Genomic DNA, 112,141 nt, shown 5'->3' on the forward strand with positions numbered 1-112,141 from the left:
CCGAACGCGAAGACGTGGTCACACCGATCAGGGGGCGGCTCATTGCACCGCCTCCGGCTCTGATACGTCGTTGCTCTGGAACAGTTTCGAGACGCGTTCGGCCCAGCGGCCCTCCGCACCCGGAAGGTAATGGTTATGCTCGAGCCACGCCGTCCGAAGGGTATCCAGCATGTGCGCGTCATTGGCGACATGCTCCACCCGCGCCCAGAGGTTCCACGGCCGCGCCAGCGACCACCCCTCTTCGTCGATCCGGCAATCCGGCAGGCGGAAGTGGAACGTCGGACGCGCCGACAGCTTGCTTTGCGCAGGAAAGATGCGGTCAAACAGCGCACGGTCGTGGTGCGCGAAAAGCGGCATCAGGTCGAGCCCGTGGTTGCGCGACGAGATATGCCGCGCCGCGACGGACATCAGGTCCCTCAGCGTCGATGGCTGGTCCTTCACCAGTTGCGTAACGAAGGCATGCGGCCATGTCTCGATGAAAGGCATCAGCCGGCGCGTCATGTCCAGGTCTTCCGCCCGGCGCAGCCACGGTTCCAGCAGCCCGAAAGCGGTGATGGTGTTCAGGGTCTGCGGATCGTCCGCGCCCACGATCTCCGGGTTGAGGTGCACGCCGAAACCCAGCAGCACGCCCGCCCGGGACCCTCTCGCGCCGCGATGGCGCAGCTCGTCCAGAAGCGCGCCGAGGCGGATGACTTCCTTGCGGGTCAGCGGTTCGGTGATGATCTCGACAGGGACCACGGCCTTTGCCATATTCAGGCCTCGCTCCAGCAGAGGGATGTCCTTCTTGCGCAGCGAAATGTCCAGTTCGACACGGATGTCGCCCAGTTCGGTGCCTTCGACGGTCAGTTCGTGGGAGTGCGGTGCGGTGGCCGTGCCGCCGAGGAATTCGGCAACGATCTCGCCGGTCTGCACTTCGCCCAGGCCGGAGAACTCGACTTCGACGCCCGTCTTGCGTTCGTCACCGTCACGTGTCGTGCGGTGCGGCAGGCTGGCGTAGCTGTCGGTCATCGTCCCTCGGAGTTTTTTCGCTGGGTAAGCGTGATTTCAGAAGGGCAACGCGCGCCCCTTGAACATGGTTCCCCGAAGATTGCTTGTCAGGCGCTTCTGAACATCTTCGACTCCGCCGACGTGAAGGACATCTTGCCCATCAGCGTGACGGTCCACACCAGCAACGGCAGCGATACGATGCCGCCGATCGGACCCCAGAGCCACAGCCCGAAGAGGATCGACAGGAACACGACAAGCGGGTTGAGCCGCAGTTGCTGGCCGACCAGGGAAGGCGTGACAAACTGCGCTTCGATCATGTTCAGGCCCAGGTAGGCCAGGGGCGGCAGCAGGATCGAGGCGCCGGAAAAGTTCATGACGCCCGCGACCAGCAGCGAGGCCAGCAGCACGATGGGTCCGAGGTAGAGCACGAAGTTCAGGAGGAACGCCGCGCCGCCCCAAAGCATCGCGTTCGGAAGTCCGATCAGCATCATCGCACCGAACACCGCCAGCCCGAGACCGGCGTTGATCGCCGTCACCGTGATGAAATAGTGCGACACGGCCTTGTCGGCCTGCTTCAGCTTGCCCGCCTGCCGGGGAAAGACATTGTAAATGTCCTCTCCGGTCAGCACGAAGAAGAACAGCGTGCCGAGGAAGATCAGCGACTGCGCGGCAAAGTTGGGCGCCATCCACAGTGCATCCACTAGGCTGGGCATGGCCTGCTTGACCGCTTCCTCGCCGCCTTCGGACAGGGTTTCCTCGATCTCGCGGCCGATGCTGTCGACGCCGCGCACAAGGCGGATCGCTTCGTCCATCCATTCGCGGATCTCGCGCTGGATCTTCGGCATCTGCTCGGCCAGCCCCGACAGGACGGGACCGAGCGCCGAGATCAGCAGGACAAGAAGCACGACCGCGATGACCAGCGCCAGCGCCGCGCTGAGCGAGCGCGGCACTCCGAAGCGGCTGAGCCGGTTGACGACCGGGGCAAGCACGACGCCCACCACCAGGCCAAGGGCCACGGGTGCGGCGAAGTCGCTCGCCAGCCTGAGACCGGCGATGAGTGCCACAGTTGCCATGATCGCCAGAGCGGTGACGACCACCTTGGTCTGCGTGTAGGACCAGGTGGTTTCCATGTTCAAATGCGCTCCGGGGGTGAGGGATGATGGGGTGCCGGGTCACGGGGGAACCGGTTTTCGTCCGGTGCTACGGCTTCGGCCACATTGGGCTCGTCCACCCGTGCAGGCATGTCTTCGGGCACGTCGGGGTCTTCTTCGCCCTCGTGCTCCTGACCGGACATGAAATAGCTCAGCGCGGCGCTGAGGCCGGCAACCGCCACGGCAGAGACCAGCGGATGATGCTTCGGGAACCCTGCCAGTTTGCGGGCCGTGCTCGGCTTCGGGCGGGACGCTTCGATCTCTTCTTGGAGGGCGATGGCGTCCAGCCGCTTGGCGACGACGCGACGGCGCGCCTGCGGGTCGAGGTGGTCGAGCCCGTCGTATAGAGAAAGGCGCAGATACTCGGCGCTGACACCGCCGGGGATATCGTCCTCATCCTTGCCCTTGTCCTTGCCGCTGGGCATCAGCGTATAGGCCAGCCCCGCACCGATCAGCGCGGCGGCCCACGGATGACGCTTCGCCGTCTCCAGCGCGCCGGCCGCGGCACCTGCGCCCTCGTCAGAGGTCAGGATGCCGTCGGGACCGGTCAGGCTCGGCAGTTTGGCGGATTCACGAAGACCGTTCATCGCGTCGGCGAGGTTGGCGCGGTGCTGCGCGGCCTCCCGTTCCAGCTCTTCAATCCGTCGGCGCATTGCGGAACTCCCCTGCCGCGTCGAGATCGGCGCGGATGTTGTTGAGTGTGCGCGTCGGCACGATGGAGCCGGGGTTGACCCGCCGCTTGCCGACAAGCCCGACGATGACGGCGAGGATCAGCAGCACGAGGCCCACGGCCAGCACGGACCACAGCAGCGGAACGCCCGCCTCGTAGAGCGCGATGGTCGCCGCCGCCGCAAGGGTCATGAATGCGACAAGAGCAAGGATCGCGGCCACCACAAGGAAGCCGATCCCTGATCCCATTTTGCTGACGTTGTGACTGATTTCCGCCTTCGCGAGTTGCGCTTCCACATGGATCAGGGCGCGTATTTCGTGCAGCGCCGCAGAAATGTAGGACGGGATCTGGCCAATTCCGGTTTCCCGTTCGCTCATTGAACAGCTCCGGTCATTCGTGTCGAGGCCTGGGGCGTGATCTGGCAGGCACCCTGCGCGGCATTCAATGCCGGATGATTGGAAACGCGGGTCCGGATGTCCGACAGCCCGGGTTCATACCTGCGTCCGGGCAAGTGCGTTGCACCGGCAGATCTGCCGGGCGCTGCCCGCGGACGAAGCTGTTTTGGCCGTGATGACATCGTGTCCCCTGAAATTCTCTTATTGATATGGAAGATAAGGTTGCGGCGGGCACGTTTCGGCGTGCCCGCTGCGCAAGTTGCGTCAGCGACGCGACTTGAGGATCATGCCCAGCACAAGGCCGACACCGGCCGCACCCAGAAGGGCGGTGGTGGGGTTGCTGCGGACGTAGGCTTCGATCTGACCGTGGCGCTCGGCAAGTGCGAGGCGGCCCTCGGCAACAGCCTGACGGCCACGCTCCTGCGCGGTCTCGTAGGCGTGGCGGCCCTCGGCGCGGGCGCGATCATATGCGTCGGACGCGGTGTCGCGTGCCTCTGCATAGGCTTCCTCGACCGAAGCACGTGCGTGACGCGCTGCGTCCTTTGCGTGCTGCTGGGCCTTGTCGAATTCCTTCTCCTTGGCCGAGCCGTTCGGGAGATCGGACGAAACAGTATGCGGTGCTGTATTAGCCATGGTTGAAGCTCCTTTCGCCGTACAAACGTGCAGAACGATGGAAGGTTCCTGACTCTATTTGCGGAACCTTCCCGGTTGACAGGGGTTTGATAGGCAGAACCAAGCACATCAAAGGAGTATCAAAATGCTGTACTGGGCTCTGCTCTTTTTTGTTGTTGCGATCATCGCCGGCGTCTTTGGTTTCGGTGGCATCGCATCGGCGTCCGCCGGGATCGCACAGGTCCTTTTCGTCATCTTCCTGATCCTGTTCGTGGTGGCAATGGTCGCCCGGGCGCTTCGCGGCCGCACGCCGTAACAGAGCATTGAATTTATTAATGACAACAACCAGCCCGGGCACGTCCCGGGCTGGTTTCTTTTATCGCGCGCATCATATATCGTTTTCCAGCAATTGCGCAGCCTCAAGCGCAAGCAAACCTCCGCCTGTATCCCTTTGCACCCCTCATGCCGCTCCAAACCGATTTGTGCATGGTCGGAAATTTGTTAGAGGGGTCCGATGTATTTTCTGCCCGAAGGTCGCGCCACCGAATGGACACCAAAGTAAATTCCGACGTTTCCAGTGCCGTCTCGACGAACGCGTCGACCCACTCTGACCGGCTCTCCGATTCGCGGCGGCTGGATGCGCTGGCGATGACCGATGTCATGTCCCCGGATACCGACGAGGCGCACGAGCGCTGCGTACGCCTGGCCAGCCGCATCCTGAAGGCCCCGGTCAGCCTCGTGTCCTACGTCGACAGCGAACGCCAGTTCTTCAAGGCGCAATGCGGCCTCAGCGGCCCTTTCGCCGAAGAACGCGGCACGCCACTGACCCATTCGTTCTGCCAGTACGTCGTGACCTCCGACCAACCGCTGGTCGTGCGCGACAGCCGCGAGGATCCCATTCTCTCCCATAACGCGGCGGTCGAGGATCTGGGCGTGGTCGCCTACCTCGGGGTGCCGGTGCATGCGCCCTCGGGCGAAGTTCTGGGATCGTTCTGCGTCATCGACACCGTGCCGCGCGAATGGACCGCCGAGGACCTCGCCGCTCTCGAAGACCTGGTCGCGATGCTAGAGGCGGAACTCACGCTTCGTCAGGGCGCGCATGAACGCGAGATCCTGCTGCAGGAAATGAGCCACCGCATCAAGAACCTGTTCTCTCTGGTGTCGAGCATGGTGCGGCTGGAACGGCGGCGCTGGAACACGCCGCGCGAACTGGCAGACAGCATCATCGCCCGCGTCGACGCCCTGAGCGTGGCGCATGACATGATCGTGCCCGTGGTCGAGGCCACGAAAACCGGCGACGGGGAGCGCGCGAATTTCGGTGAGCTGCTGTCAAAGGTCCTGGCACCCCATACCTCCGAGGCGCGAATTACCCTCACCGGCGATGCGACCACCATCGGCCCGAAGGCTGTCACCTACGTCACGCTCGCGGTGCATGAGCTTGCGACCAATGCGGCGAAGTACGGCGCGCTGTCCGTGGACGACGGGCGTCTGGATCTGCGCTGGCTTGCGGACGACAAGAACCTGGTGCTTGACTGGCTGGAAACCGGCCACGTCTGGACCGAGGCCGCGCTTGGCGGCGGCGGGTTCGGGTCGCAATTGCTGAAAATCTCGATCGAAGGGCAGTTGAACGGCACGCTCACGACCGAGGTGGCCGACGACAAGTTCACGCACAGGATGACCCTGCCGCTCGAACGGCTGGAATTCTGAAGGATGTTTGCGCGACAGGCACGGCCCATGACCGTGCCTGTCCGGCAGGCCGTTTAGACCCGCAGCGTTTCCGTCGACGAGAAGAACATCGCCTGGCTCACCGCCGAGCGGACCTGTTCTTCCGTGTAGGGTTTCGCGATCAGGAACGCGGGCTCCGGGCTTTCGCCGGTCAACAGACGCTCCGGGAATGCGGTGATGAAGATCACCGGGATCGAGGCGTTCTCGCCAAGGATCTTGTTGACCGCGTCGATGCCGCTGGACAGGTCGGCCAGCTGGATATCCGACAGGATCAGGTCCGGCTGCTCTTCGCCGAACAGCTTGAGGGCTTCGGTCTCGGTCTTGGCGATGCCGGTGACCTGGTGGCCCATGTCGCCCACGATGCTTTCGAGGTCCATGGCGATGATCGCCTCGTCCTCGATGATCATGATCTTGCCGGAAACCGACTTCGCCATCTCGGTGTAGGCGATGTCGACAAGTTCCTTGGCCTCTTCCGGCGAGGTGTTGAGAACCTCACCGACCTCAACGAAGTCCATTTCCTCGATGGTGTGCAGCAGCAGGGCCTCGCGCGTGTCGCGTGTCAGCCGCGACAGGTGCTTCTGCGCCTTCGCGGCAAGGCCGGAATCTCCGTCGGACAGCGCGCCGCCTGTGCTGTTCCAGATCGTCTGGAACACCTTGAACAGCGCCACCTTCGGCGAGATCGAACGGTCAAAGCCATCGAAGTCGCTCAGGATCGCCTCAAGAGTGGCAGCCGCGTAATTGTCCCCCTGTTCCTGAGAACCGGTCAGCGCCCGGGCGTAGCGGCGCAGGTAGGGAAGGTTGCTGCCGATCACACTCGTCAGGTCCGAAGGTTGCGAAGTGGTCATCGTCCGATATTCCATCCATTTTTTTTCGTCATCCTGGGAACCAAACGCCGCAAACCGGGTTACGTTCCTGCCATCGACAAAAAAACTGTGTACGCACGCCGACATGAATCAGGAACGGAAAACTTCAAGAGTGCAGCGAGAAATTGATGAAAACCTGAAGCGGGCATACGGAGATATGACCAAGGAAGAGGTGCCCGATCGGTTCACCGACCTCCTTGCGAAGCTCCGTGCGGCGGAGTCTTCCGACACGCCCGCTGGAAAAAGAGGTGACAATGCCCAGTCGTGACCCCCGCGACGAGCTTGTCGAGCATCTCGGAGCTATGCGCGCCTTCGCGATGAGTCTTACCGGAAACTCGGCTCTTGCCGATGACATGGTGCAGGACTCACTCGTAAAGGCGTGGAGCAAGATCGAGACATTCGAGCGTGGCACAAACCTGCGTGCCTGGCTCTTCACCATTTTGCGGAACACGTACTATTCCCACCATCGCAAGGCGCGCCGCGAGGTCAGCGACCCGGATGGCGTGTTCGCCGCAAATCTGGCCCAGAAGCCGGATCACGACGGTCGCCTGCAGATGCGCGACTTCAATACTGCCTTCGCCCTTCTGTCCGACGAACAAAGAGAAGCTCTTGTCCTTGTCGGCGCGGAAGGTTTTTCCTACGAGGAGGCTGCCGAGACCTGTGGCGTCGCTGTCGGCACGGTCAAGAGCCGGGTCAACAGGGCGCGTGCAAGACTGGCCGAGCTCATGGGGCTTGGTGACGAAGAAAATCTGGAGCTGACAGACAGCGTCACGACGGGGATCGTTTCGTCGCAACCCCACGCGGTTTGAAAAGCAACGCAAGGAGCTGCTTTTGGGCATGTTCAAGGCATGGTCGAGGAGCCTCGGCGCGCGCATAGCGTTTCTGATGTCCCTGGCCATGCTGCCGCTGGGGCTCATCTCTGTATATCAAACGCATGTCGTGGTGGAAGAAGCGCAGGCACTGACCCGCGCCGCTCTCCTGTCCGAGACCGTGGCCGCAGCCACCGGAGAACGCGAACTGATCCAGCAGGCGCTGGGTGCAGCGCAGGGCCTTGCCTCTGCGGTGCCGCTTGTCGATTCCCGGGAATGCCAGCGTATCCTCGCCGACTTTATCGACTCCCAGCCGCTCTATATCTTTGCCGCCTACGTTCAGAAGTCGGGCCTCATGGACTGCAGCTCCAGCGGCGAGGTGCGCGATTTTTCCGGCACCTCGACGCTCGAAGGTCTCAGCGGTCCGGCCGTGCGGATGCGCCGCTCGGGCGCCGTCACGAAGCAATCGGTGGTCCTTGCCTCGCATCCGGTCATGGAAGGCGAGATTGAACTCGGCTGGCTGACCATCTCCATCCCGCACTCCGTCGCCAACGCGCTGATGGAGAACACCCTGCCCAACCAGGAACTGAAACTCGCCTCGATCAACCTCGACGGCGACGTCATTTCCTCGACCAGCGGTGTAGATGCAGCGCCCGGGTTCCTGCCTCGCGACATCCCCCTGAGCGGTCTTCACGACCGGGTCGGCCTTGCGTTCCGCGCCCCTTCCGGCAGCGGCGAAGAACGGTTCTTTGCCGTGGCGCCGATGATCGACGACACGCTCGTCCTTGTGGGAAGCTGGCCCGTTTCGGTGGCAGAGGCCACCGGCAACGGGCCGCGTGCGCTGACCGCAATCATCTTCCCTGCCCTGATGTGGGTGACCGGCATCATCGTTGCGTTCTACGGCCTGCAACGCATGGTCGTCCGCCACATCCGGCAGCTCCGTTCGGCCATGCGCAAGTTCGCGCTCGGCGAGCGGCGCGACAGTTATTTGGAATTGGCGAACCCTCCGGAGGAACTCGAAGAGGCCCAACGTGCGTTTAACCGCATGGCATTGATTATCTCGGAAGCCGAACTGAGGCAGGAACGCGATCTACGGGACAAGGAAGTCCTGTTGAAAGAGGTGCACCACAGGGTGAAGAACAATCTTCAGCTCATCGCCTCGATCATGAACATGCAGTCGCGCAGCGCGCGCTCTGCCGAGGCACGGCACATGCTGGCCGGGCTGCAGCGGCGTGTGCGCGGGCTCGCGATGCTGCACCGCACGCTTTACACCACCCCCGACATGACCACCGTCGACTCCGGCGACCTGATCCGCACGGTCGTGGAGGACGTCTCGTCCCTGTCGCAGGACGGCCAGATCGACCTGCGCGTCGAGATCGAGAACTTCCCACTGTTCCCCGACCAGGCGGTGCCGCTCTCCATGCTGGTGACCGAGGCACTGACCAACGCGTACAAATACGTCGGCACCAGCACTGACGGGAACAAGGAGATCCTGATCTCCCTCACCGAAACGGACGGCAAGGTCCGCCTGAAGATCGAAAACTCCGTCCCCGAAGACACCGATCCGGACATCATCGCCGAGGAACAGAACGACGGTCTCGGCAACCGTCTGATGACGGCCTTCATCCGCCAACTGAACGGCGAACTCGACAAGATCCAGAAACCGGGTCATTTCGGGATGCACATCACCTTCATCCGGCGCGACTTCACTCCGCAAAAACGAGCCGGCGATGCAGCCTGAATCCACGCCGGACTTCAACGTCCTCGTCACGGCGGACGAGGCGTGGCCCGTTTTCGAACGCGCTGTTCTTGCGGCCAAGACGGACATCGTCGCGGGCTTCAGGATCTTCGACATGTGCACCAAGCTGCGCAGCCCGGAGGCGCGCGAGATCGGCGACGACTGGTTCGACCTCCTCGCGCACGCCGTGCGCAGGGGCGTGTCGCTGCGGCTGGTCATCAGCGACTTCGACGCGGACATGGCAACGCCCCTGCACGAACTGGCATGGCGCACCGTCCGTCAGGGCAAGGCGCTGGAGGAGATCGCCGATGCGCCGATGGGACGGGTCACCGTTCGCGCCGCGCTGCATCCCGCCCAGCCGGGGCTGATCCCTTGGCTGGCCTTCCTGCCTGCCGTTCTGCCCCACCGCCTGCGGGCACTGAAACAGATCCGGGGCATACGCCGCCGGCGTCAGGCCGTGGGCCTAGACAAGGGCAGCCTGCCCGAGATGCACACCGTTTCGCACCACCAGAAACTGGCGGTGATCGACGGCGAGGTGCTCTATGTCGGGGGCCTCGACCTGAACGAGCGGCGCTACGATTCACTCGAACACGATCAGGATGCCTCGCAGACCTGGTCGGACGTGCAACTGGTGCTCCGCGGCCCCGAAGCCGCCGAGGCCCGGCAACACCTGATGGAGTTCGAGGACGTCTGCGCCGGCAAGGCCGAGCCCTCTCACCTGCCGCTGCTGAAACGCACCATGTCGGCGCCCCGCCGGTTCCAGATGCCCTTCCTGTCGCCGCGCACCGTGCTGTCGGAGATCGAGGAGGCGCATCTTGCCGCCTTCCGCAACGCCCGGCACCTCGTCTATCTCGAAACGCAGTTCCTGCGTTCGGGCGTCATATCCGATGCGCTCGCCGCCGCTGCCGTGCAGAACAAGGACCTGACCTCTGTCGTTGTCCTGCCCGGATTGCCGGAGGAGGTTGCATTCGACGATCACGACGGGCTCGATGCGCGGTTTGGCATGGCCCTGCAACGGCAGGCGGTCAAGGAACTGGTCGAAGCCTTCGGCAAGCGCATCACCTTCGCCGTTCCCGTCCGCCCGGTCATGGCCGACCGGGAAGAGCGCGACACGCTTGCCGGGTCGCCGCTGATCCATGTGCACAACAAGGTTCTCGTACGCGATGACGATTACGGCATCGTCGGCTCCGCCAACCTCAACGGCCGGTCCATGCGCTGGGACACCGAGGTCGCGGTGGAAACCACGCTGCCGGATCGTGTCGCCATGCTGCGCCGCAAGCTGATCGACCACTGGTGGTGGTGCGACCTGCCCGACGAGGCGCGTGCCCCCGAGACCCTGCAGGACTGGTGGCGGGCCGAGATTGCCCGCAACGCTGTCCGCATGCCCGAACATCGCACCGGTTTCCTTGTCCCATACGACGCGGACAACGAAAAAGAGCTCGAATGGCAGCTTCCGGGTGTCACCGAGAACATAGTGTGACTGTTCGACTCGCGTTCGGGTTCTTTTGCCCTATCCTTAAACGGGTTGCAGGAAAATCCAACGCGCGGAGAGCCACATGAACCGAGGCCGATCGGCACGCCGACCGAGTCAGATTCCCCTCAGGGGTCTTCTTGATGTAGGCGTCCGCGTCTGGCGGGTACAGAACGACGACAACCTCGGCCTTCTGGCTGCGGGCATCGCCTTCTACGCACTCCTTTCGCTTTTCCCGGGCATCACCGCGGCGGTCGCCCTCGCCGGGCTGTTCACCGACCCCAGTTTCATGGTCGATACTTCCGACGCCCTTGCGGATGTCGTGCCCTCGGCCGCCGAAGAAATAATGCTCGGCCAGTTGCGCGAGGTCGTCACCGCCAGCAGCAGCAGCCTGGGTTGGGCGGTCCTCTTTTCCATCGGCCTTGCGCTCTTTTCCGCCTCGCGGGCGACGCAGAACTTCATCATCGGGCTGAACGTCATCTATGGCGAAAAGGAACGGCGCGGGTTCTTCAAGCTGCGGGCCCTGAACGTCGCGCTCACGCTCGGGCTGATCGTCTGGCTGGTGGTCGCCATCGGCATCGTCGCGGCCCTGCCCGCCGCCGCGGCCTTCATATCGGACCGGACCTGGGTCACGGACGTCATCCTCTACCTGCGCTGGCCCGTGCTGTTCATCGTGGGTGCCTTCGGGATCGCCTTCGTGTTCCGCGTCGGCCCGTCGCGCCGCTACGCACGCTGGCGCTGGCTGACACCGGGCGCCCTTCTGGCCTGCGCGCTTTGGGTGATCGGCAGCATCGGGTTCAGCCGCTACGTCGCCTCGTTCGGTGCCTACAACGAGACCTTCGGCGCGCTCGGCGGTGTCATCGTGCTGCTGACCTGGCTCTGGCTGTCTGCCTATATCGTCCTGCTGGGCGCCGCGGTCGACGCTGAGCTGGAGGCGCAGACCCGCCACGACACCACCGTCGGGCCCGACCGGCCCATGGGCCAGCGCGGCGCGGTCAAGGCGGATACCATCGGTCCCGCACGAGGCGAACCCCAACGCATCCCCAACATGCGCTGACTGTGTCGCATTGCCCGTGGCCTTCGGATCGTGACGTGGCGAAAAAACTCCGACGCATCGACTTTGCGGGAACCTTTCAGGTCGCAGCCGAGTTCTCTCCTCAGAACATAGAAAGAAGCATCTTTCTGATATCTAAGGAGAAAAATCATGCGTACCGGAGCAATTCTTGCCGCAGTCGTTGCTGTCATCGCAATCGCCTTCGGCATCTACATGATCGACGTCGACCAGACCCAGGAAGCAAAGCTGCCTGAAGTTTCCGTGGAAGGTGGTCAGATGCCCGAATTCGACGCCGAAGTCGGCGATGTCGACGTGACCGAAGAAGAAGTCACGGTCACCGTTCCGAAGGTGGAAGTGAACCCGCCGGAAGACGAAGTCGCCGAGAACGACTAACTCTGGCGTCTTCACCGAAGAATTTCAACGATCAGGAGGCGAACATGGATCGCGATCGTATCGAAGGCAAATGGACTGAAATCAAGGGCATGATCCGCGAGAAGTACGGCGAGATCACCGACGACGAACTCGAGCAGGCACGCGGCGACCGCGAGCAACTCGAAGGCCAGCTTCAGCAGAAGTACGGAAAGTCGAAGGACGACGCCCGTCGCATCGTCGACGAGATGCTCGCAAGCTGATAGCCCCGGAATCGGGTGCCGGGCTTAATTACCTCGGGCACGGCATCCTACAAAGCCGCCGGACGCAAAAACGTCCGGCGGCTTTTCCTTTGCGGTTTCCACGCCTGCAAAGGGCATCGACAGCCGGATACAGGTGTATGTTTCAGGTCATGCGGCGTTCCCCATGACCGTGGCTCCGCTTCGCACCCCGGTCCGGCCATCTACGACGCCCCCTTTCCCGACAGCCAGTTCGAAAAGACGCGCATGGCAGGTGACACGCGCCTGTCGGACGGCCACGCCAGGAAATAGCGCCCTGCCGAAACGGTCACCCCGAACGGCTGCGCCAGGCGGCCCTGCGCGATGTGGCTTTCGAACATCGTCACCGGCAGCAGCGCGGCGCCGGCGCCCGACGCGGCAAGCTCGGCCAGCGCCACGGAGCTGTCGAAAACCGGCCCGGTGACCGGAGGACAGGGCGTGCCCGCCGCCTCGAACCATCCGGGCCACTCCGCGCTGCGGTAACTGCGCAAGAGTGTCACCTGTCCGAGGTCGGTCGGATGTAGCAGGCGTGAAACCAGAGACGGCGCGCATAGGGGCGTCAGCGGCGCATCCATCAGCGGGATCGCATCGTGACCCGTCCAGCCGCCGTTGCCAAAGCGGATCGCCATGTCGAGCCCTTCGCGCAGGATCTCCACCCTGTTGTTGTTGGTCGAAATCCGCAGGTCGATCTCGGGGTACGCGCGCCGGAACTGCTCCAGCCGCGGCATCAGCCAGCCAAGCGCGAAGGTCGTGTTCACCCCCACCTTCAGCACCTCGATGTCGCGCCGGTTGCCCAGCCGGTCGAGCACGCGTGCCATGGCATCGAACCCGTGTTCGAGCACCGGGAACAGCAGGCAGCCCTCGTCGGTCGGCACCAGCCCCTGCGAAGTACGCAGGAACAGCGTCGCACCCAGCAGATCCTCGAGCCGCGCGATCTGGTGACTCACCGCGGCCTGCGTGACGCGCAGCTCGATCGCGGCCTTGGTGAAACTGCCTTGCCGCATCGCGACCTCGAACACGCGCAGAGCGTTGAGCGGCAAGTCAGGGCGATCCACGGCAATACCTCAGCTAATGGCAGGCCATAATATTTATCGTTTGAGGGGTACCGGCAAGACGAAATATACCGGTGCCATGACATCAATTGATGTCAGCCCCGGCGCCCTAGGGGCGCATTACCCAGAAAAGGACACCATCATGCGGTTCACCGCCATCGTCCTGTCGCGCGTCGCGGCAGGGCTTACCCTCGGCCTGTCTCTGGCCTCCGCCACCCTTGCCCAGACACCTCTCGAAACCCTGTCGGACACCGTTGCCCAGGTCGAGGAACGGTTGGGCGCGCGCGTCGGCCTGTCGCTTGTCGACACCGGATCAGGTCTGACGTGGGCCCATCGCGAGGACGAACGCTTCCTGATGAACAGCACCGTGAAGGTCCCGCTGTGCGGCGCCGTGCTTGCCCGGCGCGACGCCGGGGAGCTGTCCCTAGCAGAAGCGCTGCCCGTGACGGCAGAGGACATCGTCTCCTATGCGCCGGTCAGCGAACAGAAGGTCGGCCAGACGATGACCCTCGCCGAGCTTTGCCTGGCCACAATCGACATCAGCGACAACACCGCCGCGAACCTGCTGATCGGTCGTCTGGGTGGACCAGAGGCCGTGACGCAGGCCTTCCGGGACAGTGGCGACGAGGTCAGCCGCCTGGATCGGCTGGAGCCCGGGCTGAACGCCTTTGCGCCCGGCGATCCGCGCGACACGACGACACCGGCGGCCATGAGCGCGACTCTGAGCCGGATCCTCCTCGGGGATGTGCTGACGGCGGAATCGCGCGATCAGCTTTCGGACTGGATGAGCTACGGCGGCGTGACCGGCGCCCTGCTGCGCAGGGACGCACCGGAAAGCTGGCAGATCTTCGACAAGTCCGGCGCCGGAACCCACACGCGCAACATCATCGCCGTGGTCATCCCGGACGACGCATCGCCATGGATCGTCACGATCTTCGTCTCGGACACGGATGCGGATTTCGACACGCGCAACGCCGCCCTGCAGGAAATCGGCAGCGCCGTGATGGCCGTCATTGCGGACTGAGCGCAACTGCCCCGGTCGGGGCAATCTCAATCCGCATATATCGGGGACATGAACGCGCTTCGGCATCGGCGCCGCTGTCAAAGCGGGGCCGGTGCCAACTGCACGCAATCACTGCGACCTACGCGTCGCGGTATTTCCTGAAGTATTGGTCGGAGCGAGAGGATTCGAACCTCCGGCCCCTGCCTCCCGAAGACAGTGCTCTACCAGGCTGAGCTACGCTCCGACCGTGGAGCGCGGGATATATCGCCCGCGCGCCTTTGGCAAGAGACCATTTGCGGTCTTTTGCACGACCGTCGTCACTCGCCCGGAATTGCCGGTTCCGGCCGTTTGCGCGAACTGCGCAGGAACGGAGATATGCGGAACGACGACCCGTACCCGCGGGCCTTCGTCCTCAGCACCGGGGTCTGGGAACCGCTCTTCGCGCTTTCCCGCAGGACGATGTAGATGCCCGACGCGATGATGATGCCGGCGCCGATGACCGTGTAGCGGTCGACGCCCTCGTCGAACAGCAGGTAGCCGTAGGCCGTCGCCCAAAGGATCTGCGAATACTGCATGGGCGCGACGATGGTCGCCTCGCCGCTTTTGTAGGCCGCGATCAGGAAGAGGCCCGCAACGAACCCCATGGCCGAGATCAGCGCCGCGGCGCCCACATCGAGAATCGGCATGGGCTTGTAGACGGCGATCATCAGCGCCCCGACGACGATGTAGTTGGCCGCCATCGGGTAAAGCAGCAGCACGACGGAGCGTTCGTCATTGCCGATCTTGCGCACGATGATCGAGGCCAGCGCCCCGAAGATCGCCGATCCCACCCCCGCGAGGTGGCCGAGCGACATCGGCGTCGACCCGGGCCGCAGCACCACGAGAACGCCCAGAAGCCCGACACCGACCGCAAGTCCCCGGCGCCAGCCGACGCGTTCGCCCAGCAGCGGGATCGACAGGAGCGTGATCAGCAGCGGTGTGGCGAAGAGGATCGCATAGGTCTGCGCAAGCGGCAGGACAGAGAAGGCGTAGAACGCGCACATCCCGTTGATCATCGCCGCGGCGGTCCGGATCGCGGTCCACCATGGGTGAACCGGGCGCAGCGTACCGGGCAGCGGGTCGCGCATCAGCATGAAGCTGACCAGCGGGAACGACATCAGCGTCGAAAAGAAGATCACCTGGAACGGAGAGTAGCTCGCCCCGAGATATTTGATGATCACATCGTGCGTCGCGAAAATACCGAAGGCGGTCAGCGCGAGCAGCGCGCCTTTTGCGTTGGGTGACATGTCGGGAGGCCTGTGTTCTTGTTTGTAGCAACGCTAAGCGCAGCCTTCGCGCGGATGCAAGACCACCCCGCCCGCCAAAATCCATAAAGTCTGCGCTTTGCACGCAACTTCACCGGTGCGCCATTGTCACATGCCCTGCAAGGGCTGGTACGGCATGGCGAAACTGCGCGTGCGGCGCATGGGCATAAGGCCGCGCAAGCCCGATGCAGCGCCCGCCCGTCTAGGTCACGACCCGGGCGCGGAACGGAAAAGGGCGGCGCCATGTGGCACCGCCCCGATCATTTCAGGCCAGACGATTCGTCAGAGGCTGGCGTCGAGCGCCGCAACGATGGCATCGCCCATCTCGGTGGTCGACACCGGCGCCTTGCCTTCTTCGCCCAGCAGGTCGGCGGTGCGCAGACCGTCGGCCAGCACCTTCTCCACCGCCTGCTCAAGACGCGTGGCCTCGTCTCCCTGGTCGAACGAGTAGCGCAGCGCCATGGCAAAGCTGAGGATGCAGGCGATCGGGTTGGCCTTGCCCTGACCGGCGATGTCCGGCGCGGAGCCGTGCACCGGCTCGTACAGCGCCTTCGGACGGCCGTTCGCCATCGGCGCCCCCAGCGAGGCGGAGGGCAGCATGCCCAGCGACCCGGTCAGCATCGCGGCGAGGTCGGACAGAAGGTCGCCGAACAGGTTGTCGGTGACGATCACGTCGAACTGCTTGGGCCAGCGGGTCAGCTGCATCGCGCCCGCGTCGGCGTACATGTGCGACAACTCGACTTCCGGGTAATCCTTGCCCACCTCGGTCACGACCTCGCGCCACAGGACGCCGGATTCCATAACGTTTGCCTTCTCCATCGAGCACAGCTTCTTGTTGCGGCGCATCGCCAGCTCGAACGCGGAGCGCGCCACGCGGTCGATCTCCGACTCGGTGTAGCGCTGGGTGTTGATGCCCACCCGCTCGTTGCCTTCCTCGATGATGCCGCGCGGCTCGCCGAAGTAGACGCCGGAGGTCAGCTCGCGCACGATCATGATGTCGAGGCCCGCAACCACGTCGGTCTTCAGGGACGAGAAATCCGCCAGCGCGTCAAAGCACTGCGCCGGGCGCAGGTTGGCATAAAGGTCCATTTCCTTGCGCAGGCGCAGAAGGCCGCGCTCCGGCTTCACCGAGAAGTCCAGCACGTCGTACTTCGGCCCGCCCACGGCACCCAGCAGGACAGCGTCGGCTTCCTGCGCCTTGGCCATCGTCTCATCGGTCAGCGGCGTTCCGTGCGCGTCGTAGGCCGCACCGCCCACGAGGTCTTCGGAGACGTCGAAAGCAAGGTCGCGCTTGGCACCGTACCAGTCGATGACCTTGCGCACTTCGGCCATGACTTCGGGGCCGATCCCGTCACCGGGCAGGATGAGAAGCGAGGGATTGCTCATGGAAGGCTGTCCTTTGTTCGTGATTGCGTTGTCGCCTATCGGCTGGGCGACGAAACGTCAAGAAACGCAGGGCCTGAGCCCCTCGGCCAGCGCGTCCCAGACCCGCCTGATCCGGGGCGTGTTGCGCATCGCCTCATGCGCCGCCAGCCAGACCGGCAAGGTCGGCATCGGGATATCGGGAAGAAGGCGTTCCACCTTCGGGTCGGCGTCGGCGAACAGGCACTGGGCAAAGCCGATTCCGCAGCCCGCGCGCACCAGTTCCCAGTAGACAGTCTGGTGATCGGTGCGGGTGGCGAACCAGTCCCGCTGCACCTCCAGCCCGAAGTCGCGCATGCCCTTCAGGATCAGGTCCGACCGATCATAGCCCACCACGTCATGTTCGAAGAACCGCGAGATGTCGGTCAGCCGTCCGCGCCGAGCGATGTAATCCTTCGACGCATAGAGGCCCAGTTCGATCTCGCCGATGTACTTCGTCACGATGTCGAGCTGTTCGGTCTGGTACATGCGCACGGCGATGTCGGCCTCGCGGTACAGCAGGTTCTCTGACCGGTCGGTGGGCACGAGGTCGATGCTGATCTCCGGCTCTTCCTGGCGCAGCCGGGCGATGATCGGCGGCAGATGCACCTGCGAGGTAAAGACGCTGGCGGTGATCCTGACCGGACCGGACAGCTTCTCCGACCGTCCCGCGGCGGCAAGGCTCAGCGCGTTAAGCGACTCCGCCATGGTCCGCGCGTGCGGCATCAGCGCCGTCCCCGCCTCCGTCAGGCTCAGCCCGCGCGCCTGCCGGTGGAACAGCGTGACGTCCAGCGCCTCTTCCATCTGCTTCACCTGCCGGCCCGCCGTCGGCTGCGAGATGTTGAGCCGCCGCGCCGCCTCCGACAGCGATCCGCTCTCGCCTACGGCGAGGAAGGTCTGCACCAGCGACCAGTCGAGCTTGGCGAAGGTATCCATTCACTAATGAATACACGTTCTGCGAAAACCGGCAATTCCGGCATCGCGTTGAATAGCTCATCATGACGGCCATCCAGATGCAGGAGCGAGATCATGACGGGACGGGTCCTTATCCTTGGCGCCACCGGGCGTTTCGGGCGCAACGCGGCAGAGGCGTTCTGGAATGCCGGCTGGCGGGTCCACCTGTTCGACCGGACACAGGACGACCTGATGCAGGCGGCAGAGGGCATGGACGTGATCGTTCACGGCTGGAACCCGGCCTACACGGACTGGGCGGCGCAGATCCCCGGCCTGACCGCACGGGTGATCGCGGCGGCGAAGGCTTCCGGCGCGACGATCCTCGTGCCGGGCAATGTCTATGTCTTCGGCGTCGACGCCCAGGCGGAGTTCGGCCCGGGCGTGCCCCACGCCGCCACCAATCCGCTTGGCCGGGTGCGGATCGCGATGGAGGAAAGCCTGCGCGCCTCAGGCGTTCAGGTCATCATCCTGCGCGCGGGCGATTTCCTCGACACGGAGGCGTCCGGCAACTGGTTCGACAAACAGATCGCCCCCTCGCTGCGGCGGGGTGTCCTGACCTGGCCCGGCGACCCGGATGCGGATCACGCCTGGGCCTTCCTGCCGGACATGGCCCGAGCCGCGGTGCAACTGGCGGACCATCGCAGGGAAATGCCCCGCGTGTCCGACATCAACTTCCCCGGTTACACGCTGACCGGCCAGGACCTGGCCCGGGCCTGCGCCCGCGCGCTGAACCGTCCGGTAAAGCTCCGCCGCATGTCCTGGCTGCCGCTCTGGCTCGCGCGGCCGTTCTGGCCCATGGCCGCACCCTTGCTGGAAATGCGCTACCTCTGGTCGAAGCCCCACCGGCTGACCCGCGACAGCTTCGACGCCGTTTTGCCGGACTTCCAGGAAACGCCGCTAGACGACGCCATCGCCCGCGCGCTTGCACCGATCATCGGGGCCACGCCAGATCGACCCAGACCAACCCATGCGGGCCCGCGTCAGCCGCAGGCCCAGTGACACCGGCGCCGATGACGGCGAACCGCGCGTCGGGCAGCACGTAGGACACCCGCATCGGCCCCGTACTGTCCCAGCGCACCGTATCCGACCCCGGGATCGGGTCCTGAAGGCGGTCGTGACCCAGAACCCGACGCGCCGCCTCGCGCAGGCCGTCACCCCGCTCCGGATCGACGTTGAGGTTGCCGAGCAGGATCACCGGCATCTGCGGCACCTCATCCATCCGGCCATTGAGGACGTGCAACCACAGCACCGCCTCGTCAAAGTTCCTCCGGCCATTGCGGTCCTCCGGCCCGTCGAACACCGGCGGCGTCGCGGCCAGCGTCAGCAGCGCCAGGGGCCCATGCGGCGTGTCGACAGTCACCTGCCAGTGCGCCGCGGTCGACAATCTCTGGACATCATGGCCCGGGTCGTCAGCGGCGATCAGACTCTCCGGCGCGTCCTTCCACAGCAGTTCCGACAGGTCCCGCTCCAGCGTCAGGGGATAGCGCGCCAGCACGGCCATGCCGCCCTGGCCGTTGAAATACCCGAACCCCTGCGCATCGCGGGGCCCGCCCAGCCGCCCGTCGCCGTCCAGGTCCAGCCCGGTCGGCCGCCCGGTGTTGGGCCGCGCGGCCAGCACATGCGGCAGGTCCAGCCCCGCCTCCCGCAACGCATCGCGCAGGGCGGACAGCGCGGTCAGTCCGCCGTCGTAGTCCATGTCGGTCAGCAGCAGCACATCGGGGGAGGCGTCGAGGATCGGGCCGAGGGGCACCTGCCCCGCCACAATATCCTGAAACAGCAGCCCCGGCCCCTTCCGGCTGAAATCGCCGTGCCATGTTGCGACGCGCAGGCCCTCCGCGCGGGCGGCGACGGCGAAGGACAGGAACAGCAGGAGGGCCGAAAGGAAGGGGACGATCCGCGCGCGCCTGTTCAGGCCGCGCGACGGGCGCGGGGTCAGACCGGTTGCAGTTCGGCCTGTGCGTAGGCGCGGCGGCGCTTTTCCTCGATCAGGTCCGCGATCCGCATCAGGGCGACCCCACGCATGATCAGGCTTGCCGGGAGAAGGGACCATGCCACCATCGTCCAGATTAGGGCCTGGGAATCCAGGATGTTCGGCGCAAGGCCCCAGATCGAGGCCACCTTGAGCAGCGCCGGGAACAGGAATGGCAGCAAAAACCCTAAGGCCACGTTAAAATGGCTGTCCCGCTTCAGGCGCAGCAAAACGTCGCCGCCGGTGGTCGGATCGAACAGCGGCAGGTTGACGAAGAAGTTGAACGCGCCCTTGCGCAGCGGCCAGTCCAGCAGCCGCACCAGCGCGACAAAGACCACCAGCGTGCTGATGGAGATCAGGTAGGCCAGCCCGGCAAGGCTGCGGATCAGGTCGCGCGCCGTCTCGGAGGCTTCTGCGGGCGCAGCCAGCACCATCAGGCGTACGGGCGAGAAGGGGAAATCCATGGCGGCGCCAATGCTGTGCCCCATGCCGCGCAGCGGGCCGGTCAGCGGCGTGGGCGCTTCTGCCCCGCGTGCGATCAGGGTCATCAGAACGACCGACATGAAAAGCGCGAAGAACCGGATGCGGTTGAACGGCGGCGCATCCCGGAACTCGATCAGAGAGGGGTAGTCGGAGACGTATTCGACAAACGTCAGCATGGCCGCGACAAGGGCCAGCAAGGCAACGATCTGCGTGGTATCGGGCCGAACCTGCGGCAGCATCATCGCCGGCAGGGCAATGAGCAATGCCACGAGAATCGCGCGCGCCGCGGCCGCCGCCAGACGTGAAATCAAAGATCTGCCCTTTCGTTCCGGACGGGTGCGATCCATGGCCGCGCCCTCGTTCCATCCCGATTCCGCCGATTATGGCGGTCTGCCTCATTGTTGCCCAAGTTTTGCCCCTTTTCCCCCGAGGCCTCAAGACCTGTGGAAAACTTTGAAGCAGTTTCAGGCAGTTTCGCGGATCCACTGGTGCCGGATTGCATCAAATTTCGGGCATTGCGGAGGCGATGTTGAAGGGCGCACAACATCTTGCGGTCGGTCGCGAGGGCGCACCGACACATCCGCAAATTTATCGTTAACGTAAATCAATACGCCAAGGTTGAGCGCTTCGGCTTTTCAGTCAGTTACACGCCTACAACTGCGCCCTTCAGCGCGAATCTCCGGACTGATCCGCCACGATCCGGTCTCGCCGCGGGCGCAGCATCAGGAAAGCCACCCCGGTCGAAATCAGCTCGATCCCCAGCAACACACCCGGCACGGTGGTCGAGGCTTCGACGAGGTTGAAGGCGATCATCACCGCCAGCGCGACCGAAATCGCCCCAGACAGCGCCAGCATCCAGATGCTGTCCGCATCACGCCGCACCCAAGCGAGGGCAAGCTGCATCACACCGGAGGCGAAGAACAGGACGCCCAGCAGCAGCGTGAGGGAGATCATCCCCGACAGCGGGTTGAAGATGAAGCTCAGGCCCAGAACGATTTCCAGCAACCCGAAGAGCCCGTTCCACAGCCGGTTTCCACCCTCGCCGAAGGCCGCGGCCACATGCACGACGCCCGCGATGGCAAAGGCCCAGCCGACGATCAGCGTGACGGCCAGCGACGCGGCGAAAGGCAGCAGCAGCGACAGGATCCCGCCGACGATCAGAACGAGGCCGGACAGGGAAAGGAATGTGCGGGAAGACATGGGCGGCTCCGGAACTTTGATCTTCTGGGATCAAAACGCGGGAAAGGCAGGCGCGGTTGCGCGCTACGTCAAAAGGGCCCGCCGGCGGGGCGGGCCCCCGGAAAGGCGGTCAGACCCAGGGACGTTCCTGCGCCATTTTCGCTTCGTAGCTGTCGATGGCCGGGGCCTTTTCAAGCGACAGCCCGATGTCGTCGAGACCTTCGAGCAGGCAGTGCTTCTTGAAGGGGTCGACCTCGAACGAGAAGGTTTCGCCCTCGGAGGACGACACGGTCTGGTTCTCCAGGTCAACGATCATCCGCGCGTTGGAGCCCTTCTCGGCGTCCTTCATCAGGATGTCGACGGCCTCCTGCGGCAGGACGATCGGCAGGATGCCGTTCTTGAAGCAGTTGTTGTAGAAGATGTCGGCGAAGGAGGTCGAAATGATCGACTTGATGCCGAAGTCCTTCAGCGCCCAGGGCGCGTGCTCGCGCGAGGAGCCGCAGCCGAAGTTGTCGCCCGCGACGAGGATCTCCGCCTCGCGGTACTGCGGCTGGTTCAGCACGAAATCGGGGACCTCGTTGCCCTGCCGGTCATAGCGCATCTCGTCAAAGAGGTTCACGCCAAGGCCGGACCGCTTGATGGTCTTCAGGAAGACCTTCGGGATGATCATGTCGGTGTCGATGTTGACCAGCGGCATGGGCGCCGCGATCCCGGTGAGTTTTTCGAACTTTTCCATTCGGGTTAATCCTTGATGGAGGGGCGGACTGCGCCGCCATGTGTCGGGTTGGACCTGCGGCGCGCGCGGGTCAGCACAAGGCCCACCCACGCGATGGCCGCACCGATGCTGGCGAAGGCCGCGACAAAGCCGATCAGGGCGAAGGGCATGTCGGGCTGTGCAAGGACGAGCCAGAGGATCGTCGCGAAGAAGCACGCCAGCAGCGGCAGAAAGCCGAGAGCGGCCAGGCCGACTGCACGCGGGTCGCGGCTGGAGGCGCTGCGATCGGCAGCACCCCCGGCCGACGGCCCGTCGAGCGTGGCCCGGACCATCTTACATCAGCTCCCGCACGTCGGTCAGGCGACCGGTCAGTGCGGCGGCGGCGGCCATGGCGGGCGAGACGAGGTGCGTGCGGCCCTTGTAGCCCTGACGGCCCTCGAAGTTGCGGTTCGAGGTCGAGGCGCAGCGCTCACCCTCGGACAGCTGGTCGGGGTTCATCGCGAGGCACATGGAACAGCCCGCAAGGCGCCATTCGAACCCGGCATCGGTGAAGATCTTGTCGAGACCCTCTTCCTCGGCCTGCGCCCGGACAAGACCGGAGCCCGGAACCACCATCGCGCGGCCGACCTTGATCTTCTTGCCTTCGACGATCTGCGCTGCGGCGCGCAGATCCTCGATCCGGCCGTTGGTGCAGGAGCCGATAAAGACGGTGTCGATCTCGATGTCGGTCAGCTTCTGGCCCGGTGTCAGGCCCATGTAGGCCAGCGCACGTTTCGCCGCCTCGACCTTGCCGCCCTTGAAGTCCTCCGGCGCGGGCACGAAGGCGGAAATCGGCAGCACGTCCTCGGGCGAGGTGCCCCAGGTCACGACCGGCTCGATCTCTTCGCCCTTGATCGTCACGACCTTGTCCCAATGGGCATCGTCGTCCGAGTAGAGCGTCTTCCACCAGTTCAGCGCGGCCTCGTACTGCGCACCCTTCGGCGCATGGGCACGGCCCTTCACGTATTCGAAGGTCTTTTCGTCCGGCGCGATCAGGCCGGCGCGGGCACCGCCCTCGATGGCCATGTTGCAGACCGTCATGCGGCCTTCCATCGACAGGTCGCGGATCGCCTCGCCGCAGTACTCGATGACATAGCCGGTGCCGCCCGCGGTGCCGGTGGCGCCGATGACAGAGAGGGTGATGTCCTTCGCGGTCACACCGGGGCGCAGCTTGCCGGTGATCTCGACCTTCATGTTCTTCGACTTCTTCTGGATCAGCGTCTGCGTGGCCAGCACGTGCTCCACCTCGGAGGTGCCGATGCCATGCGCCAGCGCGCCGAAGGCGCCGTGTGTCGCGGTATGGGAGTCACCGCACACGACCGTCATGCCCGGCAGCGTCCAGCCGTTCTCCGGCCCGACGATGTGCACGATGCCCTGGCGCACGTCGCTCACCGGGTAGTAGTGCACGCCGAAGTCCTTGGCGTTCTTGTCCAGCGCGGCGACCTGGATGGCCGAATCCTCGGTCATGTTCTTCGGGTCTTCACGGCCCGGCGTGGTCGGCACGTTGTGGTCCGGCACGGCGATGGTCTTTTCCGGCGCGCGCACCTTGCGGCCCGCCATGCGGAGACCTTCGAATGCCTGAGGCGACGTCACCTCGTGCACGAGGTGGCGGTCGATATAAAGGAGGCAGGTGCCGTCCGCGTCTTCGCTGACGACATGGGCATCCCAGATCTTGTCATAGAGTGTCTTGGGGGACATCGGTCCTCTCCCGTGATTTTGCATGGGTGTAACAGGATGGCAGGCGCGTGGACGGGGCCACGCGCGAAATCACACGGATAGACGGGCGAGCACCGTGTGGGTCGCGCCGAAGAAACGTTCGCGCAGACGGGCGCGGTCTCCGAGGTTGAGCAGTCTTGCCATGGGCGGGAGATACAGCCTGCGGCCGAGTCTATCAAGGGTAAGCGCATGTCGCGCGGATCACCCTCAGGCTTGCTTGCTGGGCCGGTTGCAATAGACTGTTCTCCCACGAGCGGACGCAGAGGACGAAAAGCCCGCATGGACCCACAAGAGACGCTGCCCATCGACCCCGAGGCCATCCGAGGGATCTGGGAGTTCCTGTCGTCCGAGGGCGCGATCCTCTGGCGGGAGGCGATGCGCCCCTGGACGCTCTACCAGATCGGCATCGTGATCGGTTTGTTCCTCTTGGCATGGGCAATGCGCGCCGCGCTCCAGCCGCGTTACGCCGAATGGCTCCGGGCACGCGACAACTGGCCGAAGTGGCGCCTGCGCATCGGCCTGATCGTCCAGCGCCGGATGCGGATGATCCTCTTCGTGGCAATGATCTGGGTCGTCTACCTCGTGATGAAGGAGCTCACGTGGAACTCCCGCACCGTCCTTCTGCGGGTGGTGGCGAACCTGTCGACCGCGTGGCTCTTCATCGCCTTCGCCACCCGGATGATCGCCAACCCCGCGCTTGGCGTAGTGGTGCGGTACGGCGCATGGACATGGGCCACGCTGTCGATCCTCGGCTGGACGGACGAGACGCAGGGGACGCTGGAATCCGTCGCGCTGACCATCGGAGAGACCCGGCTGTCCGTCTGGCTGATCCTGAAGGCCATCGTCGTCATGGCGTGCATGCTGGCGATGGCACGGCTGATGGTGGGCGCCTCCGCCGCCTCGATCCAGCGCAACAAGGACATCAGCCCCTCAATGCAGGTGCTGGCGGTGAAGGTGCTTCAGGTGGTGCTCTTCGGCTCCGCCTTCTTCATCGCGCTGAAATCCGTTGGCGTCGACCTGACCGGGCTTGCCGTGCTGTCCGGTGCCATCGGCGTGGGTCTCGGTTTCGGCCTGCAAAAGGTGGTCTCGAACCTCGTTTCCGGCATCATCATCCTGCTCGACAAGTCGATCAAGCCGGGCGACGTCATCAGCCTTGGCGAGACCTTCGGCTGGATCGAGTCGCTCGGCGCGCGCTATGTCAGCGTCGTCACCCGCGACGGCAAGGAATACCTGATCCCGAACGAGGACCTGATCACCGGACAGGTGGTGAACTGGTCGCATTCGAACGACTTCGTCCGGCTGGATATCTACTTCGGCACCTCCTACCACGACGACCCGCACAAGGTCCGCAAGATCGCCATCGAGGCCGCCAAGGGCGTGGAACGCGTGCTGACCTTCAAGCCGCCGGTCTGCCACGTGGTGGGTTTCGGCGATTCGTCCGTCGACTACATCCTGCGCTTCTGGATCACCGACCCCACGGGCGGCCTGACGAACATCCGCGGCAACGTCTTCCTCGCGCTCTGGGACGCCTTTCAGGAGAACGGCATCTCCATCCCCTTCCCGCAGCGCGAGGTCCGCCTGCTGAAGGACGGCCCGGACACCGAAAAACCCGCCGTGGCGGGCGTGGATTAACGGGACTTTAGAAGAGCGCGCACCATCTCTGGTGCATGTCACAGTACGAAGAACCCGGTCACAGCAGACACACCGCGCGCAAGGCACCGGGCAATCCCCATGCGTCGGGTGGCGGGCCGAACGTGGCGCCGCGCGGGCTGTGCTCCTCGCGGAAGCTCTCGATCTGGCAGGAACTGGCCCGTCTGGTCAGACGCAAACCGTCCAGCCGCCCCGCGCCCCCGTTGTCTCACCGGCGGCACTGAGGAAAACCGAAAGGACGAAACGTCGCGGCTGACATCCTCCCCTTGCCTGCGCATAGTCGCACAAGAAGAGGGGAGATTTTCATGGACGACATCGTAATCCTCGGCGGTGCCCGCACCGCCATCGGCACCTTCGGCGGCAGCCTGTCGGGCGTGGCACCGATCGACACCGCCACCGCCGCGGCGAAGGCAGCGCTGGAACGCTCCGGCGTCGAGGGCGGCCAGATCGGCACCGTGGTGTTCGGGCACGTCATCAACACCGAACCGCGCGACATGTACCTCAGCCGCGTCGCCGCGATGCAGGCGGGCATCCCCGACACCGTTCCGGCGATGAACGTCAACCGGCTGTGCGGATCGGGCGCACAGGCCATCGTGTCGGGCGTGCAGGCGCTGGCGCTCGGCGATGCGGACTTCGCCCTCGTCGGCGGGGCAGAGGCAATGTCGCGCTCGCCCTACATCGTGCCGGACCAGCGCTGGGGCGCCAAGATGGGCGACATCCGCACGCTGGACATGATGCTGGGCGCGCTGAACTGCCCCTTCGGCACCGGGCACATGGGCGTGACGGCGGAAAACGTATCGGCCGAGCACTCCGTCAGCCGCGAGGAGCAGGACGCCTTCGCCTTTGAGAGCCAGAAGCGCGCCGCCGCCGCCATCGAGGCCGGGTATTTCGACAGCCAGATCGTGCCGGTCGAGGTGAAGGTGAAGCGCGACACCGTCAGCTTCAGGACCGACGAACACCCCAAGGCCACCAGCCTCGAGGCGCTGGCCGGCCTGCGCCCCGCCTTCAAGAAGGACGGCACGGTGACGGCGGGCAATGCCTCCGGCATCAACGACGGCGCCGCGGCGCTGGTCGTGGCCCGCGCCGGCGCCGCAGAGAAGGCCGGCCTCAAGCCTCGGGCCCGCGTGCTGGGCTACGCCCACGCCGGTGTCCGTCCGGAGGTCATGGGCATCGGCCCCGTCCCGGCGGTCGAGGCGCTGCTGAAGCGCACCGGACTGACCGCGGACGACTTCGACGTGATCGAGTCGAACGAGGCCTTCGCGGCGCAAGCGCTGGCGGTGAACAAGGCCCTCGGTCTCGACCCGGCGAAGGTGAACCCCAACGGCGGCGCCATCGCCCTTGGCCACCCGGTCGGCGCGACGGGCGCGATCATCACGGTGAAGGCGCTTTATGAGCTTGAACGCATCGGCGGGTCGAAGGCGCTGATCACCATGTGCATCGGCGGCGGACAGGGCATCGCCCTCGCCATCGAGCGGATCTGACACGGAAAGGGGGTGGAGTGAAACTCCACCCTACATCGCCGAGGAGCGAGTTCATGAAGCCAGTGCTCGGAAATGCCCGGTATCTCGTGGTGATCGCTGTCGTGGGCGCTCTTATCGCCGCCGTCTGCCTGATGGTCTACGGCTTCCTGGAGGGCGGCAAGCTGGTTTTCTCGCTGATCGAGAAGGCCGAGGTCACACGCAAGGGCGCCAAGGAGATGGCGCTGGAATTCATCGAGATCATCGACCTCTTCCTGATGGGGACGGTGTTCTACATCATCTCCGTCGGGCTCTATTCGCTGTTCATCAACACAGACGTGCGCCTGCCGGAATGGCTGAAGATCCGCACGCTGGACGACCTGAAGAACAAGCTCCTGTCGGTGGTGATCGTGGTGCTTGCGGTGGTCTTCCTCGGGCAGGCAGTGGCCTGGGACGGGGCGCGCGACCTCATGGGGCTGGGCATCGGCATCGCCGCGGTGATCGCCGCGCTGACATGGTTCATCAGCGTGAAGGCCGGGAACAAGGGCGAGTAGCGCCGCCTCTCAGCGCAGCTCGATCGTCGTCCGCCCGGACTGCCCGCGCGCGTCGATCACCGACAGCGTCGTGAAGCCGGGACCCGAAATCGGCGCCAGCAGTTCCGGCCGCCGCAGTCCCGTCGCCAGCACCGCCCCGTCGGCCAGCACCGTGTAAGGCGGGGTGCCGCCACGCAGCTTGAGCGGCACGCCGGAGGGCGACACCGCCAGCGTCGCGCCATCGGGCGGAAACGTCACCTGGAGCGCGGCGGTCTCGGCCCGCGGGCCGAAGCGCTGCAGGTTCGCCGGCAGTTGCGCGTTCGAGATCATCAGCGTCTCTGGCGGCGGGGCAGGCAGCGGAACGGGGCGCGCGCTGGCCCGTCCCAGTGCCTCGAACAGCACCGGCGCGGCAAGGTCGGCCCCGAAGGCGCCGGGCACCGGCGTGCCATCGGGCCGCCCGATCCAGACCCCGGCCACGTAGCGCCCGTCCCAACCCAGCGCCCAAGCGTCCCGGTGCCCGTAGGAGGTGCCGGTCTTCCACGCGATCCGCCCCTTCGGTCCGGCGGCGGAGGGCGGCGTGATCCCGGCAAGGATGTGCCCCACTTGCCAGGCCGACGCGCGCGAAACCAGCCGCCGGGGCGTTGCCTCCTCGGCGGTGGAGACCTTCCAGCGCAGCGGCCGCGCCTCTCCGCCATGGGCCAGCGCGGCGTAGAGCTGCACCATCTCCTCCAGCGTCAGGCCGACCCCGCCGAGCGACAGCGCCAGCCCCGGCGCGCCGCCCTGCAGGGCCGGTTTCAGCCCCGCGCCCTGCAGCGCCGCCATCAGGTGTGCCGGTCCCAGCGCCTCCGTCAGGCGGACCACGGGGATGTTCAGCGACAGTTGCAACGCCCGCCGCACCGTCAGTTCGCCCCGGTACTCCCCGTCGAAGTTCTGCGGCGCGTAGCTCCCGAAATGCACCGGCGTGTCGAGGATCAGCGTCTCCGGATGGGCCAGCCCGCGGTCGAAGGCCAGCGCGTAGACCAGCGGCTTCAACGTCGAGCCGGGCGACCGCTGCGCCGTGGTCATGTCGACGAACCCCTGGTTCAGCGTGCCCGCGTAATCGGGCGACCCGACAGAGGCCAGCACCTCGCCGCTGTCGTGATCCGCCAGCACGATGGCCATGGACAGGCGAGGGTCGAGCCGCGCCATGTGGTGCCGCGCGAGGTCTTCGAGGCTGCGCTGGAGGTCGGCGTCCAGCGTCAGGTCGTGCCGCCCCGGCGCCTCTGCCACCGCGCGGTCGGCCATGTGCGGGGCAAGCTGCGGCATCGGGAAACGGCCCCTGGGCGACGGGTCGAGCGCATCGGACCGGGCCGCCGACATCGGGATCACGCCTGCCTCCGCCATGCGGACCATGACCCGGTTGCGCGCCTCGCGGGCGGCTTCCGGGTGGCGGTCGGGGCGGCGGCTTTCGGGGGCCTGCGGCAGGGCGACCAGCAGCGCGGCCTCGGCGGGTGTCAGGCGGCGCGGCTCCTTCCCCAGCCAGATCAGCGAGGCGGCGCGCAGCCCCTCGACGTTGCCGCCGTAGGGCGCAAGCAGGGTATAGAGCGCGAGGATCTCGTCCTTGGTCAGCCGCCGCTCAAGCGCCAGCGCCAGCCGCATCTGCCGCAGCTTGCCCTGCCACTGGCCGGTGGTCCCATCCTCCAGCAGGCGGGCCACCTGCATCGTCAGGGTCGAGGCGCCTGACACCACGCGCCCGTGCCGCAGCCCCTGTGCCACGGCCCGCGCCGTCGCCCGCAAATCGACACCGTTGTGGCTGAAGAACCGCTTGTCCTCGTAGGCGACGAGCATCCGGTAGAACAGCGGATCGACCTGGTCCGGCGTCACCGTCATCCGCCACAGCCCGTCCTCGATGGTATAGGCACGCAAGAGGTCGCCGTCGCGGTCCCGCACCTCGGGCGACGTGGCGCGCACCAGCAGCGGGATCTCCGTCGCGTCGACCCAGTCGGACAGCCGGTCGCCCGCGAAGGCCACACACCACAGCGCCACGACCAGAGCGGACAGGCGCCTCAGACCGCGCCGTTCAGGCATCTTCCTCGCGCTCCCAGAGGCCGGGATACAGCGTCACGAAGCCATGCTGATCGACCTGCAACTGCGTCTCGAAATCCGTCTCCTGCGCGGTGTAGCGCACGAGGTGCCCGCGTTCGCGCGTGTAGCTTTGCGTCAGCGGGCCAAGGTTCGGCCCCGGCAGGCGCAGCCACGCGGCGGTCACGTCGATGCGCCCCACCTCCGGCAGACGGCGCAGCGGCATCAGGTTGGTCGCGGGGGTAAAGCTGAGGTCCACATCCTCCGCCCCCTCGAGCCCCTCTTGCACCTCTCCGTTGAAGCTCCAGACGCCGTCCTTGCGCAGCAGCTTCCACGCCACGGTTTCGCCCGCATAGGCACCGCTTATGTCGGCGGAGCGGGTGCACCAGTCCTCCCCGATGCGCACGACGTAATCCAGCGCGGCCCAGCCGGTGCCGTCCCGGAACCGCGCGTGGCCCACCAGCATCCAGCCATTGTCCAGCCGGGCGAGGCGGCACTTGTCCTCGCCCTCGCGGTCCAGCGCGCGCCATTGGGCGGTGGCGACCGTCGTGCCGGTCATTCAGCCACCGACACGCTGCCGGAGGCCGTCGTCGCCCGGTATTCCGGGCGGTACATGTCCTCCACCAGCGCGGCAGGCTGGTGGAAGGTGCCCGGAGACACCGCCCGCAGGATATAGGCCAGCCGGATCGGCGCGGCGTCGCGCTGGTCGACCGACGCGATGAAGCGGTCGGCCCGGAACTCGCTGAACTCCGTGTCCGAGGTCTCCAGCCAGTCGAGCCCGCGCACATCGCCGGACCGGATCAGCGACGGGTTGTCGATTTCCAGACCGGCGGGCAGCGGATCGTCGATGATCAGCCGCGCGCGCGTGTCCTCGGCGGGCCGCACCGTGACCACGGCCACTATGCGGTCGCCCACCGCGATGTCGCCTACCGGGTCGCCGTCCATGGTGAAATAGGCCCGCTCGATGGCATAGCCGTAGCCCGAGGCCTCCGTCGCACCTTCGGGCACACCCAGCGTCGTGAGCGTCACGTCGGTCGGGGTGCCGGAGGTGTTGGTCAGCGTGGTCGGCTGCATCCCCTGCGCCGCGATCCGGCGCACAAACGGCCCCGCCAGCGGCGCGCCGTCCAGTTCGAGGCCGGACACCGTCGGATCCTGCACCATCGCGTGTGCTGCCAGCAGCGCCCAGGCCTGTTCCTGTGTGGACAGGGGCCGGTCGTAGGACGCGATGCGTGTCGTCAGGGCGCCCGTGTCGATGCTGTCCGAGCGCGCCTCCACTGCCAGCGACAGCACACCCGCCGTATCCCGCAGCCGGGAGCCATAGTCAGCGCGGTACACCTGCCCCTCGGCTGGCGGACGCAAAGCGATCCGTGCCGCGGCCTTCGAGAACAGTGCATCCGCGCGCGGCTGGTCGCCATAGGCCGCCAGCGCCGCGCCAAGCTGCGCCTGCGCCAAGGGTGTGGCGAAGTTGTCGGCGCGCTCGTCGGCGTAGTAGCGCAGGTCGCCCATGGCCGCCTCGCCCTCGCGCGCCAGCACCATCAGCGCATACGCGATGTCCTCGCCCCCGTCGTCGAAGTCCGCCGCATAGGCGATCTCGTTCTTCAGGTTGTCCAGCGCGTTGCGGAAGGCGATGTCCGGAACGGTGTAGCCCGCCGCCCGCGCCCGGCTGAGGAAGTCGGTCACATAGGCGTCCAGCCACGCGTCGCCCGAATAGGCGCCCCACAGCCCGAAGGCCCCGTTGGGCGCCTGCCGCGTCAGGACCCGCGTGATCGACTGCTGGATACGCAGGTCGATCCGGTCCTTGCTGCCCAGCCCCAGCGGCTCGGCAATCGACGACATGTAAAGCAGCGGCAGCGCCTTCGAGGTCACCTGCTCCGTACAGCCGTGGGGATACTGGTCGAGCGAGGCCAGAAGCCCCGGCGCATCGAACCGCGCCAGCGGCCCGGCGGACACCAGGGCCGAGGCTTTCTCCGGCCTGAGGTTGGCGAAGATCTCGCGGTCCAGCGTAAAGGTCTGCCCGGCGGCAAGCTGAAAACGCCGCGTCGCGCCGACGGCAGGGTCGTTTGCCCGCACCCCCAGCGTCAGCGTCTTGGTCAGCACCGCGCCGTCCGGCGTGGTCAGCGCCACGGTGATCTCGTGGTCGCCCACCTCCACCGCGCCAAGCGCCGCCTCGAAGGTCGTCTTGCCGCCCTCTGCCAGCGTGATCGTCGTCGCGACCGGGCCAAGGGTCAGCCCCTCGCCCGCCGTGATCTCAAGCGGCATCTCGCCCGCTGCACCGCGCGTATGGGTGAACTCAAGCGCCAGCCGCGTCTCGTCGCCGGGCGCAAGGAAACGCGGCATCGCGGCAGAAACCACCACCGGGTCGCGGACGAACACGTCCTTCTCTGCGCTGCCGACGCCGCTCGCCGACCAGGCGACCGCCATCAGCCGCACCGTGCCGTTGAAGTCGGGAATGTCGAAAGAGACCTCGGCCTTACCGTCCACCACCGTCACCGGGCCGGAGAAGAAGGCCACCAGCTCCTCTGTCGGCGGGGGCGATTGCAGGTCCATGCCCGCCGCTCCGTCGCCGCCCGAGCGCACGGTGCCCATGGCCCCGTCCAGCCCGTCGATCAGACGTCCGTAGATGTCGCGGATCTCGACGCCCAGACGGCGCTGGCCAAAGTAGTAGCCCGCCGGGTCCGGTGTCTCGAAGGCGGTCAAGTTCAGGATACCCACGTCGACGGCGGCAACCGTCACGTAGGCCGTCTCTCCGTCCGCGACACTGGCGATGTTCACCGTGGCCGACAGCGGCCCGCGCGGCGCGATCTCCTCCGGCGCATCGACCGAAACCTCAAGCTTCATGTCGCCCGGATCGACGGCGGCATGGGTCAGACCAAGCGCCCGCGCCGGGTTCTGCCCCGCCGCCACGTCCATCGGCCGGATCACCTGCGCCGTGACATAGACGCCCGCGCCCCATTCCTCCGTCACCGGCAGGTCGAGCAGGTTCTCGCCCTCCGAGACCTCAACCGCCTGCATGGAGATCACGCGGTCCGACAGCACCGTCACAACCGCCTTGCCGGCATACCGCGGCACCATGCGCAGCTGCGCCGTCTCGCCTTCCCTGTAGGCTTCGCTGTCCAGCGACATTTCCAGCATGTCCGGCGTGTCGTCGGCGCTGGCAGCCGCGTACCATCCGGCCGAGAAGTCCATGGAGGCCGCGAGGTAGGCGCCATCGGTGCGCTCCACCACGACCTCGTACTCGCCCCATTCCACGTCCGCCGCGATCTCCAGCGGGTCGGCGCCAAGGCGCCCCTCGCCGCGCGCGACCGTGGTCCGCGTGGTCATCGGCTCCCAGTACCAGGAGCCATACTGCTGGTACCACTGGTAGCGGGTGCTCACGCGGTTGACGGTCCAGGACACGTCCATCTCCGTCCGCTCCAGATCGGGACCAAGCGCGATCACCTGGAATTTCGCCTCGGCGTTCTCGGGGAAATCCTCCGACGCGGGCCTGATGCCGATCATCGGGGTCGGCGAGGCGACCGGGCGCGTGATGCGGCGTTCCACGGGACGGCCCGACATCTCCGACATGCGCAATGTAACGCGCGCCTCCATCGGGCGGCCCGTCGGGTCCATGTCCGGCAGGGGCAGGGCCAGATCCGCTTTGCCCTCGGCGTCGGTCGTCAGGTCCGCCGGGAAGCTGTCGGTCCGGTACTCCGCCTCGTCGTCGTGGCGGCCGAACCTGTAACCGGGGAAGGCCTCTAGCGTGGTGCGTGTCGCCAGCCGCAGTTCGCCCTCGATGGGCAGGTCCGCGCCGGGCGCGCCAAACAGGTAGCGCGCGTCGACCGACAGCCTCGGCGGCGACAACGGGTTGATCGGCCCCTCCGGCAGCGCCAGATCGAAGTCGATGCGTTCCGGCACGAAGTCCTCGACCAGCACGGTCTCGGACGTCAGCGCCGCGCCCTCGGGATCGGCAAAGACCTCGATCCGCCAGGTGCCGCGCGGCACGGCGTCGGCCAGCGGCAGGTGGAAGACATGACCGCCCGCGCCGGCACCGTCCGACACATGGCGCGAGTATTCCACGCCGTCCGGCCGCAACAGCACGGCGGTCAGCGGCACGTCGGGCAGCGCCTCTGCCTCCGGATCGCGGACCAGCGTGGTGACATGGATGACCTCGCCCGCGCGATAGGCGCCGCGGTCGGTCGCAAGGAAGGCGTCGATCGGCCCGGCGGGGGCGCGTCCCTCGACACCGCGGTCCGACAGGTCGAAGGCCGGATCGGTCAGCGACAGGAAGGCCAGGTCCTCCTCGCCGCGCCGCGCCATGACCACCGCGGGGGCGGAGCCGTCCGTGCCACGCAGAAGCCCCGGCGCAAAGCGCGCGACGCCCTCCGCATCGGTGGTGGCGACCTCAAGCGGGCGGTTCGCGCGCCCAAGAAGCGTCACCTCCAGCCCTTCGATGGGCTCCGCGTTGCCAAGGTCGCGCGCAAAGACCGTCAGCCCGTCGTTGCCCTGCATCGTCGTCAGTCCGATGTCGGACAGCAGGAACCACTGCGTCGCCCGCGCCTCTCCGTCGATGTCGTTGGCCACCTGTGCGGTCAGCGCGTAGATCCCCGCGGGCAGATCGCCCACCGCATCGCCCATCGGCAGGCGGGTGATCATGTCGCGGTTCAGCTCGTTCTGCACCTCGCCGGTGCCGGTCCAGATCTCTTCCGCCAGTTCGCGGGCGAAATAGTCCTCGTCGTACTGGCCCAGCGGCTGCCCGAAATAGTCGTTCTGGATCGCGCGGATCAGGTTGCGGTCGGACACGCGGCGCAGCGTCAGTTCCAGTTCCGAAGTGTTCACCGTCTCCACCGGCAGGCCCGCGTCGGCGGTGCGCGGCAGCACGTAGGACCGGCCCGGGAAGGTCACGGCGGGCGAACGGTCACGCACGTAGGCGGTGATCGGAACATCGCGCACCAGCTCCTCGCCATCGTCGGAGGGCAGGCCGGCGCGGAAGGTCACGGTGTGGCGCGACCCGTGCTCCACCCCGGTCACACAGACGCGGCTGTCATCGGCGGTCACAGCCAGCCGGGGATCGGCCAGGCGGACATAGTTGGAATAATCGACGCCCGCGCGCTTCAGCGGGCGGTTGAACTCCGCACAGATGCGGGGCTGCGCGCTGTCGGACTCCACCGTGTGCTCCACGATGCGGAAACCGTACTTGCCGATGGCCACGTCCAGCAGCTCCGTCACCTCTGGCCCGGCCCCCAGCCGTTCCGCAAGGCGCAGCGCCGGGATCATGTCGCGCCCGCGGTCCTGCTGTTCCAGCCGGAGGGCAAGGTCCTTCGCCGCCTCAATCTGCTGCGGGGCGTCCTCTGCCCGCAGGTAGGCGTTGATCGCCGCCAGCCACCCGCGGTTGCGGAAGCGCCGCTCGTCCGATCCGTTCAGCGTCGCGGCAAGGTCGTTCGACCAGCGCCCGTACTGCAGCCACAACTCGGCGGTGTCCGTCTGCGCCAGCGCGGCGCCCGTCCAGTGCACCGCATCCCGCAGGTTCCCGGCCTCGCGTGAGGTCTGCGCGGCGTCCAGCAGTTGTTCGACCGTGTACTTGCCGCCGCCGTGGCGGACGGCCAGCGCCTCTGCCTCGTTGCGGGCCTGCGCGAAATCCGCCGGTCTGAGGAAGGTCAGGTCGCCGAACCGTGCGCGCCCACGCTCCAGCACCGCCGGGTCGGCCTCCACCAGCCGGGCCGAGATTGCACCGTCATAAGGAGAGGTGTTCGTCACCCCGCTTTTCGGAAAACAGGAGTTGTTGCGCGTGTTGAAGGTGAACGCCCGGCAGCCTTCGGTATTGAGACAGGCCCGCTGGCAGGCGTCCAGCGTGGTGTCAAAGAGCGATTGAAGGTCCGACCCGGCGAAATCCATATCGCGGGAGACCACGAAACGCCGGTCGGGCACCGTGTCCTGCGCTTCGACCGTGGGTGCCGCAAGGATGCCCATCATCAGGGCAAGAGCAAAACGACGCATCAAAAGCTCCTTTCATCAATGGATTCAAACTGCCACGCCAGCGTGGGCGGGGCAAGGATTCTGCGGGTCCGGTTTCCCGCACCCTTCCGTGAAAGCATGGCCTTAAGCCGATCTTCACCACCACCGGGCAAGAGTGCGCGCGGACCTGGAGGGCAGCGGATGGATCTGGCGGATCGTCTGGCCGAGGAAAGGCGCGCGCGTCTGGCTGCGGAACGCCTGCTCGAGCTGAAGCAGAAGGAGCTGTTCGAAGCGAACAAGCGCCTCGGCGATCATGCCCTGAAGCTCAGCCACGAGATCCGCGAAACCCGTCACGAGGTGGCAGAAGTCCGCAGCCAGCACAAGCGCGTCGTTCAGGAACTGGGCCAGGCGACGGAAAAGATCGAGGTCGTCACCGAACAGCTCTGGTCCGCGATGGAGACGATTCGCGACGGTTTCGCCATGTTCGACGAAAACCGGCGGCTGGAGCTGGCGAACCCCGCCTACCTGTCCATGTTCGACGGGCTCGACCACGTCGTGCCGGGCGTGCCCTACGCCGAGATCCTCGCCACCCTCGTCGAGGAAGGGCTGGTCGACCTGCAGGGCGAGGACCCGAAGGGCTGGCAGCTCAGGATGCTGGCCCGGTGGGCGCAGGACCCGATCCCAAACACCACGCTCAGGCTCTGGAACGGGCGCTTCGTGAAGGTCCGCGAACGGCACCTGCCCGACGGCGGCATCGTCTCGCTGTCCGTCGACATCACCGACCTCATGCGCATGTGGTCCGCGGTGGAGGAACTGCCCGACGGCTTCGTGATCTACGATTCCGAGGACCGGCTGCTGATGTGCAACCAGCCCTACCGCGACTACTACAAGGCCAGCGCCCCGGCGATGGTCCGCGGCGCCACCTTCGAGGAGATCCTGCGCTACGGCCTGGCCCACGGACAATACGCCGAAGCCGTCGGACGGGAGGAGGAGTGGCTGGAGGACCGCCTGATCAAGCACCGCTCCTCTGAGGTCGAGCATGAGCAGCAGCTCGAAGACGGACGCTGGCTGCGCATCTACGAACGGGAAACCACGGACGGCGGGCGCGTCGGCCTGCGCGTCGACATCACCCAGATCAAGGAAGACCAGCAGCGCCTGAAGGAAGCGACGACCCGGGCAGAGGCCGCCAACCGCGCAAAGTCCGCCTTCCTCGCCAACATGAGCCACGAAATCCGGACCCCGATGAACGGCGTCGTCGGCATGGCCGACCTGCTGCGCGAAACCGACCTCGACGATGAACAAAGGCTTTATGCCGACACCATCCGCTCGTCCGGCGAGGCGCTGCTGGTGATCATCAACGACATCCTCGACTACTCGAAGATCGAGGCGGAAAAACTCGAACTGCACCCCGAACCCTTCGACCTGGAACGCGCGATCCACGAGGTGGTGATGCTTCTCCAGCCCACCGCGCGCGACAAGGACATCGCGCTTCTGGTCGATTACGACATGTTCCTGCCCACGCACTTCGTCGGCGACCCCGGCCGCATCCGCCAGATCCTGACCAACCTCCTGGGCAACGCAGTCAAGTTCACCGTGCAGGGCTACGTGCTGGTCCGCGTCGTCGGCGTGATGGAGGACGGCGGCCGCACCGCGGTCCACATCACGGTGGAGGACACCGGCATCGGCATCCCGCCCGACAAGGTCGAGCACGTCTTCGGCGAGTTCAACCAGGTGGAGGACGAGCGCAACCGCAAGTTCGAGGGCACCGGCCTCGGCCTCGCCATCACCCGCCGCCTGGTGGAGCTGATGGACGGCGAGGTCTGGGTGGATTCCGAGCTGGGCCGGGGCAGCTTCTTCGGCCTGCGCATCATGCTCCAGACCGACGAAAACCCGGTCTACGAGGCCGCGCAACTGCCGCGCCACCTGAAACGCATCCTCGTCGTCGACGACTACGGCCCCAACCGCGCCATCCTGACCAAGCAACTGGCGATGCTGGGGCTGGAGATCACCTATTGCACCACCGGGTCGGAAGCCATCGACGCGCTGCAGGACGCGCCGGACCTGCTGATGGTGGAATACGACCTGCCCGACATGACCGGGGTCGAACTGGCCCGGCAGCTTCGGCACGGACGCCCGGGCCTGCCGGTGATCCTGTTCGCCGACCAGCCCGCCCACCTGCCCGACGGCACCGTAGACAGCGTCCTTGCGGTGCTGCAGAAACCCGTGCCGCGCCGCACGCTCTTCGACGCGCTCGAAAAGGTGCATGAGACCGCGCCGCTGCCCGCGATGCCGCCCGCGCCGCTCCGCTCCGGGCGAACGCCGGTCGCGCAGCCGCTGCTCGACGTGCTGGTCGCTGAGGACAACAAGACCAACCAGCTTGTCATGCGGAAGATGACAAAGGACTTCCCCGTGGCCCTGCGCTTCGCCAACAACGGGGTGGAGGCGGTCGATGCCTTCCGCTACCGGCGGCCCGACCTGATCTTCATGGACATTTCCATGCCGCGCATGGACGGCAAGCAGGCCACCCGCGAAATCCGCCGGCTGGAGGGCGGCGCACCCCCCGTGCCCATCGTCGCCGTCACCGCCCACGCGATGGAGGGCGACCGCGAAAGCATCCTCGAGGCCGGGCTGACCGACTACCTCACGAAGCCGCTGCGCAAGTCCGAACTGGCCGCGATGATCGACACCTACGCGCCGCGCCCCGCCAGCCGCGATGCCGCCGAATAGGCAGTCGGGCGGGTCAGGCCGCCACGGCCTCCTCGCTGCGCAGGAACACCGGGCGGTCCGGTTCCGACATCCCGGGCCGGAAGCGATAGCCGCCAAGGTCGAAATCGACGATCCCCGCCGGATCGGTCAGCCGCCGCTGGATGATGAAACGCGCCATCGCGCCCCGCGCCCGCTTCGCGAAGAAGCTGACGATCTTCGGGCCGCCGGGCTTCATCTCCATGAATTGCGGGGTGACGATCCGCAGCCCCAGCGCCTTCTCCGGCACCGCGCCGAAGTATTCCTGGCTGGCGCAGTTCACCAGCGTATCGGTGCCCAGGGCCTCCGCCTCCGCGCGCAGGTCCTTCGCGATCTGGTCTCGCCAGTAGTCGTAAAGGCTCGCCCCGCGCCGCGTCTTCAGCCGCGACCCCATCTCCAGCCGGTAGGCCTGTATCCCGTCGAGCGGCCGCAGCACGCCGTAAAGCCCCGACAGGATCCGCAGGTGATCCTGCGCCCAGTCCAGCTCTTCCGGGTCGAGCGATCCGGCCTCCAGCCCCATGTAGGTGTCGCCCGCAAAGGCCAGCGCGGCGGGCCGCAGGTCTTCCGGCCCGGGCGTGTCGGTGAAGGCGCGGAACCTGTCCCGGTTCAGCTTCGCCAGGTCGTCCGACAGGTCCATCAGCCCCTTCAGGTCCCGCAGGGTCAGGTTGCGCGCGGTCTTCGCCAGCCGCTGCGCATCCGCCTCGAACTTCGGTTCGGTCATCGCGACCGACCGCTCCGTCCAGTCCAGCCGCTTGGCCGGTGAAATCGTCACGAGCATCTCAAATCCCCCAATCGCCGTCCGGATGGGCACTTAGTCCACGGCGCGCAGCACGTCCAGAAAGGCGGCGCCGAACCGCTCCGCCCGCTTGTCGCCCAGAAGCCGTTCGATCCCGGCCTCGCTGTCGGGCCGCGCCTCGGCCAGCTTCGCCAGCGACGACGCCGTACAGGACAAGGGTTTCTCCGTCCCGTCCGCGCCCCGCACCAGCCGCGCCTGACATTCCAGCAGCGCGTCATAGACCGATCCCGCCCCGCGCGCCGCGACCCGCAGCCGCACCGGATGCACCTCTTCGGCCGCGCCGGTCAGCACTTCGAGGAAGGCGCGCCCGTAGCTTTCCAGCTTCTTCGCGCCGACCCCGTTGATCGCCGCCATCTGGTCCAGCGTGGCGGGCCGGTTCTCTGCCATCTCGATCAGCGTGCGGTCGGGGAAGATCATGTAGGGCGGCACCTGCGCGTCACGCGCCAGCGCCGTCCGCTTCGCCTTCAGCGCCGAGAACATGGGCGCGTGTTCTTCCGACACCAGCGCCTTCACCGCCGGGCGCCGGTCGGCGGCCTTGCTCAGCACGTCCTTGCGCAGCGAAATACGTTCCTCGCCGCGCAGGATCGGCAAGGCGCGGTCGGTCATCACCAGCGCGCCGTGCCGCTCCGCATCGGGGCGGATCAGGTCGCGCCCCATCATCTGCCGGAACACCGCCTGCCACTGGCCCTTCGACAGGTCCTTGCCGACGCCGAAGGTCGGCAGCGCGTCATGCCCGCGCTGGGTGATCTTGTCGGTGTCCTTGCCCATCAGGATGTCGATCAGGTGGCCCGCGCCGAAACTCTCCTGCGTCCTCAGCGCAGCGGACAGCGCCTTGCGCACCGCCTCCGTCCCGTCGAAGACCTCGGGCGGCGTGTCGCACAGGTCGCAGTTGCCGCAGGGCTCCGCCGTCTCGCCGAAATACGCCAGCAGCGCCTGCCGCCGGCATCCCAGCGCCTCCGCCAGCCCCAAAAGTGCGTTCAGCCGGCCGTGGTCCGCCTGCCGCCGCTCCGGCGGGGCCATGCCCTCGTCGATCTGTGTGCGCCGCAGCCGGATGTCCTCCGGCCCGTAAAGCGTCATCGTCTCCGCCGGTGCCCCGTCCCGCCCGGCGCGGCCGATCTCCTGGTAGTAGGACTCGATCGACTTCGGCAGGTCCGCATGGGCAACCCAGCGGATGTCCGGCTTGTCGACCCCCATCCCGAAGGCCACCGTCGCGCAGACGATCAGACCGTCCTCGCGGGCAAAGCGCTCCTCGACATGGCGCCGGTCGTCCGCCTCCATCCCGCCGTGATAGTGACAGGCCGAATGGCCGTCCTCGCGCAGCGCCCGCGCGATGCCCTCGGTCTTGGCCCGCGTGCCGCAATAGACGATGCCCGACTGCCCGCGCCGCGCGCCGGCAAAGCCCAGCACCTGCGCCCGCGGCCCGTCCTTCGGCTGGAACGCCAGGTGAATGTTCGGCCGGTCGAAGCCGCGCAGGAAGGTCCGCGGCGCTGCGCCGTCGAACAGGCGGCTGACCATCTCCTCCTGCGTCTCCACGTCCGCCGTGGCGGTGAAGGCCGCCAGCGGCACCCCCAGCGCGCGCCGCAGCTCGCCGATCCGCAGGTAGTCGGGGCGGAAATCGTGGCCCCACTGGCTGACGCAATGCGCCTCGTCCACGGCGATCAGCGACACGCCCGCCTCCGCCAGCATCCGCTGCGTGCCCGCCCCCGCCAGCCGTTCCGGCGCCAGGTACAGAAGCTTCAGCTCGCCCGCGTGCAGCATGTCCCAGACCGCGTCGGTCTCTTCCTGCGTGTTGCCGGAGGTCAGCGCCCCCGCGGCAACGCCGGCCTCCCGCAGCCCGCGCACCTGGTCCCGCATCAGCGCGATCAGCGGCGAGATGACCACCGTCACCCCCGGTCGCACCAGCGCGGGCAACTGGAAACACAGGGACTTGCCCCCGCCCGTCGGCATGATGGCCAGCACGTTCTCGCCCGCCGCCACGGCCTCCACGATCTCGCCCTGTCCGGGGCGAAAGGCATCAAAGCCGAAAATGTCCTTCAGAAGCGCCTGAACGGAGGGGCCGTCGGTGTCGCGGGGCATGGGCCAGCCTGTCGGGATTGTCTATATCTGCTCTTATCCCGACATTCTCATACTAAGATTCGATGAATCAACCCCGGATCGCCCTGCCCTTCATCTTGGCACGAAATACCTCGGGGTGAGGCCGCAGGCCGAGGGGCAGAGCCCCTCTTCCCGATACCTCAGTAGAAGGCCATGGCGTTGTTGCGCAGCACGATCTCGATGGCGATCACCGCCACGAAGGCGATCAGCGGCGCAAGATCCAGCCCGCCCATCTGCGGCAGGAAGGACCGGATGCGGCTGTAGACCGGCTCCAACAGACGGTTCAGACCGTCCCAGATCGACGCCACCAGCGGCTGCCGCAGGTTCAGGATCTGGAAGTTGATCAGCCAGCTCATGATGACATGGGCGATGATGATGAACTTCACGATGCCGATGATCAGCAGCAGGATCTGGAAAAGCGACGTCATCTGTTGGGGCCTCTCGAACACTCGGGTTGCGGGACACCTAAGCATGCGGGCCGCAGAGGGCAAGTGTGCCGCGAGGTCTTGGTTGACGCTGGTGCCGCGATGCCCGCACACCCGGTCCTGAAAACGACAGGACTGCCATGTACCCCTTCATCCGACTCTTCAAGGACATGGCCCGCGCGCGCAAGGCGCCGCGCATGGGCCTCTTCGACACCCACATCTCGCACCACCTCTGCATGCCGTGGGACCTCGACATGTGGAACGAACTCAACAACGGCCGCACCCTGACGCTCTACGATCTCGGGCGCATCCCGATGGCCGAACGCATGGGCCTGCTCGAGGTGCTCAAGCGCGAGCGCTGGGGGCTGACGGTCGCCGGCTCGGTCGTGCGCTACCGCCGCAGGGTGCGCGGCTTCGACCGGGTCGAGATGCAGACCCGCCTCATAGGCTGGGACCGCCGCTTCACCTACATCGAGCAGAGCATGTGGAACTCGCGCGACGAATGCACCTCGCAACTGGTGGTGCGCACTGCGCTGACCGATCGCAACGGCATCGTGGCGACCGACCGCGTGGCAAAGGCGCTGGGCGTCGACATGTCGGAGGCGCCCGCGCTGCCCGACTGGGTCGCCAGATGGGTGGAGGCAGAGGACATGCGCCCCTGGCCGCCCCACAGGACCGTCCCGGCGTAAGGCAGAGGTCCGCTCCCCCGCCCGGGGGACGGCGCGCGACAGACCCGTGTGCGCCCCCTCCCGTAGGGCGGAGTTTCACTCCGCCCCCGCTCGGCCCTTGCCACGCCCCCCCGGCCCGGGTTCTATCGCGCCGAAACGGGGAGACGGGCGATGCAGGACACCATCGGCAGGAAACGCATCTGGGGCTGGATGTTCTTCGACTGGGCGCAGCAGCCCTACGCGACGCTCGGCCTGACCTTCGTCTTCGCGCCCTATTTCGCGGCGGTGGCCGCGGGCTGGTACATGGCGCAGGGTCTTGAGGATCAGGCCGCCCGCGCCTCCGCGCAGGGGCTCTGGTCCTCCGCCCAGACCGTGGCAGGGCTGGTCATCGCCATCTCCGCCCCGTTCCTCGGCGCCTGGGCCGACACCTCCGGGCGCAAGATGCCGTGGATCTACGGCTTCACCACGCTGGCCGTGGTCATGGCCTCGATGCTCTGGATCCTCATGCCGGACGGCGGCGGGCTGATCTTCGCGCTGGCCGCCTTCTGGATCGGCTTCGTCGCTTCCGAATCCGCCTTCAACCTGAACAACGCGCTCCTGCCCTCTCTCGGCACGCCGCAGCAGATCGGGCGGATCTCCGGCACGGCCACCGCCTTCGGCTACTGGGGCGGCGTCGCCTCGCTGTTCATCGTCCTGCTGTTCTTCGCCGAGAACGACAGCGGCAAGACCCTGATCGGGCTCGCCCCCGCCTTCGGCCTCGACCCGGAGTGGCGCGAGGGCACACGCTTCACCGGCCCGTTCATCGCGCTCTGGTTCGGGCTCTTCATGATCCCCTACTTCATCTGGAACCGCGAACCGCGCGTGCCGAAAAACCCCGACGCCACCGTGGGGCGGATGCTGAAGGACCTGAAGGCCAGCATCGTCAACATCTCGCGCCGCCGCTCCTGCGCCAGTTTCCTCGTCAGTTCGATGTTCTACCGCGACGCGCTGACCGCGCTCTACAGTTACGGCGGCATCTACGCGACGCTCGTGCTCGACTGGTCGATCATCCAGATCGGCGTCTTCGGCATCATCGCCGCCATCGCCGCCGCGGTCATCAGCTGGCTGGGCGGCATCGCCGACGAACGGGTGGGTCCAAAGCCGGTGATCCGCTGGTGCATCTGGTCGCTGATCGTCGTCTGCACGGTCATCGTCGGCATGTCGCGCGAACACCTGTTCATAATCCCGCTGCCGCCGGGCAGCGCCGTGCCCGATGTCGTCTTCTTCATCTGCGGCGCGATAATCGGCGGCGCGGGCGGTGCGCTATATTCCGCCTCCCGGTCACTCATGGTGCGGCATTCCGATCCGGCCCGCCCGGCCGAGGCCTTCGGCCTGTTCGCGCTGACCGGCAAGGCCACGGCCTTCCTCGCCCCCGCGCTGATCACCGTCTTCACGCTCTGGACGCAGTCCAATCAACTCGGGTTCCTGCCGGTGATCTTCCTCTTTCTTCTGGGGCTGGCTCTGTTAGTCTGGGTGAAACCGGAAGGCGACGTACCCTGAAAACAGCCCCGGAGGGAGTAGCAGTGAAATGATCCGCAAGACCCTTATGCTCGGTCTGCTGGCGCTGGCCGCCTGCGGCAACCCGACACCCCGCGACATCTCGGGCGAGCCCTTGCCGCAGGTCGCGGTCGATCCCGTCCTGTCCTCGAAGCAGGCCAAGCAGCTTTTCGGCGCCAAGCGCGACGCCTCCGGGCAGTCCTCCGCGCCCTACGGCTCCTATTCGAAGGGTTGTCTCGCCGGCGGCGCGCAGCTGCCCGAGACCGGCCCGACCTGGCAGGCGATGCGCCTCAGCCGCAACCGCAACTGGGGCCACCCCGAGCTGGTCGACTACATCCAGGACCTGTCGAAGAAAGCCGCGCAGCAGCCCGGGTGGAAGGGCATCTACGTCGGCGACATGAGCCAGCCGCGCGGCGGGCCGATGCTGACCGGCCACGCCAGCCACCAGATCGGCCTCGACGCCGACATCTGGATGCTGCCCGCCGACGACCTGAACCTCTCCGAACGCGCGCGCGAAAACATCTCGTCGATCTCGCTGCGCCGCTCCTCGGGCGCCTACACCAACAACAACTGGACCAAGGCGCACCACGAGATCATCAAGGCCGCCGCCTCCGATCCCCGCGTGGCGCGGATCTTCGTCTTCCCGGGCGCCAAGGTGAAGATGTGCAACGACGAAAAGGGCGACCGCGCGTGGCTGCGCAAGGTCCGTCCGTGGTGGGGCCATCACTACCACTTCCACGTCCGGCTGAGCTGCCCGAAGGGTGCCGTGGGCTGCGTCGACCAGGCCGCCCCGCCGCCGGGCGACGGCTGCGCCGACGCGCAGCAGTGGGTGAACAACATCCTCAACCCGCCGCCGCCGGACCCGAACGCGAAACCCGCACCGCCGAAGCGTGAACTGACGCTGGGCGACCTGCCCAACGCCTGCGCCGCCGTGCTCGCCTCCAACTGACAGGCCCGCCATGCGCATGACATTCCTGCGCGGCGCGACCGCGGTGGCGGGCCTTGCGCTCGCCATCGGCTGGGCCATGGCGGCAACGCCCACCGCCCACGCGAAATACACGGGCAGCCTGCTCTGGCATGAGCGAGAGCATCACCAGGGCGGCTTCTCCGGCCTCGAGGTGTCGGATGACGGCACCGCGTTCACCACGATCACCGACCGCGGCATGATCCTGCGCGGCACCTTCCGCCGCGCGGACGACGGCCGGCTGGTGGCGGCCACCGTCACCTCCGCCGATCCCCTGCGCGACCTAGAAGGACAGCCCGTGGTCGACGCCATGGCCGATTCCGAGGGGCTCGCCCTTGGACCGGACGGCACCGCCTACGTCTCGTTCGAGGCGCACCACCGCGTCTGGGCCTTCCCGCCCGAGGGTCCGACACAGCCCCTCTCGGACCGCAGGACCTTCCCCAAGATGCAGGCCAATTCCAGCCTCGAAACGCTGGCAATCGACGACAGCGGGCGGCTTTATACCCTGCCCGAACGCTCCGGCAAGCTCACCCGGCCCTTCCCCGTCTTCCGCTACGATCCGCGCACCGGGGACTGGAGCCAGCCGTTCACCATCCTGCGCCGCGGCAACTTCCTGCCCGTGGGCGCCGACTTCGGCCCCGACGGCGCGCTCTACCTGCTCGAACGCGAATTCAGCGGCATCGCCTTCCGGTCCCGCGTGCGGCGTCTGACACTGCAGGGTGACCACGTGACCCACGACGAAACCCTGCTGGCCACGCATTCGCTGGTCCACGGCAACCTCGAAGGTCTCTCCGTCTGGCGCGACACCACCGGCACGATCCGGCTGACGATGGTCTCCGACAACAACTTCAACGGCTTTCAGCGCACCGAGTTCGTGGAGTACCGGGTCACCCACTGACCCCGGCTTTTCCCTTGCCAGACTCGCCGCGCGGGCCTATACGCCCCCGGTCCGGCCCTGACCGGAACAAGTCCCCGCAACCTTGTCAAAAACGGGTATCACAATGAACCGCGCCTACCTTCCCGGCATCCTTGCCATGGCCGCCATCGTGCTGGCCTCCAACATCCTCGTCCAGTTCCTGTTCGGCCAGTGGCTGACATGGGGGGCCTTCACCTACCCGCTGGCCTTCCTCGTCACCGACCTGATGAACCGCATCTACGGCGCTGGACCCGCCCGCAAGGTGGTCTTCGCGGGCTTCGTCGTGGGCGTGATCTGCTCGCTGATCGGCACGCAGATCATGCTGCAGGGCGACGGCTACACCTACCCGGCGGTGACGCTGCGGATCGCCATCGCCTCCGGCCTCGCCTTCCTGACGGCTCAGCTCATGGACGTGGCGATCTTCGACCGCCTGCGCGAAGGCCGCTGGTGGCGCGCGCCGCTGGCGTCGACGCTGGTGGGCTCCTCGCTCGACACCGCGATCTTCTTCACCGTCGCCTTCTCCGGCGCGCTCACCTTCATCGAGCCGGGCAACGACGTGTCCTGGGCGAACGAGACGCTGCCCCTCTTGGGTGCCGGTCCGGTGGTGCCGCTCTGGGTGTCGCTCGGCGTGGCCGACTGGCTGGTGAAACTGACCCTCGCGCTGATCGCGCTGATCCCCTTCCGGATGATCGTCACCCGGGTCACGCAGCCCGCCTGACGCACCCCCGAAGACCCTGTGGATAAAGGGGCCGTGCTGCTTGATGCAGCACGGTCACCAAAAATGCACCGCGATTGCAAAAAAGACTTTGTGGTGAGGATATCCCATGCCACCATCATCTTGCGTGAGGCGGACGAGCAGAGCCTGAACCGCACCACGCCTGAGCAAGCGTTTGAAACAGCTGAAAGGAGGTGATCCAGTGTCTAGAGAAGCATTGGAGAGAGGTGTCGGAACAGTTCGAGGAAAGGCAACCTAGGGCAATCCCTGGGGTAACATTTCCCCGAGTTGGCAAAGCCTAACCGGCCCCGCCTCCGTAATTCTCGAAGGGTCGCCTTAACGCAGGCGGCCCTTTTAGATTGTGACCTCTGCCCTATGCTTCCTGCCATGCTGCGCATCACCGACCAGATCACCATCGAGGACTGGGAACTGACCGAACAGTTCATCCGCTCCTCCGGCCCCGGCGGCCAGAACGTCAACAAGGTCTCGACCGCCGTCGAACTGCGGTTCGAGGCGGACCGCTCCCCCAACCTGCCCGGCCCGGTGAAGGCGCGCCTGCGCCGTCTTGCCGGCCGCCGCTGGACAAAGGAGGGTGCGGTCGTGCTGCAAGTCGACGAGACCCGCAGTCAGGCCCGCAACCGCGAGATCGCCCGCGACCGTCTGGCCGAGCTGATCCTCGAAGCCACGCGCAAACCCAAACGCCGCATCCCGACGAAACCCACGCTGGGCAGCAAGAAACGCCGCCTCGCCGCAAAGAAGCAGCGCGGCGACGTGAAGGCCCTGCGCGGCAGGGTCGATCCCGAGAACTGACGGCACCGCACCGGCCCGGGGCCTTTCGCCTTCCGGTAATCGCCCGCTGCACCCCGAGGAGAAGGCCGAAGGCCGCCGACGAGACAGGCAGCGCGCGCGTCCGCACGCACCGCCCGGTCACCTCGGATCAGAAGCGGTCCAGCAGCCGTTCGAGGTAGTCGCGTTCCACCTGCGGACGCTCCGTCTCGCCCGACCGCTTGCGCAGCTCGCCCAGCAGTTCCTCGGCGCGGCGATACACATCCTCGCCCTGCAACAGGCCCTCGTCGGTGCCGACCCGGCCCGTGGTGCCGGAGTTCCGCCCGAGCGGGTCCTGCTGTTCCTGCGGGTCGCCGCCCTCGGCAAAGCCCTGCTCGCCGGACCGCTGGTTCTGCTGTTCGGCCATGGCCTCGCCAAGGCTCCGCAGACCCTCGCGCAGCGCTTCCATCGCCTGGCTCTGCTGGTCGATGGCCTCGCCCAGCTCGCCCTCGCGCAGCGCGCGTTCCGCACCGTCCATGGCGCCTTCGGCCCGCTCCAGCGCGCGTCCGGCCTCTTCACCCGCTTCAGAGCCCTGCCCCGGCAGGTTCGACCGCTGGCGGTTCAGCTCGTCGCGCAGGGCGCGCTGCCGTTCGGCCAACCCTTCTTCCAGCGACTGCTGGCCGCCCTGGCCGTTCTCGCCCTGCTGCTGGCCCTGGCCCTGCCCTTGCTGCTCTCCGGGCTGGCCCTGACCCTGCTGGCCTTGGCCCTGTTGCCCCTGCTGCTGGCCTTGCTGACCCTGTTGGCCCTGCTGACCCTGGTTCAGTTCGCGGAACGCCTCGTCCGACAGCTCCTGCTGGTCGCGCAGCGTCTCCGACAGGCCCTCCATGGCCTGCTCGCCCGGGGACTGGCCCTGCCCCTGGCCCTGGGTCATCTGCATGTTCTCCAGCATTTCCTGAAGCTGGCGCATGGCTTCCTGCGCCTCGGCCATCCGGCCTTCCTCCATCAGCTCCTGGATCCGGTCCATCATGCGCTGGATGTCATCCTGCGTCATCTCCATCATCTGGGACGGATCCATCTGCTGCTGCTGGCCCTGGTTCCCCTCGCGCGCCTGCTGCTGCGCCAGTTGCCGCATGTAATCGCGGGTCGCCTCGCGCAGCTCCTGCATCAGCTCGGCGATCTCCTGGTCCGAGGCGCCGTTCTTCATCGCCTCTTCCAGACGCTCCTGCGCCCGCTGCATCCGCTGCCGCGCATCCTCCAGGTCGCCTTCCTCCAGCTCGATCGCCAGATCCCAGAGCGCCTGCGTGATCTCTTCCTGCGCCGTGTCGGTCATGCCGATCATCGCCTGCGCCTCGATCCGGTTCAGGATCTGCTTCAGCTGCTCGGCCTGCACCTGCTTGCGGAACAGGTCCTCGGGCCGGTTCAGGATCGCCCGCAGGATCTGCGCCGTGTAGCCCGCGTTCTCGCGGTTCCACAGCAGCGCCTGCCGCTCCTCGATCAGCGCCGCCGCGACGGGGTCGAAGAACCGGCGCCCCGGCAAGGTGATCGCCTCCGGCTCCGACAGCGCCGTCTGGCCGCGCGCATCCTCAACCTCCAGCTCCAGCCTGACCGGCAGGTTCGCCCAGGGGTGCAGCGAGAAATTCGCCACCAGCGGCTCGGTCAAGGAGGTCCGGTCGCCCGCCACCGGCATCGGCAGCGGCACCTCGATCTGCTCGCGCGCCTCCGGCTCGATCGCGCGGCCATAGCGCCGGTCGACCTCCGCCAGGTCCAGCACGATCCGCGCCCGGCCCATCACGACACCATGGTCGTCCTCCGCGGTGAAGGGGATCTGCGCCTCGCCCTCGTAGCTCACCTCGATGTCGCCGTCGCGTCGCACCGCGGGCCCGGCGTCGGGGATCATCGCCACCTGCCACTCGCGCCCGCCGGGTCCGTCCAGCGCCACGCGCCCGGAGGTGGCGACCTCGAAATCCTGCGCCGTGTCCTGCGCCTCCTCGTCGGTCAGGGTCCGGCCCGAGACCGTCTCCTCGACCGTCAGCGATCCGACCTCGCCATACATCCTGAGCGTGATCATCGCCCCCTCGGGCGCCTGGATCTCCGGGTCGGTGATGTCGTTGAGGTAGACGGACGGCAGACGGGTGTAAGCGGGCGGCTGCATCCAGCCTTCCCACGCCGGCCCCTGCATCGCCGTGCCGTTGCCGATCCCCATGTTGGTGACCGACTGCACGCGCCCGAAGGACCCGAACAGCAGCGCCACCGACAGGAACAGCACCGCCACGTAGCGCAACGCGAAGGGATCGGCCCGTGACACGCGCAGGTCCGGCTCCACCGCGCGCGCCTCTGCCAGCCGCGCCCGCATCCGCGCCTGGTGCGCGCGCCACACCGCCAGAGAGGCCGCGTCGCCCGCGCCCACCGCCTGCCGGTCGAGCGAGGCCTGGATCGGGTTGCCCTTCAGCGTCTGGTCCAGCCGCAGCAGCGCCGCCCCCTCGGACGGCCAGCGCATCCGCCGGACCCCGAACACCAGCGCCGCCACACCGCCAAGGGCCAGCACCGCGCCCGCGGCCCAGACCCATTCCGTCGCCACCTCGTCCTGCAGGCCCAGCATCAGCAATGCCAGCGCGACGAAGACCACGGACCACAGCGGCCAGAACGCACGGGTGATCGCTTCCGCCACCATGCCCAGACGGGTCAGGCGCAGCGGCCAGCGGATCAGTCCTGTGACGGGGGTGTGTTGCGGTTCAGGTCGAGCCATAACGCGCCTCCAAAGGGTCGGCTGCGCGCAGGATAGCTCACAACCATTCAGGAACAGTATCGCGATTTATCATGTCGTCAAAGCTCGGCCGCGCCCGGATGACAGCGAATTGATCGCCCTTTGCCATGATTTCGGGCACCAGCGGACGGGTGTTGTATTCGCTCGACATCACCGCGCCATAGGCGCCCGCCGACCGGAACGCCACGAGGTCGCCGGAGGCCAGCGGCGGCATGGTCCGCCCCTTGGCAAAGGTGTCGCCCGTCTCGCAGACCGGCCCGACCACGTCGTAGGCCACCTGCTCCACCCCGGCCTCCGACTCGATCACCGGCACGATGTCGTGATAGGCGTCGTACATGGCGGGCCGGATCAGGTCGTTCATCGCCGCGTCGAGGATCAGGAAATCCCGCCCCTCGCCGTTCTTCACGTAGATCACCCGGCTGACGAGGATGCCCGCGTTCCCCGCGATCAGCCGCCCCGGCTCGATCTCCACCTCGACGCCCAGGTGCCCGACCGTGCGCTGCACCATCGCGCCGTAATCCGTGGGAAGCGGCGGCGCCTCGTTCGACCGCGCGTAGGGGATGCCCAGTCCGCCGCCAAGATCCAGCCGCTCGATGGTATGCCCCTCGGCGCGCAGAACTTCCGTCAGCTCCGCGACCTTGCGATAGGCCATCTCGAACGGTTCGAGCTGCGTCAGCTGCGACCCGATGTGCACGTCGATGCCCACGACCTTCAGCCCCGGCAGGGCCGCCGCCTCGGCATAGACCTCCTTCGCCCGCGCGATGGGGATGCCGAACTTGTTCTCGCTCTTGCCGGTGGCGATCTTCGCATGGGTCTTTGCATCGACGTCCGGGTTCACCCGTACCGCGATGGGCGCCACGACGCCCATCGACGAGGCGACCTCGGAAATCACCTGCATCTCCGGCTCGCTCTCGACGTTGAACTGCCGGATGCCGCCTTCCAGCGCCGCGCGGATCTCGCCGCGCGTCTTGCCCACGCCGGAAAACACGATCCGGTCTCCCGGCACGCCGGCGGCCTTGGCCCGCGCGTATTCCCCGCCGGACACCACGTCCATGCCCGCGCCCTCGGCGGCCAGCGCCGTCAGGATCGCCTGGTTCGAGGCGGCCTTCACGGCGTAGCACACCATGTGCGGTCCCCAGGACAGCGCCTCGTCGAACAGCCGGAAATGCCGCACCAGCGTCGCGTGGGAGTACAGGTAGAACGGCGTCTCCACCGCCCGCGCGATCTCCGCGACGGGCACGTCCTCGGCAAACAACTCACCGTCGCGATACAGGAAATGATCCAAGGCGCCGCCCTCCATGCAAACGGGGCCGCTTTAGCGCAGCCCGCGGGCAGGAACCAGCCCCCACATGCCGCCAAGGCAAGGACCGGTCCCGGCGCCCCCCTTCAGCTTGGCAGAAATACCTCCGCCGGAGGCAACCCGAGGAGAAGGCCGCAGGCCGCCGACGAGATATCGGGCGCGCGCGCCAGCGCGCCCCTCATGCCTCAGGCCACGGGCCGCGACCGGAACCACAGGTACAGCGGAAAACCGCAGCTCACCCCGATCAGGAAGGTCGCCGGGATCGCCAGCAGCGCCTCCCAGTTGCGCCGCACGGACACCTCCGCCAGCACCCAGACGGTCAGCACCACCGCCGCGATCGTCAGGTCCCAGGTCAGGCCGCGCGTCGAATCGTTCACGTACCAGGCGTCGATCATCGCGCCCAGGTCCCAGCCGTTGGCGGCAAGGAAACTGACGAACCAGTACATCGGATGCACCGCGCCCCAGACCGCCAGCACCAGCCAGAGCACGCGCAGCATCAGCCCGTGATCCCCATCTCGACCTTGCCGTTGACCTTGAAACTCAGCCCCGGCCCCGCAGGTTCATCCTTCTCCGGCGGGATCGGATCGCCGTCGGCGCCGCAGCCCGCAAGCGCCACCAGCGCCACCACCAGCATCACGCGAAACTTCATGCCAAACGCTCCTTCCATGCCGCCACCTGCGCGCGCACCTGCTCCGGCGCGGTCCCGCCGTAGCTCATCCGCGACCGGACCGAATTGTGCACGCCCAGCACATCGTACACGGATGCGTCGATCTTGCCATGCACCGCCTGCATCTCCTCCAGCGAGAGGTCCGGCAGGTCGCAGCCCTGCGCCTCGGCCTTCGCCACCAGCGCGCCGGTGACGTGATGCGCGTCGCGGAACGGCAGCCCGGTCTCCCGCACCAGCCAGTCCGCCAGGTCCGTCGCGGTCGAGAACCCGCTCGCCGCCGCCGTCTCCAGCGCCGGGACATTCGCGCTCATGTCGCGGACCATGCCCTCCATCGCCGCCAGCGCCAGCATCCAGTTGTCGGCGGCGTCGAAGACCTGCTCCTTGTCCTCCTGCATGTCCTTGGAATAGGCCAAGGGCAGCCCCTTCATCACCATCATCAGCGCCACGTTCGCCCCGAAGATCCGCCCGATCTTCGCACGGATCAGCTCCGCCGCATCGGGGTTCTTCTTCTGCGGCATGATCGACGACCCGGTCGAGAACCGGTCCGACAGGGTGACAAACCGGAACTGCGCCGACGACCAGATCACCAGCTCCTCGGCAAAGCGCGACAAATGCATGGCCGAGATCGACGCCACCGACAGGAACTCCAGCGCGAAATCCCGCGCGCTCACCGCGTCCAGCGAATTGGCCATCGGCCGGTCGAACCCCAGCGCCTCTGCCGTCGCGTGCCGGTCGATGGGGAAACCCGTCCCCGCCAGCGCCGCGGCCCCCAGCGGCGACTCGTTCATCCGCACCCGCGCATCGCGCACCCGGCCCAGGTCCCGTCCGAACATCTCGACATAGGCCATCATGTGATGCCCCCAGGTCACCGGCTGCGCGGTCTGCAGGTGCGTGAACCCCGGCATGACCCAATCCGCCCCGGCCTCCGCCTGGCCCACCAGCGCCCGCATCAGCGCCAGCAGCCCGCTCTCCGCCGCATCCAGCTGATCGCGCACCCACAGCCGGAAATCCACCGCCACCTGGTCGTTGCGCGAACGCGCCGTGTGCAGCCGCCCCGCCGGTTCGCCCACGATCTCCTTCAGCCGCGCCTCCACGTTCATGTGGATGTCCTCCAGCGCGGTGGAAAACACGAAGCGGCCGGACTCGATCTCTGACAAAACCGTGAGCAATCCTTCCCGGATCGCCTCCGCGTCGCTATCACTTATGATGCCCTGCGCGGCCAACATGGCGGCATGGGCCCTCGAACCGGCGACATCCTGCGCCGCGAGCCGCTGGTCGAACCCGATGGAGGCGTTGATCGCCTCCATGATGGCATCCGGCCCGGCGGCAAAGCGGCCGCCCCACATCTGGTTCGAGGTCTTGTCCGTCATGACATGCCTTTCGGAGGATCTATGAAACGTTTCGCTCTCGCGGCTCTCTATACCGCCCTCACGGCGCTGGCAAATCCGTCGCTGGCCGACGTCGACGCCGCGAAGGCCGCCGCCACCGGCGACATGAAGAAGATGGTCTTCCACGACAGCCCGAAGGAGGCGGGCACCGTCGACTTCATGACCTTCGACGAAGCGCCCCTGAACCTCTCCGACTGGCAGGGCAAATGGGTGCTGGTGAACTTCTGGGCCACCTGGTGCGCCCCCTGCCGGCACGAGATGCCGATGCTCAGCCAACTCCAGTCCGAGCTCGGCGGCGACAGCTTCGAGGTCGTGACCATCGCCACCTCCCGCAATCCCCCCGCCAAGATCGAGGGCTTCTTCGAGGAAATCGGCGTCACCAACCTGCCGCTGCACCGCGACCCGCAATCCATGCTGGCCCGGCAGATGGGCGTCCTCGGCCTGCCGGTCACGGTCGTCCTGAACCCCGAAGGACAGGAGGTCGCCCGCCTCACCGGCGATGCCGACTGGTCCGGCGAGCACGCAAAGACCCTTCTTGCGGCCCTCATGGGCGGCACAGGCTGAGCGCGGCCCGGTTACCGGCCCAGTCACCAGCGCAGCCACCGCCCGAACAGCCGGCACCCTCAGCGCCGGCCCCTGCCTTCATCTTGGTCCAAATACCTGAAAACGGCCGCTGCCCGGCAGGGCGGCGGCTGAACCAGCCGCGCGCAGCGCGACATTCGGATCACCGGACATCCCCGACACCTTTCCCGCAATCGAAAACCCCGCCCGGAGTTCCGGACGGGGCGCAGGTGTTTCATAAAGAGAGAGAGAGAGAGAGAGAGTAACTTCGGGTTATTTCAGCGCGACCAGCACCCGCCGCACGCGCAGCTTGCGCTCCTCGTTCGGCGCATCCGTGGTCCAGCCGGCCTTCGCCGCGCCGTTCCCGTCCAGCTCCAGCGCGCCTTCCGCCATCAGCCCGTCCAGCCCGAACTCCCGGTAACGCAGGCCCGCGCGGGTGGCCCGGGTGACACGGGTGCGCGGCTCGGCAAAGCCGTCGGGGTGGATCATGGTAAAGCGGCAGGTGCCCTCGGTGCGGTTGCAGCGGTTCGGCACAAAGCGGGTCACGGCGCCGTCGAAGGCCACGGTCTCCACCACGTCGCCGCGCGCCGTGGTCTTGTAGCGCCCGACGAAATCCGCGGAGCCGCCGGTGCCATCATAAACGTCGAACACGTGGAGGTTGCCTTCGGTGCCACGGGCGACATGGGTCATCGCGCCGCTGCGGTCCTTCATCACCATGAGGGACCCGGGGCCGAAGCGGTCGACCTGCCACGCGATATCCGCGTGCACCGTGTTTGCCGTGAATAACAGGGCGAGGACGAGCGTCAGTGCGCGCATGGATGCAGCTCCGTGGTCAGCCGGCCCCCACCGACAGAATAAATCTGGGCGAAATCGGGGCGGCCTGCAACTGCCATTAGTCACAATCGACCGATTGGAAACCGAGCCGGAACAATCACATGGGGCCGGAGAGCACCGTTTCCGAAGTTCCCCACAATGACCTCTCAAAAGAGACCCTTCTACCCTTTTGCATCGCCTTTCGTTGCGCGGACAACAGGCGATTGTTGTGCGAACAAGCACCTCTCGGGTACGGGCTTCGATTCGCGCCGGTCAAATAAGGCAGAATGTGGCAGACTTTGCCGCATTTCGCGGACGTCTTCGGCGCGTTTACCAATTCTGACGCAACGTCATCCATCCTGGCGCGTCTGCCCGGACGAAGAAGTTAACAACCGGCCGGGAATCGGGGTCCAACCGGCCGGTTCGCACCTTAATGCGCGTTCATCGAACATGAAGATCGGTTGACCTTCGGACCGGACCACAGATGAGGACACCGCATCCGGGCAACGTCCGCGCCGTCAACCACAACGCGCGGCGGGTTAACCCGGCCGTCCGGTCAGCAACGGTTTACTTGCAATAAGGCCCGCTGCGGTAGCCCGCAACGTCGAAATGGAAGTGGTCCCGGTGGAAACGGTCGGACCTCGGACCCAGCACCGTGCCGAACGGACCGCAGGCGGCAGAGTGCATCTTCTCCAGCATCGCGCCGTCCTTGCCATGGCCCCAGTGGTGCAGAACGGAGATCTCGCTGCCGTCCTTCAGCAGCACCGCCGCGATGTCGATGGCATTGCCCTTGGAATGCTCCGACAGCTTCGCGCCGCGCTGGTGATTGCGCGTCCGGCAGGCATAGGAGGCCGCGACCTTCAGCTCTGCCACACCGCCGCCGCGCTTGCCCACGGCCTTGCGCGCGCCTGAGTTCACCCATGTCTTCAAGGCCTTGGCGGTCGAGCACTGGATCGTCGCCGGGGTGCTGAGGGCAACGCCGTCGACCCCGCGCAACAGGACCGCGTCTTCGATCCCGCAGGCGCCGTTGCCAGAGACCGGGCCGATCTTTTCGCCGATCAGGGCCGGGTCGCCGCAGACCATGTCGCCCTCGATCCCGATTGCGGCGAAGGCCACCCGCGCCGCGCCTGCCGCCTTGTCCAGTCCGCGATCGACCCGGCCACCGCCGCATCCGGCGAGCCCAAGCAGTACGAACAGAACAACGATGCGCTTCAACGCTTCACCTCGATCCGGCCAAAGTCTGGTTTATCAGTATCCTGACCTGCCTGCAGAATGCCACGCCGAATGGCCCGGGTGCGGGTGAAATAGGCGTGAAGCTGCTCACCGTCGCCCGTCCTGATCGCCCGCTGCAACGCAAAGAGCTCCTCGGTAAAGCGCCCGAGGATCTCCAGCGTCGCCCCCTTGTTGGTCAGGAACACGTCCCGCCACATGGTCGGGTCAGAGGCCGCGATCCGCGTAAAATCCCGGAAACCGGCGGCGGAAAACTTGATGACTTCCTGGTCCGACACGCGGCTCAGGTCGTCGGCAACGCCCACCATCGTGTAGGCGATCAGGTGCGGTATGTGGCTGACCACGGCACAGACGAGGTCATGGTGCTCCGGGTCCATGCGTTCGGTGTTGGCGCCCAGCGCCTGCCAGTACTGCTCCAGCCGGGCCACCGCGTCTTCCGGCGCCGTTTCCACCGGAACGATCAGGCACCAGCGGTTGTCGAACAGGCTGGCAAAGCCCGCGTCCGGCCCCGAATGCTCCGTCCCGGCCATGGGGTGGCCTGGGACGAAGTGCACGCTGTCGGGCAGATGCGGAGAGACTTCCGCGATCACGGTCCGCTTCACCGATCCCACGTCCGTCACGGTCGCCCCGGGTTTCAGATGCGGTGCGATGGCCTCTGCCACGTGGCCCATCACGCCCACAGGCGTCGCCAGCACGATCAGGTCGGCGTCCGCTACGGCCTCCTCGGCGCTGTCACACACGACATTGCAGAACCCAAGCCGGCGCGCCGTCTCCCGCGTTTCGGCAGAGCGGGCATAGCCCCGGATCTCCGTCGTCATGCCCGCCCGTTTCATCGCCCAGGCCATGGAGCTTGCAATCAGCCCCAGGCCGATCAGCGCGACCTTCCCGTAGTGCTCGCTCATCGCGCGCCGGCCTTGAACTGACCGATGCAGAAGGCGACGCGCCGCACCGAAGGTTCGTCGCCGACGGTGATGCGCAGGCAGTTCGGCAGCTTGTACCCCCCGACCTTGCGCACGATCAGCCCCTGCGATTGCAGGTAGAGATCGCAGGCGTCGGCCTCTTCCTTGTCGGCAAAGCGTGCCAGCACGAAGTTCGCCGTCGAGGTGTCGGACGGCACGCCATGCTCCGCCAGCGCCTCCGACAGGATCATCCGCAGGCGGGTGTTGTCATTGCGGCACTTCTCGGCCCATGCGGTGTCGCGCACGGCGGCCTCGGCCGCGGCCAGCGCGGTGTTCGACAGGTTGAATGGCCCGCGCACCCGGTTCAGCACGTCGATCACGGCCTTCGGCCCATAGCCCCAGCCGACCCGCATCCCGCCCAGCCCGTAGAGCTTCGAGAATGTCCGCGTCATCACCACGTTCTCGCGCTGCTCCACCAGCCGCGCGCCACCGTCATAGCCTTCGACGTAATCGGCATACGCCCCGTCCAGCACCAGAAGGCACTGGTCGGGCAGGCCCTCGGCCAGACGCTCGATCTCGGCCAGGCCGATCATCGTGCCGGTTGGGTTGTTGGGATTGGCAATGAACACCAGCCGCGTGCGGTCGGTGCAGCCGCCAAGGATGGCGTCCACATCCGTCACGCGGTCGCGCTCCGGCACCTCGACGGGGGTCGCCCCGGCGGCCAGTGCGCTGATGCGGTACATGCCGAAGCCGTGCACAGTGTGCAGCACCTCGGTTCCCGGCCCGGCATAGGCCTGGCACAGGAAGTGGATGATCTCGTCAGAACCCACGCCGCAGATCACCCGTTCCGGATCGACGCCGTGCACCTCACCGATGGCGGTCCGGAGAGAGGCATGGTCGGTCGACGGATAACGATGCAGCTCATGCACGGAGCGCACCACCGCGTCCTGAACCGCCGGGCTGGGGCCAAACGGGTTCTCGTTAGAGCTGAGTTTGACGACGTTGGTGATGCCGTCCACCTTCGCCTTGCCGCCTTCGTACAGCGCAATGTCCATGATACCGGGCTGCGGATCTATCGTTGCCATGGTGCTCTCCTTCGCCGCGGCAGCCTTACCCGCGTCGACCGGTCAAGAAAAGTGTTTGTTCAGCAAGGCTGACCAGCGTGACATGGGCGCACAGGTTCTGACCCCGCGCGGCCTGACGGGACGGTGGGCGGGGCGCCTTTGCCGTCAGGCAAACAGCGCCGGCCCCGTCCGGTCACACCACGACGTCCATGGCCTCCTGCTGGCCCACGCCGAAGACGCGCTTGTAGCGGGCGATCTCGTCTGCCGGGCCCATCGCCTTCTTCGGGTTGTCCGACAGTTTCACCGTCGGATTGCCCTCCGCCGACACGGCCTTGCAGACAAGGCTGAACGGCGCCAGACGGTCGCCCGGCGCCAGTCCGCGGAAGTCGTTGGTCAGCAGAGTGCCCCAGCCGAAGGACACGCGGACCCGGCCGTTGAACTGCTGATACAGCTCGATGATCCGGTCCTCATCCAGCCCGTCAGAGAAGATCACCAGCTTGTCGCGCGGGTCCTCGCCGCGTTCCTTCCACCAGCGGATCGCCACCTCGGCGCCGGTCGCCGGATCGCCGCTGTCGATGCGGATGCCGGTCCAGCCCGCCAGCCAGTCCGGCGCGCGCTTCAGGAAACCCTCGGTGCCGTAGGTGTCGGGCAGGATGATCCGCAGGTTGCCCTCGTGCTCCTCATGCCAGTCCGCAAGCACATCGTAGGGCGCCTGCGCCAGTTCCGTGTCGTCCTTCGCCAGCGCCGCGTAGACCATCGGCAGTTCGTGAGCGTTCGTGCCGATCGCCTCTAGGTCGCGGTTCTTGGCGATCAGGCAGTTGGACGTCCCGGTGAAGTTCGACCCCAGCCCCTCCAGCATCGCCTGCACACACCAGTCCTGCCATAGGAAGCTGTGCCGCCGCCGCGTGCCGAAATCGGCGATGCGGATGCCGGGCACCTCGCGCAGCCGCTCCACCTTCTGCCAGAGCTTCGTCATCGCCCGGGCATAGAGGACCTGCAGTTCGAACCGGCCCATGTCGTGCAGCACCGCGCGGCCGCGCAGTTCCATCAACACCGCCAGCGCAGGGATCTCCCACAGCATGACTTCCGGCCATTGCCCTTCGAAGGTCAGCTCGTACTGATCGCCCACCCGCTCAAGGTGATAAGGCGGCAGTTTCAGGTTCTCGAACCACTCCATGAAGTCGGACCGGAACATCTGCCGCTTGCCGTAGAAGGTGTTGCCGCGCAGCCATGTACTTTCGCCGCGCGTCAGCGAGAGCGAGCGGATGTGGTCAAGCTGTTCGCGCAGTTCCCCCTCGTCGATCAACCGCGCAAGGGGCACATCCTTCGTCCGGTTGATCAGGCTGAAGGTGACATGCGTGTCCGGCCGGTTGCGAAACACCGACTGGCACATCAGCAGCTTGTAGAAGTCCGTGTCGATCAGCGACCTGACGATCGGATCGATTTTCCACTTGTGGTTCCAGACTCTTGTGGCGATGTCCAAGCTTCCGACCCTCCCGTCTCACCCTGCCGTGATATGGCATCGGCGTCGGGTTGTGAACGGGGTTTCTCCCGCCGGGCGGCATCGGCCAGGGCCGCGATCAGCACCGCCTTGCGGACCGGTTTCGTAAGGAAGTCGTTCATGCCCGCCGCCTCGCAGGCCGCCCTGTCCGAGGCAAAGGCGTTGGCGGTCAGCGCAAGGATCAGCGGCTGCGGCATGTCCGTACTGCGGATACGGCGGCTGGCCTCGAGCCCGTCGAGCTCGGGCATGGCCATGTCCATCAGGATCACGTCGGGATGGATCCGCCGGGCAATCTCCACCGCTTCCCGCCCGTTCGAAGCTTCGTGCAGGGTCACCGGCTGCTTCTTGAGGAACTGCTCCACCAGCATCCGGTTGGTTTCGTTGTCGTCGGCCAGAAGCACGACCAGCGGCCGCGTGATGCCCTGCGGGACGGGATGCAGACCTGCCGCGACCGAGGGCGTTTCTGCTGCCGCCCGATCCAGGTGCACGGTCAGTTCGAAGGTGGCGCCGGTGCCGCCTGTCTTCGGCAACAGACGCAGGTCGCCGCCCAGCCGTTGTGCCAGCGCGCGGCTGATCGGCAGTCCCAGTCCGGTGCCGCCATAGCGCCGCGTCGTGGCCGCGTCCGCCTGCTGGAACACCTCGAAGATCGCCTCCGCCCGGTCCGCCGGCACGCCGATGCCGGTGTCGCTGACCAGCACAGTCAGCCGCCAGCCGTCGCCGTCCGGCGCTGCCCGTGCCGTCACCCGGACCTCGCCCGCGGCAGTGAACTTTATGGCGTTGCCGATCAGGTTCACGAGGATCTGCCGCAGCCGCCCTTCGTCGGCGCTGGCCCGCAGCGGCAGCGATCCGTCGTCCGCCAGGACGATGGACAACCCCTTTTCCGACGCCAGCGGCGTCAGCAGGCGCGCCGCTGCGGCGATGCTGTCGGACGGCACGAATGGCAGCGACTCGAAGGCCATCTGGTCGGCGTCGAGCCGCGAGAAATCCAGAACGTCATTGATGATCTGCAAGAGCGACGTGGACGCGCCGCGGATGGTGCGCACATACTCCGCGCTTTCCGGATCGAGATCATTGGCCGCCAACAGGTCGCTCATCCCGATCACCGCGTTCAGGGGCGTGCGGATTTCGTGGCTCATGGTCGCGAGGAAGGCGCTCTTGGCCTGTGCCGCCTGCTCGGCCTGCCGCTGGGCAGTCATCAGCTCGGCATTGGTGGCGTCCTGCCGCGCGGCGCTTTCCATCAGCATGTACTCGTTGTTCAGCCGCCGCCGCCAGCTGCGCACCGCGAAGGCCACGAAGGCAAAGGTCAGGTAGGACAGCATCATCACTTCGAGCAGGTGGATGAGCTGGGCCAGGCCGAAGCCGCCCGCGGTCAGCGTGTCCATCGTGAGGTAGATCGGGATGCAGAGCGACAGCACCCCAAGCTTCACCCAGCTTGCCAGCGGATGATGCGTCATGACGTAACCGGCGTTCACCGCCGCGGCCATCAGGAAGCACAGCGCGATCAAAGCCGCCTCATCGTTCGGCGCATAGGCCAGAAGCAGCAGCACGCAGGAGGCGATGGTGGCCGACTGCACCCCGGCGGAAATTGCCGTCAGGCGCCGTTCAAGCGGCACCGATCCCCCGGCCTGCAACCGGGACAGTGTCCGCCGCAGGACCAGCGTGTCGAGCGCCTCCCCCGCGATGGTGATGAAGAAACAGTAAAGCGCAGCGATCGGCGAAACGATGTACCAGACCGCCACGGTCCCGATCACGGTGGGCACCTGCCGAAGGAAGAACTGCCTGCCACGCGCCCGTGCATAGCGCATGAGAAGCGTCGCCTCACCGTAGCGTGCTTCGAACTGGTCCCTGGCGGCAGACGTGACCTTTGCGGCCTCTGGCATCGGGTGATCTCACTTTCGCGGCGAAGCTATTTCGAACTCATGAACATTGTGCCAACCCAAGAGCAAAGTCACAGTTTAGGGGCGTTTCGCCACGCGCCAGACGGCTATGCCAGCATCACGCCCGCCTGCATCATACCCTCACGCGCGGCCTTCAGCGAACCGTCAAGGTCGATACCACGGCAAAGGTCTTCGCGCACCGTGACCGAAAAGCCCAGTTTCACGGCATCCACCGCCGAGAAGTTCACGCAGAAGTCGGTGGCCAGCCCCACCATGGTAAGCTTGTCGATCCCGCGGGTGCGCAGGTAGCCCTCAAGCCCGGTGGGCGTGGTGTGGTCGTTTTCGAAGAAGGCGGAGTAACTGTCGATTGCCGACCGGAAACCCTTGCGGATGATCAGGTCCGCGCGGTCCGTTTCCAGCTCCATGTGGAAGTTCGCGCCCGGCGAGGCCTGGATGCAGTGATCCGGCCAAAGCACCTGCGGCCCATACGGCATCTCGATCATCTCGAACGGCGCCTTGCCCTCGTGCGTGGAGGCGAAAGAGGAATGCCCCGCCGGATGCCAGTCCTGCGTCAGAACCACCGCGTCGAAGTCCGCCATGAGGGCGTTGATCGGCTGGACGATCTCGTCGCCCTGCGCCACCGCAAGCGCACCGCCGGGGCAGAAATCGTTCTGGACGTCGATCACGATCAGCGCGTGCATGGCCTGTCTCTCCTTCTGGCTGCCGGAATCCACCCTAGGGCGCACATCTGGGAATTGCCATGCCCGGCGGAGGACGCTATGCCGCACGCCTTTCAACGCGGAGGATTCTCATGGCCCGGCTCGGACTGGACTTCGGTACGTCGAACACCGCCGCCGGCACGATGGCCGGGGGCAAGCCTTACGTGATCCCGCTGGAGCAGGGCGCACAGACGCTGCCCACCGCCGTCTTCGTCGATTTCGCGGAACGTCGCTACACCTATGGCACTGCTGCCGCGCGGGCGATGCGCGAAGGGGCAGAGGGCCGTTTCATGCGCGCGCTGAAGTCGATCCTAGGCACCCCGCTGGCCCGGGAACCCCGCCGCCTGCTGAACGAACGCGTCACCCTGATCGAGGTCATCGCCCGCTTCCTGACGGAAATCCGCGCCCGGGCCGAAGCCCACACCGGCCTCACCTTCGACACCGCAATGTCAGGGCGCCCGGTGCGGTTCCACTCCGCCTCCGAAGAGCGCAACGCAGCCGCCCTCGAGGACCTGACAGAGGCCTACCGGATGGCCGGTTTCAAGGCGGTGGACTTCCTGCCCGAACCGGAAGCGGCGGCGCTGGCCGCGGATGCCGAAGGCCGCCTGCTGATCGTCGACATCGGTGGCGGCACCTCGGACTTCACGCTGTGCGACCGCAAAGGTGGCAACACGCAGGTGATCGCCTCCACCGGCATCAGGCTGGGCGGCACCGATTTCGACAAGGCGCTGAACCTCGCCTACGCCATGCCGCTTTTCGGCTACGAGGCGGAGATCGGGGCAGAGCTCGGCTCCCGCACCCACGCGGCGCCCAAGGCATTGTTCCACGATCTGGCGTCATGGGAAAAGATCCCCTTCGTGTATGATGCCGCTCTGCTGCGCGAAGTGCAGAAATGGATCCGCCTCGCCCCCGATCCGGAACCGTTCGAGCGTCTGGCCGAGGTTCTGGAAAGCCACCTGGGCCACGATGTCGCCTATGCCGTCGAGGCGGGCAAGATCGCGGCCAACGCCGCACCCGAGGGCCGCATCGACCTGCGGGAGGTGGAGCGCGGGCTGAGCGTGACGCTGCTGCAGGACGCGATGAACCGCACGCTGGCGGAGTTCGCCGAGCAGATCTCGGCGCAGGCGCTGCTGACGCTGTCGGAGGCGGGTGTGGCGACGGCCTCCGTGGACAAGGTGGTCTTTGTCGGCGGCTCCAGCCTCCTGGGCGCGGTGCGTAGCGCGATGGCGCGCGCCCTGCCCGACGCCGAACCCGTGGATACGGAGGTCTTTACCGCCGTGGTCCACGGCCTTGCCATTGCGGCAGATTAGCCGATTGCCTGAAACCCGCCCGGGACGTACCTCAAGCCCATGTTTACCGTCTGCGCCCTGTACCACTTCACCCGCTTCGACGACCCCGCCGCGCTGCGCGGGCCGCTGCTGGACCTCTGCCGCGCCGGGCATGTGACCGGCACGCTGCTGCTGGCACGTGAGGGGATCAACGGCACGGTCGCCGGACCGCGCGCCGGAATCGACGCCGTGCTGGCCCATATCCGCGCCCTGCCCGGCTGTGCCGATCTGGAATGGAAACTGTCGACCGCCGAGGAACGGCCCTTCGCGCGCATGAAGGTGCGGCTGAAGAAAGAGATCGTCACCATGGGCCAGCCGGATGTCGATCCGAAGGCCCGGGTGGGCCATTACGTCGAGCCCGCGGACTGGAACGACCTCATCCGGTCGCCCGACGTGGCGGTGATCGACACGCGCAACGACTACGAGATCGCCATCGGCACCTTCGAAGGGGCGGTGGACCCTGAAACCGCAACCTTCCGCGAGTTCCCGGAATGGTGGGAGAAGAACAAGGACCGCTTCCACAACAAGCGGATCGCCATGTTCTGCACCGGCGGCATCCGCTGCGAGAAGTCGACGAACTTCCTGCTGGGGCAGGGGGTGGAGGACGTCTACCACCTGAAGGGCGGCATCCTGAAGTACCTCGAAGAGGTGCCGACCGAGGAGAGCACATGGGACGGGGCCTGCTTCGTCTTCGACGGGCGGGTGTCGGTGGAACACGGGCTGAAGGAAGGGCCGCACGTGCTGTGCCACGCCTGCCGCCGCCCGATCCTGCCCGAGGACCGCGCGCGGCCGGAATACGAACATGGCGTTTCCTGCCACCTGTGCGTGGAGGAGACCTCTGCCGAGGACAAGGCCCGGTTCCGCGAGCGGCAGAAGCAGATCGCCCTCGCCCGGTCGCGCGGCGAACGGCACCTGCACGCCGACGAGGACGACCACCCGTACGAAGGCCTGTCCTGACGGCGTAGCGCGGCACTGTCTTACGCTTTGCATTGGCGGTGGCGCTGACGGCTGCGGAGCGAGGGTGGCGCAAAGCCCCACCCTACAAGCGGGCGCACCCGCCCGACCGGACCTGTGACGATTAAACGGGGTCAGAAATACCCGCGCACGAGGCTGCCCGCCAAAAGGCTCCACCCGTCGGCCACGACGAAGAAGGCGAGCTTGAACGGCAACGACACGATGGCGGGCGGCACCATCATCATGCCCATCGACATCAGCACGGCCGCCACCACGAGGTCGATGATCAGGAACGGCAGGAAGATCAGGAACCCGACCTGGAAGGCGCGGGCCACTTCGGAGAGCATGAAGCTGGGCACGAGGACGGAGAGCGGCGCCCCCGGCGCCAGCGAAGTCTCCCGCGCATCCGGGCGCAGGTCGGCCATGGCGCGGTAGGTGTCCGGGTCCGTTCGCCCGGCCATGAACGTGCGGAACGGCTCGAGGGTGCGGACCGCCGCCTCTTCCACCTCGATCTGCTCGTCGATCAGCGGCTGCACGCCGGTGTCCCAGGCCTCGGTAAAGACCGGCTCCATCACGAAATAGGTGAGGAAGAGCGCGAGGCTGACGATCAGCATGTTGGGCGGCGACTGCTGCAGCCCGACCGCCTGCCGCAGGATCGCGAGCACGGTCACCATGAAAGGAAAACAGGTCACCATGACAGCGATCCCCGGCGCGAGGCTGAGGAGCGTGATCAGCAGGATCAACTGCACGGAGGTCGCGGTGACCGATCCGCCGCCGAGGTCGATGGAGATGTCCTGTGCCGCCGCGGGCAGGGTCAGCGCAACCAGCGCCGCCACCGCGATCAGGGCCGTTCTGGCCGTGCGGGTCCACATGGATCAGGCCGGGGTCTGCAGGTCGACCACCTCGGTCAGCCGGACGGCGAGCTGGCCCTGTCCGTCCCCCTCGACCACCTCCAGCACACCGATGCCGATCAGCTTTTCGCCGACGTAAAGCTCGACCGGGTCGTCCAGTTGCTTGTCCAGCGCAAGCACCGAACCTTCGTTCAGCTGCAAGAGCTCCCGCACCAGCGGGCGCGCCTTGCCGACGGACACGGTGATTTCGATCGGCACGGAGGTGAAGGGCGTGGCCCCGCCCTCCCGTCCGGATGTCTGGGCGTTATCCATGGCTCAGTTTCCTTTGCTTGTCGTGGGCGAAGCCCTGCACCGCCTCCGCGACCGATGAGATGAGGTCGCCCAGGTCGATCTGCCGTTCATGCTGGCCGAAGCGGATGTCGGCCTGATCCTCGCCCAGCGTGTCGTCCGCCACGACCCGCACCGGGAAGTTGAAGTCCTCTGCCAAGAGCGGCTCGACCGCGGCGACCTTTTCAGGGGCCACGGCGATCTCGACCTCTGCCATGCCGATTTCCGAGGCCATCCGGCCAAGGGTTTCAGAGATGTGCCGCCCCAGCGTCGCCTTCGCGATCTGTGGCAGGAGCGCGGTGACCATCTCTTCCAGCAGCGGCGTCAGTTCGGCGATCATGTGGGCGTAGGCTTCGTTGTAGGTGAAGGACAGGTCCTGCAGGTGCTGCCCGAAGGTGCTTGAGATCCTGTCGCGGTCCTCCGTATGGGCCTTCACCGCGTCGTCCCAGCCGGCCCGATACCCCTTTTCGAAGGACTCGAGCTTCTGGCCCGCCAGTTCAGCTTCGCTGACCTGCGGTTCGACAGGGCCCGTCATCCCGGCCTGCCCGGTGCGGGAGCCGAAGTCCTCCAGCAATTCCTGCAGGGCGATCAACTTGCGCGCTCCTTGTCCTCTTCAAGCCAGCTGCGCAGGATCTCGACCGTTTCGGTCTTGCGCTCCTGGATGAGGTTGCGGAGGCGGTCGACCGGGTCCTCGTCCGGCGAGGCGTCGAAATCCATCATGCCGAGGCCGCTGAAGTCGGGTCCATCGCCCATGACCGGCAGGTCGCCGAAACCGCCGAGCGGTTCGATCTCGCCGTCGAGGGCGGGGCCGGTGTCACTGGCGCCGGGCGCGGGCAGGGCACCGGCCATACCGCCTTCGGAACCGCGCGCCAGCACGGGGCGGACGACAAACAGTCCGAGGACGAGCGCGACCAGCGCCAGCACACCCATCTGGATCAGGCGCATCGTGTCGATCACGCCGGTGAACAGGCCGGGTTCGAGAGGCCCGGTGCCCAGACCTTCGGGGCGTTCGAACGACAGGGACTTCAGCGTGATCTGATCGCCGCGTTCCTCGTCGTAGCCGACGGCAGAGGCCACGAGGTCGCGCAGCGCCTGCAACTCCTCCTCCGGCAGGGGCTCGAAGGTCTGTCCGCCATTGCCGTCCTCCGTATACGTGCCGTTGACGAGCACGGCGACGGTCAGCCGCTTGATCGCGCCGGGCACGCGGGTGATTTCGCGCGTCGTCTCCGACACCTCGAAATTCACCCGTTCCCGCGTTTCGGCCTTCTGCGATGACGAGGTGTCGCCGCCGCCCGCGTTGCCGTCCGGCAGGTTGGAGGCCACGGTCACGTTGCCGCCACCCTGGTTTTCCGACCGGTCCGTGCTTTCCTCCGTATCGGTGGAGATCACGACCCGCCCCTCCGGATCGAAGCTGCGCGAGCGGATCAGTTCGCTTTCGGTCACGGTGTCGACGCTGACCTCCACCACGGCGTTGCCTATGCCGACGCGCGCCTCCATCAGCCGCTGCACGCGGTCGCGCAGTATGGCGGCCTTGTCGTCCGCCGTGGGCCCGGCGCCATGCTCTGCCTCTGCCCCGATCAGGCCGCCCTTTCCGTCGATCACCGCCACGCCTTCGGGCTCCAGCCCCGGGACAGCGGAGGCGACGAGGTACTTCAGCGCCCGTGCCTGCTGGGCCGACAGCGTGCCTCCCGTGGTGGTGACGGAGATCGAGGCCGTGGGCGTCACGTCGCGCTGGAACGGATTGGCAGAGCTGTTGGCGATATGCACCCGGGCGGAGGCGATCTGCGGGTTGGAGACGATGGTTCGCGCCAGCTCCCCCTCCTTCGCGCGCCAGTAGGCGGCATCGAACATCTGGCTGGTGGTGCCGAAGCCGGACAGCCCGTCGAGCAGTTCGTAGCCCTGCCCGCTGTTCGCCGGGAGCCCTTCGCTCGCCAGCGTCAGGCGGAGCGCATCGCGGTCCGAATCGGGGACGAAGATCGCGCCGCCGCGGATGTCGTACTGCACGCCACGGCCCTCCAGCGCCTTCACGACATCGCCCGCCGCACCGTTCTCAAGCCCGGCATACAGCAGCGAATAGCTGGGCGCCGAGGCCAGCCGGGCCAGCCCCCACACCGCCAGAACCATCGCCAACGTCGCCCCGAGGACCACCATGCGCTGGCGCCCTCCGAGGGCACCCCAACTGTTCATAATCTGGTTCAACCTGGCCTCCGTCCAAACCTTCTGTTCGGTTGCGCCGAGTTTTGACCCATTCGACTTAACAATCAGTTAGCCCCTTTCAGCCTATAACCGCAGCGAAGCGGAAAAGAGGTTGGGCATGTCTGACGCCACCGTCGACGAGGACGGCCAAGAAAAGAAAAAGCCGTCCAAGCTGCCGATGATCATCGGGGTCGTGCTTGCCCTCGCCGGGGCGGGCGGCGGCTTCTTTGCCGTGCAGTCCGGTCTGCTCGGCGGCGGGTCCGATGCCCATGCCGAAGGCTCGGCGACCGACGCCCATGCAGATCAGCAGGAACACGTCGAAACGGCCGCCCTGCCCAACGTGTCGTTCATCGAGGTGCCGCAGGTCATGGTGTCGCTCGGTCCCGGCGGCCATTCCCAGCATCTGCGGTTCCGCGCGTCCCTCGAGGTGCCACAGCAATACGCCGCCGATGTGGAGGCGATCCTGCCCCGCGTGCAGGACGTGCTGAACAGCTATCTCCGCGCGCTCGAGGCGCGCGATATCGAAGCGCCCGGCGCGCTTGTCCGGCTCCGGGGGCAGATGCTCCGCCGGGTGCGGCTCGTCGCCGGAGAGGACAGGATCCGCGACCTGCTTGTCCTCGAATTCGTGCTGAATTGAAGGATTGAGAATATGGACATGATTGCCGACATCCTGTTGGTGGCCGGGGCGCTTGGCGCGGGGTTTTACTGTTTCATCCTTGCCCGCCGCCTGACGAAGTTCACCGATCTCGAAAACGGCGTCGGCGGGGCCGTGGCCGTCCTGTCCGCTCAGGTCGACGACCTCACGAAGACGCTGGATGCCGCGCGAGGAAGCGCCGGAGAGTCGTCCCGCTCCCTTCAGGAACTGACGGAACGCGCCGAAGACGTGGCCCGAAGGCTGGAACTGCTGGTCGCGTCGATGCACGACCTGCCGCAGAAAAACGCGCCGCCCAAGGAGTCGGCGGAGCCGGTCTTTGTCCGCCATCCGCGCAACTGAGGGTCCGCCATGTCCAAGGATACCAACGCAAAACCCGCCGCAGCCAAGGCCAAGCGCCCGCGCCGCAAACAGAAGGGCGCGCTCGCGGCCATCGGCGCGCTGCTCCTCGCCTCGGCCCTTGTGCGTGTCGGCGCCGGTGCCACAGAGGCCCTCGCCCGTGAAGAGGGCAGCGAGACTGCGCAACATCAGGCGGAACCCGCGCACGGCGAACAGGTGGCTGCCAACACCCGGCAAAGCGCGGAAGCCACCCAGCCCATGGCCGACTCTGACATCCTGCCGCTGATCAATGCCCTCAAGGCGCGGGAGGATCGGGTCCGCAAACGCGAAGAGGCGATCGACGTGCGTATGCAGGCCCTCTCTGTCGCGGAGCAGGAGATCGAGCGCAGGATGACAGCGCTGGTGGAGGCGGAGAACCGGCTGCGGGAAACCCTGACCCTCGCGCGGACCGCGGCAGAGGACGACCTGTCCCAGCTGACCGATGTCTACGCCAAGATGAAGCCGAAGCAGGCCGCCGCGCTCTTCCAGCAGATGGACCCGCAGTTCGCCGCCGGGTTCCTGTCGCGCATGCGGCCCGATTCGGCTGCTGCCATCATGGCCGGGATGGAGCCGGAGGCCGCCTATCTGATCAGCGTCATCCTGGCCGGGCGGAACGCGGATGTCCCGAACGAGTGACCCAAGCTGTGGCCGCCGCGCCACAGTTCGCCCCTGACGCACGGCCAAGTGACCGCTGCCTTCCCGGACTCGGGATTGATTTTCCTCAGCCTTTTGGCCACATCAATCAGGTCTCCCGAAAAGTGAGTACCGCCATGATCACCCGCCGTTCCTTTGTCGCCGCCGTTGCGGCGACCGTTGCAACCCCCGCGCTTGCGTTCCAGCTCGATCCGACCCTGCGTCCGCAGCGTGTCAGCATCCGCAAGGATCTCGCACCGGGGCAGATCCTGATCCTGCCGGCTGCGCACTTCCTGTACTACATCGACCAGCCCGGCGCGGCGATGCGCTACGGCGTAGGCTTCGGCAAGGCGGGTCAGGCGATTTCCGGCGAGTTCTACGTCGGCTCCAAGAAGGAATGGCCGACCTGGCGTCCGACCGACGCGATGATCGAACGCGATCCGGGCAGCTACGGCAAGTTCAAGGGCAACGACTACGTCCAGCCGGGCGGTCCGGGCAATCCGCTGGGCGCGCGTGCGCTCTACCTCTACCGGGACGGTCGCTACACCTACAACGCCATCCACGGCACCACCGCGCCGGAGTCCATCGGTCGTTCGGTCTCCAACGGCTGCGTCCGGATGATCAACGAACACGTCATGGACCTCTATCCGCGCGTGAATGTCGGCGCCAAAGTCACCGTTCTTTGACCACCGGAAAATTCGACCTGATCGTGATCGGCGCCGGCCCAGCCGGCGCCGCTTGTGCGAGAACCGCCGCGAAGGCCGGTCTTGCGGTCGCGCTGGTCGACAAGAAGCGGTTTCCGAGGAACAAGCTGTGCGGCGGCGGCCTGACAGGCCGGGCCGTGGGCCACTACGCCCGCATCTTCGACCGTCCGCTGCCGGACATCCCCCTTACCCGCCGCGACCGCTTTCGCTTTTTCGCGTTCGGCGAGGATCTCGGCGGCGGTGAAGAAGCCCCCCCGATCCACCTGATCATGCGGCGCGACTTCGATGCGGCACTCGTGGCCGATGCGCTGTCCGCCGGGGCGCAGGACTTCACCGGGCAGACCGGGACGCTGGATCCCAAGGAACCTGCCATCGACTTGCCGGGTGTCCGGCTTTCTGCGCCGCTGATCGTCGCCGCGGACGGCGTCAACAGCCCCACCGCCAGGCTGTTGTTCGGAGAGGCCTTCGACCGGGAGCGCATCGGCTTCGCGCTGGAGATCGAACAACCCGGCGACGCGTCAGAGGTGCCTTTGCGCATCGACTTCGGGGCGGCAGACTGGGGCTATGGCTGGCAGTTTCCCAAGGCGGGCGGCACCACCATCGGCGTCGGCGGCGTCATGGCGCGCAACGCGGACATGAAGGCGGCGCTGCAAGGCTATCTTGACACGCTCGGCGTAGACGAGGACCTGCCGGTGAAGGGGCAGTTCCTGCCGTTCGGCGCCTTCCGCAGCACACCGGGTGCGGGCCGCATCCTGCTGGCCGGCGATGCCGCGGGCCTGGTCGACCCGATTACCGGCGAAGGCATCGCCCACGCCCTGAACAGTGGCGAGCTGGCCGCGCTGGCCGCGGTTCAGGCGCTGGCGGCAGGGCAGCCGGATCAGGCGCTGCGGCACTACCGTCACGCCCTGCGACCGATCCATGCCGGACTGCGCCAAGCCCGTATCCTGCGTCAGCTCATGTTCCGGAAGCGTCTGAGGCCCGCCTTCATCTCCGGCTTCCGCCGGTCGCGCAGCCTCAGGGGAGAGTACCTGAGGCTTCTTGCGGGCGAGACGGAGTACGGAGAGATCATGCGCGCGATGGCCCTGCGCATGCCCGGCTTCGCGTGGCGCGCGCTCCGCGGCGGCTGAAAGAAAAAATTTGCCCCCGCCACCAAAACGCCCAAGTGTTTTAGGAACTTATTAACGTCTTGAGGTCTAACTCGAGCGAAAGCGGAGATACCATGGCAGTAGTTGCACTCATCGCAGGAAGTCTGTTCAGCGCAATGTTCGCCGCATTGGCGTTTGCGCTGACCGACATGACCTTGTTCACGGCGATGTCGGTGCATGTCGTGTCTTCGGCGATCGCGGCGATGCTGCTGCTTTCCCCTGTCATCCTGAATGACGAAGACGATGACTTCGACTCGCAGTTTTATTGACCGCACGGCACTGATTCACGACCCGATCCGCGCGATCAACTCCTCAACTTTCGGCCCAGCCACGTCGACGATCCGCTTCACCCCCTCCGCGTTGGGATGAATGCCGTCCGCCTGCATGACCGCGGACCGGTCCTCCGGCACCTCACCGTCCTCCATCAGCCCGGCAAAGAAACTGTCGAGGTAAAGCGTCCCGTATTCCTCCGCCAGTTCGGGGTAGAGGGCGTCGAAATCCGCCTTGTAGGTCGCCCCGTAATTGCCCGGCGCCTGCATGCCGATCAGCAGAACTTCGACATCGTTTTCCTCGGCGACCTCAAGGATTCCCTTCACATTCGCGCGAGTCACCGCGGGGTCGATGCCGCGCAGGAGGTCATTGCCGCCGAAGGTCACGATCATGCCCTCGATCTCGGGCGTCAGGGACCATTCCACCCGCGACAGCCCCCCGGCAGAGGTGTCGCCGGACACGCCACCGTTGACCACACGCACGTCATGGCCGTTCTCCGTCAGCCAGTCGCGCAGTTGCGGGACAAACCCCTCCTCTTCCATCAGGCCATACCCCTGCGTCAGGCTGTCCCCCAAAGCGAGCAGGTGAATCGTCTCTGCGGAGGCTGCAACAGGCTGCGTTCCGGCCCATAGCGCAAGGGCCGCAACCTTGCTGCACCCGCACAGCACACCATATGTCAATTTCGGAAACATCGTGGAGCGCTCCTTATGTCATCACCCGTCCTCTCCCTCCAAGATGTCACCCTGAGCCTCAGGGGCAATGCCGGGATGGTCGAAATCCTGCACGGCATCACGCTCGACATACCGGAGGGCGAGACGCTCGGCCTCGTGGGGCCGTCCGGATCGGGCAAGTCCTCCCTGCTGATGATCATGGGCGGGCTGGAGAAGGCGACCGCCGGTACCGTAACGGCGCTGGGACAGGACCTGACGGCGATGGACGAGGATCAGCTTGCACGTTTCCGGCAAGGCAACCTCGGCGTGGTCTTCCAGCGCTTCCACCTGATCCCCACCATGACCGCGCTCGAGAACGTGGCGACGCCGCTGGAGCTGGCCGGTAACCGCGCGGCCTTCGACAAGGCGGCCGAGATGCTCGACAAGGTCGGCCTCGGCCACCGCGCCGATCACTACCCGGCGCAGATGTCGGGCGGCGAGCAGCAGCGGGTGGCCCTGGCCCGCGCATTGGCGCCGGAGCCGCGCATCCTGCTGGCGGACGAACCCACCGGCAATCTCGACGGCGCGAACGGGCAGGCGATCACCGACCTGCTGTTCGGCCTGTCGCGCGAACACGGGGCGACACTGGTGCTTGTCACCCACGCGCCCGAGCTTGCAGCGCTCTGCGACCGGACGATCCACCTGCGCGACGGACGCATCGACCCTGAACAGGCGGCGAGGGCAGCCGAATGAGCCTGCGCACCGCCGCCCGCTTTGCCCGGCGGGAACTGCGCGGAGGACTGTCGGGCTTCCGCATCTTTCTGGCCTGCCTCGCGCTGGGTGTGGCCGCAATTTCTGGCGTCGGCTCCGTCCGATCCGCCATCGAAGCCGGGCTGACCGACCAAGGGGCGATCCTTCTGGGCGGCGACGCACAGGTAAAGCTGACCTACCGTTTCGCCACCGATGAGGAACTGGCGTGGATGGACAGCGTCGCCGACCGCGTGTCGGAGGTGACGGACTTCCGCTCGATGGCAACCGTACCGGGCGAAGACGGCACCGACCGGGCCCTGACGCAGGTGAAGTCCGTGGACGACGCCTATCCCCTGCTGGGCGAACTGGTGCTGGAGCCCGCCATGCCGGTCGACGCGGCGCTGGCCGACCGCGGCGGCATCATGGCACGGGTTCTGGCCGACCGGCTGGGGCTGGCGCCCGGCGACACCTTCCGGCTGGGCGACGGCGAATTCACCCTGCGCGCCACCATCGTGACCGAACCGGACGACGCGGGCGACGGCTTTGGCCTCGGACCCCGGACCATCGTCGCGACAAGCGACCTCGACGGCAGCGGATTGCTGGCGCCGGGGTCCCTTTATGAAACCGAGTACCGGCTCGATCTGCCCGACGAGGCCGACCTCGACACGGTCGCCGCCGACGCGCTGGGACGGTTCGAGGAAAACGGCATGCGCTGGCGCGATGCGCGGACCGGCGCACCGGGCGTGTCCCGCTTCATCGACCGGCTGGGTCGTTTCCTCGTGCTGGTCGGGCTGTCCGGTCTGGCGGTAGGGGGCATCGGTGTCTCTGCCGCCGTGCGGGCCTACCTTGCGCAGAAGACATCGGTCATCGCGACGCTGAGAACGCTGGGCGCGACCCGGCAGACGATCTTCCTGACCTATTTCCTCCAGATCGGCGCACTGTCCCTGCTGGGCATCGCCATGGGCCTCGTGCTGGGGGCCGCGGTGCCGCTGCTGTTCGCGCCGATCATCCAGAACGCCTTGCCAATCCCCACCGTGTTCACCCTCTACCCCGCCCCGCTGCTTGAGGCCGCCCTCTATGGCGTGCTGACCGCCGCGCTCTTCACCCTCTGGCCGCTGGCCCGGGCCGAGGAGGTGCGTGCCGCGACCCTGTTCCGCGACGCCCTGGGCAGCGCGCGCGTCTTGCCGGCGCGCCGCTACGTGATCGCCACGGGCGTGCTGCTGGCGGTGCTGGTTCTGGCGGCGGCGCTGTTCTCCGGCAGTCCGGAACTGACGCTCTGGACGGCGGGCGGCATCCTTGGCTCGCTGATCCTGCTGTCCGGGGCCGCCCTGCTGATCCGCGCCGCCGCGCGCGGCAGCACACGCGCCGCAAGAGGCCGCCCCGCGCTGCGTTGGGCCCTGGGCAGCATCGGCGGGCCGCGCGAAAGCGCGTCGGCCGTCGTGCTGTCGCTGGGCCTCGGGCTGGCCGTGCTGGCCGCCATCGGGCAGATCGACGGCAACCTGCGCACCGCGATCCAGCGGGAACTGCCGGACCGCGCGCCGTCCTACTTCTTCGTCGACATCCAGAAGGACCAGATGCCCGGCTTCCTCGACCGGGTGGAGAACGATCCGGCGGTCAGCCGCGTCGACAGTGCGCCGATGATGCGCGGCGTCATCACGCGGATCAACGGCCGCCCCGCGCGCGAAGTGGCCGGCGGGCACTGGGTGGTGCGCGGCGACCGGGGCATCACCTATGCCGCGCAGCCGGACTCCCGCACGACGGTCACAGCCGGAACGTGGTGGCCGGAGGATTACAGCGGGCCGCCACAGGTCAGCTTTGCCGCCGAAGAGGCCGAGGAGATCGGCCTCAGCCTGGGGGACGCCATCACGATCAACATCCTCGGCCGCGACATCGACGCGACGATCACCTCTTTCCGGGAGGTCGACTTCTCCACCGCCGGGATCGGCTTTGTCCTGACGATGAACCCCGCGGCGGTGGAGTCCGCGCCGCATACCTTCATCTCCACCGTCTACGCGGCGGAAGAGGCCGAGGCGGCGATCCTGCGCGACGTGGCCGACGCCTATCCCAACATCACCGCCATCCGCATCCGCGACGCCATCGCCCGGGTGACGGAACTGCTGGAAAGCGTCGGCGCGGCGATCCGATGGGGGGCCGCTGCGACCTTGCTGACCGGCTTCCTCGTGCTGATCGGCGCGGCGGCGGCGGGCGAGACGGCGCGCACCTACGAAAGCGCCGTGCTGAAGACGCTGGGCGCCTCGCGCAGGCGCATCCTGCAAAGCTTTGCCCTGCGCTCCGCTCTGCTGGGCGGGGCCGCGGGGCTTGTGGCGCTGGCGGCGGGCATCCTGGGCGGCTGGGCGATCATGACCTTCGTGATGGAGGCGGATTTCGCCGTGGTCTGGCCGAACGCGCTGGCAGTGGTGACGGGCGGCGTGCTGGCGACCTTGGTGGCCGGGCTGATCTTTGCCTGGCGCCCTCTGTCGGTGCGCCCCGCCGCGGTGCTCCGGGCCAGCGAATGAAGGGGTCGCCCCCGCTCTTCCGGAGCGCTCCTTAGGTATTTTGGCCAAGATGAAGCAGGCCTTCCGCCCTTCCGGCACTTGAACCCGGGCACGGGGGCTGGCAGGTCTGAATGCGACCGCAGAAAGAGATGTTGAGATGACCGACACGCTTCCGATGCCCATCACCGCGCCGTTCACCCCGGCGCAGCGTTCCCAGATCATCAACCTGATCCGCCGGGCCGCCCGGACGGAGATCATGCCCAGGTTCCGCAGGCTCTCGGCCCATCAGGTGGCGGAGAAGACGGGCGCGCAGGACCTCGTGACGGAGGCCGACAAGGCCGCCGAGGAGATGATCGCGCGCGGCCTGCAGGGCATGTTTCCGCATGCGCTGGTGGTGGGGGAGGAATACGCGTCCGAGCATCCGGAAATCCTCGACCGGATCAAGGATGCAGAGCTGTGCTTTACCATCGATCCGGTGGACGGGACCTGGAACTATGCCAAGGGCCTGCCGCTCTTCGGGGTGATGCTGTCGGCGCTGCGCTTCGGGGTTCCCGTCTTCGGCCTGCTGTACGACCCGGTGGTCAACGACTTCATCCTCGCCGATTCGGAGAATCCGGCGGTGCTGCAGATGCCGCGCGGCCTGCGGCGGGAAGTGTCGACCTCTGACGGGGGCGCCATCGAGGACCTCGTGGGCTTCGTGCCCCTGTCGCTGATCCCTGCGGAGAAGCGTGGTCAGATGGCGGCGGCGATGACCCGCTTTGCCCGGGTGAATTCGCTGCGCTGTGCCTGTCACGAGGCGCGGATGATCGCGCAGGGGCATGCCGATTTTGTCCTGTTCTCGAAGCTGACGGCATGGGACCAGCCGCCGGGCGCCATCGTCATGAAACAGGCGGGCGCGCATGTGGCGATGCTGGACGGGTCCGAGTATCGCGCCGACGTGAAGACCGGCTATTTCCTCGCGGCCAGCGATGCGGCGACATGGGGCCGGGTGCGGGACCTGTTCGACTTCCTCCTGGATCCGGCGAGCGACGCAGAGACGTAGAACCCTCCGCCCTCACGCCATGACGCAGCCGTGAACGTTCCTATCTTGTTCGCCCCAAAAGGTGAACGTATGATGAACATTATGGCTGGAAAAGCGCTCGATCAAAAACTGGCGATCCTGTCGGACGCTGCGAAATACGATGCCTCCTGCGCGTCGAGCGGGGGGCAGAAGCGCGATTCCCGCGATGGCAAGGGCATCGGCAGCACCACGGGGTCGGGCATCTGTCATGCCTATGCGCCGGACGGGCGGTGCATCAGCCTCCTCAAGATCCTGATGACCAACTTCTGCATCTACGACTGCGCCTATTGCGTGAACCGAGTCAGCAGCAACGTCGAGCGGGCGCGCTTTTCGCCGGAAGAGGTCATCCACCTGACGCTGGAGTTCTACCGCCGCAACTACATCGAGGGCCTGTTCCTGTCGTCCGGGATCATCCGGTCGCCCGATGACACCATGGCGGACATGGTGCGCATTGCGCGCGGGCTGCGGATGGATCACCATTTCCGCGGCTACATCCACCTCAAGACCATTCCCGACGCCGATCCGAAGCTGATCGAGGAGGCCGGCCTTCACGCCGACCGCCTGTCGATCAACGTCGAACTGCCGACAGACCGCGCGGTGAAGGACTACGCGCCGGAGAAGGACCCCGACCAGATCCGCCGTGCCATGGCCGATGTGCGCTTGCTGAAGGAAACCGCCAACGAGCGCACCCACACCGGACGCCGCGCGCCTAAGTTCGCCCCTGCCGGTCAGTCGACCCAGATGATCGTCGGCGCGGACGGGGCGAGCGATGCGACCATCCTGCAAAGCTCCACCCGGCTGTACAGTTCCTACCGGCTGAAGCGGGTCTATTACTCGGCCTTTTCGCCGATCCCGGACGCCGCCGCGAAGCTGCCCCTGATCAAACCGCCGCTGATCCGGGAGCACCGCCTGTACCAGGCCGACTGGCTGATGCGGTTCTACGGCTTCGACGTGTCCGAGATCACCGCCAGCCGGGTGGACGGCAACCTCGACCTGCAGATCGACCCAAAGCTGGCCTGGGCGTTGGCCAATCGCCATGTCTTCCCGGTGGACGTCAACCGCGCCCCGCGCGAGGTGCTGTTGCGGGTGCCGGGGTTCGGGACAAAGACCGTGGGCCGCATCCTGAACACGCGCCGCCACCGCACCCTGCGCTACGACGACCTCAGGCGCATGGGGGCCAACCTGAAGAACGCGAAGCCGTTCGTCCATGCGCTCGACTGGACGCCGCGCGCGCTGACCGACACCGCCGACCTGCGGGCCCGCTTTGCCCCGCCGCCCACGCAGCTTTCGCTGTTCTGAGATGCACAGCGTCACCCTGCCCCGGATCGGGACCTTCGACGCGTGGCGCGACGCCGCCCGTGCGCTTCTGTCTGCAGGAACCCCGCCGGAGAGCGTCCTCTGGTCGCACGGGGCGCAGGAAGGCGACCTGTTCGGCGGCGATACGCCTTTGCCGCCAGTGAAGGGTCAGATCACCGTCCCGAAAGCCTTCCTGCCTCTGGCGAAGCTGGCCGTCTGGCACCGCGACCCCCAGCGGTTCGCGCGGCTCTACACCATGCTGCACGCCCTTCAGACCGACAGACACCTGCTGGGGGACCGCGCCGATCCGCGGGTCGAGCGGCTGAACGCCATGGCAAAGGAGGTCTCGCGCGACAAGCACAAGATGACCGCCTTCGTGCGCTTCCGCGAACTGGGCGACCCGCGCGCCAACCGCCGCGCCTTTGCCGCATGGTTCGAACCGACGCATTTCATCCTCGAACCCACGGCGCCGTTCTTTGCCAAAAGGTTCGGGGACATGGACTGGTCGATCTACACGCCGGATCTGACCGCGCATTTCGACGGCGACCTGACCTTTGCGGAGGGCGCGCCGAAACCGCCCTTCCCCGAGGATGCGACCGAGGATCTTTGGCGGACCTACTTCCGGTCGATCTTCAACCCGGCGCGGGTGAAGCCGAAGGCCATGCAGGCGGAGATGCCCAAGAAGTACTGGAAGAACATGCCCGAAGCGCAGCTGATCCCCGAGCTTCTGGCCGAGGCCGACGCCCGCGCAGCAGAGATGGCGGCCAATGCGCCGACGCTGGCCCCGGCCCGAGCCGCACCGATCCTCGACCGGCTGCGCGCCGAACAGGCGGCAAAACTCGACTCGCAGGACGCGTTTCTCACTGCGCTGAAGGGCTGTCGCCGCTGTCCGCTGTGGGAACATGCCACGCAGCCGGTCGCGGGCGAGGGGCCGGAAGATGCCGCACTGATGTTTGTCGGCGAACAGCCCGGCGACACCGAGGATCTGACCGGGCGACCGTTCACAGGGCCCGCTGGACAGGTGTTCGACACGGCGTTGCATGTGAACGGCATCCGGCGGCAGGAGGCCTTTGTCACCAATGCGGTGAAACACTTCAAGTTCCGGCCGCGCGGCAAGCGGCGATTGCACCAGAACCCGGACAGGGACGAGATCGCGCACTGCAAGTGGTGGCTCGACCTCGAAATCCAGCGCGTTGCACCACGGCTGATCGTGGCCATGGGCGGCACCGCGCTGGAAAGCCTGACCGGATCGCGCGACGGCCTGCTGAAGCGCCGCGGCCGGTTCGAACAGACGCCGGAGGGCACGCCGATCCTCGTCACCGTGCACCCCAGCTACATCCTGCGCCTGCCGGACGACAGGCTGCGTGCCGAGGAAACGGCCCGGTTCCAGACCGACCTCGCACTTGCGGCCCGGTGGCTGGCCGGGGACGCGCCTGACCGGCTCGCAGGGACTCCGGCTAGCCGCGCGTGACCTCGTACCCCGGTTCCTCCGGTTCCGTGTCCACCAGTTCCGTCGGGAAGCCGTCGGCGAGGATGCTGAGGCCCGTCGCCTCTTCCAGCCGCTCGATGATCCGGTCGGACTGCGCACGCATCCCATAGCGCCGCTGCCCGTCGGACATGATGTCGATGATGAGCGGCGAGATCTCCAGCGGAACACCGCCCTGGTCGGCGAGCTTCTGGAACAGGCCGATGTCCTTCTGCACGAGGTCCATGGTGAAGTTCACATCGCGCGATCCCGACAGGATCAGCTGGCTTTCGGTTTCGTGCACGAAGGACGTGCCCGAGCTGATGCGGATCGCCTCGTAGGTCGTGGCGAGGTCGATCCCCGCCGCCTTCATCGTTGTCAGCGCCTCGCACAGCGACAGCAGGTTCACCGTCGCAAGGTAGTTGGTCATCACCTTCAGCTTGGACGCCGATCCCAGCGGTCCGGTATGCAGAATGCGCCGCCCGAGGTGCCTGAGCAGCGGGAGCACGTGCTCCACCCCCGCGCGCTCTCCCCCCGCGAAGATCGAGATGTTGCCAGTGTCTGCCCGGTGACAGCCGCCGGAGACCGGGCATTCCACCGCCAGCCCGCCCGTGGCTGCAACCAGCGCGCCAAGGCGGATGACCTCGTCGGCATCGGTGGTCGACATCTCCATCCAGGTCTTGCCCGGCCCCATGTGGGGGATCATCTGCGTGACCACGGCGTCTGAGGCGGCGGGCGAAGGCAGGCAGGTGATGACCACGTCGCAGGCGCGCATCATCGCGGCTGGGTCTTCTCCGGCCTCGGCGCCACGCGCCACGAACCCCTCGACAAGGTCCGCGTCCAGATCGTGCACCAAGAGGTCGATGCCGTTGCGCAAAAGGCTGCCCGCCAGCTTGCCGCCGACATTGCCCAGACCGATGAACCCGACTTTCAAGCTGACACCCCCCCATCGAAGAACCGGGCCGGGATGTGTTCCCGACCCGGCCGATTCCCGTGTCTCACTGTGATCCGCCCGGGGCCGGCGCGTAAAGCCGTGCCGGCACAGGGCCTGCATTTTCCCGCGGTCTACTCCGCCGCCTCGGCGATCTCTTCCATCGGCGGGCAGGTGCAGATCAGGTGGCGGTCGCCATAAACGTTGTCGACGCGGTTGACCGGCGGCCAGTACTTGTCGACCCGGAAAGCCCCCGGAGGGAAGCAGCCCTGTTCGCGCGTGTAGGGACGGTCCCAGTCGCGGACGAGGTCCTCCATCGTGTGCGGGGCCATCTTCAGCGGGTTCATGTCGCGGTCGATGGCGCCGGTCTCGATGGCGCGGATCTCCTCGCGGATCGCCAGCATCGCGTCGCAGAAGCGGTCGAGTTCGGCCTTGGTCTCCGACTCCGTCGGTTCCACCATCAGCGTCCCCGCCACCGGCCAGCTCATGGTCGGCGCGTGGAACCCGGCATCGACGAGGCGCTTGGCAATGTCCTCAACCGTGACGCCGGCGCTCTTCTCGAACGGGCGGACGTCGAGGATGCACTCATGCGCGACCCAGCCCTTGTCGCCGCGGTAAAGCACGTCGAAGGCGCCATCCAGCCGCTTGGCGATGTAGTTCGCGTTCAGGATCGCGACGCGCGTCGCCTGCGTCAGGCCCTTGCCGCCCATCATCAGGCAATACGCCCATGAGATCGGCAGCAGCGACGGCGAACCGAAGGCCGCCGCGCTGACCGCGCCGTCGCCGCCGTTCGGATCGCCCGGCAGATGCGGCGCGAGGTGCGCCTTCACGCCGATCGGACCCATGCCGGGGCCGCCGCCGCCATGCGGAATGCAGAAGGTCTTGTGCAGGTTCAGGTGGCTCACGTCGCCGCCCAGATCGCCGGGCCGCGACAGGCCGACCATGGCGTTCATGTTCGCCCCGTCGATGTAGACCTGCCCGCCGTGCTCATGGGTGATCGCGCAGACCTCCTTCACCGTGCGCTCGAACACGCCGTGGGTGGAGGGGTAGGTGATCATGCAGGCCGCCAGCGCGTCGGAGTGCTTTTCCGCCTTGGCGCGGAAATCGTCGAGGTCGATGGAGCCCTTGGCGTCGCACTTCACCGCGACGACCTTCCAGCCGACCATCTGGGCCGAGGCCGGGTTGGTGCCATGCGCGTTGACCGGGATCAGGCAGACGTTGCGCTGCCCTTCGCCCCGCGCGCGCTGCCAGTCGCGGATCGTCAGAAGGCCAGCGTATTCCCCCTGCGCGCCGGAGTTCGGCTGCATGGAGATCGCGTCGTAGCCGGTGATCTGGCACAGTTTGTCGCTGAGGTCGCCGATCAGTTCCGAATACCCCTTCGCCTGATCCTTGGGCGCATAGGGGTGGATCATCGAGAATTCGCGCCACGACACCGGCATCATCTCGACCGCCGCGTTCAGCTTCATGGTGCAGGAGCCGAGCGGGATCATCGCGCGGTCCAGAGCGAGGTCGCGGTCGGCGAGACGGCGCATGTAGCGCATCATCTCGGTCTCCGCCCGGTTCATGTGGAAGACCTCGTGCTGAAGGTAGGGCGTCGTGCGCACCAAGTCCTCCGGCAGGCGGTATTCGGACTCTGCCGGGTCATCCTTGCGGACAAGGCCGAAGGCGCGCCAGACGGCTTCGATGGTCTGCGGGCGGGTGCGTTCGTCCAGCGTGATGCCCACCTTGGTCTTGCCGACCCGGCGCAGGTTCAGGCCCTGCTGGACCGCCGCCTGCAGGACGCCGCGCTGCAGGAGACCCACGTCCACCGTCACCGTGTCGAAGTAGACGTCGGGCTCCACCTTGAAGCCCGCGGCTTCCAGCCCTTTCACCATCCGCACCGTCTTGCGGTGGATCCGCTGGGCGATGGCGCGCAGGCCCTTCGGTCCATGGAAAACCGCGTAGAACGAGGCCATGACCGCCAGCAACGCCTGCGCGGTGCAGACGTTCGACGTCGCCTTCTCGCGGCGGATGTGCTGTTCCCGGGTTTGCAGCGACAGGCGGTAGGCGCGGTTGCCGTGGCTGTCCACCGACACCCCGACGATCCGACCGGGCATCGCGCGCTTCATGTCGTCCTTGCAGGCCATGTAGGCGGCGTGCGGGCCGCCATAGCCCACGGGCACGCCGAACCGCTGGGTCGACCCCACGGCGATGTCGGCACCCATGGCAGCCGGCTCCTTCAGCAGGCAGAGCGCCATCGGATCGGCGCTGACGATGCCCACGGCCTGCGCCTCGTGCAGGGCCGACATCTGGTCGCTCAGGTCGCGCACGTGGCCGAAGGTGCCCGGGTACTGGAAGATCGCGCCGAACACCTTGTCGGCCTCCAGGTCCTCCGGCGCGCCGACGACGACCTCGATGCCCAGGGGTTCCGCGCGGGTCTTCATCACCGCGATGTTCTGCGGGTGGCAGTTCTCGTCGACGAAGAAGGTCTGCGCCTTCGACTTCGCGACGCGCTGCGCCATGGTCATCGCCTCGGCGCAGGCGGTCGCCTCGTCCAGAAGCGAGGCGTTGGCGATCTCGAGCCCGGTCAGGTCGCAGATCATGGTCTGGAAGTTCAGGAGCGCCTCGAGCCTGCCCTGCGATATCTCGGGCTGGTAGGGCGTGTAAGCCGTGTACCACGCCGGGTTCTCGAGGATGTTGCGCTGGATCGCCGGGGGCGTGATCGTGCCGTGGTAGCCCTGACCGATCAGCGAGGTCAGCACCTTGTTCTTCTGCGCGACCTCGCGCATGCGGTGGATCAGCTCGCGTTCCGACAGCGCCTTGCCGAAGTCCAGTTCACCATCCCAACGGATGTCCTCGGGCACCGTCTCGGCGATCAGCTGGTCGAGGTCGTCGACACCGAGGGCCGAGAACATCTGCGCCATCTCTTCCGGCGAAGGGCCGATATGGCGCCGGTTGGCGAAGTCGTAAGGCAGGTAGTCGATCGGATCGTAGGTCATGCGTCGTCTCCATCCGCGTCTTGCGGGACGGCGCGCTCCCTGCGCCCGCCCCATGTGTCGCGACGCCGGAGTCCCGCAGGACTCGGGCGTTTCCGATAGGAAACCTAGCATAGTCGCCGCAGGGACTTACAGGCCCCGCGGCGGAGAAATTCATCCGAAAGTCTTAGCCCGGACGCTTCTGCAAAAGCTGCATGACATCTGCCATTTCCGGCCCGCGCTCCAGACCCGTGACGGCCTTGCGCAACGGCATGAACAGGCCCTTGCCCTTGCGGCCGGTGGCCTCCTTCACGGCGCCGGTCCACTGGCTCCAGGTCTCGGGACCGTAGGGCGGTTCGCCCAGCATGCCAAAGGCCTGCGCGACGAAGTCCTTGTCCTCGTCGGCCACCAGCGGCGTGGCCCCGTCGCGGAACAGCGCCCACCAGCCCGGCATGTCCTTGCGGGTGGTGATGTTCTCGCGCACGACCTGCCAGAACAGCTCTGCTTTGTCGTCGGGCACACCCAGCGCGCGCACCTCGTCGGCCACCGCCTCGAAAGGCAGCGCGTGCATCTTCCTGGCGGTCAGCGGGTACAGGTCCTCGACGTCGAACTTCGTAGGCGCAGAGCCGAACTGCGACAGGTCGAAACCCTCCGCGATCTCGTCCATCGACATGCGCAGCTCAACGGGCTGCGACGACCCGAGCCGCGCCATCAGCGACAGCAGCGCCTCCGGCTCCACGCCCGCCTCGCGCAGGTCGCGCAGCGCCAGCGTGCCCAGCCGCTTGGACAGGGCCTCGCCCTGCGGGCCGGTCAGCAGCGAGTGGTGCGCAAAGGACGGCGGTGTGCCACCGAGCGCCTCGATGATCTGGATCTGCGTCGCGGTGTTGGTGACGTGGTCGTTGCCGCGCACCACGTGGGTGATCCCCATCTCCATGTCATCGACCACGGAGGCGATGGTATACAGCACCTGACCGTCGGCCCGGATCAGCACCGGATCGGACACCGACGCCGCGTCGATGGAGATCGGGCCAAGGATGCCGTCTTCCCACTCGATCCGCTCCTGGATCAGCTTGAAGCGCCAGACACCGTCGCCCCGCTCGGCCCGCATCTTTGCCTTCTCGTCCTCAGACAGCGCCAGGGCCGCGCGGTCATAGACCGGCGGCTTGCCCATGTTGAGCTGCTTCTTGCGCTTCAGGTCCAGCTCGGTCGGGGTTTCCCACGCCTCGTAGAAACGGCCCATCTCGCGCAGCTTGTCGGCAGCCTCGGCATAGCGGTCCAGCCGCAGCGACTGGCGCTCGATCCGATCCCAGGTGATCCCCAGCCATTCGAGGTCCTGCTTCAGCGCGTCGACGTAGGCCTCTTTCGAGCGCTCCGGATCGGTGTCGTCGATCCGCAGAACGAAGGTGCCGCCGCTCTTGCGGGCGATCAGAAAGTTGAACAGGGCGGTGCGCAGGTTGCCGACGTGGATGTAGCCGGTGGGCGAGGGCGCGAAACGGGTGACGGTCATGATGGGTGCCTCCTGACGAGGCGCGGTGTTTTCACACAAAGGGCATTTTGTCTAGGTATGGCAGGGTCCGGCGGGACATTTCCGCTTTGCGCCCCCGGACACGGCGCGGCATGGTGGCCGCAAAGGAAAGGCCGTCCATGTCCCAAGTTCTGACCGTCACGCTCAATCCCGCGCTCGACGTCGCCACCTCGGCGCTGAATGTCACGCCCGGGGTCAAGCTGCGCTGCACCGAACCCACGGTCGAACCGGGCGGCGGCGGCGTCAACGTGGCGCGTGCCATCACCCAGCTGGGCGGCAAGGCCCGGGCGCTGGTGGCGCTTGGCGGGCCGACGGGCGCGGCGCTGGAGCGCGAGCTGCACGCCCGTCACCTCGACGTGCTGCGGATCGAAGGCCCCGGCGAGACGCGGCAGAGCTTTGCCGTCACCGACGCCACCAACGGCGACCAGTACCGTTTCGTGCTGCCCGGACCGGCGTGGAGCACGTCGCAACTCGACGCCATGCTCGACACCATCGACACCGAATGCGACCCCGACGCCTTCGTCGTCCTGTCCGGCAGCATGCCGCCCGGGGCCGCGCCCGGATTCGTCACCCGCGCCTGCATCCGGCTGGGCACCCGCCGGGTGATCCTCGACACCTCGGGCGAGCATCTCGAACACCAGGCCACCGCGCCGCAGCCCGCGCCCTACGTCCTGCGCATGGACAGTGCGGAGGCCAAGGCGCTCTCCGGCCAAGGGCTGGAGACCCGCGCCGAAAGCGCCGCCTACGCGGAGAACCTGCGCAAGCGCGGCGCGGCCGAGATCGTCATCATCGCGCGCGGCAAGGACGGGTCGGTCATGGCCGGACCGGACGGGCTGTGGCACACCTCTGCCGCCAACGATGTCGTCGTCTCTGCCATCGGTGCCGGTGACAGCTTCGTCGGCGGCTTCACCATGAGCCTCGCGCAGGGGCACCCCGCACCGGAGGCGCTGCGTCGCGGGGCGGCGGCGGCAGCAGCGGCGGTCATGAGCCCCGGCACCCAGCTTTGTCTGCCCGAGGACTACAAGCTCCTCCTGCCGCGGACGACCCTGACCCAGTTCTGACGGACACAGCGTTTCCATTCCGGAATATGGCCATGCGGGAGTCAACGTGGCAGGTAAGGCCTCATGCGCCTGTTTATCGCTCTTTCCCTGCCCCCGGAGGCCCGCGGACCGCTGACTGCCCTTCAGGAACGCCTGCCGGTCGGACGCCCCGTACCCGAAGAGAACCTGCATCTGACGCTGGCCTTCCTAGGTGACCAGCCCGACGAGGCGGTCGAGGCGCTGCATGACGCGCTGTCCACCCTGCGCGCCCCGGCGGTGCCCCTGACCCTGTCCGGTGCCGCGCTGTTCGGCGGCAAGAGCGGGCAGGCCGTGGGCCTCGAGGCGGACGGCGGCCAGGCACTGACGGAGATGTTCAACAGGGTACGCTCCCGCCTGCGCAGCGCCGGGGTGACGGTCGAACGGCGCCGCTTCCGCCCCCACGTGACGCTGGCGCGGTTGAAGGGCGGTGCGGATGCCTCCGGCGCGCTGTCGGTGCTGGCCGGTGCCTCTGTCGGTCCGGTGGTCGCCACTTCCTTCGGGCTGTTCCGGTCACACCTGAACCGCGACGGCGCGATTTACGAGGCGCTGGCCGTCTACCCGCTGGTGGTCTGACGCGCGGATGCCTATCTGCAGGCCATGACCCGCACCGACGCCGACACTTTCTACGAGATCGCCCGCGCCGCACTGAACGATCTGCCCGAGCCGTTTCGCGCCGGCACGGCCGATGTGGTGCTGCGGGTTGAAGACTGGGCGCCCCGCCGCATCCTCGACGAGATGGGCATCGACGACCCGCTGGAGCTGACCGGCCTTTACGAAGGCATTCCGCTGACCGAGAAGTCGGTCACCTACCCCTCCCCCTATCCCGATACCGTCTGGCTGTTCCGCAAGCCCATCCTTGAGGAGTGGCGCGAACGGCAGGTCGACCTGACAGATCTCATCACCCATGTGGTGGTCCATGAGATCGCGCATCACTTCGGCTGGTCCGACGAGGATATCGCGGTGATCGACCCCTGGTGGGAGTAGGGAAACACGGCATTTCTTGCGCAGAATTAGCAAATGGTTCCATGTTTTTCGAAAAAATTTCTTTGAAAACAATGTGGAACGTGTCGCCGCAACAGCCGTTGACCCCCCAGAAGCAAGACAATGGGAGCAACACCATGAAGACTTTTTACGCATCCGCACTCGCCCTGACCGTGGCCGCAACCGGCGCTTTCGCTGAAAGCCACACGAACGCAGAAGGCGACGCCGCGAAGGCGACCGATCAGACGACCATGACGCAGGAAGCAGACGCAACCGCGAACACCGATTCCTCAATGGACACGGGCATGGACTCCGGCGCCAAGCTGATCCGCACCCGCGACATCACCGGCGGTGACATCTACACCATGAACGAAGCCATGGACGAAGGCTCCGCCTGGGACATGCAGTACACCGAGGTTGGCGCCGACTGGAACGACATCGGCGAGATCGAGGACATCGTGCTCGACTCCAACGGCCAGATGATCGGCGTCGTGGCCGAGGTCGGTGGTTTCCTCGACATCGGTGACAAGCACGTGCTGCTTGAAATGACCGACGTGAAACTCGTGCCGGTCGACGACAAGACCTACGCCGTCGTGACCCGCCTGAACGAGGAAGATCTCGAAGCCAAGGAAGGCATCGACGAAGGTTTCTGGGACTGATCCAGTTCCATTCCACGAGAAAGGGGCCCGATCGCGGGCCCCTTTTTTCATGCGCGATCCGCAGGCTGGGCGCGATGCGTCCTAGCCTTCGTCCCGCCAGCGGTTCACGATCGGATAGCGGCGGTCCAGCCAGAAGGCGCGGCTGGTCAGCCGGGCGCCCGGCGCCGACTGGAACCGTTTGTATTCGCTGATGTAGAGCAGATGCTGGACCCGCATGGCGTCCTCTTGGGCATAGCCAGCGGCCACGCAATCCGACACCGACCCGTCCTGATCCACGAGAATGTCGAGGATCGCGTCAAGCACCGGGTAATCGGGCAGCGAGTCGCTGTCCTTCTGGTCTTCGCGCAGTTCCGCCGAGGGCGGCTTGGTGATGATCCGTTCCGGGATGACCTCGCCCTCCGGGCCCTTCATCCAGCCGCGATGGTTGGCGTTCCGCCAGCGGCAGGTCTCGAACACGCGGGTCTTGTAGAGATCCTTGATCGGATTGTAGCCGCCCGCCATGTCGCCGTAGATCGTGGCATAGCCCACCGCGACCTCGGACTTGTTGCCGGTGGTCAGCAGCATTTCCCCGAACTTGTTCGACAGCGCCATCAGCAAGAGCCCGCGCAGGCGGGACTGGATGTTCTCTTCCGTCAGGTCGGGCTCGGTGCCCTCGAACAGCGGCGCCAGCGTCTCGGTGATCGCGTCGCGCCCCTTGCTGATCGGCACGAAATCGTACCGGCACCCCAGCGCATTGGCGCAGGCCTTGGCGTCTTCCAGCGAATGTTCGGAGGTGTATTCGGACGGCAGCATCACGCAGCGCACGTTCTCCGCCCCCAGCGCATCCACGGCGATGGTCGCGACCAGGGCGGAATCGACGCCCCCAGACATGCCCAGCAGGACCTTGCCGAATCCCGTCTTGCGGCAATAGTCGCGCAAGGCGAGGACCATGACGTTGTAATCCTGCTCCCACGCGCCGGGATGGGTGACGAATGCGCCTTCCTCCGCCTTCCAGCCATCGTCTCCCCGGACGAAATCGACGGTGGTCGTGACCTCCTCGAACACCGGCAGCTGCACGGCAAGCCGCGCGTGCGGGTTCAAAACGAAGGAGCCGCCGTCGAACACCTGGTCGTCCTGCCCGCCCACCATGTTCAGGTAGGCCAGCGGCAGCCCGGATTCGATCACCCGGGCGATCATCTTGTTCAGGCGCGTCTCGTACTTGTTGCGGAAATAGGGCGAGCCGTTCGGCACCACGAGGATCTCCGCCCCCGATTCCTCCATCGCCTCGACCACGTCCGGATACCATGCATCCTCGCAGACCGGCATGCCGACGCGCACGCCGTTGATGCTGACCGGACCCTGCAACTGATCGCGCGAGAACAGCCGCACCTCGTCGAAGACGTTGAAGTTGGGCAGGAAATACTTGTGCGTCACGGCAGCGATCTTGCCGCCCTGAAGGACGTAGTAGGAATTGTGCAGCTTCGCGCCTTCGGGACAAGGCCCGCCGATGGCCAGCGCGGGGCCGTCCGCACAGGCCTCTGCCAGCGCCTCGATCTCGCGCACGGCGGCATTGACGAAGGCCGGCTTCACGATCAGGTCCTGCGCCTGGTAGCCGGTGATGAACATCTCGGGCAGCGCCACGAGGTCGGCGCCCTGCGCGCGCCCTTCCTCCCACGCGGCACGCGCCTTGGCGGCGTTTCCGGCAAGATCCCCCACGGTGGGATTGAGCTGTGCCATCGTCAGGCGGAACCGGTCGGTCATCGCGCGTCCTTTCGTCGTCGTCCTCCACATAGCGGCAGCTTGCGGTGGTGAAAAGCGCACCATGGCAAAAGACATTGCCCCGGGGCATCGCGTCCTTTACCACTCGGGGGACCTCAATCACCCGCTGGGAGGGGGCGGCAAGGCCATGAAAACCGTTCGCATTCTGTCTGTTCTGGGCGCCCTCGCACTGGGCTCTGCCGCCATGTCCCAAGAGGACGTGGTGACGAAGGAATACGACGACGGCGGGGTGTACGAAGGCACCTTCCTCGACGGGCTCCAGCACGGGCGCGGCACCTACCGCCTGCCCAACGGCTACGAATACACCGGCGAATGGGTGGAGGGCGAGATCCGCGGCGAGGGCGTCGCCCGCTTTCCCAACGGCTCGATCTACGAAGGCCAGTTCGCCAAGGGCAAACCCGAGGGCATGGGCAAGATCACCTTCGCCGACGGCGGCACCTACGAAGGCTCGTGGCTCGACGGCAAGATCACCGGGCAGGGCGTGGCAACCTACGCCAACGGCGTCCGCTACGAGGGCGCCTTCCGCAACGCGCTGCACCACGGCAAGGGCGTGATGACCGCGCCCAACGGCTACGTCTACGACGGCCAGTGGGTGAACGGCGTCAAGGAAGGCACCGCAAAGATCACCTACCCCGACGGTTCGGTCTACGAAGGCCGCGTGGCCAACGGCGAACGCGACGGCATGGGCAAGCTCGAGATGCCCGACGGCCTGATCTACGAAGGCACCTGGCGCGACGGCCAGATCGACGGCAATGGCAAGCTCACCCAGCCCAACGGCGACGTCTACGAAGGTGCGCTGGTCGACGGCCGCCGCGAGGGTCAGGGCAAGGTCACCTATGTGTCCGGCGACGTCTACGACGGCGAGTTCAACAACGACCAGCGCCACGGCATCGGCACCTTCATCGGCAAGGACGGCTACCGCTACGAGGGCAACTGGATCACCGGCCAAATCGAGGGGCAGGGAAAGGTCACCTACCCCGACGGCTCGGTCTACGAGGGTGAGTTCACCGGCGACCTCGCCAACGGCACCGGCAAGATCACCTATCCCGACGGCGCAACCTACGAAGGCACCTGGGTCGATGGCGTGATCGACGGCAAGGGCATCGCCACCTATCCGAACGGCCTGCGCTACGAGGGCGGCTTCGTGAACGCCCGCAACGACGGCTTCGGGATCATGACCTATCCCGACGGCTACCGCTACGAGGGCGAATGGCAGGACGGCGAACGCCACGGCGCGGGCACCGCCACCTACCCGGACGGCACGGTCTACGAGGGACAGTTCCGCGACGGCCTGCGCCATGGTCAGGGCACGATCACCATGCCGACCGGCTTCCGCTACGTCGGCGCCTGGGCCAACGGCGAGATCAACGGCGAAGGTGTCGCCACCTACGCCAACGGCGACGTCTACGAAGGCTCGTTCCGCAATGGCAAGCGCGAGGGCGAAGGCACCATGCGCTACGCCACGGGCGAACAGGCCACCGGCGAATGGATCGGCGGCGCGCTGACCCGCAACAGCACCACCACGCCCGCCCCCGGCACCGCCGAGACAGGGGATGCCCCCGGGTCCGAAGACACCGCCGCCACCCCCGAAGATCCGCCCGCCAGCGAGTAATCCCCGACCGGCACGGACAACGGACCGACGCCCTCATCAGGCGCGGCCCGCCCCTTCATCTTGGCGAAAATACCTCCGCCGGAGGCGTCCCCACCTGCATCACGCAGCCCGGCGATCCCAATTCAAGCGCCCCTGAAACCAAACGAAAACGCCCCGCACGAAGGCGGGGCGTTCCTTGGTTCCGGTAAAGACTGTCGGCACGGGTGACGGCTCAGGCCATCCACCACCGCTCTGCCATGCGGGCGTTGTCCATCTGCCAGAGGTTGCCGACCTTGTCCGGGCTCGCCACCTTGTTGGAGATCGCCTGGACATAGTTCGCGAACATCGGCACCAGCACGCCGCCCTCGTTGCGCAGGATCATCTGCATCTCGCCGTACATGTCGCGGCGCTTCGCCGAATCGAGCTCGGCACGGGCGTTCACGAGCAGCTCCTGGAAACGGGCGCTGTCTTCCGAACCCCACTGGCTGTCGTTCCACGGCGCACCTTCCGCGTAGGCGGTCGAGAACATCCAGTCCTCTGTTGCGCGGCCCGACCAGTAAGAGGCACAGAACGGCTTCTTCAGCCAGACGTTCGACCAGTAGCCGTCCGCCGGTTCCTGCACCACGTTTATGTTGATGCCGCCCGCCTTGGCCGAGGCCTGGAACAGCTGGGCCGCATCCACCGCACCCTCGAACGCCGCCGAAGACGCCGAGAGGTCGATGTCGATGGACTCCATCCCGGCTTCCTTGAGGTAGAACTTCGCCTTGTCGGGATCGTAGGCAAGCTGCTCCATCTCGAGGTAGTACTGGTTGGCGGGGCCGATGGGGCTGTCGTTGCCCACCTGGCCATGGCCCAGCAGGATCTTGTCCACCATCTCCTGGCGGTTGATGCCGTGCTTCAGCGCCTTGCGGACGTTGACGTCGCTGTAGGGCGCCAGGTTGGTCAGCATCGGGAAGATGTAGTGCTGGTTGCCCGTCACTTCCTGGATGCGGATCATCGGGTTCGCCTTCAGGAGCGCCTCGGTCTTGAAGTCGATCCGGTTGATGGCGTCCACCTGGCCGGTCATCAGGGCGTTCATGCGGGCGGTGTTGTCGTTGATCGCGATGTACTCGATCTCGTCGAAGAAGCCCGCCTCGTCACCCTTGTAGTGATCGGGATAACGGGTGCCGACAAAGCGCACGCCCGGCTCGAACGACTGCACCTGGTAGAGGCCGGTGCCGATGCCCTTGGCGATGGCCTCCTCGATCATGCCCGCCGGGTAGATCAGGATGTGGTAGTCGGACAGCAGGTAGGGCAGGTCGGCGTTGCCCTCGGCCAGCGTCAGCTGCACCTGCAGGTCGCCGGTCTTCTTCATCTCGACGATGGGCTCGACGATGGGCTTCGCGGCGGACTTCGCGCCTTCCGCGATGTGCATCTGCAGCGACTCGATCACGTCGTCCGCGCCAAAGGCCTTGCCGTTGTGGAAGGTCACGCCCGATCGCAGGTTGAACGTCCAGGTCTTCGCGTCCGGCGTCGCTTCCCAGTCGGTCGCCAGTTCACCGCGCAGCGAGCCGTCCGGCGCGATCTCGGTCAGGCTGTCGAATACCGCGCCCTGCGCGGAGGCGATCATGAACAGGTCGGAGTGTGTCCGCCCGTCCCAGTTGTCCGAGGTGTTGGCCCCGGACAGGCCGGCCCGCAGGCGGCCGCCCTTCTTGGCCTGGGCGCGCAGGGGCAGGCCGGAGGCCGCCAGCACACCGGCAGCGGCACCCGTGGTCAGTAGTCCGCGTCTGCTGATACGTGTCATTGTTTCGTCTCCCTGTTTTTATCTCCCCGCAGCCCGGAGGCCGTTGGGAACTTAATGATTCTTCGTGCAGTTTAAACGCAATTTCCCGCGAGCGATGCCCGCCTTCCGTCAGTCCATTCTGGTCACGGCGGCGTCGCCGATGTTGTCCACGCCACGCTCCGTCAGCAGGTTCGTCAGCCAGTCCGGGTCCATCTCCGGCACCGACGACAGCAGGAGATCGGTGTAGGGATGGTGCGGCGGCCTGAACATCTCGGCCTTGGGGCCCTGTTCGACCACCTCGCCGTCCTTCATCACAACCACCTCGTCGGCGATGGAGCGCACGGTCGCAAGGTCGTGGGTGATGAACATGTAGGACAGGCCCAGTTCGTCCTGCAACCGCGCCAGCAGACGCAGAATGCCCTCTGCCACAAGCTGGTCGAGCGCGCTCGTCACCTCGTCGCAGATGATGAACTTCGGCTCGGCAGCCAGCGCGCGGGCGATCCCGATCCGCTGTTTCTGCCCGCCTGAAAGCTCGGACGGCAGGCGGTGGAGGTACTGCTTCGCGGGCAGCTCGATCTGCTCCATCAGCTCTGCCACCCGGTCGCGTTTTGCCCGGCCGCGCAGGCCCATGTAGAACTCCACCGGACGCCCGATGATCTCGCCGATGGTCTGGCGCGGGTTCAGTGCCGTGTCCGCCATCTGGTAGATCATCTGGATCTGCCGCAACTGGTCGCGCGACCGCTTGCGATAGTCCGGGGGCAGCACGTCTCCGTCCAGCTCGATCCGCCCGATGCGCGGCGGCAGAAGCCCGGTGATGCAACGCGCGGTGGTCGACTTGCCCGACCCGCTTTCGCCCACCACCGCAACCGTCCGGCCCGCGTGGATGTCAAAGCTCACGTCGTGCAGCACGTCGATCTGGCCATAGGCCGCCGTCACGCCCTGCACCGAGATCACCGGCGTCGCATCCAGCGCGGGCGCTGGCTTGGCCGGCCGCACGAACTCCCGCACGGCCCAGAGGCTCTTGGTGTAGTCTTCCTTGGGGTGGGACAGCATCTCGCGGGTTTCGTTCTCTTCGACCTCGTCACCCTTCAGCAGAACCTTGATGCGGTCGGCCATCTGCGCCACCACGGCCAGGTCGTGCGTGATGTAGATCGCCGCCGTGTCGAACTGCTCGACGATGTCGCGGATGGAGGCCAGCACCTCGATCTGCGTGGTCACGTCAAGCGCCGTCGTCGGCTCGTCGAAGATGATGAGGTCGGGGCGACAAGCCATGGCCATCGCCGTCATCGCGCGCTGCAACTGACCGCCAGACACCTGGTGCGGATAGCGAAAGCCGATCTCTTCGGGGTTGGGCAGGCGCAGACGCCGGTACAGCTCCACCCCGTCCTCGGCGCTTTCGGACTTCGATGCGACGCCGTGCTGAACGGGCGCCTCGGTGTGCTGGTCGATCAGCTTGTGCGCCGGGTTGAAGGAGGCCGCGGCAGATTGCGCCACGTAGGCGATGCGCTTGCCCAGTAGCTGGCGCTTGGTCTCCGCGCTCGCCGCCAGCAGGTCGATCCCGTCGAAGGTCACCGATCCGCCGGAAATCCGCACGCCGTCGCGGCAGAACCCCATGGCGGCAAGGCCCAGCGTCGACTTGCCCGCCCCCGATTCGCCGATCAGGCCAAGGACCTCGCCCTTCTTCAGGGTCAGGTCCACGCCCTTGACGATCGGGGTCCAGGTGTCGTCGGATCGCCCCTCGATCCGCACATCGCGCATTTCGACAAGCAGATCGGACATTCCTTACTCCTTCAGACCCGAGCTTCGGTGCAGCATCCAGTCCACCACGAAGTTCACCGCGACCGTCAGCAGGGCAATGGCGCCCGCGGCCAGCAGCGGCGCGGCGGCGATCTGCGGCGCGAAACCCGCGTAGTTGATGAAGGCCGACAGGTCCTTCACCATCGTTCCCCAGTCGGCCAGCGGCGGCTGGATGCCGAGGCCAAGGAACGACAGCGCGGAAATCGTCAGGAAGACAAAGCAGAACCGCAGGCCGAACTCCGCCAGAAGCGGCGCGGTGGCGTTGGGCAGGATCTCTCTGAAGATGAGGTACAGCAGGCCCTCGCCGCGCAGCTTGGCCGCCTCGATATAGTCCATGACGACGATGTTCATCCCCACGGCGCGCGCCAGACGGAACACCCGCGTCGAATCGATCACCGCGATGATGAGGATCATGGCCATCGTCAGCCCGGTTCCAGACACCCACGCGCTCGCCACCGTGATGAGCAGGAGCGAGAAGATCAGCGACGGAATCGCCATCAGCACGTCGACGCCCCGGCTCAGCACCTGGTCCATCCAGCCCTGCAGCGTCGCGGCAAGGAAGCCCAGCGTACCGCCCAGCAGGAAGGCCAGGACCGTCGTGGCAAAGGCGATGCCCACCGTGTTCTGCGCACCGTAGATCAGGCGGGACAGGATATCGCGGCCGATCTGGTCGGTGCCCAGCGGGAAATCCGGGTTGCCGCCCACCGCCGGATTGCCGCCCGGCACGATGTTGGCCTGGCCAAAGACCTGCTCCTGCCCGTGCGGCGCCAGAACCCCGGCAAAGATCGCGAGGAAAGCGTAGATCAGGATCACGAGAATGCCGAAGGCCGCGGTCAGCGGCATATGCTGGAACATCTTCCGCGTGCCGGCTGTTCCCACGTGCCGCCCGACCAGCCGGAAGAGGAAGGCCCCGGCGGCCGCGATGCCCACCCCCTGCACCGTCCAGCGGAAATAAAGGACAGAGGCGACGGGCGCCCCCGCTTCGTTCGCCTTGGGCTGGAAGTACAGCCAGATGCCGCCGATGATCACCGCGACGCCCAGCGCGTAACCGAAGGCCACGGCATAGTTCATGTCGCGGAAGTAGGGTTTGTTGCCGGTCGCCTTCTGCCCGACGAAGCGGAAAAGCCAGCCGGCCGCCGCCACGAGGGCAAGCGCGATGAGGACCTTGATCCAGATGCTCATTTCGGGTGCCTCAGACGGGGGTTGGTCAGGATCGACATGATGTCCGCCGTCAGGTTCAGCAGGATGTAGGCCCCGGCGAAGATCAGGCAGCAGGCCTGCACCACCGGGATGTCACGGATCTTCACGCTGTCGACGAACAGCTGGCCGATGCCCGGGTAGACGAACACCACTTCGACCACCACCACGCCGGTGATGAGATAGGCGAGGTTCAGGGCGATGACGTTGATGATCGGTGCCAGCGCATTGGGCAGCGCGTGGCGGACGATCACCCGCATCGGCTTGATCCCCTTCAGGCGCGCCATCTCGATATACGGAGAGGCCAGCAGGTTGATGATCGCTGCCCGCGTCATGCGCATCATCTGCGCCGTCACCACCAGAGTCAGCGTCAGCGCCGGCAGCAGCGTCTTTTCCAGCCGTTCGCCAAAGCTCATGCCTTCGTAGATGTTCGACAGGCTCGGCAGGACCGGGTTCAGCACCGCGAGGAACAGGATCAGCAGGTAAGCGAGGAAGAATTCCGGCGAGGAGACGGAGGTCAGCGACACGATGTTCGCCGTCTTGTCGAAGACGGAGTTCCGGTAGAGCGCGGCCAGCACGCCCAGCGTCACCGCGAAGGGCACGGCAATCGCCGCCGTCACGCCCGCAAGGAACATGGTGTTGGCAAAGCGCGGCGCGATCTGTGCCGCCACCGTGGTCCGCACGCCGCTGTCCGTTCCCACGAAGGAGGAGAAGTTCGCCTGCGCGAAGGAATTGCCCAGATCGCCCCTCAGCGCGTCGAACAGCCATTCGAAGTACCGCACCACCGGGGACTGGTCGAGCCCGAGATCCCGCCGGATCGCCTCGACCGCTTCCGGGGTGGCGCCCTGACCGAGGATGGCCTGGGCAAAGTCGCCGGGCAGCATGTTGACCGCCGCGAAGATCACGATGGAGACGATGAACAGAGTCAGGATGCCAAGGGCCAGACGCTGCAGGATGATGGTTAGGACCGGATTCACGTTCCCTGCGGTTCTTTTTTTATTGACTGTGGAGTCAACATTAACTGCCGCTCATTGTATGTAAACCCTCTTGGCGGGATATTTCGTCCATTGCTCTGACCAATTCCCCACTGATGCCCGGTTCCGACAGCGCATGTCCGGCATTGCGCACCATGCGAAGGTCCGCCTCGGGCCAGGCCTGCGCCAGCTCCCATGCCCGGCGTGGCGGGCAGATCATGTCGTAACGCCCCTGCACGATCACCCCCGGTGTGCCCTTCAGCCGGTCGATGTTGGCCAGGATCCAGCCGTCATGCTCGAGGAAGCCGTCGTTGGCGAAATAGTGGTTCTCCAGCCGGGCGAAGGCGCGGGCGTAGTGCCCCGGCGACTCGCCCCCGTTGCCGTTGGAATAGACCGTGGCCAGCGCGTTCTCCCACGCGCACCAGGCCTGCGCGTGCCGCGTCTCGGTCGGCAGGTCGCCGCAGAAAAGCCGCTTGGCGTAGGCGCCGATCATGTCGCCGCGCTCTTCCTCGGGGATCAGGTGCGTGAACCGCGCCCAGGGTTCCGGCCAGAACTGCCCGGCGCCGCCGCCGTAGAACCATTCCAGCTCCGCCTTGGTCATCATGAAGACGCCGCGCAAAACCAGGTGGCTGACCCGGTCCGGATGGGTGATGCCGTAGACCAGCGCCAGCGTCGCGCCCCAGCTTCCACCGAACACCGCCCAGCGGTCGATGCCCAGCGTCTCGCGGATCATCTCGATGTCGGCCACCAGGTGCCAGGTCGTGTTGTTCACCACGCTGGCGTGCGGCTTCGACCGGCCGCAGCCGCGCTGGTCGAACAGCACCACGCGGTAAACCTGCGGGTCGAAGTAACGCCGCATCGCCGGGCTGCAGCCGCCGCCCGGGCCACCGTGCAACACCACCACCGGCAACCCGTCGGGGTTGCCACACTGCTCGACATAGATCTGATGCCCGTCACCCGTATCGAGCGTACGCTGATCGAACGGGTCAACCGGAGGATATAGATACTGCGCTGCGCGCTTTTGGCCCGGGATTTTGTCCATGTCCTACCTATATTGGCCAAGCATAGGGAAAGACCATGGGGAATGTCATGACGACAACCGTCGACGCATCCGAGATCGCTAAATTCGAGGCAATGGCCGCCGAGTGGTGGGATCCGAACGGCAAGTTCAAGCCTCTGCACATGATGAACCCGGTGCGGCTCGACTACATCACCACCCAGATCGCCGGCGAATTCGACCGCCGGCTCGGCACCGGAAAACCCTTCGCGGGCCTGCGCATCCTTGACATCGGCTGCGGCGGCGGGCTGCTCTGCGAACCCATGGCCCGCCTCGGTGCCGAGGTCGTGGGCGTCGACGCCGCCCCTCGCAACATTCCCGTGGCCGAGGCGCACGCCGCGCAGTCCGGCCTCGACATCGACTACCGCCACACCACCGCCGAAGACCTCGCCGAGGCGGGCGAGCGATTCGATGTCGTGCTGAACATGGAAGTGGTCGAACACGTGGCCGACCCGCTGGCCTACCTGACCGCCTGCCGCCGCCTGCTGAAACCCGGCGGCCTGCACCTCTGCTCGACCATCAACCGCAACCCGAAGAGCTTCGCCATGGCGATCGTCGGCGCGGAATACGTGATGCGCTGGCTGCCGAAGGGCACCCACGAATGGTCGAAGTTCATCACCCCGGACGAGCTTTACGAGCTCATGCGCCGCGCCGGGCTCGAGCCGGTGGACCGCAAGGGCTACGTGTTCAACCCGGTCTCCTGGCGCTGGTCGATCTCCGACCGCGACCTCTCCGTCAACTACGTGACCGCCGCGCTCGCCCCCGCGTCCTGAACCGCACCCGGCCCCACCCTTCATCTTGGCGGAAAATACCTCGGGGGAGCCGCTCCGCAGGAGCGGCGGGGGCAGCGCCCCCTGTTCCGCACGACAGCGGGCACTACCCCTCCAGCTTGCCGCGCAACTCCCGCAACACCGGGATCGCGGCGCGCACCTTCTCGTCGCCAAGGTCGGTCATCACCTCGTCGATCAGCGGCGTGATCGCCGCAAGCGCCGCATCGCGCGCCGAACGCCCCGCGGGCGAGATCGACACCATCTTGCGCCGCGCGTCGTCCCAGTCGGGCCGGATGTGCACGTAACCTGCGATCTCCAGCTTCGACAGCGTGTTGGTCATGGCGCCCCGCGTCACATGAAACGACCGGGCCAGTTGCGCCGGGCTCTTCTCGCCGCCGCGCGCAAGCTGGTTCAGCACCGAGAAGTGCGAGATCTCCATCCGGTTCGGCAGCACCTTGGTCAGCCGCGCCCGCAAGAGCTGATCCGCGACCAGCAGCTCGCTGAACAGCGAGATGGCAAGCGCGCTGCCGTCGCTCATGTCTCCGGACCCGTGAATGCGCGGTCGTGGGTCAGGGCGGGCACCTTGCGCCGCGCCTCGGCCACTTCCGACAGGTCGATGTCGACCACGTGCACCCCGGGCTTCGTCCCGGCGTCGAGGATCACCTCGCCCCAGGGCGAGACCACCAGCGAATGGCCCCAGGTCTTGCGTGCCCGGCCATGGCGCGCCGGATGTGTGCCGCATTGCGCCGGGGCAAGCACGAAACAGCCGGTCTCGATCGCCCGCGCCTGCAACAGCGGCATCCAGTGCGCCGGCCCCGTACCGGGCGAAAAGGCTGCCGGCACGGTCAGGATCTCGGCGCCCGCCTGCGCCAGTGCCCGGTAGAGGTAGGCAAACCGCAGGTCGTAGCAGACCGTCAGGCCGATGACACCGACGTCGGTCCGCGCGACCACCGCCTGCGACCCCGGCGCATAGCCCGACGATTCCCTGTAGGTTTCCGTCTCCGACACCTGCACGTCGAACATGTGCATCTTGTCGTAGCGCGCCACGATGCCGCCCGAGGGATCGATCAGGAACGACCGGTTGACGAAGCGGTCTTCCGGCGGTTCGGCCTTCAGCGCCAGCGACCCCGCCAGCACCCAGAGGCCGCTCGCCGCCGCCTGCGCGCACAGCCCGGCCAGCACCCTGTCGTCACCCTCCTGCCGCAGGACCTCCGTCTGGTGCGCGCGGTCCATCGAGACGCAGTTGCACACCTCCGGCGTCAGCGCGATCTCCGCACCGTCGGCCTTCGCCTCCTTCAGCATCCTGCGCATGGTGGCGAGGTTGTCCCCCGGATCGTCGGAGGAGGTCATCTGCAGCAGGGCAACCCGCATCAGCCCGCCAGCAACGGGTCGAGCTTGCCCTCCCGCTCCAGCGCCGCCAGGTCGTCGTAGCCGCCGACGTGGGTCTCGCCGATGAAGATCTGCGGCACGGTGTGGCGGCCGTGGGCGCGGTCCATCATCTCCGAACGGCGCGCGGGTTCGCGCATGACATCGATCTCGTGGAACGTGACCCCCTTGGAGGTCAGGAGCTTTTTGGCCGCGTGGCAGTAGCCGCAGATCGGGGTGGAATAGATTTCGACGTTTTGCATGGTGCGTTTCCTTTCGGTCCATGGACCTTTGACGGAAACTTAGGGGTCTTTGGCGACGCGCGCCAGAACGGAGACGCATACCTCCTGTGCGCCCGCAGACAGACAGGCCTCGGCCGAGGCGGCGAGCGTCGCGCCCGTGGTCATCACGTCGTCCACCAGCAGCACCCGCCGGCCCGCCATCAGCCCTTCGCGCCCGGCGCGGGCGGCGATCCGGCCCGACAACACCTCGAACCGCTGGGCGCGCGTCTTGCCGTCCAGCAGCGGCGTCGCCTGCCGCCGCAGCAGCGCGTCGGGGCACCAGTCGATCCCCAGCCTGCGCGCCAGGGCCCGGGCCAGCAGCGCCGACTGGTTGTAGCGCCGCGAAAGGTGGCGGTGCAGGTGCAGCGGCACAGGCACCACCAGCGTCTCCGGCGTCACCATGTCGCGGCTGACCCGGGCCATCCACGCCGCCGCGGGTGCCGCGATGTCCTGCCGGTCGCCATGCTTCAGCGCCAGCACCAGCCGCCGCCCCACGTCCGCATAGACCAGCGCCGCCCGTCCCTTCACCCACGGACGCGCAACCGTCAGGCAGTCGTCGCAATGCTCCACCGTCCCGGACTCCCCCGGCAGCGGCACCCCGCACAGGTCGCAGGTCAGGCCGGTGATGAACCGCGTCTCGCGCCAGCAGGCGCCGCAAAGGCCGAAATCCGTCTCCACCAGCCCGCTGCAGGACAGGCAGCGCGGCGGATAAACAAGCTGCAGGAGGGTTTGCATCCGCGCGGTCCAGAAATTATCTGCTCTCATATGGACACCCCTCCCCGCCTGACCGACCGGGCCGCCCTGACCCGCAACCGCCGCCGCGCCGACAAGGGCGCGCTGTTCCTGCACGACATCGCGCGGGACGAGGCGGAGGATCGGCTCGCCATGGTTAACAGGACGTTTACCGCCCCCGCCGTGGTGACGCCCTTCCCCGATGTCTGGCGGCAGACCTTTCCGGAGGCGCGCCTTGTCGAGGATACGGAGATCCTCGACCTGACCCCCGGCGCCCATGACCTCGTGATCCACGCGCTCTGCCTGCACTGGGCCGACGATCCGGTGGGCCAGCTCATCCAGGTGCGGCACGCGCTGAGACCCGATGGCCTTGCCCTCGTGCTTGCGTTCGGCGGCCAGACGCTGCACGAGTTGCGCGCAGCTCTTGGCCAGGCCGAGGCCGAAGTGACCGGCGGCCTCTCGCCCCGCGTCCTGCCCATGGCCGAGATCCGCGATCTGGGCGCCCTGATGCAGCGCGCCGGTCTGGCCCTGCCGGTGGCCGACAGCGCCCCGCTCGACGTGAGCTACCGCAATGCGCTGCACCTGATGCAGGAACTCCGCGCCATGGGCGAGGGCAACGCGCTCGACGCGCGGATCAGGCGCTTCACCCGCCGCCGCGTCCTCATGCGCGCCGCCGAGATCTACGCCGAAAGCTACCCGGCAAAGGACGGTCGCGTCCGCGCTACCTTCGAGATCCTGACCCTGACCGGCTGGGCGCCCGACGCCAGCCAGCCGCAGCCCCTCCGCCCCGGCAGCGCGGCAAAGCGTCTGGCCGATGCCCTGGGCACGCAGGAAACGCCGTTGAAAGATTGACCTGCCAGCATGACGCGATACCTAGCTGGCGAAACATTCCAAAAAGGGGACATAACCGATGCTGGATGGCACGACGACCGGGACGCGGCCCGCGCACGCCCCCTCTGACCACCCGAAGGTCGCAACCGGGAAGGTGGGCGTCCTGCTCGCCAACCTCGGCACGCCGGACGGCCACGATTACTGGTCCATGCGGCGCTACCTGAACGAGTTCCTGTCGGACCGCCGCGTGATCGACTACGCGCCTTGGAAATGGCAGCCGCTCCTGCAACTGGTGATCCTGTCCAAGCGGCCCTTCACCTCCGGCGCCGCCTACCGCTCCATCTGGAACAACGAGGCGAACGAGTCGCCGCTGATGACGATCACCAAGGCGAAGACCGCCAAGATCGCCGCCCGCATGGCCGAAGAATACGGCGACCAGGTGGAGGTCGCCTTCTGCATGCGCTACGGCAACCCCTCGACCCAGTCGAAGGTCCGCGAGCTGGTGGAAAAGGGCTGCCGCAAGATCCTGTTCTTCCCGCTTTACCCGCAATACGCGGGCGCCACCTCCGGCACCGCGAACGACCAGTTCTTCCGCGCCCTCATGGCCGAGAAATGGCAACCCACCGCGCGGATCGTCGATCCCTACTTCGAGCATCCGAAATACGTGGAGGCGCTGGCCCAGTCGGTCGAACGCGCCTACGCCGCGGCCGAGCAGAAGCCCGAACTGCTGATCTGTTCCTATCACGGCCTGCCGCAGCGCTACCTTATGGAAGGCGACCCCTATCACTGCCAGTGCCAGAAGACGACGCGCCTGCTGAAAGAGCGGCTCGGATGGGACGATTCGCAGATCAAGACCACGTTCCAGAGCCAGTTCGGCCCCGAGGACTGGCTGCGTCCCTACACCGTCGAAGAGGTCGCCCGGCTGGCGAAGGAAGACGGCGTGAAGCGCATCGCCATCTGCGCCCCGGCCTTCTCGGCGGACTGCATCGAAACGCTGGAAGAGATCAACGAGGAGATCAAGGAGAGCTTCGAACACGCCGGCGGCGAGAGCTTCACCTACATCCCCTGCCTGAACGACGACGACGCCCACATCGAGGCGCTCAGCACGGTGATCGGCGAAAACCTGTCAGGCTGGGTCCGCTGAAAAAGAAGGCAGGTCTTGGGGCAGACGCCCCCGGACCCGCCACACCTTGACCCGGAAATGAAAAAGGCGGTGCCGTTGCACCGCCTTTTCTATTCTCAAAGCCCGCACGGTTGCGGGTGCTTCTGACGATTAGTCAGCAGCAGCAGCCGCAACGATTGCGATCAGCAGCAGCGGGATCAGCAGAGCTGCGGAAGAAGAAGACGCCTGGGTCTCTTCAACAACAACAACCGGCTCGACTTCCATGACAACGTCGTCCTTAGCGTAGGAACCGGCCATTGCGGAAGTTGCAGCAGCTGCAAATGCGGCGGCGAGTGCGAGTTTCTTCATGTTATCCTCCAGATATTCGCCTGCCGCGGCCATAGTGGTCCGTACGACAGGCACCCAAGACTTACCTCGTGACTCGTTCTAAGCAGCATTTCGAAGGCTTTGCAATTGCTTCTTAACGCGCGAAATTCGCCGCTCGCCCGAGTGTCGTCAAATTAGCAACACCTGAGTGCCCACGGACGCCATCTCGTACAGGGCCTCGATATGCTCGTTGTAAAGACCGATGCAGCCGTTCGAGGAGCGGCGGCCGATCTTGCGCGTGTCGTGGGTGCCGTGGATGCGGTAATACTGCCAGCTCAGGTGCATCGCGCGGGTGCCCAGCGGGTTGTCCGGGCCGGGGCCGACATAGTCCGGCCACTCCGGGTTGCGGATCTTCATCGCCGGGGTCGGGCGCCAGTCCGGGTTCGGGTCCTTCAGCGTGATCGAGGTACGGCCGCGGCGCGTCAGGTCCTCGGTCAGCGGAACCGAGCACGGGTACAGGTGATACTGCCCGCTTTCCTGCCAGTAGTGCAGCGCGCGCGAGGAAATATCGACGAGAATCGCACCTTTCGAAAGGTTCGAGAAGTACGGCTGCCAGTTCAGCGTCCGGAAGCTGGAGATGTTGCGGCGCACCGAGGAATTCAGTTCGCGCTCGATCTCCGTCGTGCCTGCTCCGTTCACCTGTGCCAGTGCCGGTGTCGCAAGGGTAGCGGCTGTCGCGGCAAGAAATGCACGGCGGCCAATGGTAAAGCGTGGCGTGTCAGCCATGATTCAAGCTCCTGATCAGGGGAAGTCCTGCCTGTGGGTATAATATGGCCTGAATGCCTCAGTCGCAATTCAAAGGCTTGTCATCACGCAGCTTCACGCCGATGTGCGTTTGATCCGCAACGCACGGCGCGGTAAGGCAGTCGAAACGCCTTAAATGCGAGAGCAGTCCCTATGAACCGTCGCGCCTTCCTGATCCTGTCCTCCTTCGCAGCGCTTGCAGCCTGCACCACGTCGCCTGCACCGACCGGTGGCGGAGGGGTCGGACCGGACGGCAGACCCCTGCCCCGCGTCTACCGGATCGGACCCGGGCAGCGCGGCCAGATCGAATACCGGATGCTCGATGCGGTGAACGCGCTGCGCCAGGCCTCCGGCGCCCCGGCCCTGACGCTCGACAACAAGCTGCAGGCCGCCGCCGCAACCCATGCCCGCGACATGTCGGTCCAGAACCGCCCGTGGCACTTCGGCTCCGACGGCTCCTCGCCGATCGACCGGGTGCAGCGCGTGGGCTACACCGGCCGCCTCGTGGGCGAAGCGATCTCGGAAACCTACGAGACCGAGCTGGAAACCCTTTCGGCCTGGATGGAAGAGACGCCGACCCGCAACGTCATCCTCGATTCCTCTGCGACCGAGATGGGCTTTGCCTGGTATCAGGAAAACAATGGCAAGATCTGGTGGTGCCTGGTGACCGGCGCGTCCGGCATGGCCTCGACCCCCGGTCTGCAGACCTGAGGTTTCGCCGCGAAACCTCCAACCTTTACAAAAGGTTAACGCGCGCCGGATCCCGAAGGTCCGGCGCGTTTTTCGTTCAGGGATTGATCTGGATCGGCGTGCCGTCCTGCACCATCGCGTAGATGTCGCGCATCTGCTTGTCGGTCACGGCAATGCAGCCGGCAGTCCAGTCGCGCGGACTGCCCTTGCGATAGCTCGGCCCCTGCCCGTGGATGAAGATATCGCCGCCCGGGCTCTTGCCCAGTTCCTGCGCGGTCATCCGGTCCACCGGGTTGGGATAGCTGATGCCGATCGACAGGTAGAATTTGCTGTTCGGATTGCGGCGGTCGATGAAGTAGTTGCCTTCCGGCGTCTTGCCGTCGCCCTCGATGAACTTGTGCCCCTGCGGCGCAAAGCCCAGACCCACGTCGTAGGACTTCAGCACCTTGTCATGGTGCAACAGGTGAAGCCGACGCTCGCCCTTGTTGACCACGACCTGGGTCACTTCCGGCCCGCGGTACGTGTAGAACTTGCTGGAACACGCCGAGGCGCCCAGTACGGCCAGCAGAAGAAGGCCGAGTTTCAGAAATCGCATTGTTCACTGCCCCTGAACATTTTTTGCGACCATACACCAATTATCCACGGCTGGACATCTCACGATTTCGCCAGCGTGAACTGCGAAACCAGCTCTACGTGGGTCGACCAGCGGAACTGATCCACCACCCGCACCCAGTCGAGGCTGTATCCCGCCGAGATCAGCCGTGCCGCGTCCCGGGCGTAGCTGACCGGGTTGCAGGACACGTAAGCGATTCGCGGCACGCGGGCGTTTGCCAGCTCTGCCACCTGGGCTTCGGCCCCGGCGCGGGGCGGGTCGATCACCACCCCGTCGAAGCGCGCGAGTTCGTCCGGCAGAAGCGGGTTGCGGAACAGGTCGCGCGCCTCGTGCGTGACGTGGCGCAGCCCCTTGCCCTGCCGCCAGCCCTTGTCCAGCGCACGCGCCATGGCGGCGTCGCCTTCCACCGCATGGACCTTCCCGCGGGAGGCCAGCGGCAGCGCGAAGGTCCCGCAGCCCGCAAAAAGGTCGGCCATGTGGGAACAGCCCTCAAGCGCCACTTCCACGCCCGCCAGCAGCGCGGCCTCGCCCTCTGCCGTGGCCTGCAGGAAGGCGCCCGGGGGCGGCACGACCTCCGCATCGCCGAAGCGGTGCGCGGGCGGATGCAGGGTCAGGACCTCGTCATCCCACGCCAGCCGCGCCAGGTTGTGCTTCTGCGCCATCCCCGCGAGCGTCACGCGAAAGGCGTCGTCCACCGCCTTTCCTCCGGTCACGACCACGTCCAGACCGCCCAGCGTCTCCGTCACCTGCACCGACAGCTCGCCCTTGCGGGAGGCGCCGGCGACCGCCAGTTCCTCTACCATCGGCAGGGCCGCCGCCAGTGCGGGGCGGACAAGCTGGCAATCGGGAACCGCGATCACCACGTCGGAGGCCTTGGCATGGAAACCGGCCAGTGCGCCCTTCTTGGTCCGCCGGGCCGAGAAACCCGCGCGCCGCCGCGACCGGGGCGGAGAGGTCACGATGGGCCGCAGCTCCGTCTCGATCCCCTGCGCCGACAGGGCCCGCGCCACCACGTCGACCTTCCAGCCTTCGACGAAGGGATCGGCGGCGTGCTGCAACTGGCAGCCGCCGCAGGCCTTCGCGTGGCGGCAGGGCGGCGAGACACGCTCTGGTACGGGGGTCACGATCCGCGGGGACAGCATGACGCCGCTGGTCACCGCGCCCTCGACCACCTCGCCGGGCAGCGCGCCGCGCACGTAGACCGGACCCGCGGCAATCCCGTCGCCGTGGTGCCCGAGACGCTCCACCGTCACACGCATGTCTTCGGTCATGGAGACCCACCCCCTGCTTCGTCTTTGCACAATTGTCCTGAAACGGCGTCTTCCTTACGCCAGCGCTGCCGCCGGGGTAAAGGCCCCTACTCTGCCGCCTCGGCCCCGATGAAACCGCCGGACTGCCGCGCCCAGTAGCGCGCATAAAGCCCGTCCTGCGCCAGAAGCTGATCGTGGGTGCCCTGTTCGACGATGCGGCCCTGGTCCATGACCACGATGCGGTCCATCTGGGCGATGGTCGACAGCCGGTGCGCGATGGCAAGAACGGTCTTGCCGCGCATGACCTCGTCCAGCGCCTGCTGGATCTCTGCCTCGACCTCGGAATCGAGCGCGGAGGTCGCCTCGTCCAGAACCAGCACCGGCGCGTCCTTCAGGATGGCACGGGCCAGGGCGATCCGCTGCCGCTGGCCGCCAGAGAGCTTCACGCCCCGTTCGCCCAGCCGGGCATCGTAGCCGGTGCGGCCCTTGAAATCCTTCAGTTCGAGGATGAAATCGTGGGCGGAGGCGCGGCGCGCGGCCTCGAAGACTTCCTCGTCCGTGGCTTCCGGACGTCCGTAGCGGATGTTCTCCATGGCGGAGCGGTTGAACATCGAGGTGTCCTGACGGACCACGGCGATGGCGTCGCGCAGGGCGATCTGGGTCAGGTCGCGGATGTCGGTACCGCCCAGCAGGATTCGACCCTGTTCCACGTCATGCAGCCTGAGAAGCAGCGACACGGCGGTGGATTTTCCGGCCCCGGAGGCGCCGACCAGCGCGATCTTCTCGCCCTCGGCAATGGTCAGGTCGAAGTTGTCGAGCGCGGCGCTTTCGCCGCCATAGGCAAAGCCCACGTGGTCGAAGCGCAGCGGGCCGTGCGGCGCGACGCGTTTGGCGCCCGGGCGGTCGGTGATCCCGTGGGAGGGGGTCAGCGTGCCGATGCCGTCCTCGATCTCTCCGACCTGGGTGAAGATGGTGATCGCCACGCGGCCCAGCCGGTTTGTCAGCATCGACAGGCGCGTGGTGATGAGCGCGGTCATGGCGATGTCCCCCGCCGAGGCGGTGCCGACACTGTAGAGGTAGAGCGCGCCGAGGATCGACGCGACCGGGAGGATGCCGCCGAGCGTCATCAGAACCATGCGGAAGACGGCGGACAGTTCGCCGAATTCCAGCGAGCGCTGGCGCAGGGTTTCGAGCGCGTCCTGCGTGGCGCGGTCCTCGTCGTGGTCGCGGGCGAACAGCTTGACGGTCGAGATGTTCGACAGCGTGTCGACGATCTGCCCGGTGACCTGCGTGCGCGCCCCGGCCCGGCTGGCAGAGCGGCGCTGCACGCGGGGGATGAAGTACCGCAGCGTCGCGGCATAGAGCACGGCCCAGACCACGAAGACGGTCAGCAGCCGCCAGTCGACGGACCCCAGCAGGATGAAGGAGCCGAGGAACATGGCGAGGGAGAAGACGATGACATCGGAGACCTCGATCACGAGGTCGGTCAGCGCGCGGGCGACCTGCAGCGCCTTCTGGCTGATGCGCCCGGCAAAGTCGTTCTCGAAGAAGGCCATGGAGTGGCCCAATGTGTAACGATTCAACCTGAACAGCACGAGTGGGAAGAGGTTCGGCCCCAGCAGCACACCCGAGACGGCCGCGTCGAAGACGAAGAGGATCGGGCGCAGGATCATGAAGAACGCGACGCCGAAGAGGATGAGCGGCCAGTAGGTGTCCCAGAAGGCGCCCGCACCCGCCGCGCCCGCGCTGTCGATCACCCAGCCGGTGAAGCGGGCGGCCACCAGTTCGGAGGCGCCCGCCAGGAATGTGACGAAGAAGGTCAGGCCGATGGCGCGTTCGGTGCCGCGCAGGGCCCAGCGCGCAAAGGCCCACATCCCGCGCGGCGGCGGTCCCTCCGCCGCGGCGAAGGTGTCGATCTCCGGCAGCAGGCGCCGGATCATTCGGCGGCCTCCTGCGTGCCGCTGCCGATGAACCCGCCGGACTGGCGTTCCCAGAACCGGGCGTAAAGGCCGTTCTGCTCCAGCAGCTCGTCGTGGCTGCCCTGCTCGGCAATGCGACCCTGATCCAGCACGATGATGCGGTCCATGCTGGAGATCGTGGACAGGCGGTGGGCGATGGCCATGACGGTCTTGCCCTCCATCACGCGGTCCAGCGCCTCCTGGATGGAGGCTTCGACCTCGGAATCGAGGGCCGACGTCGCCTCGTCGAGGATGAGGATCGGCGCGTCCTTCAGGATCGCGCGGGCCAGAGCGATGCGTTGCCGCTGGCCGCCCGACAGCTTCACGCCGCGTTCACCCAGGAAGGCGCCGTAGCCCTGCCGTCCCTTGTGGTCGCGCAGCGCAAGGATGAACTCATGCGCCTCGGCCTTCTCGGCGGCGGCGATGACCTCTTCCTCCGTCGCGTCGGGGCGGCCGTAGCGGATGTTGTCCAGCGCCGTGCGGTTGAACATGGCGGTTTCCTGCGTGACCATGCCGATCTGGCGGCGCAAGCTTTGCTGCGTGACCTTCGCGACGTTCTGGCCGTCGATCAGGACGGCGCCTTCCTCGGTGTCGTAGAGACGCAGGATCAGCGACATCAGGGTCGATTTCCCCGCACCGGAGGCCCCGACGATGCCGACCTTCTCGCCCGGGGCGATGGTGATGTCGACATCCTGAACGCCGCCCTCGCGCCGCCCGTATGCAAAGCTGACGTGGTCGAAATGCACCTCGCCCTGCGACACGTGCAGCGGCATGGCGTCGGGCGTGTCTTCGATCCGCTGGGCGGGGGCGAGCGTGCGCATGCCGTCCTCCACCTCGCCGATGTGCGACGAGATCACCATGAGCGTGTAGCTGATCCAGCCGGTCATCTGGCTGAGCCGGATCGACAGCGCGCCCACGGCGGCCACGTCACCCGGCGTCACGCCGTTGCCCATCAGCGCGACCGACAGGCCGACCAGCAGCACCGGCAGGAACCCGGCGATGAAGATCAGCCCGAGGCGGAAGAGGGTCTGCGCCTCACCGAACCGCAGCCAGGTCTGGCGCAGCGATTCCATGGAGTTCAGCGCCTTGCCGTCCTCGTGGCTGTCCCCGGCGAACAGCTTTACCGTCTTGATGTTGGTGATCGAGTCGACGACCTGCCCGGTGACCATGGAGCGTGCCTCGGCCCGCGCGGCGGCGCGCCCGCGCACGACCGGCAGCATGACCTTCAGGAACAGCGCGTAGGCCACGAACCAGCCCGCCAGCGCGGCAACCATCCAAAGGCTGATGCCGCCGACGAGGAAGCCGGTGGAAATCACGGTCGACAGGCCGAAGGTCACGGCGTTCACCGTTTCCACCACGATTTCCGTCATGGAGTTGGCGACCTGGTTCTTCTTCTGCGCCAGCCGCCCGGCAAAGTCGTTGTCGAAGTAGGTGACGGACTGGCCCAGCGTCCAGCGGAAGGTGCGCGCCATGACCTGCACGAAGATGTTCGGGCCGATCATCACCGACTGGGTCAGGGCAAGGCCGCCGAACAGCAGCGGACGCGCCACGAGGAAGACCGCGACGCAGGCCAGCGCCAGCCCGAGGTGCAGCGACAGGAACTGGTCGGGCGGCGTGGTCGACACCGCGTCCACCACGGAGCCGAGCAGCTTCATCGACACCACCTCGATGATGCCGGCGAGAACAGAGACCATCACGCCGAGCCAGATCACCCGCCAGCCACCGGCCAGCGTCCAGCCCATGAAGGCGCGCAGCGTCGTCGGCGGCGCGTCCCCGACGGGGGCGTCGGGGGTGATCTGGTTGCCGGCGCGGTGGATGAAGTTGGTGAACGCGCGTTGCATCACTCTGCTGCCTTTTCGTCGGTATCGAGATCGAGGAACCCGCCGCTTTGCCGGGCCCAGAAGGAGGCATATAGACCGCCCCCCGCCAAAAGCGCGTCATGGGTGCCGTCCTCGACGATGTGACCGTCTTCGATCACGAGGATTCGATCCATTCGCGCGATGGTGGACAGGCGGTGCGCGATGGCGATCACCGTCTTGCCCTCCATCATGCCGTAGAGCGTGTCCTGAATGGCCGCCTCGACCTCGGAATCGAGGGCGGAGGTCGCCTCGTCCAGGATCAGGATCGGCGCGTCCTTCAGGATCACTCGGGCAAGGGTCACCCGCTGGCGCTGGCCGCCGGACAGCTTCACGCCACGCTCGCCCACATGGGCGTCATAGCCGGTCAGACCGTTCGGATCCTGCAGGTCGAGGATGAAGTCATGCGCCTGCGCCTGCTTTGCCGCGGCGATCACCTCCTCTTCGGTCGCGTCGGGGCGGCCGTAGAGGATGTTGTCGCGAACGGAGCGGTGCAACAGGCTCGAATCCTGCTGAACCATGCCGATGTTGAGCCGCAGGCTGTCCTGCGTCACCTGAGAGATGTCCTGCCCGTCGATGCGGATCGTGCCGCTCTCGGTGTCGTAGAACCGCAGCAGCAGCTTCACCAGCGTCGACTTGCCCGCGCCGGAACGCCCGACAAGACCGACCTTTTCCCCCGGACGGATCGTCAGGGAAATCCGGTCGAGTCCGCCTGCCCCGCGGCCGTAGTGGTGCGACAGCTCCTGCACCTCGATCCGGCCTTCGGTCAGTTGCAGCGGCTTGGCGCCCGGCACATCGGTCAGGTCGATGGGCTGTGCGATGGTCTCCATCCCCTCCGCCACGACGCCGAGCTGGCGGAAGAGCGTGGTCAGCGCCCACATGATCCAGCCGGTCATGGCGTTCAGCCGGAGGGTCAGCGCGGTCGCAGCCGCCACCGCGCCCGCGGTGGCCGAGCCCTGCATCCAGAGCGCCACGGCCCAGCCGACGACACCGACGATCAAAAGGCCGTTCAGCGCCACGAGGGACACATCCATGATGGTATAGAGACGCATTTCGCGCTGGAACGTCTCGCGCGTGGTGTCGATGGCTTCCTTGGCATAGGCCAGTTCGCGGTCGTGATGGGCGAACATCTTGACGGAGTGGATGTTGGTGTAGGCGTCCACCACCCGGCCCGTGACAAGGCTGCGCGCGTCGGAGGCGGCCTTGGACGCGGGGCCGACCCGGTGGATTGTCCAGCGCATCAGCAGGGCGTAGAGCCCCAGCCACAGCACCAGCGGCACCATCAGACGCGGGTCGCTGTCGCCCAGCAGGACCATGGCGCCGATGACGTACGCCATCGAGAAGGACACGGCATCGAACACCTGGAAGACGACCTCGCCCGCGGCGGGCGGGGTCTGCATGATCCGGTTGGAGATGCGCCCGGCAAAGTCGTTCTCGAACCAGCCGACGGACTGGCGCAGGACATGCGCGTGCGACCGCCAGCGGATCAGCGTGCCGAAGTTGGGCATGATGCCGTTGTTCAACACCAGCACGTCCAGCATCTGCAGCGCGGGCCGGACGAAGAGGATGAACAGCGCCAGCAGGATCAGCGTGGTGCCGTGTTCGGCCCAGACCTGCGCGGGATCGCCGGACAGCACGTCGACCACCCATCCCATCACCCAGATCAGCGCGATCTCGACGAAGGCAGTCAGGCAGGAGAGCAGCGTCGCCCAGACGAAGATGCGTTTGAACGGCTGGGCGTAATCCCAGAGGAACGGCCAGAGGCGGGTCGGCGGGCGGTCGGTTTGGGGGTAGTCGCAGTACGGATCGACAAGGTTTTCAAAGAAGCGGAACATTCGGAGGCGCCTTTGTTCGTGGCGTTAAACGGGCATGATGAAACAGCGTGGGGGCCGGAGGCAGACCCACGCGCGCAGGGTCACTCAGGCAAAGCTGGGTAGGGACCGTGCAATTTCCATCAAGCAGCCTCCGATAGGGTTCGAAGGTCTCTTAGCCCAGATGAATGCTGTTGTCACGCATTTCTGGAGCGGTCGAGAAGAGTAGCCTTGTCGAGCGTGAAACCGGAGGCGATCCAGTCGGATTCGAGCTGCCGGAGCGCCTCGCCCAGTGCGGGTCCCTCGTAGCGGTCCTTGAGGTCCCTGGCGGCGACCGGGAACCGGGCTTTCGCGGCCTT

The 112,141-nt window shown here is 66.6% G+C and carries 106 protein-coding genes and 1 tRNA gene (2 of these 107 only partly in view); 45 read left to right on the forward strand and 62 right to left on the reverse strand.

Translation table 11 applies throughout. From position 1 onward, the window contains the following. The 6 genes from CDO87_RS09590 to CDO87_RS09615 all read right to left on the reverse strand — a co-directional run. A protein-coding gene (locus tag CDO87_RS09590) for a gamma-glutamyl-gamma-aminobutyrate hydrolase family protein (RefSeq protein ID WP_100928568.1) crosses the window boundary here: on the reverse strand, positions 1 to 43 show its start. The gene continues 671 nt to the left of window position 1, outside the view; the window shows 43 of its 714 coding nt (coding positions 1-43); it begins with the start codon at positions 41 to 43; its stop codon lies off the left edge, out of view. Further along, complete coding sequence (locus CDO87_RS09595) at positions 40 to 1,008, reverse strand: amidoligase family protein (protein ID WP_100928569.1); 969 nt, start codon at positions 1,006 to 1,008, stop codon at positions 40 to 42. Before CDO87_RS09595 ends, CDO87_RS09590 begins: the two co-directional genes overlap by 4 nt. 86 nt (positions 1,009 to 1,094) lie before the next feature. After that, a complete protein-coding gene (locus CDO87_RS09600; protein WP_100928570.1) occupies positions 1,095 to 2,117 on the reverse strand; it encodes an AI-2E family transporter in 1,023 nt (340 codons plus the stop codon). A gap of 2 nt (positions 2,118 to 2,119) precedes the next feature. Further along, positions 2,120 to 2,791: a hypothetical protein gene (locus CDO87_RS09605; protein WP_100928571.1), complete on the reverse strand. Its 672-nt coding sequence runs from the start codon at positions 2,789 to 2,791 to the stop codon at positions 2,120 to 2,122. Further along, positions 2,775 to 3,185: a phage holin family protein gene (locus tag CDO87_RS09610; protein WP_100928572.1), complete on the reverse strand. Its 411-nt coding sequence runs from the start codon at positions 3,183 to 3,185 to the stop codon at positions 2,775 to 2,777. Before CDO87_RS09610 ends, CDO87_RS09605 begins: the two co-directional genes overlap by 17 nt. A gap of 282 nt (positions 3,186 to 3,467) precedes the next feature. Next, on the reverse strand, positions 3,468 to 3,836 hold the full coding sequence (locus CDO87_RS09615; protein ID WP_100928573.1) for a YqjD family protein: 369 nt from the start codon (positions 3,834 to 3,836) through the stop codon (positions 3,468 to 3,470). 124 nt (positions 3,837 to 3,960) lie between these two features. Between CDO87_RS09615 and CDO87_RS09620 the strand changes: the two genes are divergently transcribed. Together CDO87_RS09620 and CDO87_RS09625 are read left to right on the forward strand one after the other, a co-directional pair. Next, complete coding sequence (locus CDO87_RS09620; protein WP_005858327.1) at positions 3,961 to 4,131, forward strand: DUF1328 domain-containing protein; 171 nt, start codon at positions 3,961 to 3,963, stop codon at positions 4,129 to 4,131. Positions 4,132 to 4,361: 230 nt separating this feature from the next. Continuing rightward, on the forward strand, positions 4,362 to 5,522 hold the full coding sequence (locus tag CDO87_RS09625; protein WP_198521860.1) for a GAF domain-containing protein: 1,161 nt from the start codon (positions 4,362 to 4,364) through the stop codon (positions 5,520 to 5,522). 53 nt (positions 5,523 to 5,575) lie between these two features. On the opposite strand, the gene CDO87_RS09630 is transcribed toward CDO87_RS09625, so the two are convergent. Continuing rightward, positions 5,576 to 6,385: a response regulator gene (locus tag CDO87_RS09630; RefSeq protein ID WP_100930907.1), complete on the reverse strand. Its 810-nt coding sequence runs from the start codon at positions 6,383 to 6,385 to the stop codon at positions 5,576 to 5,578. A gap of 103 nt (positions 6,386 to 6,488) precedes the next feature. Here CDO87_RS09630 and CDO87_RS09635 point away from each other — a divergent pair, with 103 nt between their 5' ends. From CDO87_RS09635 to CDO87_RS09665, 7 genes are all read left to right on the forward strand, one after another. Further along, positions 6,489 to 6,671: a NepR family anti-sigma factor gene (locus CDO87_RS09635; protein ID WP_100928575.1), complete on the forward strand. Its 183-nt coding sequence runs from the start codon at positions 6,489 to 6,491 to the stop codon at positions 6,669 to 6,671. Next, the gene (locus tag CDO87_RS09640; protein WP_100928576.1) at positions 6,658 to 7,212 is read left to right on the forward strand and encodes an RNA polymerase sigma factor; all 555 of its coding nucleotides are present in this window, start codon (positions 6,658 to 6,660) and stop codon (positions 7,210 to 7,212) included. Before CDO87_RS09635 ends, CDO87_RS09640 begins: the two co-directional genes overlap by 14 nt. Before the next feature lie 28 nt (positions 7,213 to 7,240). Next, complete coding sequence (locus CDO87_RS09645; RefSeq protein ID WP_157814959.1) at positions 7,241 to 8,953, forward strand: sensor histidine kinase; 1,713 nt, start codon at positions 7,241 to 7,243, stop codon at positions 8,951 to 8,953. Beyond that, a complete protein-coding gene (locus tag CDO87_RS09650) occupies positions 8,943 to 10,430 on the forward strand; it encodes a phospholipase D family protein (RefSeq protein ID WP_100928578.1) in 1,488 nt (495 codons plus the stop codon). The genes CDO87_RS09645 and CDO87_RS09650 overlap by 11 nt, the downstream gene beginning before the upstream one ends. A 76-nt stretch (positions 10,431 to 10,506) precedes the next feature. Continuing rightward, on the forward strand, positions 10,507 to 11,478 hold the full coding sequence (locus CDO87_RS09655; RefSeq protein WP_100928579.1) for a YihY/virulence factor BrkB family protein: 972 nt from the start codon (positions 10,507 to 10,509) through the stop codon (positions 11,476 to 11,478). 147 nt (positions 11,479 to 11,625) lie between these two features. Next, positions 11,626 to 11,868, forward strand: a complete 243-nt coding sequence (locus tag CDO87_RS09660; RefSeq protein ID WP_100928580.1) for a hypothetical protein — start codon at positions 11,626 to 11,628, stop codon at positions 11,866 to 11,868. Between the two features lie 44 nt (positions 11,869 to 11,912). After that, entirely contained in the window at positions 11,913 to 12,107 is a 195-nt protein-coding gene (locus tag CDO87_RS09665) for a CsbD family protein (RefSeq protein ID WP_100928581.1), read from the forward strand. A gap of 200 nt (positions 12,108 to 12,307) precedes the next feature. Here CDO87_RS09665 and CDO87_RS09670 read toward each other — a convergent pair whose 3' ends face one another. Then, positions 12,308 to 13,177, reverse strand: coding sequence for a LysR family transcriptional regulator (locus tag CDO87_RS09670; protein ID WP_100928582.1), 870 nt, complete (start codon positions 13,175 to 13,177; stop codon positions 12,308 to 12,310). Between the two features lie 139 nt (positions 13,178 to 13,316). Here CDO87_RS09670 and bla point away from each other — a divergent pair, with 139 nt between their 5' ends. Then, a complete protein-coding gene (bla, locus tag CDO87_RS09675) occupies positions 13,317 to 14,198 on the forward strand; it encodes a class A beta-lactamase (RefSeq protein WP_100928583.1) in 882 nt (293 codons plus the stop codon). A 146-nt stretch (positions 14,199 to 14,344) separates the two neighbouring features. Here the strand turns inward: bla and CDO87_RS09680 are convergent. The 4 genes from CDO87_RS09680 to CDO87_RS09695 form a co-directional block, all read right to left on the reverse strand. Then, positions 14,345 to 14,421 (reverse strand) — tRNA-Pro (locus CDO87_RS09680). Positions 14,422 to 14,494: 73 nt separating this feature from the next. Continuing rightward, positions 14,495 to 15,463 (reverse strand): DMT family transporter, encoded by a 969-nt coding sequence (locus tag CDO87_RS09685; RefSeq protein ID WP_100928584.1) that lies wholly within the window; start codon positions 15,461 to 15,463, stop codon positions 14,495 to 14,497. A gap of 300 nt (positions 15,464 to 15,763) precedes the next feature. After that, on the reverse strand, positions 15,764 to 16,867 hold the full coding sequence (leuB, locus tag CDO87_RS09690; protein ID WP_100928585.1) for a 3-isopropylmalate dehydrogenase: 1,104 nt from the start codon (positions 16,865 to 16,867) through the stop codon (positions 15,764 to 15,766). Positions 16,868 to 16,924: 57 nt separating this feature from the next. Continuing rightward, the gene (locus tag CDO87_RS09695; protein WP_100928586.1) at positions 16,925 to 17,818 is read right to left on the reverse strand and encodes a LysR family transcriptional regulator; all 894 of its coding nucleotides are present in this window, start codon (positions 17,816 to 17,818) and stop codon (positions 16,925 to 16,927) included. A gap of 93 nt (positions 17,819 to 17,911) precedes the next feature. Here CDO87_RS09695 and CDO87_RS09700 point away from each other — a divergent pair, with 93 nt between their 5' ends. Further along, on the forward strand, positions 17,912 to 18,835 hold the full coding sequence (locus CDO87_RS09700; protein ID WP_157814960.1) for an NAD-dependent epimerase/dehydratase family protein: 924 nt from the start codon (positions 17,912 to 17,914) through the stop codon (positions 18,833 to 18,835). Here the strand turns inward: CDO87_RS09700 and CDO87_RS09705 are convergent. The 6 genes from CDO87_RS09705 to leuC all read right to left on the reverse strand — a co-directional run bounded on the left by CDO87_RS09705 (position 18,768) and on the right by leuC (position 23,919). After that, positions 18,768 to 19,586 carry an endonuclease/exonuclease/phosphatase family protein gene (locus tag CDO87_RS09705; RefSeq protein WP_254698398.1) on the reverse strand — a complete coding sequence of 273 codons (819 nt, stop codon included), beginning with the start codon at positions 19,584 to 19,586 and terminating at the stop codon, positions 18,768 to 18,770. The genes CDO87_RS09700 and CDO87_RS09705 overlap by 68 nt on opposite strands. Positions 19,587 to 19,768: 182 nt before the next feature. Then, on the reverse strand, positions 19,769 to 20,635 hold the full coding sequence (locus CDO87_RS09710; RefSeq protein WP_254698400.1) for a hypothetical protein: 867 nt from the start codon (positions 20,633 to 20,635) through the stop codon (positions 19,769 to 19,771). A gap of 319 nt (positions 20,636 to 20,954) precedes the next feature. Next, the gene (locus CDO87_RS09715; RefSeq protein WP_100928588.1) at positions 20,955 to 21,488 is read right to left on the reverse strand and encodes an HdeD family acid-resistance protein; all 534 of its coding nucleotides are present in this window, start codon (positions 21,486 to 21,488) and stop codon (positions 20,955 to 20,957) included. Between the two features lie 109 nt (positions 21,489 to 21,597). Then, complete coding sequence (gene leuD, locus CDO87_RS09720) at positions 21,598 to 22,203, reverse strand: 3-isopropylmalate dehydratase small subunit (protein ID WP_100928589.1); 606 nt, start codon at positions 22,201 to 22,203, stop codon at positions 21,598 to 21,600. A 5-nt stretch (positions 22,204 to 22,208) separates the two neighbouring features. Then, the gene (locus CDO87_RS09725; protein WP_100928590.1) at positions 22,209 to 22,514 is read right to left on the reverse strand and encodes a hypothetical protein; all 306 of its coding nucleotides are present in this window, start codon (positions 22,512 to 22,514) and stop codon (positions 22,209 to 22,211) included. A 1-nt stretch (position 22,515) separates the two neighbouring features. Further along, on the reverse strand, positions 22,516 to 23,919 hold the full coding sequence (gene leuC / locus CDO87_RS09730) for a 3-isopropylmalate dehydratase large subunit (RefSeq protein ID WP_100928591.1): 1,404 nt from the start codon (positions 23,917 to 23,919) through the stop codon (positions 22,516 to 22,518). 297 nt (positions 23,920 to 24,216) lie between these two features. On the opposite strand from leuC, the gene CDO87_RS09740 reads away from it, so the two are divergent. The 3 genes from CDO87_RS09740 to CDO87_RS09750 all read left to right on the forward strand — a co-directional run bounded on the left by CDO87_RS09740 (position 24,217) and on the right by CDO87_RS09750 (position 27,598). Beyond that, positions 24,217 to 25,569, forward strand: a complete 1,353-nt coding sequence (locus tag CDO87_RS09740) for a mechanosensitive ion channel family protein (RefSeq protein ID WP_100928593.1) — start codon at positions 24,217 to 24,219, stop codon at positions 25,567 to 25,569. A 323-nt stretch (positions 25,570 to 25,892) separates the two neighbouring features. Next, on the forward strand, positions 25,893 to 27,068 hold the full coding sequence (locus CDO87_RS09745) for an acetyl-CoA C-acyltransferase family protein (RefSeq protein WP_100928594.1): 1,176 nt from the start codon (positions 25,893 to 25,895) through the stop codon (positions 27,066 to 27,068). Positions 27,069 to 27,121: 53 nt separating this feature from the next. Continuing rightward, complete coding sequence (locus CDO87_RS09750; protein ID WP_100928595.1) at positions 27,122 to 27,598, forward strand: YqhA family protein; 477 nt, start codon at positions 27,122 to 27,124, stop codon at positions 27,596 to 27,598. Between the two features lie 9 nt (positions 27,599 to 27,607). Here CDO87_RS09750 and pbpC read toward each other — a convergent pair whose 3' ends face one another. The 3 genes from pbpC to CDO87_RS09765 are packed head-to-tail and all read right to left on the reverse strand — an operon-like array spanning position 27,608 to position 35,611. Next, the gene (gene pbpC, locus CDO87_RS09755) at positions 27,608 to 29,644 is read right to left on the reverse strand and encodes a penicillin-binding protein 1C (RefSeq protein WP_198521861.1); all 2,037 of its coding nucleotides are present in this window, start codon (positions 29,642 to 29,644) and stop codon (positions 27,608 to 27,610) included. After that, positions 29,637 to 30,197 carry a putative glycolipid-binding domain-containing protein gene (locus CDO87_RS09760; RefSeq protein WP_100928596.1) on the reverse strand — a complete coding sequence of 187 codons (561 nt, stop codon included), beginning with the start codon at positions 30,195 to 30,197 and terminating at the stop codon, positions 29,637 to 29,639. Before CDO87_RS09760 ends, pbpC begins: the two co-directional genes overlap by 8 nt. After that, a complete protein-coding gene (locus CDO87_RS09765; protein ID WP_100928597.1) occupies positions 30,194 to 35,611 on the reverse strand; it encodes an alpha-2-macroglobulin family protein in 5,418 nt (1,805 codons plus the stop codon). Before CDO87_RS09765 ends, CDO87_RS09760 begins: the two co-directional genes overlap by 4 nt. 159 nt (positions 35,612 to 35,770) lie before the next feature. Between CDO87_RS09765 and CDO87_RS09770 the strand changes: the two genes are divergently transcribed. After that, positions 35,771 to 38,296, forward strand: coding sequence for a response regulator (locus CDO87_RS09770; RefSeq protein ID WP_100928598.1), 2,526 nt, complete (start codon positions 35,771 to 35,773; stop codon positions 38,294 to 38,296). Positions 38,297 to 38,309: 13 nt separating this feature from the next. On the opposite strand, the gene yaaA is transcribed toward CDO87_RS09770, so the two are convergent. The 3 genes from yaaA to CDO87_RS09785 all read right to left on the reverse strand — a co-directional run bounded on the left by yaaA (position 38,310) and on the right by CDO87_RS09785 (position 41,629). Continuing rightward, a complete protein-coding gene (gene yaaA / locus CDO87_RS09775; RefSeq protein WP_100928599.1) occupies positions 38,310 to 39,089 on the reverse strand; it encodes a peroxide stress protein YaaA in 780 nt (259 codons plus the stop codon). A 33-nt stretch (positions 39,090 to 39,122) separates the two neighbouring features. Next, positions 39,123 to 41,183: a DNA helicase RecQ gene (gene recQ, locus CDO87_RS09780; protein WP_100928600.1), complete on the reverse strand. Its 2,061-nt coding sequence runs from the start codon at positions 41,181 to 41,183 to the stop codon at positions 39,123 to 39,125. Positions 41,184 to 41,341: 158 nt separating this feature from the next. Next, positions 41,342 to 41,629: a YggT family protein gene (locus CDO87_RS09785; protein WP_100928601.1), complete on the reverse strand. Its 288-nt coding sequence runs from the start codon at positions 41,627 to 41,629 to the stop codon at positions 41,342 to 41,344. 137 nt (positions 41,630 to 41,766) lie between these two features. On the opposite strand from CDO87_RS09785, the gene CDO87_RS09790 reads away from it, so the two are divergent. The 7 genes from CDO87_RS09790 (at position 41,767) to arfB (ending at position 47,235) form a co-directional block, all read left to right on the forward strand. Continuing rightward, the gene (locus tag CDO87_RS09790; RefSeq protein ID WP_100928602.1) at positions 41,767 to 42,315 is read left to right on the forward strand and encodes an acyl-CoA thioesterase; all 549 of its coding nucleotides are present in this window, start codon (positions 41,767 to 41,769) and stop codon (positions 42,313 to 42,315) included. A 150-nt stretch (positions 42,316 to 42,465) separates the two neighbouring features. Next, entirely contained in the window at positions 42,466 to 43,833 is a 1,368-nt protein-coding gene (locus CDO87_RS09795) for an MFS transporter (RefSeq protein WP_100928603.1), read from the forward strand. Between the two features lie 28 nt (positions 43,834 to 43,861). Beyond that, entirely contained in the window at positions 43,862 to 44,779 is a 918-nt protein-coding gene (gene mepA / locus CDO87_RS09800) for a penicillin-insensitive murein endopeptidase (RefSeq protein WP_100928604.1), read from the forward strand. Between the two features lie 10 nt (positions 44,780 to 44,789). Then, on the forward strand, positions 44,790 to 45,692 hold the full coding sequence (locus CDO87_RS09805) for an esterase-like activity of phytase family protein (RefSeq protein WP_100928605.1): 903 nt from the start codon (positions 44,790 to 44,792) through the stop codon (positions 45,690 to 45,692). 103 nt (positions 45,693 to 45,795) lie between these two features. Beyond that, positions 45,796 to 46,428 (forward strand): queuosine precursor transporter, encoded by a 633-nt coding sequence (locus tag CDO87_RS09810; RefSeq protein ID WP_100928606.1) that lies wholly within the window; start codon positions 45,796 to 45,798, stop codon positions 46,426 to 46,428. Between the two features lie 33 nt (positions 46,429 to 46,461). Beyond that, positions 46,462 to 46,623, forward strand: coding sequence for a hypothetical protein (locus CDO87_RS26710; RefSeq protein WP_157814961.1), 162 nt, complete (start codon positions 46,462 to 46,464; stop codon positions 46,621 to 46,623). A gap of 189 nt (positions 46,624 to 46,812) precedes the next feature. Next, positions 46,813 to 47,235: an alternative ribosome rescue aminoacyl-tRNA hydrolase ArfB gene (gene arfB, locus CDO87_RS09815; protein ID WP_100930911.1), complete on the forward strand. Its 423-nt coding sequence runs from the start codon at positions 46,813 to 46,815 to the stop codon at positions 47,233 to 47,235. Between the two features lie 127 nt (positions 47,236 to 47,362). Here arfB and CDO87_RS09820 read toward each other — a convergent pair whose 3' ends face one another. From CDO87_RS09820 to argH, 5 genes are all read right to left on the reverse strand, one after another. Continuing rightward, a complete protein-coding gene (locus CDO87_RS09820) occupies positions 47,363 to 49,936 on the reverse strand; it encodes a TIGR02302 family protein (RefSeq protein ID WP_100928607.1) in 2,574 nt (857 codons plus the stop codon). Positions 49,937 to 49,973: 37 nt separating this feature from the next. Then, positions 49,974 to 51,239, reverse strand: a complete 1,266-nt coding sequence (gene lysA, locus CDO87_RS09825; RefSeq protein WP_100930912.1) for a diaminopimelate decarboxylase — start codon at positions 51,237 to 51,239, stop codon at positions 49,974 to 49,976. Between the two features lie 200 nt (positions 51,240 to 51,439). Beyond that, positions 51,440 to 51,751, reverse strand: a complete 312-nt coding sequence (locus CDO87_RS09830) for a DUF2834 domain-containing protein (RefSeq protein ID WP_100928608.1) — start codon at positions 51,749 to 51,751, stop codon at positions 51,440 to 51,442. Next, positions 51,751 to 51,903, reverse strand: a complete 153-nt coding sequence (locus CDO87_RS09835) for an argininosuccinate lyase (protein WP_100928609.1) — start codon at positions 51,901 to 51,903, stop codon at positions 51,751 to 51,753. The genes CDO87_RS09830 and CDO87_RS09835 overlap by 1 nt, the downstream gene beginning before the upstream one ends. Next, positions 51,900 to 53,291, reverse strand: coding sequence for an argininosuccinate lyase (gene argH / locus CDO87_RS09840; RefSeq protein WP_100928610.1), 1,392 nt, complete (start codon positions 53,289 to 53,291; stop codon positions 51,900 to 51,902). The genes CDO87_RS09835 and argH overlap by 4 nt, the downstream gene beginning before the upstream one ends. Before the next feature lie 21 nt (positions 53,292 to 53,312). Here argH and CDO87_RS09845 point away from each other — a divergent pair, with 21 nt between their 5' ends. Continuing rightward, positions 53,313 to 53,873 (forward strand): TlpA disulfide reductase family protein, encoded by a 561-nt coding sequence (locus CDO87_RS09845; RefSeq protein ID WP_100928611.1) that lies wholly within the window; start codon positions 53,313 to 53,315, stop codon positions 53,871 to 53,873. A 270-nt stretch (positions 53,874 to 54,143) separates the two neighbouring features. On the opposite strand, the gene CDO87_RS09850 is transcribed toward CDO87_RS09845, so the two are convergent. The 7 genes from CDO87_RS09850 to pncA form a co-directional block, all read right to left on the reverse strand. Then, positions 54,144 to 54,686, reverse strand: a complete 543-nt coding sequence (locus CDO87_RS09850; protein WP_100928612.1) for a hypothetical protein — start codon at positions 54,684 to 54,686, stop codon at positions 54,144 to 54,146. A 564-nt stretch (positions 54,687 to 55,250) separates the two neighbouring features. Continuing rightward, positions 55,251 to 55,898, reverse strand: a complete 648-nt coding sequence (locus CDO87_RS09855; protein WP_100928613.1) for an extensin family protein — start codon at positions 55,896 to 55,898, stop codon at positions 55,251 to 55,253. Beyond that, a complete protein-coding gene (locus tag CDO87_RS09860) occupies positions 55,895 to 56,815 on the reverse strand; it encodes a prephenate/arogenate dehydrogenase family protein (protein ID WP_100928614.1) in 921 nt (306 codons plus the stop codon). Before CDO87_RS09860 ends, CDO87_RS09855 begins: the two co-directional genes overlap by 4 nt. Next, positions 56,812 to 57,897 (reverse strand): histidinol-phosphate transaminase, encoded by a 1,086-nt coding sequence (gene hisC, locus CDO87_RS09865; protein ID WP_100928615.1) that lies wholly within the window; start codon positions 57,895 to 57,897, stop codon positions 56,812 to 56,814. The genes CDO87_RS09860 and hisC overlap by 4 nt, the downstream gene beginning before the upstream one ends. 172 nt (positions 57,898 to 58,069) lie before the next feature. Then, entirely contained in the window at positions 58,070 to 59,359 is a 1,290-nt protein-coding gene (gene pncB, locus CDO87_RS09870; RefSeq protein ID WP_100928616.1) for a nicotinate phosphoribosyltransferase, read from the reverse strand. After that, a complete protein-coding gene (locus tag CDO87_RS09875; RefSeq protein ID WP_100928617.1) occupies positions 59,296 to 61,257 on the reverse strand; it encodes a response regulator in 1,962 nt (653 codons plus the stop codon). Before CDO87_RS09875 ends, pncB begins: the two co-directional genes overlap by 64 nt. A 104-nt stretch (positions 61,258 to 61,361) precedes the next feature. Continuing rightward, on the reverse strand, positions 61,362 to 61,955 hold the full coding sequence (pncA, locus tag CDO87_RS09880) for a bifunctional nicotinamidase/pyrazinamidase (RefSeq protein ID WP_100928618.1): 594 nt from the start codon (positions 61,953 to 61,955) through the stop codon (positions 61,362 to 61,364). 110 nt (positions 61,956 to 62,065) lie between these two features. On the opposite strand from pncA, the gene CDO87_RS09885 reads away from it, so the two are divergent. Both CDO87_RS09885 and CDO87_RS09890 read left to right on the forward strand, forming a co-directional pair. Then, on the forward strand, positions 62,066 to 63,283 hold the full coding sequence (locus CDO87_RS09885) for an Hsp70 family protein (protein ID WP_100928619.1): 1,218 nt from the start codon (positions 62,066 to 62,068) through the stop codon (positions 63,281 to 63,283). Between the two features lie 39 nt (positions 63,284 to 63,322). Next, positions 63,323 to 64,258, forward strand: a complete 936-nt coding sequence (locus tag CDO87_RS09890) for a rhodanese-related sulfurtransferase (protein ID WP_100928620.1) — start codon at positions 63,323 to 63,325, stop codon at positions 64,256 to 64,258. A gap of 131 nt (positions 64,259 to 64,389) precedes the next feature. On the opposite strand, the gene fliP is transcribed toward CDO87_RS09890, so the two are convergent. The 4 genes from fliP to fliF are packed head-to-tail and all read right to left on the reverse strand — an operon-like array spanning position 64,390 to position 67,584. Further along, a complete protein-coding gene (fliP, locus tag CDO87_RS09895) occupies positions 64,390 to 65,127 on the reverse strand; it encodes a flagellar type III secretion system pore protein FliP (RefSeq protein ID WP_100928621.1) in 738 nt (245 codons plus the stop codon). 3 nt (positions 65,128 to 65,130) lie between these two features. Further along, complete coding sequence (locus CDO87_RS09900) at positions 65,131 to 65,418, reverse strand: FliM/FliN family flagellar motor switch protein (RefSeq protein WP_100928622.1); 288 nt, start codon at positions 65,416 to 65,418, stop codon at positions 65,131 to 65,133. After that, positions 65,411 to 66,025 carry an ABC transporter ATP-binding protein gene (locus tag CDO87_RS09905; RefSeq protein ID WP_100928623.1) on the reverse strand — a complete coding sequence of 205 codons (615 nt, stop codon included), beginning with the start codon at positions 66,023 to 66,025 and terminating at the stop codon, positions 65,411 to 65,413. Before CDO87_RS09905 ends, CDO87_RS09900 begins: the two co-directional genes overlap by 8 nt. Next, entirely contained in the window at positions 66,022 to 67,584 is a 1,563-nt protein-coding gene (gene fliF / locus CDO87_RS09910) for a flagellar basal-body MS-ring/collar protein FliF (RefSeq protein WP_254698401.1), read from the reverse strand. The genes CDO87_RS09905 and fliF overlap by 4 nt, the downstream gene beginning before the upstream one ends. Before the next feature lie 163 nt (positions 67,585 to 67,747). On the opposite strand from fliF, the gene fliL reads away from it, so the two are divergent. From fliL to CDO87_RS26715, 6 genes are all read left to right on the forward strand, one after another. After that, positions 67,748 to 68,266, forward strand: coding sequence for a flagellar basal body-associated protein FliL (fliL, locus tag CDO87_RS09915; protein ID WP_100928625.1), 519 nt, complete (start codon positions 67,748 to 67,750; stop codon positions 68,264 to 68,266). A gap of 12 nt (positions 68,267 to 68,278) precedes the next feature. After that, a complete protein-coding gene (locus tag CDO87_RS09920) occupies positions 68,279 to 68,623 on the forward strand; it encodes a DUF6468 domain-containing protein (protein ID WP_100928626.1) in 345 nt (114 codons plus the stop codon). 9 nt (positions 68,624 to 68,632) lie between these two features. Beyond that, a complete protein-coding gene (locus CDO87_RS09925; protein ID WP_100928627.1) occupies positions 68,633 to 69,295 on the forward strand; it encodes a MotE family protein in 663 nt (220 codons plus the stop codon). A 134-nt stretch (positions 69,296 to 69,429) separates the two neighbouring features. Then, the gene (locus tag CDO87_RS09930; RefSeq protein ID WP_100928628.1) at positions 69,430 to 69,978 is read left to right on the forward strand and encodes a L,D-transpeptidase; all 549 of its coding nucleotides are present in this window, start codon (positions 69,430 to 69,432) and stop codon (positions 69,976 to 69,978) included. Further along, a complete protein-coding gene (locus CDO87_RS09935) occupies positions 69,975 to 71,123 on the forward strand; it encodes a geranylgeranyl reductase family protein (protein WP_100928629.1) in 1,149 nt (382 codons plus the stop codon). Before CDO87_RS09930 ends, CDO87_RS09935 begins: the two co-directional genes overlap by 4 nt. 92 nt (positions 71,124 to 71,215) lie before the next feature. Continuing rightward, entirely contained in the window at positions 71,216 to 71,410 is a 195-nt protein-coding gene (locus tag CDO87_RS26715; protein WP_157814962.1) for a hypothetical protein, read from the forward strand. A 15-nt stretch (positions 71,411 to 71,425) separates the two neighbouring features. Here CDO87_RS26715 and CDO87_RS09940 read toward each other — a convergent pair whose 3' ends face one another. Further along, a complete protein-coding gene (locus CDO87_RS09940) occupies positions 71,426 to 72,103 on the reverse strand; it encodes an arylesterase (protein ID WP_100928630.1) in 678 nt (225 codons plus the stop codon). A 15-nt stretch (positions 72,104 to 72,118) separates the two neighbouring features. On the opposite strand from CDO87_RS09940, the gene CDO87_RS09945 reads away from it, so the two are divergent. From CDO87_RS09945 to CDO87_RS09965, 5 genes are all read left to right on the forward strand, one after another. After that, a complete protein-coding gene (locus CDO87_RS09945) occupies positions 72,119 to 72,814 on the forward strand; it encodes an ABC transporter ATP-binding protein (RefSeq protein ID WP_100928631.1) in 696 nt (231 codons plus the stop codon). Further along, positions 72,811 to 75,327, forward strand: a complete 2,517-nt coding sequence (locus tag CDO87_RS09950) for an ABC transporter permease (protein WP_100928632.1) — start codon at positions 72,811 to 72,813, stop codon at positions 75,325 to 75,327. Before CDO87_RS09945 ends, CDO87_RS09950 begins: the two co-directional genes overlap by 4 nt. A gap of 136 nt (positions 75,328 to 75,463) precedes the next feature. Continuing rightward, positions 75,464 to 76,348 (forward strand): inositol monophosphatase, encoded by an 885-nt coding sequence (locus CDO87_RS09955; protein WP_100928633.1) that lies wholly within the window; start codon positions 75,464 to 75,466, stop codon positions 76,346 to 76,348. 81 nt (positions 76,349 to 76,429) lie between these two features. Beyond that, positions 76,430 to 77,665, forward strand: coding sequence for a putative DNA modification/repair radical SAM protein (locus CDO87_RS09960; protein WP_100930913.1), 1,236 nt, complete (start codon positions 76,430 to 76,432; stop codon positions 77,663 to 77,665). Between the two features lies 1 nt (position 77,666). After that, complete coding sequence (locus CDO87_RS09965; protein ID WP_100928634.1) at positions 77,667 to 79,133, forward strand: UdgX family uracil-DNA binding protein; 1,467 nt, start codon at positions 77,667 to 77,669, stop codon at positions 79,131 to 79,133. Here CDO87_RS09965 and CDO87_RS09970 read toward each other — a convergent pair. From CDO87_RS09970 to gltX, 3 genes are all read right to left on the reverse strand, one after another. Then, positions 79,120 to 80,061 (reverse strand): NAD(P)-dependent oxidoreductase, encoded by a 942-nt coding sequence (locus tag CDO87_RS09970; protein ID WP_100928635.1) that lies wholly within the window; start codon positions 80,059 to 80,061, stop codon positions 79,120 to 79,122. The genes CDO87_RS09965 and CDO87_RS09970 overlap by 14 nt on opposite strands. Positions 80,062 to 80,192: 131 nt before the next feature. Further along, on the reverse strand, positions 80,193 to 83,036 hold the full coding sequence (gcvP, locus tag CDO87_RS09975) for an aminomethyl-transferring glycine dehydrogenase (protein ID WP_100928636.1): 2,844 nt from the start codon (positions 83,034 to 83,036) through the stop codon (positions 80,193 to 80,195). Between the two features lie 163 nt (positions 83,037 to 83,199). After that, positions 83,200 to 84,519 (reverse strand): glutamate--tRNA ligase, encoded by a 1,320-nt coding sequence (gene gltX, locus CDO87_RS09980; protein WP_100928637.1) that lies wholly within the window; start codon positions 84,517 to 84,519, stop codon positions 83,200 to 83,202. Between the two features lie 137 nt (positions 84,520 to 84,656). On the opposite strand from gltX, the gene CDO87_RS09985 reads away from it, so the two are divergent. From CDO87_RS09985 to CDO87_RS10000, 4 genes are all read left to right on the forward strand, one after another. After that, positions 84,657 to 85,598, forward strand: a complete 942-nt coding sequence (locus CDO87_RS09985; protein ID WP_254698402.1) for a 1-phosphofructokinase family hexose kinase — start codon at positions 84,657 to 84,659, stop codon at positions 85,596 to 85,598. Positions 85,599 to 85,661: 63 nt separating this feature from the next. Beyond that, positions 85,662 to 86,189, forward strand: a complete 528-nt coding sequence (gene thpR / locus CDO87_RS09990) for an RNA 2',3'-cyclic phosphodiesterase (RefSeq protein WP_100928639.1) — start codon at positions 85,662 to 85,664, stop codon at positions 86,187 to 86,189. 24 nt (positions 86,190 to 86,213) lie between these two features. Next, positions 86,214 to 86,600, forward strand: a complete 387-nt coding sequence (locus CDO87_RS09995) for a metallopeptidase family protein (RefSeq protein WP_100928640.1) — start codon at positions 86,214 to 86,216, stop codon at positions 86,598 to 86,600. A 134-nt stretch (positions 86,601 to 86,734) separates the two neighbouring features. After that, complete coding sequence (locus tag CDO87_RS10000) at positions 86,735 to 87,256, forward strand: PRC-barrel domain-containing protein (RefSeq protein ID WP_100928641.1); 522 nt, start codon at positions 86,735 to 86,737, stop codon at positions 87,254 to 87,256. An 81-nt stretch (positions 87,257 to 87,337) separates the two neighbouring features. Here CDO87_RS10000 and CDO87_RS10005 read toward each other — a convergent pair whose 3' ends face one another. Continuing rightward, positions 87,338 to 88,996, reverse strand: a complete 1,659-nt coding sequence (locus tag CDO87_RS10005) for an NAD+ synthase (protein ID WP_100928642.1) — start codon at positions 88,994 to 88,996, stop codon at positions 87,338 to 87,340. Positions 88,997 to 89,141: 145 nt separating this feature from the next. Here CDO87_RS10005 and CDO87_RS10010 point away from each other — a divergent pair, with 145 nt between their 5' ends. Continuing rightward, positions 89,142 to 90,626 carry an MORN repeat-containing protein gene (locus CDO87_RS10010; RefSeq protein ID WP_100930914.1) on the forward strand — a complete coding sequence of 495 codons (1,485 nt, stop codon included), beginning with the start codon at positions 89,142 to 89,144 and terminating at the stop codon, positions 90,624 to 90,626. 211 nt (positions 90,627 to 90,837) lie between these two features. Here the strand turns inward: CDO87_RS10010 and CDO87_RS10015 are convergent, their stop codons facing one another. The 5 genes from CDO87_RS10015 to pip form a co-directional block, all read right to left on the reverse strand. Beyond that, positions 90,838 to 92,388: an ABC transporter substrate-binding protein gene (locus CDO87_RS10015; RefSeq protein WP_100928643.1), complete on the reverse strand. Its 1,551-nt coding sequence runs from the start codon at positions 92,386 to 92,388 to the stop codon at positions 90,838 to 90,840. Between the two features lie 108 nt (positions 92,389 to 92,496). Further along, positions 92,497 to 94,146, reverse strand: a complete 1,650-nt coding sequence (locus tag CDO87_RS10020) for an ABC transporter ATP-binding protein (protein ID WP_100928644.1) — start codon at positions 94,144 to 94,146, stop codon at positions 92,497 to 92,499. Between the two features lie 3 nt (positions 94,147 to 94,149). Further along, on the reverse strand, positions 94,150 to 95,346 hold the full coding sequence (locus tag CDO87_RS10025) for an ABC transporter permease (protein ID WP_100928645.1): 1,197 nt from the start codon (positions 95,344 to 95,346) through the stop codon (positions 94,150 to 94,152). After that, entirely contained in the window at positions 95,343 to 96,338 is a 996-nt protein-coding gene (locus tag CDO87_RS10030; protein WP_100928646.1) for an ABC transporter permease, read from the reverse strand. Before CDO87_RS10030 ends, CDO87_RS10025 begins: the two co-directional genes overlap by 4 nt. Before the next feature lie 40 nt (positions 96,339 to 96,378). Further along, entirely contained in the window at positions 96,379 to 97,377 is a 999-nt protein-coding gene (gene pip, locus CDO87_RS10035) for a prolyl aminopeptidase (protein WP_100928647.1), read from the reverse strand. Between the two features lie 47 nt (positions 97,378 to 97,424). On the opposite strand from pip, the gene ubiG reads away from it, so the two are divergent. Further along, positions 97,425 to 98,165, forward strand: coding sequence for a bifunctional 2-polyprenyl-6-hydroxyphenol methylase/3-demethylubiquinol 3-O-methyltransferase UbiG (ubiG, locus tag CDO87_RS10040; RefSeq protein WP_100928648.1), 741 nt, complete (start codon positions 97,425 to 97,427; stop codon positions 98,163 to 98,165). 103 nt (positions 98,166 to 98,268) lie between these two features. Here the strand turns inward: ubiG and CDO87_RS10045 are convergent, their stop codons facing one another. From CDO87_RS10045 to CDO87_RS10060, 4 genes are read right to left on the reverse strand one after another with little or no spacing between them, the layout of a single operon-like run. Then, on the reverse strand, positions 98,269 to 98,700 hold the full coding sequence (locus CDO87_RS10045) for a MarR family winged helix-turn-helix transcriptional regulator (protein ID WP_100928649.1): 432 nt from the start codon (positions 98,698 to 98,700) through the stop codon (positions 98,269 to 98,271). Then, positions 98,697 to 99,533 carry a carbon-nitrogen hydrolase family protein gene (locus CDO87_RS10050; protein WP_100928650.1) on the reverse strand — a complete coding sequence of 279 codons (837 nt, stop codon included), beginning with the start codon at positions 99,531 to 99,533 and terminating at the stop codon, positions 98,697 to 98,699. The genes CDO87_RS10045 and CDO87_RS10050 overlap by 4 nt, the downstream gene beginning before the upstream one ends. After that, positions 99,533 to 99,790, reverse strand: a complete 258-nt coding sequence (grxC, locus tag CDO87_RS10055) for a glutaredoxin 3 (protein ID WP_100928651.1) — start codon at positions 99,788 to 99,790, stop codon at positions 99,533 to 99,535. Before grxC ends, CDO87_RS10050 begins: the two co-directional genes overlap by 1 nt. A 39-nt stretch (positions 99,791 to 99,829) precedes the next feature. After that, positions 99,830 to 100,573, reverse strand: coding sequence for a ComF family protein (locus CDO87_RS10060; protein WP_254698403.1), 744 nt, complete (start codon positions 100,571 to 100,573; stop codon positions 99,830 to 99,832). On the opposite strand from CDO87_RS10060, the gene CDO87_RS10065 reads away from it, so the two are divergent. Continuing rightward, a complete protein-coding gene (locus CDO87_RS10065; protein ID WP_100928653.1) occupies positions 100,574 to 101,392 on the forward strand; it encodes an SAM-dependent methyltransferase in 819 nt (272 codons plus the stop codon). A 58-nt stretch (positions 101,393 to 101,450) separates the two neighbouring features. Beyond that, complete coding sequence (hemH, locus tag CDO87_RS10070; protein WP_100928654.1) at positions 101,451 to 102,515, forward strand: ferrochelatase; 1,065 nt, start codon at positions 101,451 to 101,453, stop codon at positions 102,513 to 102,515. Positions 102,516 to 102,644: 129 nt separating this feature from the next. On the opposite strand, the gene CDO87_RS10075 is transcribed toward hemH, so the two are convergent. Then, a complete protein-coding gene (locus CDO87_RS10075; RefSeq protein ID WP_040604523.1) occupies positions 102,645 to 102,842 on the reverse strand; it encodes a hypothetical protein in 198 nt (65 codons plus the stop codon). A 147-nt stretch (positions 102,843 to 102,989) separates the two neighbouring features. After that, on the reverse strand, positions 102,990 to 103,586 hold the full coding sequence (locus CDO87_RS10080; RefSeq protein ID WP_100928655.1) for a L,D-transpeptidase: 597 nt from the start codon (positions 103,584 to 103,586) through the stop codon (positions 102,990 to 102,992). A gap of 171 nt (positions 103,587 to 103,757) precedes the next feature. Between CDO87_RS10080 and CDO87_RS10085 the strand changes: the two genes are divergently transcribed. Continuing rightward, positions 103,758 to 104,315: a CAP domain-containing protein gene (locus CDO87_RS10085; protein ID WP_100928656.1), complete on the forward strand. Its 558-nt coding sequence runs from the start codon at positions 103,758 to 103,760 to the stop codon at positions 104,313 to 104,315. A gap of 76 nt (positions 104,316 to 104,391) precedes the next feature. Here CDO87_RS10085 and CDO87_RS10090 read toward each other — a convergent pair whose 3' ends face one another. The 6 genes from CDO87_RS10090 to CDO87_RS10115 form a co-directional block, all read right to left on the reverse strand. After that, a complete protein-coding gene (locus CDO87_RS10090; protein ID WP_100928657.1) occupies positions 104,392 to 104,889 on the reverse strand; it encodes a murein L,D-transpeptidase family protein in 498 nt (165 codons plus the stop codon). 59 nt (positions 104,890 to 104,948) lie between these two features. Then, the gene (locus CDO87_RS10095; RefSeq protein ID WP_100928658.1) at positions 104,949 to 106,178 is read right to left on the reverse strand and encodes a class I SAM-dependent RNA methyltransferase; all 1,230 of its coding nucleotides are present in this window, start codon (positions 106,176 to 106,178) and stop codon (positions 104,949 to 104,951) included. 86 nt (positions 106,179 to 106,264) lie between these two features. Then, positions 106,265 to 108,097, reverse strand: coding sequence for an ABC transporter ATP-binding protein (locus CDO87_RS10100; protein WP_100928659.1), 1,833 nt, complete (start codon positions 108,095 to 108,097; stop codon positions 106,265 to 106,267). Then, positions 108,094 to 109,956 (reverse strand): ABC transporter ATP-binding protein, encoded by a 1,863-nt coding sequence (locus CDO87_RS10105; RefSeq protein ID WP_254698404.1) that lies wholly within the window; start codon positions 109,954 to 109,956, stop codon positions 108,094 to 108,096. Before CDO87_RS10105 ends, CDO87_RS10100 begins: the two co-directional genes overlap by 4 nt. Beyond that, positions 109,956 to 111,806 (reverse strand): ABC transporter ATP-binding protein, encoded by a 1,851-nt coding sequence (locus tag CDO87_RS10110; protein WP_100928660.1) that lies wholly within the window; start codon positions 111,804 to 111,806, stop codon positions 109,956 to 109,958. The genes CDO87_RS10105 and CDO87_RS10110 overlap by 1 nt, the downstream gene beginning before the upstream one ends. Before the next feature lie 173 nt (positions 111,807 to 111,979). Next, positions 111,980 to 112,141 carry the end of a CCA tRNA nucleotidyltransferase gene (locus tag CDO87_RS10115; RefSeq protein ID WP_100928661.1) on the reverse strand. The gene runs 1,002 nt beyond the window's last position, so only the last 162 of its 1,164 coding nucleotides appear in the window; its start codon lies off the right edge, out of view; the stop codon is at positions 111,980 to 111,982.

Origin of the sequence: Sagittula sp. P11, assembly GCF_002814095.1 — a bacterium.
Taxonomy (GTDB): Bacteria; Pseudomonadota; Alphaproteobacteria; order Rhodobacterales; family Rhodobacteraceae; genus Sagittula.

What these genes read in the sequence shown, in the direction of transcription:
- CDO87_RS09595 (WP_100928569.1), bottom strand. Translation starts at nt 1,008, where the DNA reads ATGACCGACAGCTACGCCAGCCTGCCGCACCGCACGACACGTGACGGT.
- CDO87_RS09600 (WP_100928570.1), bottom strand. Translation starts at nt 2,117, where the DNA reads ATGGAAACCACCTGGTCCTACACGCAGACCAAGGTGGTCGTCACCGCT.
- CDO87_RS09605 (WP_100928571.1), bottom strand. Translation starts at nt 2,791, where the DNA reads ATGCGCCGACGGATTGAAGAGCTGGAACGGGAGGCCGCGCAGCACCGC.
- CDO87_RS09610 (WP_100928572.1), bottom strand. Translation starts at nt 3,185, where the DNA reads ATGAGCGAACGGGAAACCGGAATTGGCCAGATCCCGTCCTACATTTCT.
- CDO87_RS09615 (WP_100928573.1), bottom strand. Translation starts at nt 3,836, where the DNA reads ATGGCTAATACAGCACCGCATACTGTTTCGTCCGATCTCCCGAACGGC.
- CDO87_RS09620 (WP_005858327.1), top strand. Translation starts at nt 3,961, where the DNA reads ATGCTGTACTGGGCTCTGCTCTTTTTTGTTGTTGCGATCATCGCCGGC.
- CDO87_RS09625 (WP_198521860.1), top strand. Translation starts at nt 4,362, where the DNA reads ATGGACACCAAAGTAAATTCCGACGTTTCCAGTGCCGTCTCGACGAAC.
- CDO87_RS09630 (WP_100930907.1), bottom strand. Translation starts at nt 6,385, where the DNA reads ATGACCACTTCGCAACCTTCGGACCTGACGAGTGTGATCGGCAGCAAC.
- CDO87_RS09635 (WP_100928575.1), top strand. Translation starts at nt 6,489, where the DNA reads ATGAATCAGGAACGGAAAACTTCAAGAGTGCAGCGAGAAATTGATGAA.
- CDO87_RS09640 (WP_100928576.1), top strand. Translation starts at nt 6,658, where the DNA reads ATGCCCAGTCGTGACCCCCGCGACGAGCTTGTCGAGCATCTCGGAGCT.
- CDO87_RS09645 (WP_157814959.1), top strand. Translation starts at nt 7,241, where the DNA reads ATGTTCAAGGCATGGTCGAGGAGCCTCGGCGCGCGCATAGCGTTTCTG.
- CDO87_RS09650 (WP_100928578.1), top strand. Translation starts at nt 8,943, where the DNA reads ATGCAGCCTGAATCCACGCCGGACTTCAACGTCCTCGTCACGGCGGAC.
- CDO87_RS09655 (WP_100928579.1), top strand. Translation starts at nt 10,507, where the DNA reads ATGAACCGAGGCCGATCGGCACGCCGACCGAGTCAGATTCCCCTCAGG.
- CDO87_RS09660 (WP_100928580.1), top strand. Translation starts at nt 11,626, where the DNA reads ATGCGTACCGGAGCAATTCTTGCCGCAGTCGTTGCTGTCATCGCAATC.
- CDO87_RS09665 (WP_100928581.1), top strand. Translation starts at nt 11,913, where the DNA reads ATGGATCGCGATCGTATCGAAGGCAAATGGACTGAAATCAAGGGCATG.
- bla (WP_100928583.1), top strand. Translation starts at nt 13,317, where the DNA reads ATGCGGTTCACCGCCATCGTCCTGTCGCGCGTCGCGGCAGGGCTTACC.
- CDO87_RS09685 (WP_100928584.1), bottom strand. Translation starts at nt 15,463, where the DNA reads ATGTCACCCAACGCAAAAGGCGCGCTGCTCGCGCTGACCGCCTTCGGT.
- leuB (WP_100928585.1), bottom strand. Translation starts at nt 16,867, where the DNA reads ATGAGCAATCCCTCGCTTCTCATCCTGCCCGGTGACGGGATCGGCCCC.
- CDO87_RS09695 (WP_100928586.1), bottom strand. Translation starts at nt 17,818, where the DNA reads ATGGATACCTTCGCCAAGCTCGACTGGTCGCTGGTGCAGACCTTCCTC.
- CDO87_RS09700 (WP_157814960.1), top strand. Translation starts at nt 17,912, where the DNA reads ATGACGGGACGGGTCCTTATCCTTGGCGCCACCGGGCGTTTCGGGCGC.
- CDO87_RS09710 (WP_254698400.1), bottom strand. Translation starts at nt 20,635, where the DNA reads ATGGATCGCACCCGTCCGGAACGAAAGGGCAGATCTTTGATTTCACGT.
- CDO87_RS09715 (WP_100928588.1), bottom strand. Translation starts at nt 21,488, where the DNA reads ATGTCTTCCCGCACATTCCTTTCCCTGTCCGGCCTCGTTCTGATCGTC.
- leuD (WP_100928589.1), bottom strand. Translation starts at nt 22,203, where the DNA reads ATGGAAAAGTTCGAAAAACTCACCGGGATCGCGGCGCCCATGCCGCTG.
- CDO87_RS09725 (WP_100928590.1), bottom strand. Translation starts at nt 22,514, where the DNA reads ATGGTCCGGGCCACGCTCGACGGGCCGTCGGCCGGGGGTGCTGCCGAT.
- leuC (WP_100928591.1), bottom strand. Translation starts at nt 23,919, where the DNA reads ATGTCCCCCAAGACACTCTATGACAAGATCTGGGATGCCCATGTCGTC.
- CDO87_RS09740 (WP_100928593.1), top strand. Translation starts at nt 24,217, where the DNA reads ATGGACCCACAAGAGACGCTGCCCATCGACCCCGAGGCCATCCGAGGG.
- CDO87_RS09745 (WP_100928594.1), top strand. Translation starts at nt 25,893, where the DNA reads ATGGACGACATCGTAATCCTCGGCGGTGCCCGCACCGCCATCGGCACC.
- CDO87_RS09750 (WP_100928595.1), top strand. Translation starts at nt 27,122, where the DNA reads ATGAAGCCAGTGCTCGGAAATGCCCGGTATCTCGTGGTGATCGCTGTC.
- pbpC (WP_198521861.1), bottom strand. Translation starts at nt 29,644, where the DNA reads ATGCCTGAACGGCGCGGTCTGAGGCGCCTGTCCGCTCTGGTCGTGGCG.
- CDO87_RS09760 (WP_100928596.1), bottom strand. Translation starts at nt 30,197, where the DNA reads ATGACCGGCACGACGGTCGCCACCGCCCAATGGCGCGCGCTGGACCGC.
- CDO87_RS09765 (WP_100928597.1), bottom strand. Translation starts at nt 35,611, where the DNA reads ATGCGTCGTTTTGCTCTTGCCCTGATGATGGGCATCCTTGCGGCACCC.
- CDO87_RS09770 (WP_100928598.1), top strand. Translation starts at nt 35,771, where the DNA reads ATGGATCTGGCGGATCGTCTGGCCGAGGAAAGGCGCGCGCGTCTGGCT.
- yaaA (WP_100928599.1), bottom strand. Translation starts at nt 39,089, where the DNA reads ATGCTCGTGACGATTTCACCGGCCAAGCGGCTGGACTGGACGGAGCGG.
- recQ (WP_100928600.1), bottom strand. Translation starts at nt 41,183, where the DNA reads ATGCCCCGCGACACCGACGGCCCCTCCGTTCAGGCGCTTCTGAAGGAC.
- CDO87_RS09785 (WP_100928601.1), bottom strand. Translation starts at nt 41,629, where the DNA reads ATGACGTCGCTTTTCCAGATCCTGCTGCTGATCATCGGCATCGTGAAG.
- CDO87_RS09790 (WP_100928602.1), top strand. Translation starts at nt 41,767, where the DNA reads ATGTACCCCTTCATCCGACTCTTCAAGGACATGGCCCGCGCGCGCAAG.
- CDO87_RS09795 (WP_100928603.1), top strand. Translation starts at nt 42,466, where the DNA reads ATGCAGGACACCATCGGCAGGAAACGCATCTGGGGCTGGATGTTCTTC.
- mepA (WP_100928604.1), top strand. Translation starts at nt 43,862, where the DNA reads ATGATCCGCAAGACCCTTATGCTCGGTCTGCTGGCGCTGGCCGCCTGC.
- CDO87_RS09805 (WP_100928605.1), top strand. Translation starts at nt 44,790, where the DNA reads ATGCGCATGACATTCCTGCGCGGCGCGACCGCGGTGGCGGGCCTTGCG.
- CDO87_RS09810 (WP_100928606.1), top strand. Translation starts at nt 45,796, where the DNA reads ATGAACCGCGCCTACCTTCCCGGCATCCTTGCCATGGCCGCCATCGTG.
- arfB (WP_100930911.1), top strand. Translation starts at nt 46,813, where the DNA reads ATGCTGCGCATCACCGACCAGATCACCATCGAGGACTGGGAACTGACC.
- CDO87_RS09820 (WP_100928607.1), bottom strand. Translation starts at nt 49,936, where the DNA reads ATGGCTCGACCTGAACCGCAACACACCCCCGTCACAGGACTGATCCGC.
- CDO87_RS09830 (WP_100928608.1), bottom strand. Translation starts at nt 51,751, where the DNA reads ATGCTGCGCGTGCTCTGGCTGGTGCTGGCGGTCTGGGGCGCGGTGCAT.
- CDO87_RS09835 (WP_100928609.1), bottom strand. Translation starts at nt 51,903, where the DNA reads ATGAAGTTTCGCGTGATGCTGGTGGTGGCGCTGGTGGCGCTTGCGGGC.
- argH (WP_100928610.1), bottom strand. Translation starts at nt 53,291, where the DNA reads ATGACGGACAAGACCTCGAACCAGATGTGGGGCGGCCGCTTTGCCGCC.
- CDO87_RS09845 (WP_100928611.1), top strand. Translation starts at nt 53,313, where the DNA reads ATGAAACGTTTCGCTCTCGCGGCTCTCTATACCGCCCTCACGGCGCTG.
- CDO87_RS09850 (WP_100928612.1), bottom strand. Translation starts at nt 54,686, where the DNA reads ATGCGCGCACTGACGCTCGTCCTCGCCCTGTTATTCACGGCAAACACG.
- CDO87_RS09860 (WP_100928614.1), bottom strand. Translation starts at nt 56,815, where the DNA reads ATGAGCGAGCACTACGGGAAGGTCGCGCTGATCGGCCTGGGGCTGATT.
- hisC (WP_100928615.1), bottom strand. Translation starts at nt 57,897, where the DNA reads ATGGCAACGATAGATCCGCAGCCCGGTATCATGGACATTGCGCTGTAC.
- CDO87_RS09875 (WP_100928617.1), bottom strand. Translation starts at nt 61,257, where the DNA reads ATGCCAGAGGCCGCAAAGGTCACGTCTGCCGCCAGGGACCAGTTCGAA.
- pncA (WP_100928618.1), bottom strand. Translation starts at nt 61,955, where the DNA reads ATGCACGCGCTGATCGTGATCGACGTCCAGAACGATTTCTGCCCCGGC.
- CDO87_RS09885 (WP_100928619.1), top strand. Translation starts at nt 62,066, where the DNA reads ATGGCCCGGCTCGGACTGGACTTCGGTACGTCGAACACCGCCGCCGGC.
- CDO87_RS09890 (WP_100928620.1), top strand. Translation starts at nt 63,323, where the DNA reads ATGTTTACCGTCTGCGCCCTGTACCACTTCACCCGCTTCGACGACCCC.
- fliP (WP_100928621.1), bottom strand. Translation starts at nt 65,127, where the DNA reads ATGTGGACCCGCACGGCCAGAACGGCCCTGATCGCGGTGGCGGCGCTG.
- CDO87_RS09900 (WP_100928622.1), bottom strand. Translation starts at nt 65,418, where the DNA reads ATGGATAACGCCCAGACATCCGGACGGGAGGGCGGGGCCACGCCCTTC.
- fliF (WP_254698401.1), bottom strand. Translation starts at nt 67,584, where the DNA reads ATGGTGGTCCTCGGGGCGACGTTGGCGATGGTTCTGGCGGTGTGGGGG.
- fliL (WP_100928625.1), top strand. Translation starts at nt 67,748, where the DNA reads ATGTCTGACGCCACCGTCGACGAGGACGGCCAAGAAAAGAAAAAGCCG.
- CDO87_RS09920 (WP_100928626.1), top strand. Translation starts at nt 68,279, where the DNA reads ATGGACATGATTGCCGACATCCTGTTGGTGGCCGGGGCGCTTGGCGCG.
- CDO87_RS09925 (WP_100928627.1), top strand. Translation starts at nt 68,633, where the DNA reads ATGTCCAAGGATACCAACGCAAAACCCGCCGCAGCCAAGGCCAAGCGC.
- CDO87_RS09930 (WP_100928628.1), top strand. Translation starts at nt 69,430, where the DNA reads ATGATCACCCGCCGTTCCTTTGTCGCCGCCGTTGCGGCGACCGTTGCA.
- CDO87_RS26715 (WP_157814962.1), top strand. Translation starts at nt 71,216, where the DNA reads ATGGCAGTAGTTGCACTCATCGCAGGAAGTCTGTTCAGCGCAATGTTC.
- CDO87_RS09940 (WP_100928630.1), bottom strand. Translation starts at nt 72,103, where the DNA reads ATGTTTCCGAAATTGACATATGGTGTGCTGTGCGGGTGCAGCAAGGTT.
- CDO87_RS09945 (WP_100928631.1), top strand. Translation starts at nt 72,119, where the DNA reads ATGTCATCACCCGTCCTCTCCCTCCAAGATGTCACCCTGAGCCTCAGG.
- CDO87_RS09950 (WP_100928632.1), top strand. Translation starts at nt 72,811, where the DNA reads ATGAGCCTGCGCACCGCCGCCCGCTTTGCCCGGCGGGAACTGCGCGGA.
- CDO87_RS09955 (WP_100928633.1), top strand. Translation starts at nt 75,464, where the DNA reads ATGACCGACACGCTTCCGATGCCCATCACCGCGCCGTTCACCCCGGCG.
- CDO87_RS09960 (WP_100930913.1), top strand. Translation starts at nt 76,430, where the DNA reads ATGGCTGGAAAAGCGCTCGATCAAAAACTGGCGATCCTGTCGGACGCT.
- CDO87_RS09965 (WP_100928634.1), top strand. Translation starts at nt 77,667, where the DNA reads ATGCACAGCGTCACCCTGCCCCGGATCGGGACCTTCGACGCGTGGCGC.
- gcvP (WP_100928636.1), bottom strand. Translation starts at nt 83,036, where the DNA reads ATGACCTACGATCCGATCGACTACCTGCCTTACGACTTCGCCAACCGG.
- gltX (WP_100928637.1), bottom strand. Translation starts at nt 84,519, where the DNA reads ATGACCGTCACCCGTTTCGCGCCCTCGCCCACCGGCTACATCCACGTC.
- CDO87_RS09985 (WP_254698402.1), top strand. Translation starts at nt 84,657, where the DNA reads ATGTCCCAAGTTCTGACCGTCACGCTCAATCCCGCGCTCGACGTCGCC.
- thpR (WP_100928639.1), top strand. Translation starts at nt 85,662, where the DNA reads ATGCGCCTGTTTATCGCTCTTTCCCTGCCCCCGGAGGCCCGCGGACCG.
- CDO87_RS09995 (WP_100928640.1), top strand. Translation starts at nt 86,214, where the DNA reads ATGACCCGCACCGACGCCGACACTTTCTACGAGATCGCCCGCGCCGCA.
- CDO87_RS10000 (WP_100928641.1), top strand. Translation starts at nt 86,735, where the DNA reads ATGAAGACTTTTTACGCATCCGCACTCGCCCTGACCGTGGCCGCAACC.
- CDO87_RS10005 (WP_100928642.1), bottom strand. Translation starts at nt 88,996, where the DNA reads ATGACCGACCGGTTCCGCCTGACGATGGCACAGCTCAATCCCACCGTG.
- CDO87_RS10010 (WP_100930914.1), top strand. Translation starts at nt 89,142, where the DNA reads ATGAAAACCGTTCGCATTCTGTCTGTTCTGGGCGCCCTCGCACTGGGC.
- CDO87_RS10015 (WP_100928643.1), bottom strand. Translation starts at nt 92,388, where the DNA reads ATGACACGTATCAGCAGACGCGGACTACTGACCACGGGTGCCGCTGCC.
- CDO87_RS10020 (WP_100928644.1), bottom strand. Translation starts at nt 94,146, where the DNA reads ATGTCCGATCTGCTTGTCGAAATGCGCGATGTGCGGATCGAGGGGCGA.
- CDO87_RS10025 (WP_100928645.1), bottom strand. Translation starts at nt 95,346, where the DNA reads ATGAGCATCTGGATCAAGGTCCTCATCGCGCTTGCCCTCGTGGCGGCG.
- pip (WP_100928647.1), bottom strand. Translation starts at nt 97,377, where the DNA reads ATGGACAAAATCCCGGGCCAAAAGCGCGCAGCGCAGTATCTATATCCT.
- ubiG (WP_100928648.1), top strand. Translation starts at nt 97,425, where the DNA reads ATGACGACAACCGTCGACGCATCCGAGATCGCTAAATTCGAGGCAATG.
- CDO87_RS10045 (WP_100928649.1), bottom strand. Translation starts at nt 98,700, where the DNA reads ATGAGCGACGGCAGCGCGCTTGCCATCTCGCTGTTCAGCGAGCTGCTG.
- CDO87_RS10050 (WP_100928650.1), bottom strand. Translation starts at nt 99,533, where the DNA reads ATGCGGGTTGCCCTGCTGCAGATGACCTCCTCCGACGATCCGGGGGAC.
- grxC (WP_100928651.1), bottom strand. Translation starts at nt 99,790, where the DNA reads ATGCAAAACGTCGAAATCTATTCCACCCCGATCTGCGGCTACTGCCAC.
- CDO87_RS10060 (WP_254698403.1), bottom strand. Translation starts at nt 100,573, where the DNA reads ATGAGAGCAGATAATTTCTGGACCGCGCGGATGCAAACCCTCCTGCAG.
- CDO87_RS10065 (WP_100928653.1), top strand. Translation starts at nt 100,574, where the DNA reads ATGGACACCCCTCCCCGCCTGACCGACCGGGCCGCCCTGACCCGCAAC.
- hemH (WP_100928654.1), top strand. Translation starts at nt 101,451, where the DNA reads ATGCTGGATGGCACGACGACCGGGACGCGGCCCGCGCACGCCCCCTCT.
- CDO87_RS10075 (WP_040604523.1), bottom strand. Translation starts at nt 102,842, where the DNA reads ATGAAGAAACTCGCACTCGCCGCCGCATTTGCAGCTGCTGCAACTTCC.
- CDO87_RS10080 (WP_100928655.1), bottom strand. Translation starts at nt 103,586, where the DNA reads ATGGCTGACACGCCACGCTTTACCATTGGCCGCCGTGCATTTCTTGCC.
- CDO87_RS10085 (WP_100928656.1), top strand. Translation starts at nt 103,758, where the DNA reads ATGAACCGTCGCGCCTTCCTGATCCTGTCCTCCTTCGCAGCGCTTGCA.
- CDO87_RS10090 (WP_100928657.1), bottom strand. Translation starts at nt 104,889, where the DNA reads ATGCGATTTCTGAAACTCGGCCTTCTTCTGCTGGCCGTACTGGGCGCC.
- CDO87_RS10095 (WP_100928658.1), bottom strand. Translation starts at nt 106,178, where the DNA reads ATGACCGAAGACATGCGTGTGACGGTGGAGCGTCTCGGGCACCACGGC.
- CDO87_RS10100 (WP_100928659.1), bottom strand. Translation starts at nt 108,097, where the DNA reads ATGATCCGGCGCCTGCTGCCGGAGATCGACACCTTCGCCGCGGCGGAG.
- CDO87_RS10105 (WP_254698404.1), bottom strand. Translation starts at nt 109,956, where the DNA reads ATGCAACGCGCGTTCACCAACTTCATCCACCGCGCCGGCAACCAGATC.
- CDO87_RS10110 (WP_100928660.1), bottom strand. Translation starts at nt 111,806, where the DNA reads ATGTTCCGCTTCTTTGAAAACCTTGTCGATCCGTACTGCGACTACCCC.